We start from the raw sequence: 115,343 nt of genomic DNA, 5'->3' as shown, positions 1-115,343 counted from the left end.
CAATACCGTGTTTTTCCAGGTCAAACCGGACAGCACGGCGCTCTGGTCGTCTAAAATTCTGCCGTGGTCAGATATGCTCACCGGCAATATCGGCGAGTACCCGGGCTACGATCCGCTGCAGTTTATGCTCGATGAAGCGCACAAGCGCGGCATGAAAGTCCATGCCTGGTTCAACCCTTACCGCGTTTCAACCAATACCAAACCGTCGACCATTGCCGCACTGAACCGCACGTCGTCATTGCAGCCTTCCAGCGTTTATGTCCAGCACCCGGAATGGATCCGTATTGCCGGCGATCGTTTTGTACTCGACCCCGGCATTCCGCAAGTGCGTGACTGGATAACGCAGGTGGTCACCGAAGTGGTTGCGCACTATCCCATTGATGGCGTGCAGTTTGACGACTATTTCTATACCGAATCACCGGGATCCGCGCTCAATGACGCGCAGACTTTCAGACAATACGGTCAGGGATTTGCCTCTAAAGCCGACTGGCGCCGCCACAATACGCAGCAGCTGATTGTGCAGGTTTCCCGGGCCATTAAGCAGACGAAGCCTGGCGTGGAGTTTGGTGTCAGCCCGGCTGGCGTATGGCGTAACCGCTCATTCGACCCGGCCGGTTCAGACACGCGCGGTGCCGCAGCCTACGATGAATCCTACGCCGACACGCGTCAGTGGGTGCAGCAGGGTCTGCTGGACTATATCGCGCCACAAATTTACTGGCCTTTCTCCCGGGATGCGGCGCGCTATGACGTGCTGACGAAATGGTGGGCAGAGGTGGTGAAACCGACGCATACCCGCCTGTATATCGGCATTGCGTTCTACAAGGTAGGTGAACCGTCGAAAAATGAACCGGACTGGACGGTTCAGGGCGGCGTGCCGGAGCTGAAAAAACAGCTCGATCTCAACGATTCACTGCCCAACGTGAATGGCACGATCCTGTTCCGCGAAGATTATCTTAACCAGCCGCAGACGCAGGAAGCCGTCAGCTACCTGCGCGGACGCTGGGGTAGCTGACCTGTCTACATCAGGCAGAAACACCCTGTTTCTGCCTGTTTTTTTACTACGGCTTCGGCCCAAACATCGCCTCAAGCTGTTTCTCATCCGGCATGCCGACCACCTGCTGAAGCTCATTATCGGCATTCAGATAATAAATGGCGGGCGTGGCGTTCGCGCCCAGGTTATCCATTAACGTCTGGTGTTTTTGCAGTATGTCGATGGTTTCACGGGATGCAGTGCCCTGCGGTTTTGGCAATTTTTTCCCGCCTGAAAGCTCATAATCACGCCAGGCCGAAACGGGATCTTTCGCATTCAGGATAGCGGAGGCATTACGCCCACTGTTGGGGTTGAGAAACGCCACCAGCAGCGTATTAAGCTCCACCTTGCCCGCCTTCACCCACGGCTGCGCCTCGGACCAGAATTGCTTGCAGTACGGGCAGAACGGATCGGCAAAGACGAAGACTTTGCGCGGAGCGTTATCCGCCCCCTCTTTCAGGGGATGCGCCGCGTTCAGTTGCTTCCACATTTCGCGTCCCATCGGGGCGTAGATCTCTTTCTGGAAATAGCCTTCACTCAGGTTTTTTCCCTTTTCATCGTACAGATAGCCAGAAATTACGTGCTTGCCGTCAGGGGTTAAAAACAGCGTAACGCCCATATCCTGATACTGCCCCAGCCAGGCCGGCGCGCCCCCTGGCGCATCAATTTTCTTAATGATTTTGATATTCTGCTGCTCGCTGAAGAGCTTCACCACATCCGGTATCGCTTCAGCGGCCTGCGCCAGCCCTGACGTTGCCAGCACCGACAGTAACAGTAATTTTTTCATTTTCCGCTCCGGGATTATTGGGGGGGCGAACCGCCCCCTTCACGTTAACGATTTTTCAGTGCGTCACTGACCATTTCATCGAACTGTTCAAAAGGAACCCAGCCCGGGAGTAACCCGTCGCCAATCAGCGTGGCCGGTGTTCCCTGGATACCCATCTTTTCGGCGATGATCAGGCTGCGTTTGATCGTCACCAGGCTCTCATCATCAGGCGTTGTGACGTTCACCCCGGCCCGTTTTTGCGCCTCCTGAATGCTGGCGTCATCGTGATATCCCTTTTTGGCCATCAGGGTATGGTTAAATTTCATAAATTGCTCAGGATGCGCGCGCCAGACGGTTAAGGCATCGCGTGCTGAGGTCAGTGAACTTTCCGACCGGAAAGGCAAAAACTTAAATACCACCGCCACATCCGGGTGTTTTTCGACGATCTTTTCCAGGTAAGGATCGAATTTCTTGCAGTACGGGCAGTTGTAATCCGTAAAGACCACCAGGGTGAGCTTCGGATCCTTAGCGCCAATGCGCGGCGAGTCCGGGTCGTTAAACAGAAAGTCATAAACCATCTTCTGTGCACGTTGCTCCTGTTCCGGCGTCATGGTCTGCGCCGCCATCACCTGCGCTGAGGTCAACAGTAGCAGAAGCGTAATAAGGATTCTTTTCATAATACATTTAGCCTTTAGCGTTGTTCAGGGTGGCAATAAGCGTGTCTTTATCCAGCAGCGGCGAAAGCATCTCCCCCTCAGGGAAGCCCGGGCCGTAGACCTCGTTGAACGGGATGGCGTAACGGTTTCGCTTTTCAAGGAATTCGGCGATAAACGCTGAAGGCTTGCTCCAGTCGCCACGCAGCGCCACCACGTCCGGCTGGCTAAGCGCGGCAATAACGTCAGGCTGATTCAACACCCGATGCTCGTTTACCTTGCAGGTAACACACCAGTCCGCGGAGATATCCACGAAGACCCGTTTGCCCTGCGCAAGGGCCCCCTGAATAGCGTCTTCACTTAGCGGTTGCCACGGGATTGCCTGAGCGACGCTTGCAGTGTTTCTTACAGGCGGTGAGGTAAGCAACCCGCGCAGCTGGTACCCGCCAAAGGCTGACAGCGCGATCACCACGCACCAGAACAGTGGCGAGGTTTTCTGCCCGGTCATCGCAAGCAGTGCGATAGCGACGACGATAAGCACTAACATCACGCTCTGGCTCACCGCCTCACCCAGATGCGGGCTAAGCAACGTCACCAGCCACAGGCTGGAAGCCAGCATCATCAGGCCAAGAATAATCTTCAGGCCGTTCATCCAGCGACCGGGTTTTGGCAGCAGCATGGCGGTTTTTGGAACCAGCGCAACGAACAACCACGGCAAACTCATCCCCACGCCGAGCATCAGGAAGATAAGCCACAGGGAATGCAGCGGTGCGCCAAGGGCAAAGGCCACCGCCGTGCCGAGGAACGGTGCAGAACATGGTGTGGCCAGCAGCGTGGCAAACATCCCTTCGCAGAAACTGCCGGCAAGCCCCGTTCCCCCTGCCGTTGCCAGCCGTCCTGCGGCGGCAGAAGGCAGCAGCATCTCAAACGCCCCGAACAGATTGAGTGCGAAGAGGAAGGTCACCGCGACCATCAGGCCAATAAACCACGGATTCTGGAACTGAATACCCCAGCCCAGCGAGGCACCGGTCAGCTTAAGCGCGCTTACCATTGTTGCCAGCAGCATAAAGGAGACCAAAATCCCGGCACTGGTTGCCAGAAAACGGAGCCTGATCATCTGCCTGTCTGAGCCCGCATGGAGCACGCTGTTGAGCTTCATGCCCATCACCGGCAGCACGCAAGGCATCAGGTTCAGGATCAAGCCGCCCAGTAGCGCAAAGAGCACCATTTTGCCGGTTCCCTCAGACACGCCCGCCGCTGACGGTTCCGCGGGCGTTGCCCCGACGGTCATCACGGTTTGCTGCGCTTTATCGCCATTGGTGAGCACAAACGACAGCGCTTTTCCCTGCAGCGAAGTGGGTTTATCTCCCCACTCATCGGTCACGGGCACCGTTACCCGAAGCTGATTGCCATCGGCTTTGAGGGTCGGTTCACCGGGAAGAATGTCGCCTTCCAGCGGGTCAAAATAGATCCCTGGCTTGTCCCATTGCCCTTGTGTGGTTCCCGTAATGATCAGCTTGTCGTCTGATAACCAGGCTGACAGGTCTGCGGACACGCCAGATGTCGCGGGAATGGCCTGCATTGCGCGTTTAAACGCGTGGCTGAATCCCTCATCCACCGGCTGGTTAAAATCAAGGTGCAGCTTATAGTCCGTCAGCAGACAGACATTACTGCACGTGGAAAGGGTAAGCGTCCCGTCGAGTACATCCCCCGCCGCACCGTCGAGGGTGATGGGGATGATGACCTTATCGTGATAGCCCTGAGTGGTCATCCCGGAGATATCAAAGCGCGAAGGCACCGGCCAGTGCCAGTCATCCGTTACGCCAGTCGGCCAGGTGATTTTCGGGGCTACGCCGCCCTCGCCGGGTGAACGCCAGTAGGTTTTCCAGCCGGGCTGCAGCTCAACGGTGAGCAGCGCGAGGATGCGGTTTTGCTCCCTTTCCGCCTGAACGCGGATCCGGGCATGATCGTTTTGAGGGGAAACCAGCCAGCCTGTATCCGCCGCATGGACAATGCCAATGCAGGACAGCCACAGGAAGACGAATCCCCTGAAGAGGTTAAACATGTTTTACTCCGTGAATAGTGAAAATTATCGTATGGTGACGATGATTTTCATTCACGGAAAACGCAGTTTTTGAGGTGTATTCGGGGAGGCGGTGCCTGAACGGGCTGTTCTCTCGGAACGCATGCCCGCCCTTGCGTAAGCAACTGAAGTAGCGCGAAGAAGATGATAATCGCCGGTAGCGCACCATCAAAGAACAGTGGCTGAGCACAAAGCAGCGAGTGTGCGCCTAACTGACACGGCGATGGCCCGGACGGCTCAGCGTCGCTGGTTTGAACCGGGGCATCAGCAATCAGGGTCGTTTGCGGATCCAGTCCCTGCAAAAAATGGTTGAGATAAACCGCACGCTGCACCAGGCAAATAGCCATCGCCAGACATGTGATTATCAAAAGCCATTTTCCCAGAAGCTGACGGTTGCGCATAACGTTCCAAATTTACCAGACGCCCCGATCATAAACGATAGTGATGAATCTACAAGTCCTGATAATGTAAGGTTTTGTCTGTCGGCGTTAGCCACCGGTCAGCGCATCATAGACGTCCCGCAGTCGCGTGCGCAGGAAAAGCACCGCCTTGTGCTTACGCGATAACAGCGCCTGCTCGCTGGCCCCGGTTTCCTCTGCCAGCATTTTAATGCTGTAGCCCTGGAGCTCCGTTTTTTCAAAAACCTCGCGCTGAGGCAGCGGAAGTTCAGACAGCGCCTGGCCCAGTTCTTCCCACAGCAGCGTTTTGAGGTACTCCTCCTCCGGCGTATGCGGGACACCGAACAGGGTTTCCGCCAGTTCATCTTCGGGGAAGTCCTCATCTTCATCCCCGGTAAAATATCCTGAAAAAGAGACCTCACGCTTTTTCCGCGCCCGGTCGGTCATCTCATTACGCGCGGCGCGAAACAGCCAGGCGGCGACGTTCTCGACCGGCTGCTCCACTTTCATCAGCTGATAGGTGACTTCCTGCAAAATATCGTCGGCATCATCGCGCACGGACGTTCGTCCGCGGATAAAGGCTTTCAGCCGGGCGCGGCAGGCATTAAGCGCCGACATCAGCAATGACTCTCCCGCCAGCCCGGTTTTCATCTCGCTCACTCTGCTTCCGGCATTTTCGGCGCGCTGTCGTCGCGTTTATCTTCGCGATGACCGTGCCAGCCGCAATGCCCGCGACCATGGCGACCAAAGCCTTCGCGACGCTGCTGAATAAACGCCTCACGCTGTTCGGGGGTCATGTTCATCCAGCGTTCGTGCATACGACGGTGCGCGCCGAACATCCCCGGGCGGAAACCCAGCCCGCCGAACAGGATCCGGCTTAATACCAGAATCCCCAGCGCCTGCCAAAAACCGATGGCTTTCACGCCAAGAATGGCCGGGAGTAAGGCATTCCACAGGGTCATGACCACCAGTCCAAGCACAAGGACGATTACCGCGCCTATCACCAGCCCTTTACCCATACGGTGGCGGCCAAACCCGCGTCCGTGCCCTCTTCCGTGCATATCGAAATCTCTCATGGTGTTTACCTCATTTACAGTGATTGATTATGGCTTGTGATGAGGTAGACGGATGAGGCGGGGAAATATTGCTGGGGTGAATATAAAATTTTTTGTGCTTACGGATTTTAACGCATACCGCTCACGACGGGTGGGCGCTATGCGTCGCCTCCTGGCACATCATCTCGTACGAAACATTCGTTTAACTAATGCGGTAGCGATAACGGCCAGGATGATTGCCAACAACGCAAGGAAGATGAGTGAGGATAATAGCGGGTTTAGCATGCCACCTAAACGGGTGAAGTCACTGGTCGTTAAAAGGCTTAAAGTCACTCATACCATATGCTTACCAGTTCGCCGTTGGTATAGCGCTCTTTTTGCCGGGTGACGGGCTCCGGCAACGGAGGCTCCAGCATAACTGACATGTAATGTGCCGTTTTCCTCTTAAGAAATAAAACGACCTGCATTTTAAGTGTCGGTCTTTTTGCTTAATCCAGGCATCAGTTTTGCCATGAAATGATGTCATCCAGACCTGAGAGCATGTCGGGAAAGTAACTTTCATCAATCTCGAAGGAATCGTCAAGGGTAATACTGTCAGCATGGTTTTCAGGTTTCAGTACCATACTAACGGCAACAGCACCGGCAAAATGCGCCTGATGAAACTTAAGCATAACCTGCTCGAATGCCGAGGTTAAACTAATATCTTTACACTTTATCCCTGTCTTTAAAGCCTGGTGGAGAGCATGTGTATCATTCCTGAACTGCTCTAGCTGACCGACAAAAAACTCTGCAGCAAACTCAGTTTTTAAGACAGGGACCGAGAATTCAACCCATACCATAATACGGCTATAGGCAGGCACCTCCTCTTCAGTCAACCTTTCATAGGGCGTTAATTTAAAGTGCCTGTCACCACTTGTGATATCTATCATGATCCCCTCTTCACGGCATGTACTGAAAATACATGATTGTCCAGTTAGTCTCCCTGAACAAAACCTCAAAACGATAAGACTTGTAACTGTAAGTGCCTTTGTTTTTCCTGTCTTCCACAAGCTGCGACCTAGGTGCTGTCGCGACTTTCCAGTTACGCCAGACATTAAAAAGGCTCCCTCAGGAGCTTTTTTAAACAATTTAACCTGATGAAATAAAAGGATTTATTTCAGGTCGCGTCCACATGTTGACCACATCGATACTTAAAGCCCCGCCTTTTCGGGGCTAATACTTAGATTTTGGCTAAGCGTACCTAGGGTCTTTCTGCAGTCATGCAAGAGGCTACTAAGATTTGTTTTTATTAATAGTTATAAACATACAATTAATGCAACCGTAAGAGATTTTTCAACGAAGAATGTAAATTCGTTGTTCTAAATGTAGGTTGATCATAACTCAGACGCATGTAACCGTCTATTTCATCCAATCGCATATTTTTGTTTACAGAAAGATCTGTTTCATATAACAGTTTAAGAATACTAGTAAAATCATGACCATTACATATTGAAAAATGCTCTGGTGACATTATTTCCAGTTTACGCATTTCATTGTGCAATTCATACTCACCTAACTCGGCATAAGCTCTATTTTTAGCCAAGATATGACGCACAAAGGCAATTTCATCTATAATCACCTCACTGCCATTTATGGTAATGAACTCTCTAAAATTCATTCCCTTAAAAATTAGATTACTGCGAGTAAGATAGCTGTACCACTTCAACAAGCCGACGCGATAACATACACAAAGAATATTTTCTTTAACCTTACGGCAAAATGATTCTGCTAAATCACCTTGAACAAGTTTACGCTTTGTGTGCGACATTATAAATTTATCGACTACGCCACCTTTAACTAGCATCATTTCTAAATCATGGGCATCTGTATAAAATACCCCTTCATAAGTTATTCCACTCAATCCATCAAAATCAGCATCACACACGCCGTAGACAGCATCATTCCCAGCTTGTCGCAACTCATTCACAGCACATATAACTTCTCTTTTGCCATTTTCTGGAGATTCATATATCAATCGATTGTCTAACCGATAGGTATTGAAAAATCTTATATCAGTAATCCCTTCAACAACAATTAGTATGCTATGACGATGCATTTCATTACTAAACATTAACCTCACACCACTAAGCCAATTATCCTCGCTAAGGGCATCACGTAACGATATCATTATTCATTACCTTCTAAAGATTGTTCCTTTCCATCCTTATTTTTAATCATCTCATAAAGATCATAGGTCAAGTCCCAATTTTTACTGATAACCTGAGGAGAATGTGTTGCGATAATCACTTTCTCATATTGATTTATTTTTTGTATTTTCTTAAGTGAATCCAAGAAAGTTTGTTGCCAAGCAACATGCAGCGATATCTCAGGCTCGTCAATTAGGATTACTTTTTGAGAAACGAGATCAAAAATAAGATTAAATAGAAGCACCACTTGGTTCTGTTCACCTGATGAAAGCATATTCCGGTCAATCAAATCGCCGTTTAAACTTTCGAAATAAAAACCATTTTCTCTATCAATCATCACTTTTTTAAATGCCAGGATCTTTTCATGCAAAATTGTTTCAAATAGATCAATTTTTTGATGTAACATCTGGAACGGTGATAATTTCCCGAGCGCATCTTCAATATAAAGATCTAAAACGCCTAAATATTCATTACTACTATAGAGGCTTGTGCTTTTTTCAGGCATGAGGTCATTACCCCCCTGAATAAGACCATATCTCATATAATGGCGACGTTTATCTTGAATACCATTTAGACGTGCTTGTATATTCTCTGATGAAAATCGCTTTTGTTGTTCTAAACGATCAAACAATCGAATTGGAAATGTTGCATCCAATCTTTGAGATAATTCGGCGGAATCATCTTGAGCACTTTCCATTAAATCTTTTAATTTTCTTGCACATAAATCGATTACAGTTTCATCATCAGCCTTGACCTGTAATCGGTCAGCACAAATAAAGGAAACGTCTTCACTCGATGTAATCGCACTTAATAGTTTGGAAACTAGTGGTTTATCAGGTTGGGTTTTTTGTTTCGGTTTAGCTTCCCCTCCATTCCAACGTATATAGAAAACCTCCTCCATGCTAGGCTCAGCTTTTTCTAATTTTAGCTTCTCAGTGATAATTTTTCCCGAGTGATTATCCAGATGATTCAATATCAAAGTATCTTTCTTAGCATCTTGCGCAATATCAACAGAACCACCTTGATAATCAATTTTAACAGAACCAAACTTTAGTTTACAAAATATGTTTAATTCATTAGTAATGATACTATTTATAATCTTCAAAATCATCGTCTTACCATACCCATTAGGACCTGTAAGCATAGTAATCTCATGATGATCTAGCGGAATCTCATAATCCAGAAGTCCAAATAATTTATCAATTTTCAGATGAATTAATTTCAAGTCGAATTCCTTATACTGACGATAGATATTAACTAAAGATTAATGATTGAGTAACTTCATGTGATATGCAATATACCACATGAATTATTATCATTGGTAACACAAATCAGTATCTATCATGCTATGACTATCATCTTAAATCCACTGCATTTGATGCTGACCTGACGATGTCGGATGAGGCGGCGCCGGCACTATTTCACCCGGTGAAACGATAAACCGCTCGACCGTCTCAGTAGTGACAAACGTGCAACTGCAATTGATGTTTGTGCACTGATGACAGCGCTCTTTGGTCGTGTCTGAAAAATAGCGACTTATACGAGCGTGAGCGGCGAAATGGCATTTTGGGCAGTGAAACATAGCGAACACCTATTTAAATTTCCGACGCATTAATTTTAACAATTAAACCATTACATAACAAACACTTAAATAAAATTTATTGATTTAATTCCTCGCTTTCGTACCCCACATCCGAAACCTCAAGCTCTAAGCCCGTCGTGTAGCCGTTCCCGTTGAGGTTATGCACCACCCGGCTGATTATCCACGCGTGATCGTCTATGACGCGCTTAAAACCTTTCACCGCGACTGGCGTTTCAGTAAATAAATCTGCCCGCCCAATCGCCAGCGAGATTGAAAACTCCGCAACGCCGCGCTGCAGTTTGTCCCACTTCGCCTGAGCGGCGCGCATGGCTTGCGCCTCTGTCGCGTAGATGGTAGTGAGTTCCAGCACGTTGTCAGCCTCACCGGCCATATACTCTCCCCTTTGTATGGCTTTTGATTGCTAGTAGTAAAACGTGAAGCCTTGTCTGGCACGGCTTTCCAGCTACGCCAGACATTAAAAAGGCTCCCTCTGGAGCCTCTCATTATCAATCAAGCCTGCGCCGGCAAACTAAAGCTCGAAATACTCCTTGAGAGCTGCTGCGCCTGCTCTTCCAGGGAAGCGGCGGCTGCGGCGGACTGCTGAACCAGTGCGGCGTTCTGCTGGGTCACGCCATCCATCTCTGTCACCGCCTGTCCGACCTGGCTGATCCCACGGCTCTGCTCTTCAGAGGCCACGGAGATCTGCTCCATTAACGTATTCACTTTATTCACGGAGCTGATAATAGAATCAATGACCTCGCCTGAGCGGTTCACCAGTTCAGCACCGTTTTTGACGCTGGAAACCGACTGGGCAATCAGGCTTTCAATGTCTTTCGCGGCAACCGCGCTTTTCTGCGCAAGGGTGCGCACTTCACTGGCCACCACGGCGAAGCCGCGTCCTTGTGTGCCGGCGCGTGCTGCTTCAACCGCGGCGTTGAGTGCCAGAATATTGGTCTGGAAAGCAATGCTGTTGATGACGCTGGTGATGTCCTCGATGCGCTTAGAGTTCGCCGCGATGGTATTCATCGTTTCGATCACTTCGCGGGTCACGGCCTCACCGGTGTGCGCATTGTTCACCGCGTCCTGCACCAGTTTTCCTGCCTGGTGAACGTTATCGGTGTTATTCGCCACGGTCGCGCTCAGCTCTTCCATGCTGGCCGCCGTTTGGGTTAACGCGGAGGCCTGCTGCTCGGTGCGTGAAGCCAGATCGATATTCCCGGAAGCAATTTCCTGCGCGGCGTGGGTGACGGTATGGCTCGCGTCACGCACCTGGGCGATAGTCGACAGTAGCGCCTGGCGCATCTGCTCCATTGAGCCCATCAGGTGATCGATTTCATTGCCGGAGGTGCCTTTTACCGGCACTGGAATGTCCAGTTTACCGGCGGCAATTTGGCTGCAGTGCTCGCGTGCCAGGTTGACCGGCGCGAAAACAAAGCGCTTCATCAGCAGGCTGACGGCAACAATCACGATTACAAACAACAAAGCAATCGCCGCAATGATCGCCAGACCGGAGATGAAATTACTGCTCGCATCCTCGTTCAGGGTTTTGGCATATTTCTGGTGAACGGCAAGCACCTGATCGAGAACGATTTCATACTGACGGTCGAGGCGGGACACCTCCGGGATAAGCGCATTAAACTTCGCGACATCGTGCGCAGCGGCGGCGTCAATCAACGGTGCCAGCCCCTGGTTACGGTAGTTTTGCCAGGCATCCTGATACGCGCTCACCAGCGGCGCTTCATCCGACAGGCGCGGAGACGCCATAAACGCCGCAAAGGCATGATCCGCTTTTGTGAGGGCCTCTTTAACCGCGGAAAGTTTCGCTGACTCGTCAGCCGAGTTCCCCGCTTCCACCATCTTCACGTACTCCATCACCCTGACGCGCAAGGTACGGCTGTGGTTGATGGGGTCAATGATCGACAGCACAACCTGGATTTCTTTGTTCACATTATCCAGGGAATTATTACTTTTAATGATGAGGCCAACGCTGGTAATGGTGCTGACGACAAAGAAGAAAAGCAGAGCAAAAAGGACAATCAGGGATGATTTTTTTAACGACATGGACCGATACCTCAAGAATAAACATTCCCTATCGTTATCGGCCGATCCAAAACTTAAATTAATTAAAGTTATTAACGTTTCCCTTCAGCAGCCAGGGCTATGCTTTCGCTTTATAGCGCCGCAGCAGGGTGGCATCCAGTTTTCGCTGTAACGGTTGTGGCGTTTCGCCGTCGATCAGTTTGCCAATCAGATCAAAGCAGTGCCACGCCAGCTGGCGGTTATCCTGGCGAATGGTATCAACCGGAATGGTGAGCGAGTCGTAAAGGTAGTGATCGTCAAAGCTGGCTAACCGGATATCACTTTGCATCAGGTTATGCTGCCCCATATAGCGCAATACCCCTTCCAGCAGACCACAGGCGGCAGTGAACAAGGCTTTTGGCGGGCGTCCCAGGCGGGCGCACAGCTCGGCGAACATCTCGTAGCCGGAGCTCGGGTGATAGTTGCCGTGAATGATCCACTCCGGGCGCAGCGCCACATTGGCCTCTTGCAGCCCTTGCTTAAACCCTTCCAGGCGATCGCGCGTCGGGGAAAGCCGCGGCTGCCCGCCAAGGAAGTAAATTTCATCAGGATGCTGACGCGCAATGTCGGCCACCAGTTCCGCCGTCGGGGTAATGGAATCGGTCATCACCAGCGGCAATGTGCTGTCGTTCATATGGCGGTCAAAAAGGACGACCGGCAGCTGTTCGCTCAGCTTCTGGTAGTCGGCATCATTGAGCATACTGGAGGCCACGATCAGCCCGTCCACCTGACGCGCCACCATGTTATTAACCACCACCGTCTCCTGCCCCGGGTTTTCATCACTGCAGGAGATGAGCAGTTGAACACCCGCCTCACGGCACAGCGTCTCCAGTTCGTGAGAAAACACCGCAAAGCCGTAGTTAGTGATCTCCGGCACCACCAGGCCGATGGTGTGGCTACGGTTATCACGCAGCGAGCGCGCGTGAATGCTGGGCTGGTAATGATGCTCTTTCGCAATCGCCAGAACGCGCTCACGCGTCTCTTCCGCCACGCGAAGCTCTTTGCTGCGCCCGTTCAGTACCAGGCTGGCGGTAGCTTTTGAAACCCCCGCCAGTTCCGCGATGTCTTTAATTGTGACGCGTTTTGTTTTTCTCACAACGACTTAGATCCGGCTGCCAAAACCCTTATTCTACCATGCAGCCGCGCAGCGACCAGTAGCGTAATGTGATGTCGGACCCACCTTCGAATCGCACCCGTGCCGGATGGTCAGGAAAATAGCGGCTGCTCATCACCCCTTCGCCATGATTGATGAAAATTTCAACGCTGGAGCTGTCACACAGAACGCGTAAATGATGAACGTCGCCCCGCCAGTAACGGGTCAATGTCTCCCCGGTTTTCAGGCTGGCGCGTTCCAGACGCAATCCGCTGTCCTCGACGATAAGGCGCAACGCACCGGCGAAATCCACGGTTACTGAAGATGAGGTGAGTTCGAACTCAAGGCGCGTCGCATCAAGAGCCGGGGCATCGCTGGCGTTACCCTGCCAGCGACATTCCTCTTCACGCAGTGCGTGCAGTTCGCGCACCGGCGTCTGCCACAGTTTGCCGTCACGGAAATGTAATTCTCGCGGGCAGGTCATCTGATGGATCCACCCCTGCGCCCGTGTGGGCTGAAGCATCTCTTCTCCGTCCGGCACGCCCATCCAGCCGATCAGGATCCGCCGTCCGTCTTCCGCCACCGTGGTTTGGGGAGCGTAGAACTCGAAACCGGCGTCCAGCTCGTGCAACTCGCCATGTTCAAACGTAGCGCGGGTATGGTCGAACGCCCCGCTCATCCACGTGGCCGGATAAGTATTGAGATAGCGATGCGGTTCGCGCGCCAGCCCCTGCGGGCAGCAGATCAGTACGTGTGTCCCGTCGAGGGCAAACAGGTCCGGGCACTCCCACATGTATCCCGCCTCGGTCAGGCCGTTCACGCCATGACCGGCAATCTCTCCGCAAGACGCCCAATGGTGCAAATCGGCAGATGTGAACAGTAGCACCTTGCCGCGTTTTTGCAGATCCTGCGCCCCCAGTACCATGTACCACACCCCGTCGTGCTGCCACACTTTCGGGTCACGCACGTGCCCGGTGTAGCCTTCCGGCAGCGCAAGAACCGGACCGAGTTTTTTGAACGTACCGTCAGCCTGTTGCGTGGCAAGGCACTGCCAGGCGGTGCGGCTGCCATCATCAAATTTCACGTTGCCGGTATAACACAACGTCAGGACACCGTTGTTATCGACGGCGCTGCCGGAATAGCAGCCGTTGCGGTCATACTCCTCATCGGGCATCAGCGCCATCGGTTCATGCTGCCAGTGCACCAGGTCTGAGGAGCTCCAGTGTCCCCAGCACTTATAGCGATGGTCGCAATCCAGCGGGTTCCACTGATAGAACAGGTGGTAGCGCCCGGCAAACCAGATAAACCCGTTAGGATCGTTCATCAGCCCCGTCACCGGTGCCGGATGCCATTGCGGATAATGGCTGTCGGCGTACGCACGCGGCTGGCCTTTCATGACGGCCTGCAGGATGGCAGGCCAGCGGGAAGGTAACGTCATTATTCAGAATCCGTTTTATATTTCAGCAGCAGCGAGACGGTAAACGCCACGCCGAAGGCAATCACCATGCCGATAATATAGTTAAGCAGCGAGCTTGCCTGCACGATCGCCATGCCCGGGATGGCAGTCAGCCCGACGGCGGTCATATAAACATGTACCGAGACCACCCACGCCCCGCCTGCCGCACCGCCAATCAGCGCGGCGATAAACGGTTTCACGAAACGCAGGTTGATACCAAATATTGCCGCTTCGGTAATGCCCAGCATGGCCGAAAACGCAGACGGTAACGTAATGGCTTTAATTTTCGCGTCTTTGGTTTTAAACCAGACCGCCAGACAGGCTCCCCCCTGCGCCACGTTAGCCATCGCCCAGATAGGCAGCAGGAAGTTAACGCCAATCGACGGATTCCCCAGTAACCCGGCTTCAATGGCATGGAAACTGTGGTGAATACCGGTGATAACGATAACCGAGTAAAGCCCGCCAAATAACAGCCCGGCCAGCCAGCCCGCATGGGCGATCAGGGTGCTCAGAACAAAGGAGATGCCATCCCCTAACGCACGCCCGGCCGGGCCAATGATCAGCAAGGCAATAAAGCCGGAGAGAATAACGGTGAGGAACGGCGTCAGGATCAGATCTAACGCATCCGGAATAATACGGCGCAGGTTTTTCTCCACGATACTCATAAACCAGACGGCCAGCAGCACCGGGAATACCGTTCCCTGATAGCCAATCATGGCAATCTCAAGGCCGAAGAAGTTCATGGTGTGGAAGCCAGACGCCACGCCCCAGGCGTTTGTCAGCGCCGGGTGCGTCAGAATGCCGCCGAGGGTCGCCCCCAGATAAGGGTTACCGCCAAATTCACGCGCGGCCGTGAAGCCAATCAGGATCGGCAGAATGATAAACGCCGCTGAGCTGCACATATCCAGCATGATATAGAGCGCGTTATCGGCATTGACCCAGCCGTAGGTTTTGACCATCCCGAGCAGGCCCATCAGTAAACCGGAGGCCACAATCGCTGGAATGATCGGCACAAAGATGTTTGAGAGCAGTCGGGCAATGCGCTGGAACGGGTTCAGCTTGCGTGCCGCCATGTCAGCCGCTTCGGACTTGCTGGATTCGCTAATCCCTGCCGCCTGGATAAACGCGGCGTAGACCTTGTTAACCACCCCCGTACCAAAAATCACCTGCATCTGCCCGGCGTTGCGAAAACAGCCTTTAACGCCGTCAACCTTGCCGATGGCCTGCTGATCGGCAAGCGTGTCGTCGACCAGCACCAGTCGAAGACGCGTTGCGCAGTGCGCCGCACTGGCGATGTTCTCTTTGCCACCGAGCAGCGGAATGAGCGCGCGGGCGATATTATCAAAATCCATAGATACCTCTGCCTGACTGTATTTTTATGATGTGAAAAACGCTCCCGCACTGCGGGAGCGTAAAAGGTTAAAACCAGGTTTCCATCTGTACCCCAAAGTTCCATTCCCCGCCGGCGTTGAAACCGCTGCTGCCAAAGGCATCATCGCTGGCGTAATTATCCAGTTTGCTGCTCCAGTCCATCCAGGTGGCGAACAGACGTAACTCAGGACGGCTGAAGAAATCGCCGATCTTGCCCGCTTTTAACGTTGGGGCAAAGGTCAGCTTGTAGAAACTTCCGTTGACGGCGTTTCGGTCTTTATACCCTTCCGGATTTAAATCCATGTACTGATAGCTGCCCTCAAACGCCAGGGCGAAATTCTGCGTGACTTCTTTAATCAGGCGGGTATTGAGCGTGACCCACTCATAGCTGTCGCCTTTGACATAGCGGTCTTTACTGCTCTGGGCCAGTACGGCAGGCGCGATATGCCAGCCACCACCTAGAGGCGTGACACCGTAACTTGCAAAGCGCCAGGTATCGGCTTCAGAGAGCAATGCGCCATCGGAACCGATGCTCTTCACCTCTGCCCCCAGCCCGTGGCCGTACAGCAGCGCCGTTTTGGCTGAGCCTTCACGCAGGCCGTAGAAACTTTCATTGTGCAATCCGACCAGAGCATGAACGCCATTGTTGGCGGCGTCGGTTTTTATCAGATCGCCATTGCTGTCTTTGCGGTCGTCGTTGTCTTTTGCCCGCAGGCCGCTCACCATCAGCTGGAATGGCCCGGCGAAGTGGTTCATGCTCAGGATGTAGTTTTGAACGTTATTGTCGATTTGCTCTTCGCTGCCGAAGTTACGCCCGTAAAGAGAGAAGTTGCTGCGCAGCGATTCATTCCATTTCACGTCATACACGCCACCACCGGTACCGGCCAGGAACACCACATCGGAATCCAGCCAGTGAATATCAAAGTTATCCCGGTCGAAGCGTTTACCGGCCCAGAAGGTACTGCCCTTCAGCGCGCCGGTAAAATCAGGCAGATTGCCCAGTTCAGCAAACGCCTGACGAATATTGAGATCGCTGGTGTCAGCGGACCAGTCGTTATAGGTTTTCTGACCATCCGCCAGCATGGCCTTGAAGCGCGTGGTTGCCCCGTTATCCAGGGTCTGTTTGTGTTCCACGTTCAGCTCAACATAGGTATCGGCTTCATTCCCCAGACGCCCGACCGCACCACCGGTTTCCCCGGCTGGCGTCAGATAAGGGCCGCTTTTACTGCTCGACGCCGCATCGTTCATCAGCAGGCCAGAACGGGCATAGCCATGAAATTCAAACCCACTGCTCTGATCGGCTTTCTTCTCCAGTGCGGCGGTACGCTGCGCCACTTGCTGGGTTGTTGTTTGCGCCTGCTGCTGGGCAGTCACCAACTGCTGCGTTTTTTGTTCTGCGTCGGTGGCGCGTTTCTCCGCAACCTGCGCGCGGGTTTCCGCAGCCTGAAGACGCTGCTCCAGAGCAGCAAGACGCGCTTCGATACTCGTCATATCCGTTTGGGCAAAAACAGAGGTACTCCCGGCCAGCATGCCTATCATCACGGCAAGTCTGCGTTTTTTATACATTTTGTCGCATCCCTAAAAGAAGTCATTGAAAGTGCTAAATTGCTAAACCGGTTTAGGTTGATGATACTAAACCTGCCAATTTTGGATCGGCAATCTTTTTTGCTAAACCGATTTAGTAAGTGTGATCGAGGCGACAATTCAGGCCGTCGACAGACGGCCCGTTGCGGGAGGAATTACAGTTGCGGGTGATAAGGCAGCGCGGTCATCGCCCCTTTAGCCGTGGTGGCTAACGCGCCGCAGCGCTGGGCTAATGCGATCACGCGTGGAAGATCGTGGCTGTCGATACTCCCAGCGGAAGCCAGTCCATAAAGCAGTCCCGCCACGAAGGCATCACCTGCGCCGGTGGTGTCCACGCATTCAACGGGGGTTGCCGGATAATGCTTCATTGTTCCGTCATGCCAGGCGATGACCCCGTCTTTGCCCTGAGTGACCAGAACCAGCCGGGCCGGACAGCGGCGCATCAGCGCGGCCAGCCCTTCCGTGACCCCAAGGTCGGCGGTTAGAAAAGCCAGTTCTTCGACGGAGAGTTTGACGACGTCAGCGCATTGCAGCGCCTGTTCGAGGCAGCGGCGCAGGTCGTCCTCATCCGGCCAGAGATCCGGGCGAATATTGGGGTCGAAACTGACATAACCCCCCGCTTCCCTGACCGCGTTCATGGCCTGAAACGTTGCAGAACGGCTCGGTTCAGCGCTCAGGGCAATGGAACAGACATGCAGCCACTCTCCTGCGCTAAAGGGCGGCAGGTCGGCTGACGCCAGAAACAGATCGGCGCTCGGGCGAACCATAAAGGTGAAAGAGCGTTCGCCCTGTTCGTCCAGGTCCACGACCACGGTTGACGTGCGGTGTGCCGGGTCGAGACGCATCCAGTTTACGTCAACCTGCTCGTCAGCCAGCGTTTTATGCATAAAGCGACCGAAAGGATCGTCGCCGACCCTGCCGATAAAGGCGCTTTTCCCGCCCAGACGGGCAATACCGACCGCCACGTTCGCCGGCGCGCCGCCGGGGCATTGCAGCAACCGGCCTTCTCCCTCCGGTAATAAATCCACTACCGCATCGCCAAGTACCCAGATTTTTTGCATGTGATCCTCTCAGCTAAACAATGTTAAACCGTTTTAGCTATTTAAGCACAGGCAGGACGACGGGGAAATAATACGGAAGGAAAAATGGCTTAACGCACCAGGTGTGGCCAGCTAATATCGCCTACGCCATTCAGCGCTGGACGGGCAAACAGAAAGCCCTGAAAACGTCGGATCCCGGCAGATTCAAGCCAGCACCACTCTTCCAGCTTCTCGATGCCTTCCGCCACCAGGGTGATTTCAAGGTCGGTGCAGCAGCTGACTATCGAGCGCACAATCGCCTGTTTTGGCCCACTGAGATGAATATTGCTAACAATTTCGCGGTCAATTTTAATTTTATCCGGCTGGAATCGGGTCAGCAGTGAAAGCCCGGCGTAGCCCGAACCGAAATCATCGATCGCCAGGCCAATACCTTCAGCGCGCAGGTGTTTAATGGCGCTATTGAACTTGTTGAACCCGGAAATCATCTCGTTTTCGGTCACTTCAATGACCACCTGCTCCGGCTGAAGCCCATGTTGTTTAATCTGTTCAACCAGAAACTCCACGGCGCCAGGCACTTTAACCAGCGACATCGGGAGAAGATTTACCGCGATTTTATGGCTCCCGATCCCCAGTTTGTCGGCCAGCGCAAAAGCCCAGGCTTTGGTCTGGAGATCGACTTCATAGATTTTGTCCTGATCGAGGCGGCTGAAAAAATGCTCCGGGCTTCCCCCGTCATTACCGCGGATAAGGGCTTCAAGTGAACTGATTTTCCCTTCCAGCGGTTCGACGATGGGCTGGAGGGCGAACTGGCAGGTTTGTCTGTCCAGCAGACCCAGACTCTCGCCAAACGGCGATTTCTCACGCGAGAGCGTCCATTTCTCCGGGGCAAAACGCGCCCCCGACGGGGCCGGTCGTTTGCCGGTAATAAACGTCTGAATAAATTTAAACACCCGATCGTCAGATGTCAGATAACTGTCCAGTTTGCTGTAGTGCAGTACCGACTGCAGAACGTCTTTCGGCGACTGGTTCTGCAGGTCAAACAGCAGCATACCGACATTCTCAAAACGTCTGCGGGGGCCGTAATCCCGCATAAGCTCAACCACGCCGCTGTGCCGCTTATCCTCACGGATCTTCTGAAACAGCCTTACCACACTCTCTTCCGAGCCTTCGAGGAGTTGCAGGACATTATCGCCTTTTGAAAGAAGAACGCCGGTAATATTCAACCCGGCATTGCGCGTCCTGGCCTGTTCAACCAGCGCCTGGAGTTCGGCGGATCGGCAGGATAAATTCAACTGGCTGCGGTAAATAAGAGTAGTCAGCACAAAAACGTGTTCCGATAAGAGGTATGCGTTGGACATTACTGTTTAACATACTTCATCTGCGCGACCTAACAGATTAACCCCTTGCGGGAGAGGCTACTTTTTCTCATCCCCGATGCGTCTGTCAATCCTCGCCTGCATGTAGGCATAAAACGGGTTCGACGTCACCCGCATTAACGCGTCTTTGCCTACGCTCAGCACGGAGGTTTCCCCCCACAGCGCAATCGTGCCGAGGCTAATGCCATAGCGGTTTTTCTCCGCAGGATGTCGGCCATAGAGATCGTCATCAGGCGGGAACGGCACGGCGACATGCGACAGTGAATAGACCTCCTGCGGCCAGGACATCGCCAGCGGTACCGCGGTCTCATCGGTGCCTCCCGCCGGGGTTATTTTCGCCACCGCGGCGAAACTGTCCGCGCTGGCATTGGTAATAATCGTGACACCGTAACGTCTTTTCGCCACAGGCAGTAACTCAGAGGTCGCCGCCCACGACGACGGTTTAAAGAGAGGACGGAAGCTGGCGGCCTGATTGATATCAAATACAACCAGCTCGCTGCCGTTCGCCGGAAGCTGGTCAAATAACCCGGTGACCACGGCGCGGGTGCTGACCGTTGAATCCATCACCGACTGAAATGCGAGTACCGGTGGCAACTGGTCCAGTCTGTGCTCCCGGGCATCCCGCCCCATTTGCTCCTGCAGGGCGTGGGTCAAGAGCCATGACTGGCGCGCCGCATTGACCGGGAAGGAGTTGTATTTATACGGGTTATATTCCGGCGAGATGTTTAACCATGCCGCTTTGGCAAACGGCGGTAACATCGCCGGCAATCCGGCCAATCCTGCAAACCGGGCGAACGCCGTAACGCCAATCATTGGCGAGAGCAGAATGAGCTGTTGCGGTTTGCGAAGCACAGGCGTGTCCAGCGCATCAAGGGCATATTTCATCGCCAGCGCCCCACCGTTGGAGTAACCCACCAGATGCAGGGGAACATTGTCTCCTGCCAGCCGCGTGGCTTCGCGCACGGCAAGGCGCGTCGCCGCCAGCCACCTCTCCCAGTCAACGTTCGTCAGCGCGCCGGGCGCGGTGCCGTGACCGGGCAGGCGTGGAACCACCGCCACAAAACCGTGCTGCTGATAATCACGAGCAAGATGCCGGACACTGTAAGGCGAATCTGTTAGCCCGTGCAGCAACACCACCGCGCCGCGTGGCGTTCCGGCAGGCATCAGCACAAAGGAGCGGTTGGCATCGGGTGAAAATTTACCGGGCCAAACCAGGCTCTGACGGTAGTAGCGGTTTAACGGCGTGCGCTCCTCACCCTGGGTTTTGCGCGTTACCGCGTTATCCAGATCGGTGAAAATGGCGTTTTCCCGGGCGACATACTGGGCAAAATTCGCCTTATCTATCTCGCGTACGGACATCTCATCTGCCCGCCAGGTATGCCAGAGATGCAGTTCCGGCCCCTGCTGCGAGAGATAAACCCGAACCGCGAGCAGGACGATCAGTACCCCTCCTGCGATCATCGCCATTTTCTTTGCGAGCGCCATCAGGCGCACGCTGATACGCCAGGGCAAGTTCGCCATGCCGGGATCCCTTTCATATTTACGTTGTCTCTATCTTATCAAAAATGTGAAGACGCTGACGTATTCACGAAATTCATACCTCCACGCTCAGCCAGTGCACCAAAAGTGAACTACGCTGCACAAATGTTGATCATTGGTTAACTAAATATTGCATAAAGTTTGCAGCACAGCGGCATCCCGTCGCGATGTGGACATGGCACGCGTCATGCATTGTTAATCAAATAACACAAACCTGATGACTGACAGCCTGTTAACAGCGAGGCGGTATGACGACGAAACCCGAGGTGTTGAGCCGTATTGAAGCCACTTTCAGCCAGATGACCCCCAGCGAGAAGCGGGTGGCGAGCTGGTTGCTTGCGCATGCCGCACAGATCCCGTTTGAAACGGCTGAAAGCGTGGGTCTGGCGACCGGCACCAGCGGCATTACCGTGGGACGCTTTCTGCGAAAACTCGGCTACCGCAATCTGGAAGATGCCAAAAAGAGCCTGCGCGACCCGCATCAGCCCTGGGGTATGAACGAGCGGCTGGACTCCTGGCAGCAGCAGTCCCCTCTGCCCAACCGCCTTCAGCACTCTCTGTCGCTGGAGGTGGATGCCATCACTCAGGTTTATCAGCTGGCGCACACCGACGCATTTCGCCAGGTGGTTCATCAGCTTGCCCACGCGGATGCGGTTTTTGTGCTGGGGATCCAGTCGACACGCGGGATAGCCAACGCCTTCTTCAGTCATCTTGAGTACCTTCGCCCGCGCGTCAGCTACGCCGAAGGCGCGTCCGGCAGCTGGGTTGAATCCCTGAACTCCGGTTTCGCCCACCCCTACGTGGTGCTGACCGATACCCGCACCTATTCCACCATTGCGCGGCAGTACTGTCGGGTCGCCAGCGAAAAAGGTATTTCGCTGGCCCTGATTACCGATATCTGGTGCCCGTGGGCGCGGGATTACCCGCTTGATTTACTGCAGGTGAAAACCGAAACCGGCCATTTCTGGGATTCGCTGGCACCTGTGAGCTGTCTGTTCAACCTGCTGCTGTCAGGTGTCGTGGAAGCGCTGGGTGATGCCCTTCCACCGCGGCTGGCGGTAAACCGGCAATTACAACAAGAGTTTGGTCAATTCGAACGCTAAAGGAGCGGAGCTATGCCCCCAGAGAGTGAACTGATTGATGTGGCGAAGACCTTCCCTGCGCTGCATATCGATCTGAAATACGCCACAGCCGACAACATCACGGGTCGTCCGATTTATCAGGAGGCGCTGTGCCTGCTGCATACCGATGCGGCCACCGCGCTGGCGAAAGCCATCAGCATCGCCGCACTGGCCGGGCTGAAGCTGGTGGTCTACGACGCTTATCGCCCGCAGGAAGCGCAGGCTCAGTTGTGGGATGCCTGCCCGAACCCGGAATACGTGGTTGATGTGGCGATTGGTTCCAACCACAGCCGCGGGACGGCCATCGACGTTACGCTGATGGACGGACAGAACACCGTGCTGGATATGGGGGCCGGTTTTGACGAAATGCACGACCGCTCGCATGCCTGGCACCCGTCCGTGCCGCCGCACGCGCAGCGCAATCGACTGCTGCTTAACGCCATCATGTCCGGTGGCGGCTTTGTGGGGATCAGCAGCGAATGGTGGCACTTCGAGCTGCCGAACGCGGCCAGCTATCCCCTGCTTGACGATCGTTTTGCCTGTTTCCCGTTGACGCACACCCCTCTTTAAAACTGGAGCACTGCCATGAAAACAACGCTTCTTACTACCCTGATCGCCGCCTCGCTGGCACTCAGCGCCCCGGTTGCGCTGGCTGCCGTCCCGAAAGATATGCTGGTGATCGGGAAAGCGGCCGACCCGCAAACGCTCGACCCGGCGGTGACCATTGATAACAACGACTGGACGGTGACCTACCCCGCCTATCAGCATCTGGTGAAGTACAAGCCAGGCTCCACCGAGGTGGAGGGCGACCTGTCAACGGGCTGGAAAGCGTCAGAGGATCAGAAAGAGTGGACCTTTACCCTTACCGATAACGCAAAATTCGCCGATGGCACACCGGTTACTGCCGAGGCGGTAAAACTCTCCTTTGAACGTCTGCTGAAGCTTAGCCAGGGGCCGTCTGAAGCGTTCCCGAAAGATCTCAAAATTGATGCGGTCGATCCGCACACGGTGAAATTCACCCTCAGCCAGCCGTTTGCCCCGTTCCTCTACACCCTGGCCAACGACGGTGCGTCGATCGTTAACCCGGCGGTGCTAAAGGCGAACGCTGCCGATGATGCACGCGGTTATTTAGCGCAAAACACCGCCGGGTCCGGGCCTTTCATGCTGAAAAGCTGGCAGAAAGGTCAGCAGCTGGTGCTCGTTCCGAATCCACACTGGGCGGGTGAGAAGCCGCACTTCAAGCGCGTTTCGGTGAAAATTATTGGTGAAAGCGCTTCACGCCGCCTGCAGCTTTCCCGTGGCGATCTGGATATCGCCGATTCACTGCCCGTCGATCAGCTTTCAGCCCTTAAGCAAGAAGGCAAAGTGGCGGTGGTGGAATATCCGTCCCTGCGCGTGACCTATCTTTATCTGAATAACAGCAAAGCCCCGCTCAATCAGGTGGATTTACGTCGGGCCGTCTCCTGGGCAACGGATTATCAGGGGATGGTGAAAGGCATCCTGAGCGGCAATGGTAAACAGATGCGCGGCCCGATACCGGACGGCATGTGGGGGTTTGACGCCACGGCAATGCAGTACAACTTTGACGAGGCCAAAGCCAAAGCCGCGCTGGAGAAAGTCAAAGACAAGCCGACAAGCCTGACATTCCTCTATTCAGACAACGACCCCAACTGGGAGCCGATCGCCCTGTCCACGCAGGCGAGCCTCGGCAAGATCGGCATCAACGTGAAGCTGGAAAAACTGGCTAACGCCACCATGCGCGATCGCGTCGGTAAAGGTGACTATGACATCGCCATTGGCAACTGGAGTCCGGACTTTGCCGACCCGTACATGTTCATGAACTACTGGTTTGAGTCGGACAAAAAAGGGTTGCCGGGTAACCGCTCGTTTTACGAGAACAAAGAGGTCGACGCTCTGCTGAAGGCGGCCCTGAAAACCACCGATCAGGCGGAGCGTACCCACGATTACCAGCAGGCGCAGAAGGTGGTGATCGACGAGGCGGCCTACGTGTATCTGTTCCAGAAGAACTACCAGCTGGCGATGAACAAAGAGGTGAAAGGCTTCACCTTTAATCCAATGCTGGAGCAGGTATTTAACATCGCCACCATGAGTAAATAACGGTTCTCGCCGGGGGAAAGTGTATGACGTTCTGGAGCATTGTGCGCCAGCGCTGCTGGGGGTTAATCCTGGTGGTGGCCGGTGTCTGTATCATCACCTTTATTATTTCACACCTGATCCCCGGCGATCCGGCCCGCCTGCTGGCCGGAGACCGCGCCAGCGACGACATTGTGCAAGGCATCCGCCAGCAGCTGGGGCTGGATCAACCGCTGTATATCCAGTTTGGTCGCTATGTGGATGCCCTGGCCCATGGCGATTTAGGCACCTCTATCCGCACCGGACGTCCGGTCGCGGAAGATTTGAAGGCCTTTTTCCCGGCTACCCTGGAGCTGGCTTTTTGTTCCCTGCTGCTGGCGCTGGTTATCGGCGTGCCGCTGGGGATTTTATCGGCGGTCTACCGCGACCGCTGGCTGGATCATCTGGTGCGGTTAATGGCGATGACGGGCATTTCAACGCCCGCATTCTGGCTTGGGTTGGGGGTGATTGTCCTCTTCTACGGGCATCTGCAACTTCTGCCGGGCGGCGGAAGGCTTGACGACTGGCTCGATCCACCGACGCGCGTTACCGGCTTTTATCTCGTTGATGCGCTGCTGGAAGGCAACGGGGAGGTCTTTTTCAATGCCCTGCAGCATCTGATTTTACCTTCACTGACGCTGGCATTTGTTCATCTCGGCATTGTGGCGCGTCAGGTTCGCTCGGCCATGCTGGAGCAGCTCAGTGAAGATTACATACGAACCGCACGCGCCAGCGGATTGCCCGGCTGGTACATCGTGCTGCGCTATGCCCTGCCCAATGCGATGATCCCGTCGATTACCGTGCTCGGACTGGCACTGGGCGATCTGCTGTATGGCGCAGTCCTCACCGAAACCGTCTTTGCCTGGCCGGGAATGGGCGCCTGGGTCGTCACCTCTATTCAGGCACTCGATTTCCCTGCCGTCATGGGCTTCGCGGTAGTGGTCTCACTGGCCTATGTGCTGGTTAATCTGGTGGTCGATCTGCTCTATCTGTGGGTTGACCCGCGAATCGGGCGCGGAGGTGCCGAATGATGTTGACTCAGGAAACGCCCGTCCCGGTTAAAACAGCGAAAGCAGGTATCAACTGGGCAAAACTGTTCTGGATGCTGCGTAAAAGCCCCCTCACGCTGATTGGCGCCGCGATCATGATCCTGATGCTCCTGCTGATGGTGACATCACCGTGGATTGTGCCGCATGACCCCAATGCGCTGGATTTGACCGCGCGTCTGCAGGCTCCGTCTGCCGAACACTGGTTTGGCACCGATGAGGTTGGCCGCGATCTGTTCAGCCGGGTGCTCGCCGGCAGCCAGCAGTCGATCAGCGCGGGGCTGGCCGTCGTGGTGATTGCGGGCGGTATTGGCTCGCTTCTGGGCTGTTTGTCTGGCGTGCTGGGCGGGCGCGGCGACGCCATTATTATGCGCATTATGGACGTTATGCTCTCCATTCCCTCGCTGGTGCTGACCATGGCGCTGGCGGCGGCGCTGGGGCCGAGCCTGTTTAACGCAATGCTCGCCATCGCGATTGTACGTATTCCGTTTTACGTGCGTCTGGCTCGCGGGCAAACCCTTGTCGTGCGCCAGTTTACCTATGTTCAGGCGGCCCGCACCTTCGGCGCATCACGCTGGCATTTAATCAGCTGGCATATTCTGCGCAACGCCCTGCCGCCGCTGATTGTGCAGGCTTCGCTGGATATTGGCAGCGCCATTCTGATGGCCGCCACGCTGGGCTTTATCGGTCTGGGCGCACAGCAACCCACCGCCGAATGGGGCGCGATGGTTGCCGTAGGGCGCAATTATGTACTTGACCAGTGGTGGTATTGCGCTTTTCCTGGCGCGGCCATTTTGATTACCGCCGTGGGCTTTAATCTTTTTGGTGACGGCATCCGCGACCTGCTGGATCCGAAATCAGGAGGGAAACAGTCATGACCGACTCGGTTTTAACCATCGAGGATTTACATCTGAGTTTCCCGATATACCGCGGTGAGGTTCATGCGCTGAACCACGTCTCGCTGGAGATTAAACGGGGTGAGATTGTCGGCGTAGTGGGCGAGTCGGGGTCGGGGAAGTCAGTTACCGCCATGCTCGCCATGCGCCTGTTGCCGGAAGGCAGCTACCGAATTCATCACGGTCAGGTGACATTGCTGGGAGAAGATGTTCTGACCGCATCGGAAAAACAGCTTCGCCAGTGGCGCGGGGCAAAAGTGGCGATGATTTTTCAGGAGCCCATGACCGCCCTGAACCCAACGCGACGGATTGGTAAGCAAATGGTGGAGGTGATCCGCCAGCATCAGCCGCTCGACCGTCGCGCGGCGCAGCAAAAAGCGATTGCCCTGCTGGAGGAGATGCAAATCCCGGACGCGAAAGCGGTGATGGCGCGTTATCCGTTTGAACTCTCCGGCGGCATGCGTCAGCGAGTGATGATCGCCCTTGCCTTCTCCTGCGAGCCTGAACTTATCATCGCCGACGAGCCGACCACGGCGCTGGATGTGACCGTGCAGCTGCAGGTACTGCGTCTGCTGAAGCACAAGGCGCGGGCCAGCGGAACCTCGGTGCTGTTTATCAGCCACGATATGGCCGTGGTTTCCCAGCTCTGTGACCGGATGTATGTGATGTACGCGGGAAGCGTAATTGAGAGCGGTGCCACGCAAACGCTGATCCACCATCCCGTTCATCCCTACTCCATCGGCCTGTTGCAATGTGCACCTGAAAACGGTGCGCCGCGCGAGCTGCTTCCGGCCATTCCCGGCACGGTGCCTAATCTCAGCCAGCTTCCACAAGGCTGCGCGTTCCGCGAGCGCTGCTTTGCCGCCGGGACGAAATGCGGTGAGGCACCGCGCTTGCTTCCTAATGGTGCAGAGGGCCAGATGGCTGCCTGCTGGTACCCGCAACGGGAGAAACACCATGTCTGACATTTTGCTTGAACTGGATAGCGTGCATGTCAACTTTCCCGCGCGCAAAAACTGGCTGGGCCGCGTCACGGAACAGGTGCATGCCCTCAATGGGCTGGACCTGCAGATCCGTCGCGGCGAAACGCTGGGCATTGTTGGGGAATCCGGCTGCGGGAAAAGCACGCTGGCACAGCTATTGATGGGCATGCTCAGGCCCAGCACCGGCGACTATCAGCGGACGCATCACGCGGGCGGCATGCAGATGGTTTTTCAGGACCCGCTCTCGTCCCTCGACCCGCGTTTACCGGTGTGGCGCATCATCACCGAGCCGGTGTGGGTGCAAAAACGCAGCAGTGAACGCGAACGGCGCCAGCTTGCAGAGACGCTGGCGATGCAGGTGGGTATTCGTGCGGAATATCTTGACCGGTTACCGCATGCCTTTTCAGGCGGGCAGCGCCAGCGCATTGCTATCGCCCGGGCGCTGTCGTCCAATCCAGACATCATCGTGCTCGACGAACCCACCAGCGCGCTGGATATTTCCGTGCAGGCGCAAATCCTCAACCTGCTGGTAAAACTGCAGCAGGAACGGAACCTCACCTATGTGTTGATCTCACATAACGTCTCGGTGGTCAGACACATGAGCGATCGTGTGGCGGTGATGTATCTGGGCCAGATCGTGGAGCTGGGTACCACCGATCAGGTGCTTGTCAGGCCGCGCCATCCCTATACCCGGCTGCTGCTTGATTCCGTCCCCAGAACCGGTGAACCACTGGATGAAAACCTGGCGCTGCGTAAAACAGAGCTTCCTGGCAATCGTCACCTTCCCACCGGCTGTTATTTCCGGGACCGCTGTCCGCAGGCAGCGCAAGGATGCGAACATCCACAGTCGCTACAGCCTTCAGTTGAGGGCTGTAGCGTGCGCTGCTGGCGCAATCTGAGCGAGTAGCCACGCAGGGTGGCGCTGTTTCACGTTTAAATTTGCGCCATTCCACCGTCGACAAACAGTTCGGTGGCGTTGATAAAGCTTGCTGCATCTGAGGCCAAAAACGCCACCGCTTTCCCCACTTCCCCCGGCGCGCCTAAGCGTCCCAGCGGCACCTGGGCGGCCAGCGCGTCATACAGCCCCTGACGATGTTCTTCCGGCACCAGGTCACCCAGCCCTGGGGTTTTGATGGGCCCCGGGCTCACCACGTTGACGCGAATACCGCGCCCCTGCAAATCCAGCGCCCACGAACGGGCAAAGTTGCGCACGGCGGCTTTACTGGCGCTGTATACGCTAAAGTTTGCGGTTCCTTTAATGGATACCGTGGATCCGGTCAGAATGATCGACGATCCGGCTGATAACAGCGGTAACGCTTTTTGCACGGTGAACAGTACACCGCGAACGTTGGTTGCAAAGATGCGATCAAACTGCTCTTCAGTGATAGCGCCTAACGGCAGCATGTCGCCCCCCCCCGCATTGGCAAACAGAATATCCAGACGCCCTTCGTCTTTTGCAATCTGCGCATAGACTTTATCGAGGTCGGAAAGTTGAGAGACGTCCGCACGAATGCCGACCGCCGCGGTGGCAATTTGTGCAACGGCAGCGTCCAGCTCCGCCTGACGACGTCCGGTGATGTAGACCTTCGCGCCCTGGGCCGCCAGTTCCTGCGCGGTGGCGAGACCGATACCTGTGCTACCGCCCGTAACCAGGGCAATTTTACCTGCGAGAGACGTATTCATACTATTCACCTTTAATCATGTTTTCAGGATGCCCGCAAAAACGGTTGAAGAGGTTTTCGCTTGCGTTGAATAAACTCTATCGGTTGCAGGATTAATGAAAAACGGGCAAAAATGAAAATCACTATTCACAGGTGGAAATAATCCGGAGTACGAATGGACCAGCTCATGGCAATGCGCGCATTTACGCGGGTGGTGGAAACCGGAAGTTTTACGCGTGCGGCTGATTCTCTGAATATGCCTATCGCCACCCTGAGCAAGCTGGTGAAATCGCTCGAAGCGCACCTGGAGATCCGGCTTTTACACCGCACGACACGACGGGTAGTCACCACACCGGAAGGTGCCGGGTACTATGAAAAAGCGCTCAGGGTGCTGATTGATATTGAAGATATCGATACGTCGTTTCGCGTTTCTCGCGCGACGCCGAAAGGCCATCTGCGCGTGGATGTGGGCGGTTCAACCGCGCGCGACGTGCTGATCCCCCTGCTCCCGGATTTTATGCAGCGTTACCCGGAAATACGCATCGACCTTGGCGTGGCCGACCGGCCCGTGGATTTGATCAGCGGTAACGTTGACTGCGTGATCCGCGGCGGCCCTCTGGACGACTCATCCCTTATTGCCCGCCATCTGGGCGACGCTGAAATGGTCACCTGCGCGACGTCCGATTATTTAAAACATCATGGCGTACCGGCCTATCCGCGGGAACTGTGCAATGGCCATAAGCTGATTAGCTACCTTTCTCCCGTCACCGGTCGGGCGTTCCCGTTTCGCTTCAGGGAAAAGGGGGAAAAGCTGGAGATAAGTATTCCGCACTTCCTTGGGGTCAATGAAAGCAACGCTCATCTGGCGGCGGCGGTGGCAGGTTTAGGCATTATTCAGACGTTTCAGTATTCGGCAAAAAGGCATTTACAGGCGGGGACGTTAACTGAAATTCTTAGCGACTGGCGACCTGACGCTTATCCGTTTCATGTGGTTTATCCGCAGAACCGGCATCTGACACATCGACTGAGAGTGTTTATCGACTGGCTGGCAGAGGTGTTTCCTGCCGCGCTGAAGGGATAGCCGGAGCAAAATACGGATAAACTTTATAATCCATGAAAATCCGGTGCTAATGCATTTATTTCTATCCTTTAATTCAGCGTTTTTATTGACCTGTTGCGGATAATGATTTGATATCTAACCAAAAATCAAACGTTAAGGATGACGTTATGGCTGTATTGCCACAAATGCCGAGTGGAGGCACAAGGTTAATTGATAGCAATATGCGTGAAGCTAGCACGCATGGCGCAGGGCGGAATATGGCGCTACCGCAAACCTATTACTGGTTCTATCAACAGGTCAAAAATCGTGGCCCGTGGGATTACAAACAGCAACGCCGTGACCTGGCTAATTTTGATAATTTTAATTATGGGGCCGCCGGGTTTGCAGCAGGGATACCAGAAGCAACCTTGTATATGGGCGCGGGTTTTGCACAAAGCCGGGCGGGAACGTCGAAGCCGCAATGGGGAACATGGTACGGTGAGTTACCTTATGGGGATGACCCTCATGACCAGTTTTGGATTAAACAGGGAATAGATTATGCCAAACAGCACGGTTATTAAGTGGCTGCACAGAGCGCTAACTGCCGCGCTGCTGGTTTTTGTAGGGTTTCAGTATTTTGCAAACCAGCCACCGGATGATGACCTTTACTCACAACAACAAATTACACCCGAGGTCTATTTGTACGTTACAAAGTACAAAGGCGGGGGTGCGACGGTTTCAGATGTTTATCGCTATTACCTGGACACAAAACTGCAGGATAATCTGTTGGAGCACCTGAAGAAACGCTCACCCTTTATGGTAGCTGACACTGGCGACGCCAAAATCTCTGGCTACGGCTCTCACGTCAATGTAAACCTCAGCGGGCGTGTTTATTCGTTTACGAATTCAGATCTCTTTTACGCAGGTAATGTGGCCATCATGCCCATTATCAGCCTTAACGCAACCGGCACGCGTTAAGGTTCCTTTTGCTACCCACAAATTACACCTATCCTCATGCGCACAGCTGCGCGCATGAGGGCTTTTAATGAGCTTTGGTTTAATTGAGCGTGTAATCCAGCGTGATTTCCGCGTTCAGCAACTGGGAAACCGGGCAGCCGGCTTTCGCTTTCTGAATAACGCCATCGAACTGCTGAGGGTCAATGCCAGGGACAGTAACCTTGCTCTGCAGTGCGACCTTCGTAATGGCGAAACCGCCCTCTTTTTTATCCAGTGACACGTCGGCGGTGGTATCAATGGAATCGGCGGTGTAGCCTGCTTCACCCAGCATCAGCGACAGTGCCATCGAAAAACAGGCTGCGTGTGCGGCACCAATCAGTTCTTCCGGGTTGGTCCCTTTTTCGCCTTCAAAACGGGTGTTGAAGCCGTAAGGCTGTTGATTGAGAACGCCGCTCTCGGTAGAAACAGTTCCTTTTCCGCGTTTAATATCGCCAGACCAGTGTGCTGAACCGTGCTTATGAATTGTCATTCTTGCTCTCCTTTTGGCTTACAAAGGGTTAAGTATAGACCAGAGATCTGACGCGTCCTGGAACACAGAGTATTCTGGTTGGCGCTGATTCGATACATCACTTCGAACCATCAAAAGGGAAAGGCCTATGATGCTAAACACCAGGCTTGTCGTGGCACTGACCACGCTCGCCGTGACGCTCCCCCTCTTTGCCAGCACGCCGGAGAATTTTATCTATACCAGCTCGGGCGACCTTGATGCCGCCGCCGCGTTTATCGCCCGTCGTGATATCGGTGGCGCGCAGATTGTTTATAACTGGCGTGCACTGGAGCCTGAGAAAGACAGATATGACTTCTCACCCATAGAGCGAGACCTGGCGCGCCTGAAGGCCAGCGATAAAAAGCTGTTTATTCAAATTCAGGATCGCTTCTTCGAAAAAGATGCCCGGTATGTCCCTGATTATCTGATGGCAGACACGAAGTACAGCGGCGGTATTTCTCCGCAGTTTGACAACCCTGGTGAAGGGAAACCAACAGGTTCAGGCTGGGTAGCCCGGCAGTGGGATCCTGCCGTGCGTGAACGGTATCAGGCCTTACTGGCAGCCCTGGCGAAGCGTTTTGATGGCCAGGTTTATGGTGTGAACTTACCGGAAACCGCGATTGACCTTGATGAGAAAAAGCCGCCGACAGGATTTTCGTGCGACAACTATTTTGCCGGAGAAATGGAAAACCTCGCCTTTGCGCGAAAGGTTTTCACGCAATCCCATGTCGTACAATATGTGAACTTCTGGCCGTGTGAATGGAACAATGACCATAATTACATGGGGCGGCTGTTTGAATACGCCAGTGCCCATAATATCGGGCTTGGCGGACCGGATATTGTTCCCAACCGCAAGGCGCAAATGAAAAACGCCTATCCGTTCTTTAACCAGTATAAAAACAAACTGCCGCTGGTCGCCATGGCCGTTCAGGAGCCCACGCTCACCTACCGAAACCCGGCTACCGGCAAGCCCTTCACCAAAGATGAATTTGTTCAGTTCGCAGAAGCGTATCTCGCCGCAGATATTATTTTCTGGAGCACGACGTCGCCCTGGCTGACGACGAAATAAGCCACAGGCTCACTGCGCGGGCATCAGTTCAGATGCCCTGCAATTTCATCAAGAAAGACGCGCAGGGCCGCAGGCTGATATTCCCGCGACTGGTAAATCCCGTGAATGGCGAGCGGCTTAGGGACTAAGTCTGTTAGCACCGGGACCAGCAGTCCTTGCTCGAGCGCCCCTTGCGCTTCGTGCTCGGGCAGCATTGCAATACCGCAATGTTTAACCGCCGCGTCCATCAACAACGACGAGATGCTGGCGCTAAGATTGCCGCTCACCGCGACGCTCACGCTTTCGCCTTCCAGCGTCACAAAATGCCACGACTGACCCGCAAAGAAGCTGTAATGCAGACAATTGTGCTGCGCCAAATCCTCAGGCGTCACGGGCGTGCCGTGCTGCGCAAGATAGTCCGGCGAGGCGCAAAGCACCGAACGGCACTCGCCCAGCCTGCGGGCAATCATCCCCGGCTCCGGGTTATCGGTAATTCGCACGGCTACGTCAATACGCTCGCCCACCAGACTCACGGGATGGTTATTCACATCCAGTTCAATTCTGAGCTGCGGATAACGCGCCAGCAGCCCGGGCAGTACCGGCGCAATCATGTGCATGGCGGTAAAGTGCGCGCAGGCTACCCGTAAGGTGCCGGAAGGTAAATCTTTCTCCGACTGGCCTTCAATCTCCTGCGACAGTTGCGAAAGGGTACGCGTTTTCTGCAGTACCTTTTCCCCTGCTGCGGTCAGCGTCAGCTTACGCGTTGAGCGGTTCACCAGGCGGGTCCCCGCCCACTTCTCCATCTGCTCAAGATAACGGCTTACCATGGGCCGGGAAATGCCCAGCGCACGGGCTGCGGCACTCAAACTTCCCAGCTCGCAAATCCGGTTATAGACCTGTGCGGCAATAACGCGATCCATATAACGCTCCATTTGCTCGATTTATGAAACTAAGCATGTCTTGTTTCAGGAATTCTGGCAAATGTAGAGTTCGGTACAATAGGGTCTTTCCTGATAAAAAGAGACATGATGATGAAGCTCACTCGCCTTGCACTGCTATGCACCCTCTTCACGCCGGCGGTCTTTGCCGCACCGTTGACCATTGATACCTGGAACCCGCAGGAGAAAGGCATTTTTGCGGTCTCGTCGACGCTGGTGTCCGGCACGAAAGAGGCCGTCCTGTTTGACGCGCAGTTCAGCGTGAAAGACGGTGAAGCACTGGTGGAGAAAATTCGCCGCAGCGGTAAAACCCTGAACAAGATTGTGATCACCTCCGGCGATCCGGACTTCTACTTTGGTCTGCAACCGCTGGTTAAAGCATTCCCGAATGCGAAAGTCGTGGCGACTCAGCAGGTGGTTGACCATATCAAGGCCACCAAGGATGCCAAGCTGGCCTTCTGGGGCCCACAGATGAAAGACGGCGCGCCAACAACGCTGATCGTTCCCCAGGTGCTGACCTCCACCACGTTTATGGTTGATGGTGAGAAAATCGATATTGAACAGCCAGACAGCTACGCGGCCTATGTCTGGATCCCGTCAGCGAAGACGATTCTTGGCGGCACGGGCGTTTCATGGGGCATCCATCTGTGGACGGCCGATACCCAGACCCGGGCGCGTCGCCAGCAGTGGCAGGACACGCTGGAAAACATGGCGGCGCACAAACCTGAGCGCGTGATCCCGGGTCACTATCTGGGGACGCCACCGTCAGGTACCGGCGCTATCGATTTTACCCGTGAATATCTGCAGCGGTTCGAGCAGACGCTGGCTAATCACAAAGATTCTGCTGGCGTCATTAGCGCCATGAAAAAAGCGTATCCGGGCCTGGCCGAAGAGAGCTCGCTGGAATTAAGTGCGAAAGTGAATACCGGCGAAATGAAATGGTAAATTAATCTCTGCTCCTGCTATTTTCTCGGATAGCAGGAGCAGCATCAAAATTTCCCCCCTCGTCCCCTGTTATTATTCCTCCATTTCTAAAAGTGTCTAAAAGCATGCACTTATGTCATTTTTATTTCTAAGATGAATCTTAGACACAGTAAGGGAAATATTTGCCATTCTGTTTGTGAATTACATTTTTTGCGAGCCGTACCATTACACAGACAACGACACGGAGGCAGCATGTTTACTTATTACCCGGCAAATACTGCAGCAGCACAACCTGAACTCGTTAACGCAATCGCACAAGGTCTTCACGCCGAACACGGTGCTGTGACTGAAGATGACATTTTGATGGAACTGACCAAATGGGTGGAATCCACAGACAATGACATCCTCAGTGACATCTACCAACAGACCATTAACTACGTGGTCAGTGGACAGAATGCCTCTTTGTAAAAACCTGCTAAGCTGGATCTGCAACCTAAGGGGTTACATTTCGTTTGCGTAAGCAAACTTGTCCTTAAAACTATCAACAGGATTGAGGAGTAAAGATGAAATCGAACCGTCAGGCACGCCATATTCTGGGACTGAACTACAAGCTTTCTAACCAACGTAAAGTGGTGATTGAGGGCGACAGTGAAACGCAAGTCACCCATGCCACCGGCAGAAAACGCCACGCTGGCAAGTAAGTTCCAGTAAGAGATCCTGAACACCATCGGCAAAACCGATGGTGTTTTTGTTTATGTGTTGCGGTAATTAACATTTAGCTCCTTTATAATACCGCCTGACCGCACCCCACCGCACAGGCCAGAAAGATGACAAACAGCAGTGTCAGGGACGGATCTTCAAAAAAAGAGTGAGTGACATGGACAACAAACTGAAAAAACATCGTTCCTTATATATCCCTTATGCCGGTCCGGTTTTACTGGAATTCCCCCTGCTCAACAAAGGCAGCGCCTTCAGCATGGAAGAGCGCAGCAGCTTCAACCTGCTTGGTCTGCTGCCCGAAGTGGTGGAAACCATTGAAGAACAGGCTGAACGTGCGTGGATCCAGTATCAGGGTTTCAAGACTGAAATCGACAAGCACATCTACCTGCGTAACATTCAGGACACCAATGAAACCCTCTTCTATCGCCTGGTTCAGAACCACCTCGAAGAGATGATGCCGGTGATCTACACCCCAACGGTGGGTGCGGCGTGTGAACGTTTCTCTGAGATCTACCGTCGTTCCCGCGGCGTATTCATCTCTTATCAGAACCGCCACAATATGGACGATATTCTGCAGAACGTGCCGAACCACAACATCAAGGTCATTGTTGTGACCGACGGGGAACGTATTCTCGGCCTCGGGGATCAGGGCATTGGCGGAATGGGGATCCCTATCGGTAAGCTCTCCCTGTACACCGCCTGTGGGGGTATCAGCCCGGCGTACACCCTGCCGGTAGTGCTGGATGTGGGTACCAACAACCAGCAGCTGCTCAACGATCCGCTGTACATGGGCTGGCGTCATCCGCGCATTACCGACGATGAGTATTATCAGTTTGTTGATGATTTTATCCAGGCCGTTAAGGCACGCTGGCCGAACGTGCTGCTGCAGTTTGAAGACTTTGCGCAGAAGAACGCCATGCCGCTGCTGAATCGCTACCGCGATGACATCTGCTCATTCAACGACGACATTCAGGGCACCGCCGCCGTGACCGTTGGGACGCTGATCGCCGCCAGCCGTGCGGCAGGCAGCCAGTTGAGCTACCAGAAAATCGTCTTCCTGGGCGCAGGCTCTGCGGGCTGCGGTATTGCCGAGCAGATTATTGCTCAGACGCAGCGCGAGGGCTTGAGTGAAGAACTGGCCCGTTCCCGTGTCTATATGGTTGACCGTTTCGGCCTGCTGACCGACGGTATGCCTAACCTCCTGCCGTTCCAGACCCGACTGGTTCAGAAACGTGAGAACCTGAAAAACTGGGATACCGACAACGAGGTGCTCTCCCTGCTGGACGTGGTGCGCAACGTGAAGCCGGACATTCTTATCGGCGTTTCCGGGCAAACCGGCCTCTTCACCGAAGAGATTATTCGCGAAATGCACAAGCACTGTGAACGCCCTATCGTGATGCCGCTCTCTAACCCGACTTCCCGTGTAGAAGCAACACCGCAGGACATCATCGCCTGGACCGAAGGTAACGCACTGGTGGCAACCGGCAGTCCGTTCGACCCGGTGGTGTGGAAGGATAAAACCTATCCGATCGCGCAGTGCAACAACTCCTACATCTTCCCGGGGATTGGTCTGGGGGTTATCGCGTCCGGTGCGTCACGCATTACCGATGAAATGCTGATGTCCGCCAGCGAAACCCTGGCGAAACACTCACCGCTGGTGAATAACGGTGAAGGCCTGGTGTTACCAGAGCTGAAAGACATTCATAAGGTGTCCCGCGCGATCGCTTTCGCAGTAGGAAAAATGGCACAGCAGCAAGGCGTGGCGGTGAAAACCTCCGCCGATGCGCTGCAGCAGGCCATTGACGACAACTTCTGGATGCCGGAATACCGCAGCTATCGCAGAACGTCTATCTAAAGAACAGGCCGGGTCAGGCAATCATGCCTCCCGGCCTGCCATTCTGCCCGCGCTTGCCGGGCCGTAAAATCCCCGCTACACTGCCTTCATCCATTAACCTACTGAATATATAAGGAGGCCAATTATGCTGTACTGTGAAATTTTCAATGTTTCACATACATTTGGTGATCGCACCAGCTCAAGCGTTATCGGTATCGTGCTGCGATAACTTCTGCTTGAGCGAAGACACCAACCCCTGAAATCCCTTCTCTCGGGCTTACTGAGTTATCGTCAGCGATGTTTGACGAGGCATAAACATGCCTGTAACTCTTGGGTAAGCAACAATGAGCACTTTACTCACTGCACAATCTCTACGTGTTGATACGGCGTTTGGTACGCTCTTCGACTCGCTCTCCTTTACGCTGAAAAAAGGCGATCGCATCGGTCTGCTGGGCGACAACGGCTGCGGTAAAAGCACGCTGCTGAAGGTGCTGGACGGTACGGACACGCCTGCCGCCGGAACGGTCGCGCTGGCCGGGCACTGCATCATGGCGCGCGTAGAACAACATCTGCCGGACGGGATTTATCCCCTGAGCATGCTGGATGCCGTGCTGGCACAACTGCCTGCGGCTGAACGCGAGAGCCTGCGCTGGAAAGCGGAAACGCTGCTGGCGAGTATGGGCTTTACGCCGCAGGACTGGACATTAACCTCGGCAACGTTGAGCGGCGGGCAACATACGCGTCTGCTGCTGGCGCGGGCTTTGATTAATGCGCCGGACCTGCTGCTGCTGGATGAACCGAGTAACCACCTCGATTTACCCACCATGCTCTGGCTGGAGCAGTTTTTACAGGCCTGGTCAGGCAGCTTTGTGCTGGTTTCACATGACAGGCAGCTGCTGGATGCCGTGACCAACGGCAGCTGGATCCTGCGCGATAAGATGCTGCATTACTTTGCCCTTCCCTGCACCGCCGCACGCAAAGCGCTGGATGCGAAAGACGAAAGTGATGCGCAGCGCCACAAGGCAGAACAAAAGGAGATCGACCGCGTCGCGGCCAGCGCAAAAAGACTGGCGACCTGGGGCAAAGTCTACGACAACGAAGACCTGGCCCGCAAAGCGAAACAGATGGAAAAGCAGGTTGAACGGCTGAAAGAGAGCCAGACGGAGGTCACGGCGGGAAGTCAGTGGACATTAACCCTGCGCGGCGACGCGCTACGGGCCGACCGTCTGCTGGAGCTGGAAAACCTCGCGGTGCCGCCGGCGCCCGGGCTGCCTGCGCTGTTTAATATTGACATCGCGCGTCTCAAAAGCGGCGATCGCGTAGCCATCGTTGGACGTAACGGCTGCGGTAAATCATCCCTGATGAAGCTGATCTGGCGGCATTTTCGCGGCGAGCAGGCTGACGATGGGCTGAAACTCCATCCCCGCGTATCGCCTGGCTATTATGACCAGACGCTGAACCAGCTCCCGGACGCTGCATCGCTGTTCGACGCACTGGAGCCGTTTGCACCCGATCCGCAGAATCGCAAGATGGCCCTGATCGGTGCCGGCTTTGCGTGGCCACGTCACGGTCAGAAAGTCAGTACGCTCAGCGGTGGAGAACGCTCTCGCCTGCTGTTTGTTGGCCTGACGTTAGCGCGCTATAGCCTGCTGATGCTGGATGAACCGACCAACCATCTGGACATGGAAGGCAAAGAGGCGCTGACAGAAACCCTGCAGCAATTTGAAGGTGGCGTGCTGCTGGTCAGCCATGATCGTCAATTAATCAGCCAAAGCTGCAACCGTTTCTGGCTGATTGAGGACGGCAGGCTGAGTGAATGGCATGACGCCGAAGCGGTCTTTGAACGGCTGCGTGAAAGTGCAGGCCTGATAACATCGCCGTGTTCACCGAAACAACAGCACGATCGCCCTTCGCAGTTTGACGACCTGCTTGAACGGCTGATCGCGCTGGAGACATTGCTGGAGGAAGACCTGGCCCGCAAACCGAAGCACCAGAAGCCGCAGTTGCAGGCGCAATGGCGCCAGGAGATTGAGGCGATAGAAGCAAAACTGTAAGTCCGCGCCCGGCGAGCGTCTCGCCGGGTCGCTCTGCCTCTGAACGCCCCCCCTGATTATTAGAGGATCGCTGTATTCTTAATCCGAAATCGAATCAAATGATGACATTATGTTGCTGCCACCTTGCATTAACGCGCCTAAGTATTAATCCTTAAGAAGTAGTACACCTGCTATGCAGAATCTCATCATGAACAAGGAGAAACATATGAAGGCTGCTGTTGTCACTCAGGATCATCAGGTCAATGTCACCGAAAAATCATTACGCCCGCTTAAGCATGGAGAAGCCCTGCTGAAGATGGAATGCTGCGGCGTATGTCATACCGATCTTCACGTGAAGAACGGTGATTTCGGCGATAAGACCGGGGTGATCCTGGGTCACGAAGGAATAGGGATCGTTAAAGAGATTGGCCCAGGCGTCAACTCGCTGAAAATTGGCGACCGTGCGAGCGTGGCATGGTTTTTTGAAGGCTGTGGACACTGCGAATACTGTAATACCGGCAACGAAACCCTGTGCCGGGATGTGAAAAACGCGGGTTATTCCGTGGACGGTGGGATGGCTGAAGAGTGCATCGTGACCGCCGATTATGCGGTAAAAGTGCCGGACGGTCTGGAGTCCGCAGCGGCGAGCAGCATCACCTGCGCGGGGGTCACCACCTACAAAGCGGTAAAAGTGTCCCACATTAAGCCGGGCCAGTGGATTGCGATTTACGGTCTTGGTGGTCTGGGTAACCTTGCGCTGCAGTACGCTAAAAACGTATTCAACGCCAAGGTCATCGCCATTGATGTGAACGATGAACAGCTGAAACTGGCCGCGAGCATGGGGGCAGATTTAACCATTAACTCTCGCAGCGAAGATGCAGCGAAAATTGTTCAGGAGAAAACCGGAGGCGCACATGCCGCGGTGGTAACTGCCGTGGCAAAAGCAGCCTTCAACTCAGCGGTGGATGCCGTGCGTGCCGGTGGCCGCGTGGTCGCCGTGGGCCTGCCGCCGGAAGCGATGAGCCTGGATATTCCACGCCTGGTTCTGGACGGCATTCAGGTCGTCGGATCGCTGGTGGGAACCCGTCAGGACCTGATGGAGGCATTCCAGTTTGCGGCAGAGGGCAAAGTGGTGCCAAAAGTGACAATGCGTCCGCTGGAAGATATCAATGCCATCTTTAAAGAGATGGAGCAGGGTCAAATCCGTGGTCGTATGGTGATTGATTTACGCTCTTAATCGCCGGTTGCCGGGGGGCGGTTTTGCCTTACCCGGCATTTCACTACGACGATCGCCGGTCAGAAATCCACTCCTGAACCTCAATCTGAAAGGTATCCGGCGCTTTGCGGTACATCTTGCGCGCCAGATCGAGAATGGTATGTCGCGCTAACTCCTCTTCCATGCGTTGCTGTGCGCTGTCCATGACCGAACGTACGCCACACGGGCCATTGCACACCCAGGCGGGAGGCGTTTCATTAAACACCGCCAGCCGCTGACGCACCTCTCGACACTCAAACATGTTCTTCTCACCGTCAATGGCGTGCGCCACATCCAGTACGGTGATCAACTCCGCCGGGCGCGCCAGTTTAAACCCGCCGCCCTTACCTTCCGTGCTGCTCACCAGCCCGGCACGTGACAAACGGGTGAAGATTTTTCCCAGGTAATCATACGGCACCCCCTGCAGGGCGGCCATTTCCCGGACGCTCATCTCACGCTCATTGCCTTTTGCATCCACCATGCACATCAGGCTGTGAATGCCGTATTCCACACCGGAACTGTAAAACGCCATGGTTAACTCCGAAGTTATTTATCTGGGTCATTATAACGGCGTTATTGCCCACAATCACAACTACCCTCCCCTTTTTCATTAACATGCTGATTTTATGCAGCATTAAAATTTAACTCAGAAAGAAGTTGTCGCAGTTAACTGCGACAAGTATAGTTGCAGTTATGTCAGGTATACAGCGTGATGATCAAAAGGATCGAAGATGAAAAAGCAGATTTTAATTGTGGGCAGTGGTTTTTCCGGCATGTGGGCTGCCGTCAGTGCCGCGCGTCTGAATGCGCTGGAGGGCAATAACAGCCTGAAGATCGCCGTGCTGGCACCCGCCCCCGAGTTGCGTGTTCGCCCGCGCTTCTATGAAGAGAACGTGACGTCGCTGGTCTCGCCGCTGACCGGACTGTTCGCTGAACTGGGTATTGATTTTATCGCCGGTAAAGCAGAATCCATTGATATAAAAGGGAAAAGCGTTTCCTATCGTGATACGAATGGCGTAACTGCCGCAGTGAGTTACGAGCGGTTAGTGCTGGCCACCGGCAGTCAGAGCAAGCGTCCCCCGATTGCCGGGCTGGCTGAGTACGCCTTTGATATCGATCAGCTTGAATCCGCACAGACCTTTGAGCAGCATCTTGACTCCCTGGTCTCGCGCCCTTCCACCGCTGCGCGCAATACCGTGGTTGTCTGTGGCGGCGGTTTTACCGGCATTGAACTGGCAACCGAGCTTCCTGCCCGACTGCGCGCTCGCTTCGGTGATGATACAGCGACAAGAGTTATCGTAGTTGAAAGGGGTCATGTCATTGGTGGACGATACAGTGAAGCATTGCGTAACACCATTGAAGACGCGAGCCAGGAACTGGGGATTGAGTGGCGTCTGAACAGTGAAATTGAGGCCATCGATGCGAACGGCGTAACGCTGAAAAACGGCGAACGTATCCCCGCTGCAACCGTAGTCTGGACGGCAGGCGTTGAAGCAAACCCGCTTGGACAACAGATTAACGGCGAACGCGATAACCAGGGGCGTCTAAAAGTGACAGAAACGCTGCAAGTTCCGGCTCATCCGGACGTGTACGCGACGGGAGATATGGCCTACGCCAGAACGGACGAGATGGGGAACACGGCGCTAATGACCTGCCAGCACGCGATCCAGTTGGGTAAATTTGCCGGCCACAACGCGGCAGCCAGCCTGTTGAATCGCACGCCTTATCCTTACCGCCAGGTTAACTACGTGACCTGTCTGGACCTGGGTGCCTGGGGTGCCGTTTACACTGAAGGGTGGGACCAGGCCGTCAAATCGGTGCGTGATGACGCAAAGAAAATCAAAATCGCCATCACCAATGAACTTATCTACCCGCCAGCAGCGGACAAAGCCGTGGCGTTTGCCGCTGCCGATCCGTTGGCGAAATTTGTCTAATGCCCTTCTACCGCGCCTTACCGGCGCGGTTCAACGTGCGGAAGCGAGCGAACCGGCGTCTGCCTTTCTGGCCCGAAGGTGCGCGTAGATCAGCAGTGAACTCATGGCTGAGAAAGAGAGCACAGCCGCTGGCAGCGTGACATAGCTCCAGCTAAAGCCAAGCGTGATCATCATCCCGCCAAAATACGCCCCTATCGCACTGCCGAGGTTAAATGCCATCTGCCCGCCTGCGGCACCCAGCATCTCACCGCCCTTCGCATTTTGCAGGAGAAGAATTTGCAGCGGCGCAGAGAGTGCAAACAGCCCGGCACAGCAGATAAAGCCCATCACCAGCGACGCCGTTTTATGTTCCCCAAAGGCGAATAGCAACAGCAGTGACGCGACAATGACCATGTCGGTGGTGGCGGCAATACGCAGCGGACTGAAGCGACCCGATAATTTCCCGCTCAGGAGATTACCTAACACCATACCCAGCCCCATCAGCATCATGATGACCGTCATGACGCCTTCGGAGAAGCCAGAGACGTTGACCATAAACGGTTTGACGAAGCTGAACCACGCAAACACGCCAGCATTGCCAAACATGGTGGCGGCAAAAATCAGCCACGGCTCCGGTTTTTTCAGAAAGGAAAATTGCGCGGTCAATTTGATTTCGGAGCGATCATGGATGTGCGGCACCCAGACCAGTACCGAGATGATCACCAGAGCATCAAACAGGGCAATCAGGAAAAAGGTATAGCGCCAGCTGAATTCATGACCCAGCCAGGTGCCCAGCGGTACGCCCACCAGATTGGCAACCGTCATGCCGGCTATCATGCCCGCCACGGCGACCGTCACCTTCCCCGGAGGCGCAATTCTCGAGAGAATAATCGCCCCGACGCCAAAAATGGCGCCGTGCGGAAAACCGGAAATCAGCCGCCCTATAGCCAGCCAGGCATACGACGTTGAAAAGGTAAAAATTGCATTTCCGACGGCACACAACACCACCAGAAACAACAGCGTGGATTTTAACGAGAACTTGCCTGAGAACAACGCCACAATCGGGGCACCAATCACCACACCAAAGGCGTAAAACGAAATCATATTCCCGGCGGCGGGAATTGAAATTCCGGTGTCATGGGCCAGTTCAGTTAATACGCCCATAATGCCAAATTCAGCCATTCCCAGGCCAAACGTGCCAAGTGCCAACGAAAAAATTGTCTTTTTCATACCACAACCACTGGTTAACAACGCGCGACGGGCATTATTGAACAATCTTGTATGGTGAGCCAGTTCAAATCAGCTGGCTGACACGTTAATCCATTAATTCAGGTGGATTACACTTCATAGTGCGGCCCCGCTTTTTCCCGCGCCGGACAACCTGAGGATGACAATCATGGGAAGCAAGAAGAAAACCAGTGTCGCAGTTGATGTCATAAAGCATGAGCCGTTAAAAACGAAAGAGTATGAAAAAGAGCTTCGTCGCCTCCACGTTGAACTGGTTAAGCTCCAGCAGTGGGTCGTCGCAAAGGGTTTAAAGGTCTGTATTGTCTTTGAAGGGCGCGACGGTGCCGGTAAAGGCGGAACCATTAAAGCCATCACTGAACGCGTTAGCCCACGCGTCTTCCGGGTTGTTGCGCTCCCCGCTCCGACGGAAAAAGAGAAGACCCAGCTCTATTTCCAGCGCTATGTCCCCCACCTGCCAGCCGCCGGCGAAATCGTCATTTTTGACCGCAGCTGGTACAACCGTGCGGGCGTTGAACGGGTGATGGGATTCTGTACACCGGAGCAGGTCGAGAAGTTTCTTGATGGCACGCCGGTGATGGAAAAAGCAATGGTGGATGCCGGGATCATCCTGCTCAAATACTGGCTGGAGGTCACGCCGAAAGAACAGGAGCGTCGTCTGCGCGATCGTATCAACGACGGGCGAAAGACCTGGAAATTATCTCCAATGGACATTAAGTCTTTCAATCTATGGGATGAATATACCGTGGCGCGAGATGCGATGTTTGCAGCCACCGACACCGCCTGGGCACCGTGGTTTGTCGCCCGTTCGGAAGATAAAAAACGCGTGCGCCTGAACATTATTTCGCACCTGCTGGCGCAAATCCCGTACAAAGCCATTCACATCGAAGCGGTGAGTTTGCCGAAGCGTAAGATTGGTAAAGTGAAGCCAACCCAATACCCGTTCCGGTATGTTGAAGAGCGTTTTTGACTGAAGCGCTCGCGGGTCATTCGCTGACCCGCGAGCGCGGGACTTACGGCATCCCTTTCGTACTTTCCTGTTTCGCTTCCAGCCGCTCAACGTCACGGTACCAGCGCGGGTGGTGTTTCTGCGCCCAGCGGCGGCTCACCTTCCCTTCAATCATGCCTTTAATCGACCCTTTGACCCAGAAGGCCATATACATGTGGATCAGGATGGCGTGGATCAGAATGATGGCTGACGTCGCGTGAATGAGCAGCGCGTAGCGAATCACCTGAATGGGGAAGTAGTGCGCAAAGTACGGCCGCCAGATAATGACGCCGGTGACCAGCAGAACAAAAATCATGCTCATGATGGTCCAGAACATCATCTTCTGCCCGGCGTTGTATTTCCCGACCTTCGCAACCTTATGCTCATTGCCCTTCAGAACCTCAATAATCCCCTTCAGCCATGGAATGTCATGCTTATCCGGAATATTGTGATGTACGAAGCGCGCAAACATAAACATCAGCACCACGAAAATCAGCACGCCGAAGAACGGATGCAAAATACGCCCCATCTGTGGCGTCCCGAAGGTTTCCGTCAGCCACTGCAGCGTCGGGAAGAAGAAGGAGATCCCCGAGACCGCCACCAGGAAGAAGCAGATCACTACCGTCCAGTGACAGGCGCGGTCGACAAACTTCGTGCGCACAATCCATGACTTACTCATGAGGTTCCTCCTCATCGTCATCCACCTCTTTGTTGGGTCCGATACCGATGTAGTGATAAATCAACCCGGCGAAAGTAGCGATAAAGCCCGCCGCAGAGAGCGGTTTGAGCGCCCCTTTCCACAGGTTGATCGAGGTATCGATCGCAGGATCTTTCGGCAGATTGTGGTACAGCTCCGGCTGGTCGTTATGGTGCAGAACATACATCACGTGCGTTCCCCCCACCCCCTGCGGGTTATAAATGCCCGCACTGGCGTAACCGCGCGCTTTCAGTTTGTCCACGCGCTGCTGGGCTACCTCCAGCATCTCTCTTTTTGTCCCGAAGTGGATAGCCCCGGTCGGACAGGTTTTCACGCAGGCAGGCTCCTGCCCGACGCTCACGCGATCGACACACAGGGTGCATTTGTAGACCCGGTTATCCTCTTTATTGAGGCGCGGAATATTAAACGGACAGCCCGCAATGCAGTAGCCGCAACCGATGCAGTTATCCTGCTGGAAATCGACAATCCCGTTGGCGTACTGGACGATGGCCCCGGCTGACGGACAGGCCTTCAGGCATCCCGGATCTTCGCAGTGCATACAACCGTCTTTACGGATCAGCCACTCCAGCTTGCCGTTCTGATCGGTTTCGCTAAAACGCATCACCGTCCAGGATTTGGCACTCAGGTCCGCCGGATTATCGTAAACCCCGACGCAGTGTCCCACTTCATCGCGGATATCGTTCCACTCCGAGCAGGCCACCTGGCAGGCTTTACAGCCTACGCAGGAAGTGACATCGATAAGCTTGGCGACTTCTGCCTTATCATCCCGCGCACGAGGCGCGGGGGTGATGGAGTTGGTCGCGGAGCGTTTAATAATGTCCTGTGTTTCCATTGCCATGTATTCGCTCCTTACGCTTTCTCGATGTTGACCAGAAACGCTTTGTACTCCGGCGTTTGCGAGTTGGAATCGCCGACGTTTGGCGTCAGGGTATTGGCGAGGTAGCCTTTTTGCGCCACCCCTTCAAAGCCCCAGTGCAGCGGAATACCGACGGTTTCCACCTGCTGACCATGCACGTTCAGCGCCTGCAGACGACGCGTAACCACCGCAACCGCGCGAATAAAGCCGCGCTTGCTGCTCACCTTCACGCGGTCACCGTTGGCAATACCCTTCGCTTTCGCCAGCGTTTCGCTGATCTCCACAAACTGTTCCGGCTGGGCAATGGCGTTAAGCCGTGCATGCTTGGTCCAGGTATGGAAATGCTCGGTCAGGCGGTAGGTTGTCCCGACATACGGGAACCTGTCCTTCTTGCCTAAACGCAGGACGTCCTCTTCATAGATACGCACCACCGGACTGGATATGACGTTCGGGTGCAGCGGGTTGGTTCCGAGCGGCGTTTCCATTGGCTCGTAGTGTTCCGGGAATGGCCCCTCCGCCAGCTTATCGAGGGCAAACAGGCGTCCCAGCCCTTCCGGCTGCATGATAAACGGCCCGGTCTCACTGCCCGGTGCGGCGGTGCTGAAGTCCGGAATATCGTTACCCGTCCATTTGCTGCCGTTCCATTCGATCAGCATCCGTTTCGGATCCCACGGTTTGCCGTTGATATCCGCAGAAGCACGGTTGTACAGCACGCGACGGTTCAGTGGCCATGCCCACGCCCAGCCCAGCGTATTGCCCAGCCCTGACGGGTCAGCGTTATCGCGGTTCGCCATCTGGTTACCCTGTTCCGTCCAGCAACCGGTGTAGATCCAGCATGACGACGCGGTCGTGCCGTCATCCCGCAGCAGCGCGAAGCTGTTGAGCAACTGACCTTTCTTCGCCAGCAGCGTGCCGTTCGCGTCATACAGATCCGCCAGCGCAATGCCGTTATTCTCTTTGGCGACCTCTTCGGATTCAGGATGGTCCGGCTGTTTGTAATTCCAGCTCATCCTCAGCAGCGGTTCAGCGCCTTTCCCGCCTTCGGTGCGATACATTTCACGCAGACGATGGTAAATCCCGGCCAGGATTTCGCCGTCGTTACGCGCTTCACCCGGTGCATCCTGGCCTTTCCAGTGCCACTGCAGCCAGCGGCCGGAGTTGGCAATCGACCCGTCTTCTTCTGCAAAACAGGTGGACGGCAGGCGGAACACTTCAGTCTGAATCGATGCAGGATCGACGTCGTTCATCTCGCCGTGGTTCTGCCAGAAGTTGGAGGTCTCGGTCACCAGCGGATCGATAACCACCATGTACTTCAGTTTGCTCAGGCTGCGAACGACCTTGTTTTTGTCCGGGAAAGACGCCACCGGGTTAAAGCCCTGGCAGATGTAGCCCGTGACGTTGCCCTTATCCATCATGTTGAAATACTTAATGACGTCGTAGGCCTGGTCCCATTTCGGCAACCACTCGAAGCCCCAGTCGTTTTCCTTCTGCGCGGCATCGCCATAGAACGACTTCATCAGGCTGACGAAGAACTTCGGATAGTTACTCCAGTAGTTCACCTGATCGGCACGCGTCGCTTTTGGCGTGTTGGCCGCCAGATAGCTGTGCAAATCAGTCTGCTTTTCAGACGGCAGCGTCAGATAGCCTGACAGGCTGGTCGACAGCAGGCCCAGATCGGTCAAGCCCTGAATATTGGAGTGTCCGCGCAGGGCGTTCACGCCACCGCCGGCCATCCCCATGTTTCCGAGCAACAGTTGGATCATTGCCATGGTGCGGATGTTTTGCGCACCGACGGTATGCTGCGTCCAGCCGAGCGCATACAGGAACGTCGTGGTTCTGTCGGCGGCGCTGGTTGACGCCAGTACATCACACACCTTGAGGAAATCTGCTTTTGGCGTACCGCAGATATTCTCCACGACGTCCGGCGTATAGCGGGAAACATGCTGTTTCAGCAAATTCCATACGCAGCGCGGATGGCTCAGGGTCTCATCGCGTCTGGCGTAGCCGTTTTCATCGAACTGGTAGTTCCAGGACGATTTATCGTACTGCCGTTTTTCCGCGTCATAACCGCTGAACAACCCCTCTTCAAAGGCAAAATCATCCCGTACCAGGAGGCTGGCATTGGTGTAATGCTTAACGTATTCAGCGTTAATTTTATTGTTTTCAATCAGGTACAGCAGAACGCCCGAGAGGAACGTAATGTCCGTACCGGAGCGAATAGGCGCATAGATATCCGCCACCGATGCCGTACGTGTAAAGCGCGGATCGACAACGATCAGCGTCGCATCGTTATTGTTTTTCGCTTCCATCGCCCAGCGGAAACCCACCGGATGGGCTTCAGCGGCATTACCGCCCATCACCATCACGACGTTGGCGTTTTTAATATCAACCCAGTGGTTGGTCATCGCACCGCGACCAAATGTTGGAGCAAGACTTGCTACCGTTGGTCCGTGTCAGACGCGCGCCTGGTTATCTACCGCCAGCATGCCGAGGGAGCGCACAAATTTTTGCGTCAGCATGCCGGTTTCATTACTTGCCGCGGACGCGCACAGCATGCCGGTCGACAGCCAGCGGTTCACCGTAACGCCCTGCGCGTTCTTTTCGATAAAGTTGGCGTCGCGGTCAGCTTTCATCAGTTTTGCGATTCGGGAAAACGCCTCATCCCAGGAGATACGCTGCCATTTGTCAGATCCTGGCGCACGGTATTCCGGATAGCGCAGACGGTTTTCGCTGTGGACATAATCCAGCAGACCCGCCCCTTTCGGACAAAGTGCGCCACGGCTCACCGGATGATCCGGGTCCCCTTCAATATGATAAATCGCTTCTTTGGCGTTCTTCGCGCCATCGCCCAGGCTATACATTAAAAGCCCACAACCTACGGAACAGTATGTGCAGGTGTTACGGATCTCTTTAGCGCGCAGCAGTTTATAGTTGCGTGCCTGAGCCAGCGCCATTTTGGGTGCAAATCCCAGCATTGCGGCTGTTGTTCCGGCCATACCGCCCGCGCAGATTTTAAAAAATTGTCTGCGGCTGACGTCCATTGTTGTCCTCGTTTTCATTTAAGACTTCGCGCCGCAAACTAGCAGTAAAGACCCTGTTTTTTTTGCGTCAAATCAAGGTCACTTGTCTTCACCCCCTTAATAGTCACCCCCACGGACTTTAAATACCTCTTTTTGATTAAAGACTTAAGAGAATAATTCGCGATGGCAGGCGGATTAATGCTATAAATTTTTCCTTTGATTTTTATAGCAATGGCAGGGTTATGGACAGAAAGAGAGCAACGCTCACGGGACTGGCGGCGATACTGTTGTGGAGCACCATGGTTGGCCTCATTCGTAGCGTCAGTGAGGGGCTGGGACCGGTGGGAGGCGCCGCAATGATATACACCCTCAGCGGATTACTGTGCCTGGTGACGGTAGGATTTCCTGATATCAGACGGTTTTCACCCCGGTATCTTATTGCCGGCAGCGTGCTGTTTGTCAGCTATGAAATTTGCCTCGCCCTGTCGTTAGGCTATGCCGCAACGCGCTCCCAGGCTATCGAAGTGGGAATGGTCAATTATCTCTGGCCAAGCCTGACGATTGTGTTTGCCATTTTATTTAACGGCCAACGGTCCACCCTGTGGGTGATCCCGGGCTTAGCCGTCTCATTGTTGGGCGTCTGTTGGGTATTAGGCGGAGAACAAGGGCTACATCTTGATGAAATCATGCGTAATGTCATCTCAAGCCCGCTCAGCTACGCGCTGGCGTTCGCCGGGGCTTTTATCTGGGCGGCTTACTGCACCGTCACCAGTAAGTTTGCCAACGGGCAAAACGGGATAACGCTTTTCGTGCTGCTCACCGCGCTCAGTCTGTGGGTGAAATATGCGTTCAGCGAACAGCCGCAAATGGTGTTTACTCTCCCGGTGGTCGTAAAGCTCATCATGTGCAGCGTCGCACTGGGGTTTGGCTATGCGGCATGGAATATCGGTATTCTTCATGGCAACGTCACGGTACTCGCAGCGGTATCCTATTTCACGCCTGTACTCTCAGCAGCACTCGCTGCCGTATTGCTGAATTCCCCCCTCTCGTTTTCTTTCTGGCAAGGCGCATTAATGGTTTGTGCCGGGTCATTGTTGTGCTGGTACGCCACGCGAAAATAATATCGCTATCTTCTGCCGGGTCCATAATCGCCCGGCGGGAATTAACATAAATTTAATATGTGATCGCGCGTCAAAATAATGATCGGCGCGTTAGAAAAGCCGTTTAGATTCTGTTTATATTACCGCCCTTTCGTAAATCCCCGTCGTCTTTTATTGACATAACTTGACACCGTTACGTTATTAATCCCTTGCGAATATTAACAATGTATATAGCACAAAGTGCAATAGTGTGTTTCTGTGTGTTTCATGCCCAACAACGATTATCCCGTACAATGGAATAGTTAACCCATTGATTTTAAACAACTGACATTTATATCAAACGAGCAAAAAGACAGAAAATACCGACAATTAACAAAAGAAACTAAAACGGCCGAAAACTATATTGCGGCCAATGGTTTTGTTGAATAATTCATCAAAAAATGCACAAATCCCCACCATCCCATTCGTTACAGCCGCAATTTATCCGATCCGGATCACACTAATTGAAATTATTGCTAATATTTTGAAACTTATTATTGAAACCCTACTACAAGATTCTTAAAAATAGCATGCCATTGATGATTAGCCTCGTTTAGAAATCGTTCAAAGTGGCTCAGGAAATACTGAAGAAAATTATAAGGAATATTTAAGATGAAACTTAAATTAGTTGCAGTGGCAGTGACTTCCATGTTGGCAGCAGGCGTTGTAAACGCGGCTGAAGTTTTTAACAAAGACGGTAACAAACTGGATCTGTACGGCAAAGTAACAGGTCTGCACTATTTCTCTGATGACGCTGGCAACGACGGCGACAAAACCTATGTTCGTCTGGGCTTCAAAGGTGAAACTCAGATCAACGACCAGATGACCGGTTACGGCCAGTGGGAATACGAGTTCAAAGGCAACCGCTCTGAATCTCAGGGTTCTGACGGCAACAAAACCCGTCTGGCATTCGCGGGCCTGAAATTCAACGAATTCGGTTCTTTCGACTACGGTCGTAACTACGGTGTTGCTTACGACATCGGCGCATGGACTGACGTTCTGCCAGAATTCGGTGGTGATACCTGGACTCAGACTGATGGCTTTATGACTGGCCGTACGACTGGCGTTGCAACTTACCGTAACACCGACTTCTTCGGTCTGGTTGACGGCCTGAACGTGGCTGCTCAGTACCAGGGTAAAAACGACCGTAACGACATCACCGAAGCGAACGGTGACGGCTGGGGTCTGTCTTCTACTTATGAATTCGAAGGCTTCGGTGTAGGTGCTACCTACGCGAAATCTGACCGTACTGACCGTCAGGTTGCTGCTGCAAGCAATCTGAATGCAGGCGGCGAAAACGCGGAAGTATGGGCTGCGGGTCTGAAATACGATGCCAACAACATCTACCTGGCAACCACCTACTCTGAAACCCGTAACATGACCAACTTCGGTAGCGGTTTCATCGCTAACAAAGCGCAGAACTTCGAAGTGGTTGCTCAGTACCAGTTCGACTTCGGTCTGCGTCCATCCATTGCTTACCTGAAATCCAAAGGTAAAGACATTGGTACTTACGGCGACCAGGATCTGGTTGAATACGTTGACGTTGGCGCGAGCTACTACTTCAACAAAAACATGTCTACCTACGTTGATTACAAAATCAACCTGGTTGACGACAGCAGCTTCACTAAAGCAGCTGGCGTTTCTACCGACAACATCGTTGCTGTTGGTCTGACCTACCAGTTCTAAGATTTGTTAGTATAAAAAAGCCAGCCTTCGTGGCTGGCTTTTTTTATTCGGTTTGACTGGCGTAATAAAGGAGCACGCCATGCATATTTTCAAAGGACGCTGCCTGTGTGGGATGAGCCAATTCAGCGTTTCCCTCAACAACTTCGACGTCTATGCCTGCCACTGTACCCAGTGCCAGAAATGGTCGGGGGGAATGGCCATGTATCTGGAAGCGCAGGGTCAACCGCTTGTGGAAGAAGAGTCGATAGCCCCTTCTCATTTCACGTCATCTGCGCGCGGCGAACGCTGGTTTTGTCCCGGATGCGGTTGCCCGCTGTGGTTCACGCTGACCGCACGCTCAACGACGCGCTATTTCATTCCCTGGACACAGCTTGAGATGAGCGAAGACGAACGTCGCCGTCTGATACTTGCCGCTGAAATCTATACAGAAACGCAACCCGCATTCTTTGGCCTGACCGGGCAATACGCGCGCTTTAGTGGCACCGAAATTGAAGCACACGACAAGCGCTGCCTGCTGACTCCCCATGACGCACACTGAGGGTTGCCCGGTTAGCATTGCACCACCGGGCCTGTTTTTTACTGTTTCGGTACGTTTGCCAGGCTAAACCAAATCCCGACCGCCAGCACCAGTAACATTGCGCCGGCACTGCCTAACGCCACGCTGTGTGACGTGATAAAGGCCGTTTTTGCCGCCGCAATTAACGACTCCGCCAGCCCTGGAGTCAGGCTCTGCGCAACGTTCACCGCTTCGCCAATCGATGACGAGGCCTTATCGGCCAGCGTCGCGCTCAGTCCCTGCGGCAGGACAATTGACGCCGAGAAGCTGCGGGTTAACAGCAGACCAAAAATGGCAATGCCCAACCCTGCGCCCAGCTCATAGGACATGGTTTCAATCGCCCCTGCGGCAGCCGCTTTCTCTTTTGGCGCAGCCGCCATAATTGCCGAGGTTGAGGCCAGCAGCGCACTGGCGGCACTGAAGCCCAGCAGCACCATCAGACTCCATGCCTGCCAGTGCTGCGTGCTGAAGTCGAGCAGTGACAGACCGATAAAGCTGACGGCACTCAGCCCCATTCCGCCTGCCGCCACCAGCCGCAGCCCCAGACGACCGACCAGCACACCGGCAATCGGCCCGCTAAACCCGCTGGCGACCATCAGCGGCAGCATAAACATCCCCGCTTCAAACGGCGTAAAGCCATGCACAAACTGCAGCTCCTGGGCCATCAACAGCTCAAACCCCACGAGCGCGATCATGGCGGTCATCGCCATCACGACACCGCTTAAAATAATGCGATGACAGAACAGGCGCATGTCGATCATCGGCACGCGGGCGCGAAGCTGGATCCGCACAAAGATCATCAGCATCACCGCTCCGGTGAGCAGCGTCATTGCCACCAGCCACGGAGAAAGCCCCCCTTTGAGCGCGGTTTTCGCGCTGTAGACCAGCAGCAATATCGCCACAATCAGCATGACTGCATGGGCAATATTCAGCGGCTGTTCCGGGCGTCCCTGTTGACGAGGCACCAGACGCGCGGCAAGGGAAACAACGATGACCACGATCGGCACGTTGATCAAAAAGACCGATCCCCAGTAAAAATGCTCCAGCAACATACCGCCAATCAACGGACCAAACGCCGCACCGCCTGAACCGACGGCGGCCCAGACCCCAAGCGCGATGTTGCGATCGCGCGCATTAACGAACAACGTGCGGATCCCCGCAAGCGTGGCCGGGATGATCATCGCCGCCCCAATCGCCAGCGAGGCGCGGGCAGCAATCAGCCATCCTGCTGAAGGCGCAAATGCAGCTGCCAGCGATGACAAGCCAAACAGCGTACTGCCAATTATCAACAACCGTTTAAAACCAATGCGGTCACCCAGCGCGCCCATCGGCAGCACCATCCCCGCCATCACCAGCGAGTATATATCGATGATCCACAATAATTCGTTACCGCTGGCACCCAGCGTCATACTCAACGTCGGCGCCGCTACGTGCAGTACCGTCGCGTCGATCGCCACCGGGATATACACCAGCACGATAATGACTAACGCTAACCACTGACGAAACATAAATTTCCTTTTCTTTTAAATCATGGACACATGTCCAGCTTGCGATCCTACGTAAAGTTGAACGAGTGTCCAGCTTTTTGTTACACTTGTTTCAGTCCCATTAAGAGTGAGTGAAAATGCGATATCTGAGCAAGGATGAAAGGCGGGAAGAGATTTTACAGGCCGCTATGCGCGTGGCGCTCTCTGACGGACTTTCCGCAATGACGGTACGGCGAATTGCCGCCGAAGCCGGCGTCGCCACCGGACAGGTCCACCATCATTTCACCTCTGGCGGGGAGCTAAAATCGCTGGCTTTTGTGCGGTTGATCCGTGAACTGCTGGATGCGGATGTGGTCGGCAAGCAGGCCAGCTGGCGACAGCAGCTGCATGCCATGCTCGGCAGCGATGATGGCCGATTTGAGCCCTATATTCGCCTGTGGCGTGAGGCGCAGATCCTGGCAAGCCGGGATACGGACATCAGGGGTGCATATGTACTGACCATGGAGATGTGGCACCAGGAGACCGTCGCCCTTATCAAAGCAGGCACTGACGCGGGAGATTTTACCCCGGGCGATCGGCCAGAAAATATTGCCTGGCGTTTAATTGGTCTGGTGTGTGGCCTGGACGGCATTTATATATTAGATATCCCAGAGATGGACGACGCTGCCTTTAATAACCATCTTGATAAATTAATCTCTCTGGAATTGTGTTAATACTCACTTATGAGTATTAACAGCCCTCACTTACAATTCGTAACACATTAAGCGAACCCTTATTTCCCCTCCCGGATCAGGGATTCGCTTTTTTATCTATCCTTTCAGATGTATCCCAAACCATCCAATAATTCCAGAAACACACTGTCAGACATCCACCTGTTTTTACTCCATTTTTTCTTTTTATGGTTAAGCAAGAGGGCGACATGTCACAACAAAGTGAGAAGAATAATCCTTATCTGCTGAGCAACTGGAAACCCGAAAACGCGCAATTCTGGGAAAATAAAGGAAAACATATTGCCCGAAGAAATCTTTTAATTTCTGTGGCTTGCCTGTTATTAGCGTTTTGCGTATGGATGTTATTTAGTGCCATTGCGGTCAATCTGAATAAAGTTGGATTTAATTTTTCCACCGACCAGCTTTTTATGCTAACAGCCTTACCCTCCCTGTCCGGTGCGATATTGCGCGTCCCCTACTCGTTTATGGTTCCTCTCTTTGGTGGACGCTACTGGACGGTGTTAAGCACGGTGATCCTGATTGTTCCGTGCGTCTGGTTGGGGATCGCGATTCAGGACACTGCCACTCCCTACTGGATCTTTATCGTCATCGCGCTGCTGTGTGGTTTTGCCGGCGCTAACTTCGCCTCCAGCATGGGCAATATCAGCTTCTTCTTCCCGAAAACGAAACAGGGTAGCGCCCTGGGGATTAACGGCGGGCTGGGGAACCTGGGCGTGAGCGTAATGCAGCTGGTCGCGCCGCTGGTGATCTTCCTGCCCATGTTCACCTTTCTCGGCGTAAACGGCGTGCCGCAGGATGACGGATCAACGATGTGGCTGGCCAATGCCGCGTGGATTTGGGCGCCCCTTCTTTTGCTGGCCACGATTGCGGCGTTTTTCGGCATGAATGACATCGCGAGCTCTAAGGCCACGATTGCCAGCCAGCTACCGGTGTTAAAACGTTTTCACCTGTGGCTCCTGAGCCTCCTCTACCTGGCAACCTTCGGTTCGTTTATCGGTTTTTCAGCAGGCTTCGCCATGCTGTCGAAAACCCAGTTTCCTGACGTCAATATCCTCCATCTGGCTTTTTTTGGCCCACTGATTGGCGCGCTGGCCCGTTCTGCGGGCGGGATGATCTCAGACAAACTTGGCGGCGTACGTGTCACCCTGATTAACTTCGTCTTTATGGCGCTTTTCAGCGCCCTGCTTTTCCTGACGCTTCCCGGTTCCGGGTCGGGCAGTTTTCTCGCCTTCTATCTGGTCTTTATGGGCCTGTTCCTCACCGCCGGACTGGGCAGCGGATCAACGTTTCAGATGATTGCCATCATTTTCCGCCAAATCACCCTCACCCGCGTGAAGCAACAAGGGGGAAGTGACGAGCAGGCGCAGCATGAAGCAGTGACCGAAACCGCGGCAGCGCTGGGCTTCATATCCGCCATCGGTGCCGTCGGCGGGTTCTTCATTCCGAAAGCCTTCGGCACGTCGCTGGCCATGACCGGCTCGCCTGTGGGTGCCATGAAAGTTTTTCTCGTGTTTTACATCGTCTGCGTCCTGGTGACCTGGCTGGTTTATGGCCGCAAATCTTCACAACAATAACAATTACACATTCGCCTGAGAGTGGGCAGCCCTCTCCGAAAAGGCTATCGAAGCAGGAGAAATGTCATGAGTAAACTGTTGGATCGCTTTCGCTATTTCAAACAAAAAGGCGACAGCTTCGCCAATGGACACGGGCAGGTGTACAACACCAACCGTGACTGGGAGGACAGCTACCGACAGCGATGGCAGTTCGACAAGATTGTGCGGTCCACCCATGGCGTGAACTGCACGGGCTCCTGTAGCTGGAAAATCTACGTCAAAAACGGCCTGGTTACCTGGGAAACCCAGCAGACCGACTACCCGCGTACCCGCCCCGACCTGCCTAACCACGAGCCGCGCGGCTGCCCGCGCGGTGCAAGTTATTCCTGGTACCTATACAGCGCCAACCGGCTGAAATACCCGCTGGTGCGCCGCACGCTGATCGAACTGTGGCGTGACGCGCTGGCGCAACACAGCGATCCGGTGCTGGCCTGGGATGCCATTCAGAACGATCCGCAGAAGAGCCGGAGCTACAAGCAGGCACGCGGACACGGCGGATTTATCCGCTCCAGCTGGAAAGAGCTGAACCAGCTGATTGCTGCCGCCAACGTCTGGACCATTAAACACTACGGCCCCGATCGCGTGGCCGGTTTTTCACCGATTCCGGCGATGTCGATGGTCTCGTATGCCGCCGGGACGCGTTATCTCTCTCTGCTGGGCGGCACCTGTCTCAGCTTTTATGACTGGTATTGTGATTTACCGCCCGCCTCGCCCATGACGTGGGGCGAGCAGACCGACGTGCCGGAATCCGCAGACTGGTACAACTCCAGCTACATCATTGCCTGGGGGTCTAACGTTCCGCAGACGCGTACGCCAGATGCCCACTTCTTTACCGAGGTCCGCTACAAAGGCACCAAAACCGTGGCCATCACCCCGGACTTCTCCGAGGTCGCCAAACTGAGCGATCAGTGGCTGGCACCCAAGCAAGGCACCGACAGCGCGCTGGCGATGGCAATGGGCCACGTGATCCTCAAAGAGTTCCATCTCGACAACCCCAGCGAGTACTTCCTGAACTACTGCCGCCGCTACACCGACATGCCGATGCTGGTGCTGCTGGATGAACAGGCCGATGGCCGCGTGGTGCCGGGGCGGATGCTGCGGGCCTCTGATCTCACGGACGGGCTGGGAGAAGCCAATAATGCTGAGTGGAAAACCGTCGCCTTTGATATCGCCGGCGATCTGGTGGTGCCGAACGGGTCCATTGGTTTCCGCTGGGGCGAAAAAGGCAAATGGAACCTGGCGCCGCTGGCGGCAGATCATGAAACTGAGCTCACCCTCTCGCTGCTGATTACCCACGACAGCGTGGCAGAGGTGGCATTCCCCTATTTTGGCGGTAATGAAAATCCACACTTTCGTAGCGTTAAGCAGGAGCCGGTCCTGACGCGCCGTGTGCCGAGTAAAACCCTGACGCTGGCCGATGGCAGCCAGAAACGGGTGGTCAGCGTTTACGATCTGATTCTCGCTAACTACGGCCTCGATCGTGGTCTGGAAGACAGCAACGCGGCGGGCAGCTATGACCAGATCAAAGCTTATACTCCCGCCTGGGGCGAGCAGATCACCGGCGTCCCTGCTTACCTGATAGAGAAAATTGCCCGTGAGTTTGCCGACACGGCGCACAAAACGCACGGCCGGTCGATGATTATCCTCGGCGCCGGGGTGAACCACTGGTACCACATGGACATGAACTACCGCGGGATGATCAACATGCTGGTGTTCTGCGGCTGCGTGGGTCAAAGCGGCGGCGGCTGGTCACACTATGTGGGTCAGGAGAAGTTGCGTCCGCAAACCGGCTGGCTGCCGCTGGCGTTTGCGCTGGACTGGAACCGTCCCCCGCGCCAGATGAACAGTACGTCGTACTTCTACAACCACGCCTGCCAGTGGCGTTATGAGAAACTGACCGCGCAGGAGTTACTCTCTCCGCTGGCGGACGCGACAAAATTCACCGGTCACCTGATCGATTTTAACGTCCGGGCAGAGCGTATGGGCTGGCTGCCCTCGGCACCGCAGCTAAACCTCAATCCGTTGCACATTAAAGCCCGGGCCGACGCTGCCGGCATGACCCCGCAGGAGTATACCGTGCAGGCATTAAAATCGGGCGATATACGTTTCGCCTGCGAACAGCCTGACAACGGTAAAAACCACCCGCGCAATCTGTTTGTCTGGCGGTCTAACCTGCTCGGCTCTTCGGGGAAAGGTCACGAGTACATGCTCAAATACCTGCTCGGTACTGAAAGCGGCATTCAGGGCGAGGATTTAGGGTCGACGGATGACGTGAAGCCCGAAGAAGTGGAGTGGCAAACTCAGGCCATTGAGGGCAAGCTTGACCTGCTGGTGACGCTCGATTTCCGCATGTCCAGCACCTGCCTGTTCTCCGATATCGTGCTGCCCACCGCGACATGGTATGAAAAAGACGACATGAATACGTCGGATATGCATCCGTTTATTCATCCGCTTTCAGCTGCCGTCGACCCGGCCTGGGAATCCCGCAGCGACTGGGAGATCTACAAAGGTATTGCCAGCGTTTTCTCAGAGGTGTGCGTCGGCCATCTTGGCACCGAAACGGACGTGGTACTGCAGCCGCTGCAGCACGACTCCCCGGGAGAACTGTCACAGCCGTTTGATATTCAGGACTGGCGCAAAGGCGAATGCGATCTCATTCCGGGTAAAACGGCGCCGACGATTGCGGTGGTCGAACGTCATTATCCGGAAACCTACGAGCGCTTTACTTCACTCGGCCCGCTGATGGACAAACTCGGCAACGGCGGGAAAGGCATTTCATGGAATACCCAGAGCGAGGTCGATTTCCTTGGCAAGCTGAACTACGTGAAGCTCGATGGCCCGGCAAAAGGACGCCCGCGTATTGAAACGGCGATTGACGCCTCTGAAGTGATCCTCGCCCTCGCCCCTGAAACGAATGGCCAGGTGGCAGTGCGAGCCTGGCAAGCGCTGGGCGAACTGACCGGTCGCGATCACACCCATCTGGCGCTGAACAAAGAAGATGAGAAAATCCGCTTCCGCGATATTCAGGCCCAGCCGCGGAAAATTATCTCCAGCCCCACCTGGTCGGGCCTTGAAAGTGAGCATGTCTCCTATAACGCCGGTTATACCAACGTTCACGAGCTTATTCCCTGGCGCACCCTTTCCGGTCGCCAGCAACTGTATCAGGACCATCCGTGGATGCGCGCATTCGGGGAAAGTCTGGTGGCCTATCGCCCACCGATTGATACCCGAAGCGTTAGCCATATGCGCGAAATCCCGCCGAACGGCTTCCCGGAGAAGGCGCTGAACTTCCTGACGCCACACCAGAAATGGGGCATTCACTCGACCTACAGTGAAAACCTGCTGATGCAGACGCTGTCACGCGGGGGGCCTATCGTCTGGATCAGCGAAACCGATGCCAGAGAGTTAGGCATTGAAGACAACGACTGGATCGAAGCCTTCAACGCCAACGGGGCCCTGACCGCCCGGGCAGTGGTGAGCCAGCGCGTCCCGCCGGGCATGACCATGATGTACCACGCGCAGGAACGTATCCTGAATATTCCGGGTTCAGAAGTCACCGGTCGTCGCGGCGGGATCCATAACTCGGTGACGCGCGTCTGTCCCAAACCGACACACATGATTGGCGGCTACGCCCAGCTGGCGTACAGCTTCAACTATTACGGCACCGTTGGCTCTAACCGCGACGAGTTCATCATGATCCGCAAAATGAAAAACATTAACTGGCTGGATGGCGAAGGTCGGGATCAGGTACAGGAGGCGAAAAAATGAAAATACGCTCACAGGTTGGAATGGTGCTGAATCTCGACAAATGCATTGGCTGTCACACCTGCTCGGTCACCTGTAAAAACGTCTGGACCGGGCGTGAAGGTATGGAATATGCGTGGTTCAACAACGTTGAAACCAAACCGGGGATTGGCTACCCGAAAAACTGGGAAGATCAGGAGGAGTGGCAAGGCGGCTGGGTACGCGGGATCACCGGCAAGCTGACGCCGCGTCTCGGCGGGCGCGTGGGCGTGCTGTCAAAAATCTTTGCCAACCCGTCCCTGCCCGGCATTGATGATTACTACGAGCCCTTCACGTTTGATTACCAGGATCTGCACCGTGCACCACAAGGCGATCACCTCCCGACGGCCCGCCCGCGCTCGCTGATTAGCGGCAAACGGATGGACAAAATTGTTGGCGGCCCGAACTGGGAAGAACTGCTTGGCGGCGAGTTCGAAAAACGCGCCCGCGACCGCAACTTCGACAAGATCCAGAAGGAGATGTACGGCCAGTTTGAAAACACCTTCATGATGTACCTGCCGCGCCTGTGTGAACACTGCCTGAACCCGAGCTGCGTGGCCACCTGCCCGAGCGGTGCCATCTACAAGCGTGAAGAAGACGGCATTGTGCTGATTGACCAGGACAAATGCCGTGGCTGGCGCATGTGCATCAGCGGTTGCCCGTACAAGAAAATCTACTTCAACTGGAAAAGCGGAAAGTCGGAGAAATGCATCTTCTGCTACCCGCGCATTGAGTCCGGCCAGCCAACCGTCTGTTCGGAGACCTGCGTCGGGCGTATTCGCTATCTGGGCGTGCTGCTGTATGACGCGGATCGCATTGAAGAAGCGGCCAGCACCGAACATGAAACCGACCTCTATGAACGCCAGTGTGACGTGTTCCTTGATCCGCATGACCCGGCGGTCATTGAAGAAGCCTTCAAGCAAGGTATTCCGCAGAACGTGATTGACGCCGCCCAGCGTTCCCCGGTTTACAAGATGGCGATGGACTGGAAGCTGGCCCTGCCGCTGCATCCGGAATACCGCACCCTGCCGATGGTCTGGTACGTTCCGCCGCTGTCACCGATCCAGTCTTACGCGGACGCGGGCGGCCTGCCGCTCAACGACGGCGTGTTACCGGCGGTCGAAAGTCTGCGCATACCGGTGCAGTATCTGGCCAACATGCTCAGCGCGGGCGATCCTGCTCCGGTGCTGCGCGCCCTCAAACGCATGATGGCCATGCGTCATTACAAACGCTCTCAGACCGTTGAAGGCGTGACCGATACGCGCGCCATCGAAGAAGTGGGCCTTAGCGTTGAGCAGGTCGAAGAGATGTACCGCTATCTGGCGATTGCCAACTACGAAGATCGTTTCGTGATCCCCACCAGCCACCGCGAAATGGCGCGCGACGCCTTCCCGGAACGCAACGGCTGCGGCTTCTCCTTTGGCGACGGGTGCCACGGTTCCGACACCAAATTCAACCTCTTTAACAGCAGCCGTATTGATGCCATCAACATCACCGAAGTGCGCGACCACGGGGAGGGAGAGTGATGCAGATCCTCAAAATCATCGCCCTGCTGATTGAGTATCCCGATGAAACATTATGGGAAAATCGCGAGGAAGCACTTTCCCTGATAGAACAGGATCTCCCTGCGTTACTGCCCTTTGCCCGCCAGCATCTGGATGCCGCGCTGCTGGATAAGCAGGCCGAATGGTGCGAGGTGTTTGAGCGGGGTCGTGCGACCTCGCTGCTGCTGTTTGAGCACGTTCATGCTGAATCCCGCGATCGCGGCCAGGCGATGGTCGACCTGATGAGCCAGTACGAAAAAGCCGGCCTGCAGCTGGACTGTCGCGAATTGCCGGACTATCTGCCGCTCTACCTGGAGTATCTCAGTCTCGTCACCGACGACGAGGCCCGAGAAGGGCTACAAAACGTTGCGCCGATCCTGGCGCTGATTGGCGGTCGCCTGAAGCAGCGCAGCGTGGCGCATTATCAGCTGTTCGATGCGCTCCTGACGCTCGCAGGCACGCGTCTGACCAGCGACAGCGTGGCGAAACAGGTTTCCACCGAGAAACGGGATGATACCCGCCAGGCGCTGGACGCCGTCTGGGAAGAGGAACAGGTCAAGTTTATCGAGGACAACGCCACATCGTGTGATACCTCACCGATGCAGCAATATCAACGACGCTTTAGCCAGGACGTTGCCCCACAGTATGTCGACGTCAGTGCGGGAGGCCCAAAATGATCCAGTTTCTGAACGTCTTTTTCTACGATATTTACCCCTATCTGTGCGGCACGGTTTTTCTGGTGGGAAGCTGGCTGCGTTACGACTACGGGCAGTATACCTGGCGCGCCTCCTCCAGCCAGATGCTGGATAAGCGCGGCATGGTGCTGTGGTCGAATCTGTTCCATATCGGGATCCTGGGGATCTTCTTCGGACATCTTTTCGGGATGCTGACGCCGCACTGGGTTTATTCGTGGTTTCTGCCGATGTCGCAGAAACAGCTGATGGCGATGATTCTGGGCGGCGTTTGCGGCGTGCTCACGCTGGTGGGCGGTGCGGGATTATTGATTCGCCGGCTGACGAACCCGCGTATCCGGGCGACCTCCTCCACGGCAGATATCCTGATCCTCTGCATTTTGCTGGTGCAGTGTATTCTTGGGCTCACCACCATTCCGTTCTCCGCGAAATATCCCGACGGCAGCGAGATGCTCAAGCTGGTGGACTGGGCGCAGTCGGTAGTGACCTTCCGCGGTGGCTCGTCCGAACATCTGGCGGGCGTGGCGTTTATCTTCCGTGTTCATCTGGTGCTGGGCATGACCATTTTCCTGATCTTCCCCTTCACCCGACTGGTGCACGTCTGGAGCGCGCCGGTGGAGTATTTAACGCGCAGATATCAGGTGGTGAGATCGCGCCGCTGAGTGTTGCCGGGTGGCGCTACGCCTGAGCGCAGCGCCACCGGTCTATTTCCCGGCCTGAGGATGTGTATCAAACCCGGCCATCACCGCCGTCAGCGCGTCCAGCGAAAACCCGTGTTTGGGATCGTCTACGCCCAGTCCAAACCGTGACTGCATCACCTGATACAGCGCGTTCGCGTCGGGAAGATGGACCTGCTCTTCCACATGCCCCTTCTGCCAGTGGGTAAAGTTAAAGTTGGTCAGGGTCAGCTTTCCGCCGTCAGGCAGATGGCGACACATCAACAGATGGTGGCGAAAATGGGATTGCGGCCAGTGCGCCGACCAGAAGTTGCCCATCACGTAATCGCTGAAATACTGTGTTGTCAGATCAAAATGGTACATCGACTGCCAGTGATCGTGGTGGCTGAACTGCAGGATCCAGTCGTTGCCCTCGCTCAGCAAACGGTACAGCCCGTGGGGTGTCTCCTGCTCATCGTTGGCGAGCAAACGAATCGGCGCCGTCAGCGTCTGTCCGCCAAAACCGACGTCGGCAATCCAGCGCTCGCCGTTGAGTTCAACCAGCAGCAGACGATGCGTACGCGGCGGCATCTGTGGCGGATTGGCTAAGACCACGCGGCCCAGCACGCTGCGAACCGTATAGCCCACTTCACGCAAAACACGTTCAAAGAGGCCGTTCTGCTCAAAGCAATAGCCTCCACGACGCGCCGTCACCAGTTTGTCGACCAAGCACTGATCTTCCAGATGGATTTCGCGCGGCATCACGACGTCAATATTCTCGAAGGGGATCGCGCAGTTGTGGTGTAGATGCAGCGCCCGCAGGGTGTCGATGTCAACCTGAACAGGCTGTTGCCAGCCCGTACGGGCAAAATAAGCACTCAGAAATGGGGACATGATTCGCTTCCATGATGTGATGTTCCCTGTTTATAAACTATTTTCCGGCCTCCATATGCGCAAAAGTGCTTTTTGCGGATGCATCTTGATTTCGGCTCCCCATCAGACGTTTAATGCCAGCATACCTGCTGAGAGGAATGTTCATGAGCGCGTTTCGTCCCGTTGAATTAAAGCATGCCAGCCGTCTGCTGAACCATGGCCCTACGGTACTGATTACCAGCCGCGATGAGTCTATCGACCGTCGTAACGTCATGGCTGCGGCCTGGTCGATGCCGGTGGAGTTTGAGCCACCGCGTATCGCAATTGTGGTGGACAAAAGCACCTGGTCGCGCGAACTGATTGAGCGCAGCGGGAAGTTCGGCATCGTCATCCCCGCCGTGGCAGCGGCTAACTGGACTTACGCCGTCGGCAGCGTGAGCGGGCGCGACGAAGACAAGTTCAACTGCTACGGGATCCCGGTTGTGCAAGGTCCGGTACTCGGCCTGCCGGTAATTGAAGAGAAATGCCTGGCGTGGATGGAGTGTCGTTTACTCCCGGTTACCGCAGCTGCAGAAAAATACGATACGCTGTTTGGTGAGGTTGTTTCGGCAGCCGCAGATGAACGCGCGTTTGTCGCCGGACGCTGGCAGTTTGACGGCGATAAGCTGAACACCCTGCATCATCTGGGGGCCGGGACGTTTGTGACCAGTGGGAAAATGGTAAAGGCGCTGGAAAAATAGCCTATAAAAAAAGCCCTCTCCGCGAGGGAAAGGGCTTTTAAATTACTTCGCGCGCCGTGCAATAATTTCATCCGCAACATTACGCGGTGCTTCCGCGAAATGATGGAATTCCATCGTGTAGGTCGCGCGGCCTTGCGACATCGAACGCAGCGTCGTGGCATAGCCAAACATCTCCGCCAGCGGCACATCCGCGCGAATAATCTGACTACCGTACTGCTCTTCCATTCCCTGCACCATGCCGCGGCGGGAAGAGAGATCGCCCATGATGTTGCCGGCGTACTCTTCCGGTGTTTCCACCTCGACATGCATGACCGGTTCAAGAATCACCGGGTCCGCTTTGCGAGCGCCCTCTTTAAAGCCGAGGATCGCCGCCATGCGGAACGCCATTTCCGAGGAGTCGACCTCGTGATAGGAGCCAAACGTCAGGGTCGCTTTCACATCGACAACCGGATACCCCGCCAGGACACCGCTGTTCATGGCTTCGCGCAGGCCTTTCTCCACAGACGGAATATACTCGCGCGGGACAACGCCGCCCTTGGTGGCATCTTCAAACACAAAACCACTGCCGGGCTCTAACGGCGCCAGACTGAGCACCACATGGCCGTACTGCCCTTTACCGCCGGACTGTCGGACAAATTTCCCTTCGATATCCTTCACCGCTTTACGCAGGGTTTCACGGTACGTGACCTGTGGGCGACCAATGTTCGCCTCAACGCCGAACTCACGCCGCATGCGGTCAACGATAATCTCAAGATGTAACTCACCCATCCCGGAGATAATTGTCTGGCCGGACTCTTCATCGGTGTGCAGACGAAACGAAGGGTCTTCCGCTGCCAGGCGCTGCAATGCAATGCCCATTTTCTCCTGATCGCCTTTGGTTTTCGGCTCGATCGCAAGCGAGATAACCGGGTCCGGAAACTCCATCCGCTCCAGCGTGATGACGGCATTCGGGTCGGTGAGCGTGTCACCGGTTGTCACATCTTTCAACCCAACGCAGGCCGCGATATCGCCCGCGCGCAGTTCATCCACTTCGTGGCGATCGTTAGCATGCATCAGCACGATGCGCCCAATGCGCTCTTTCTTCCCTTTCACCGGGTTGTACACCGCGTCGCCTTTGCGCAGCACGCCAGAGTAAACGCGGATAAAGGTCAGCTGTCCGACGTACGGGTCGCTCATCAGTTTAAAGGCCAGCGCGGAGAACGGCTCGTTGTCGTCTGGATGACGCTCGGCATGCTGCCCATTCTCATCCACACCATCAATGGCGGGCACGTCCAGAGGCGACGGCATCAGTTCAATGACCGCATCGAGCATGCGTTGCACGCCTTTATTTTTAAACGCACTGCCGCACAGCATCGGCTGGATTTCACCGGAGATGGTCCGCATACGCAGCCCCCTGATGATTTCCGCTTCCTCTAAATCACCCGTTTCCAGGTATTTATCCATCAGCTCATCGCTGGCTTCCGCCGCCGCAGAGACCATTTTTTCCCGCCATTCCTGCGCAGTACTCACTACGTCATCCGGCACAGGAGCATAGGTAAACACCATGCCCTGGGTAGCATCGTCCCACAAAATGGTACGCATTTTGATGAGATCCACCACGCCGGTGAAGTGTTCTTCTGCCCCCACCGGAATAACAATCGGGACCGGATTCGCTTTCAGACGCTCCTGCATCATTCGCACGACGCGGAAGAAATCCGCACCCGGGCGGTCCATTTTGTTGACGAAGGCCAGCCGCGGGACATGATATTTGTTCGCCTGACGCCAGACGGTTTCCGACTGCGGCTGCACGCCACCGACGGAGTCATACACCATGACAGCGCCGTCGAGTACACGCATGGAACGTTCCACTTCAATGGTGAAATCCACGTGGCCCGGGGTGTCGATAATGTTGATCCGGTGCGGTTCAAAGCCCCGGTCCATACCTGGCCAGAAACAGCTGACTGCCGCAGAGGTAATGGTTATCCCGCGCTCTTGCTCCTGTGCCATCCAGTCGGTAGTTGCCGCGCCATCGTGTACTTCACCCAGTTTGTGGCTCATACCGGTATAAAACAGGATGCGCTCGGTGGTGGTCGTTTTACCGGCATCGATATGCGCGGAGATACCGATGTTGCGATAACGTTCGAGAGGGATGGGTCGGGGCATAATATTTCCTTAGTCATTAAGACTGCGTTGTGACGACCGGGATGGTCGCGTGTTCGTTCGTTTGCTATAATAGTCCTATTGTACGAGTATTATCGAACTATTTTTTTACGGTTGACCTATTGTTGATATAGCTCAATCTGACACCAGACGCAGGAAAACGATGATCCCGAACCACCCTGAAACTGAACAAATACTGCTGGAAAATGTGCTTTTTGCCCTCGGTAACCCGCTACGGCTGTCGATTATCCGCAGGCTGGCCGATGGCAGCGAACTGAGCTGTAACGCACTGCGCCCGGACGAGGTGGTGAAATCGACGATGACCCATCACTGGCGCGTCTTGCGCGACAGCGGCGTGATTTGGCAGCGCCCACAGGGACGAGAAAATATGATTTCACTGCGCAGGGACGATCTTGATGCCCGCTTTCCGGGGCTGATGGCAATATTACTGCAGACGAAGTAACGCGTGTGTCGTGTCGGGCGACTCCGCGCCGCCCGACCCTCTCTCACATTGAATAGCCGGGTTTCTTAATTAAGTGATCCAGGTTGGGTTCAATTTCGGTATCCCAGACCTGCGCTTTCCAGTCGGCTTCCTGCACTTCATTCAGGGCGACCGAAATAGAGCGATCTTTACTGTTCAGATGACGGGTAATCACCTCGGCAATATCCGCCGCCAGCGCGGTTTTTTGGTCGTCGTTCAAATCACGGGGAAAACATTTGATATCTACGTGTGGCATATGCAGGCTTCCAGTTATGAATGTGAGTTCCACGTTATCAGATTATCTCGTTTGCCTTTAACACCTTGTGCAGTTCCGGCAGCTGGCACACGGTATCCGCAATCGCCGTTATCTTCGGCGTATTCGCCGCAAACCATGCATGGCGAGGCCCCCAGGTGCGTGCAACCGTGATGTAGACGTCAAGCAGCGTCAGCCGTTCCCCGAGCGCAAAAGGGGTGGCACTGAGCTGGCTGTCGAACCACAAATAGAGTGATTTTCGGTATTCAATACAGCTGTTTTTCAACTGCTCCGGCGCATCCGGCACCCAGCGTTCAGGGTAGTCGGCGTAGGTAAAGGTGGGATAAACGTTCGCAACAAACCAGATGAGCAACCGCTGAAACTGCTGCCGCTCAGCCTGCCCGACGGCAGGCGCAAGATCGGGACATCTGTCCAGCACCATCAGGGCAATCGCCGCCGTTTCGGTCATGATCGCCCCGTTTTCCAGTTCCAGCGTGGGTACCTGACACAGCGGATTGCGTGCTTTCAGCAACTCACGCTGCGGGCCGGGCTGGTCGAACCCGTCCACGTTGATAAATTGATAAGGGATGTCTGCCAGAGTCAGCATCACTTCACTGATTGCCGATCCCCAGCCGGGTACGCCATAGAGTTTCATCATATTGCCCCCTCCGGGATGAAAACCCTAAGTGTAGACATGACTAATAGGTTATCCCAGGCGGGTTCACGTCGGATTGCGTCACCGCTTCACCCTCTTCTCCCCAGCGTGCCAGCACCCGCTGGTACTCTCCACGCGTAATAGCGCCCTCCAGCGCAGCCTGCAAAGCATAAAACAGCCCATTGCCTTTTTTGGTCGTCGTGGCGACATAGGCTCTCTTCGGCCCGAGACCCACTACGCGCGTTTTGCCGGTCAACGCCGCTTTATAGGCGGATACGGATTGAGGCCCGAAGAACACATCCGCCCTGCCGGACTGAATATAGAGGTTGCCGGAAGCATCATCGGTCAGATAGACCGGCAGCGCAGGCGCACGACCGGCTTTTTTGTTCTCTTCATTCCAGCCCAGCAGAATGCGCTCCTGATTGGTCCCGGAACCGACAATCACTTTTTTGCCTGCCAGATCTTTTGCGCTGTTAATCGCCTGGACCGCGCTGGTGGATTTCACGGAAAACGCCAGTGAGTCGACGCGATAGGTCGCAAAATCAAATTTCTCTTTTCGCTGTTCGGTCACCGCAATATTCACCAGCGCCACGTCATAGCGTCCGGAGCTGATCCCCAGCGGCCAGTCTTCCCAGGCCGTGGGAACCAGCTTCAGCTTTAACCCCAGACTGCCCGCCAGCAAGCGGGCAATATCCGGATCGCTGCCAATCCGCGTCCGGTTATCGCTGGCAAGCAGCGCCAGCGGTGGAGAGTTGAGCGCTGAGATCGCTACCGTGAGCGTGCCCGGCTCAACAAATTTATAGTTCGCGGGGATCTTCGCGACGGCCTGCCGATCTACCGTCACCGGAAGCGGCTGCTCGTTGGCGTGTAAATCGATACCCGCATGGCTCGCGGTCGTAAAAGCCAGACCGGCCAGAAAAGCATATTTCATCTGCGCTCCTTACAGCACTTTTGACAGGAACTGCCGCGTTCGCGGGTGCGACGGACGGGTTAATACGTCGTCACTGCTGCCCTGCTCCACAATTTTGCCGTCGACCATAAAGACCACCTGATCCGCCACTTCCCGGGCAAAGCCGATCTCGTGGGTGACCACCACCAGCGTGGTACCCGAGCGGGCGAGCTTTTTAATCACATCCAGCACTTCGCCAACCAGTTCCGGGTCGAGCGCTGAAGTGGGCTCATCAAACAGCATTACCCGGGGACGTAACGCCAGTGCGCGGGCAATGGCAATACGCTGCTGCTGACCCCCGGAGAGATGGCGCGACCAGGCGTCGGCTTTATCGCGCAGCCCGACCACATCCAGCAGGCTGTATGCCCTTTCAACGGCTTCTTTCTTACTCAGCTTTTTATGGGCGATGGGCGCTTCAATCAGGTTTTCCAGCACCGTGAGATGCGGAAAGAGATTAAAGTTCTGGAAGACATAGCCCACATTGACGCGCTGTTTGAGGATCTCTTTCTCTTTCAGCTCGTAGAGTTTGTCACCCTGACGGCGGTAACCGATGTAATCACCGTCAATCTGGATAAACCCTTCGTCGACGCGTTCCAGATGGTTAATGGTGCGCAGAAGCGTCGATTTACCCGATCCGGAAGGCCCGAGGATCACCGTTACCGATCCGGGCGGGATCTCCAGCGAGACGTTATCAAGCGCTTTATGGCGACCAAAAAACTTACTGACGCCGGTAATCGAAATATGCCCTTCAGGAGAGGTTTGCATGGACGGGCTCCTGTACTGATGCGGTGGATACGGAACGGACGCGACTGGCTACCCGGTTTTGATTAACGGCTGAACGGCGTTCGCTGCGGGCAAGCCCGCGCTCCACAACATGCTGAATGGCAGACAACACGGTGGTAATCACCAGATACCAGACCGCACCGACCATCAGCAGCGGGATCACCTCCTGCGTGCGGTTATAGATCATCTGAATGGTATAGAAGAGTTCCGGCATCGCCAGGACATACACCATCGCCGTGCCTTTCGCGAGACTGATAATTTCATTAAATCCGGACGGCAGGATCGTGCGCAGTGCCTGCGGCAAAATGATACGCGCCGTGCGACGCCAGGCTGGCAGACCGAGCGCCGCCGCCGCTTCATACTGACCATGATCCACGCCCAGAAAACCGCCGCGAATGATCTCGGCGGTATACGCGCTCTGAACCAGCGTCAGCCCCACCACGGCGGTGGAAAACTGTCCCAGCACGTTGATGGTTTCGAAGCGACCCCAGGTAATGGCGGTGAAGGGTACGCCGAGCGAGAGCGTGTCGTAGAGATAGGAAAAGTTATAGAGAATGATCAGAACCACAATCAGCGGCAACGAACGAAACAGCCAGATATACCCCCAGGCCAGGCTGCTCAGCAGCCAGGATGAAGAGAGCCTCGCCAGCGCCAGCAGGCCGCCGATGACCACGCTCAGCGCAGTGCCGATCAGGGTCAACAGCAATGTCTGCCCTACGCCTTCGAGGATAACCGGATCAAAGAACCAGCGGGCAAAGACAGACCACTCCCAGCGCGGGTTAAAGGCCACGGACTGAATGACCACCGCAAGCACAAACAGCGCCACCACGGCACCGACAGTCCGCAGCGGATAACGCGCCGGGACCACCTTAATGGTTTCAACGTTGCTCATTGTCATCCCTCATGCTGTTTTACTGAACGCTTCACTGATCAGCGTTTTGGTGAAACGCAGCCGACCATCAAACGGCGGCTGGCTGTACTCTTCCGGATCGCGGTTCAGATCGAACTGCGGCTGATAGCCCTGGCTGATATAGAGCCTGACCGCTTCGGGCTGACGAAAACCGGTGGTGAGGTAGATCTGGCTGTAACCGGCCTGTACCGCCCGACGCTCCAGCTCCTGGACGACGCGGGCCGCCAGCCCCTGTTGACGCAGCGCCTTGTGCGTCCAGATTCGTTTGATTTCAGCGGTGCGTTCATCAAACGGTTTATACGCGCCGGTGGCGATGATGTCGCCGTCACGCTCAAGGACAATAAACAGCCCCTGCGGGGCCAGGTACCACTCCGTGAGCTCCACTTCCGCGTCTTTAGAGAAGTAGTCGCCATAGCGGGCGGCATATTCACCGAATAATCCGTCGATGATGGGCTGAAGATCGGCGTCTTCCGGTGACACGTCCCGAAATTGCTCGCGCATAGCGCCTCCTTAGTCACCCAGTCCTGCCGGGTTCACTTCTGATTGAGGGATACGTTCTACCCCTTCCCCCCAGCGGTTCAGCACTTTGTCGTAATCGCCGTTTTTGATGACCCCGTTAAGTGCGGTCTGTACCGGCTCGACCAGGCCGCTGCCTTTTTTCAGCGTCACCGCAATGTGCGCCGCCTTCGGCCAGCCGCCGTCGACAATCCCAACCCGTTTCGTTTTCCCGGTCAGCGCCGCTTTCCATGCGCCAGTCACGTTCGGGCCAAAGAACGCATCTGCGCGGCCTGACTGGAGAGACAGGGTTTGTGATGCATCGTCTTTGGTGTAGATCGGGGTAAACGGCTTCAGGCCTTTCTTCACGTTCTGCGCATTCCACGCCAGCAGGATAGCCTCCTGGTTGGTCCCGGAACCTACGATGATGCGCAGCCCGGCGATGTCCTCCGCCTTCTGCAGCGAGGTAATCGGGCTGGTCGATTTCACATAGAAGCCGAGGGAATCTTTACGGTAAGTGGCAAAATCAAACTTCTCTTTGCGTTCTCTGGTCACGGTGATGTTGCTGATCGCCGCATCGTATTTCCCGGAGGCGACGCCGAGAGGCCAGTCCTCCCAGGAGGTTGGCACCACATTCAGCTCCAGCCCAAGGCTGTCGGCCACCAGACGGGCAACGTCCACCTCGCTTCCGAGCAGCGTTTTATTGTCGTCGGAAAAAACGGTCAGCGGCGGTGAGTTAAGCGCGGCAACCGCCACGGTGAATTTGCCCGGCACGGCGAAGCGATAATCTTTCGGCAGTTGCGCGATGGCGTCGCTGTTTTTGGCGGTGTTGACGGGCGTTTTGTTGGCTTCCAGGCTCACGCCAGTGCCATTAATGTTCACATTCTCTGCCCAGACGGCAGGGGAAAAGGCCAGCGCAAGCGCCAGAATAAGCGATGATTTCTGCATAGCGAGGTTCTCTATTATTGTTGTGTGAACTGGTTTTTCGGTTCGTCTAAACCCAGACTGTCGCGCAGCGTAGTGCCGGGATAGTCGGTGCGGAATAACCCGCGGGCCTGTAACACCGGGACAACCTGGTCAACAAAACGCGGGAACGTGTCCGGCGTTCCACCCTGAATAATGAAGCCGTCCGCGGCGAATGCCTCAAACCAGCCCTGCAGACCGTCTGCCACCTGCTCCGGCGTACCGGAAAAGCGCGGGCGCGGGGATGCCGCTTCGAGTGCAACCTGACGCAGGGTTAAGTTGCGTTCGCGAGCATTACGCTTAATTTCATCGGTCGTGCTGCGAAAACTGTTTTTGCCCAGTTCACCGATGTCCGGGAACGGCTCGTCGAGCGGGTACTGGCTGAAATCGTGATGTTCGAAATAACGGCCGAGGTAATTCAGGGCATCGTTAATCGACACCAGAGCCGCGGTTGTCTGATACTGGTTCTCCACGTCCTCCGCGTCTTTGCCAACAATCACGCTGACACCCTGAAAAATATGTAAGTCCGATGCCCTGCGGCCATTGGATTCAAGCTGGTGTTTCACGTCGCGATAAAACGCTTTGGCTTCCTCTAACGTTTCATGATGGGTAAAAATGGCGTCAGCATGTTTCGCAGCCAGTTTTTTTCCGTCATCCGATGCACCCGCCTGAAAGACAATCGGGCGTCCCTGCGGCGTGCGGCCAATATTGAGCGGACCGGCCACCTGGAAGAAATCGCCGTGGTGATCAAGCGTATGCAGTTTTGCCGGGTCAAAGAACTGGCCGCTCTCTTTGTTGCGCACAAAGGCATCCCCCTCCCAGGAATCCCAGAGTCCTTTCACCACGTCGAGGTATTCATCCGCTATCCGGTAGCGCAGCGCATGTTCAGGGTGTTTCTCGCGCGAGAAGTTTTTCGCCGATCCCTCGAGCGGTGAGGTCACCACGTTCCAGCCTGCGCGTCCGTTGCTCAAATGATCCAGGCTGGCAAACTGGCGCGCCACGGTAAACGGTTCGCTGTAGGAGGTCGATAAGGTACCGACCAGACCGAGGCGCGAGGTCAGACTTGCCAGTGCGGACAAGACCGTTAACGGCTCAAACCGGTTTAAGAAATGCGGGATGGATTTCTCGTTAATATAGAGGCCGTCGGCGACGAATAAAAAATCAAGCTTCCCCTCTTCGGCTTTTAACGCCGTGGCTTTTACAAAATCAAAATTAATGCTGGCATCGGCGACCGCCGCCGGATGACGCCAGGCAGACATGTTCCCGGAAGCACCATGCAAAATGGTTCCCAGCCGCAATTGTCGGGTTGCAGACATATTCACCTCTTCAGAATTAAACGTGTTGCAGGGCTTTTTCCGCAAGCTGTGCAAAATAGCGGGCAGCGGGCTCAATTAATGCTTCATCCGGGTTGAAGGCCGGGTGATGTAAACCGAACGGACTGGCGCTGCCGATGCTGACAAACGCCCCGGGGATCTGCTGCAGATACACCGCGAAATCTTCCCCGCCCATATGCAGCTCGGCGTGCTGCGTTTCATACCCAGATTCTCTGGCAACGGCGGTGGCAAATTCGGCCCAGTGCGCGTCATTGACCAGCGCGGTAGGCCCGGCGTACCAGGTGATGTCGATCTGCGCGCTAAACGCGCTGGCAAACCCGGCGGCAATTTCGCCGACGCGTGCTTTCACATTCTGCTGCACTTCCACACGGTGGGTGCGAAGCGTGCCTTCCAGCTCAACGCTTTCCGGCAGGACGTTCCAGGTATTGCCCCCGGTAATGCGCGTGACGCTCAGCACCACGGAATCAAGCGTGTTGACGTTGCGGCTGGCAACGCTCTGCAACGCCGTTACCAGCTGGCTCGCCAACACGATGGCGTCGTTACCTTCATGCGGACGTGCAGCATGCGCGCCTTTACCGGTAATTCGGATAACAAACCGGTCGACGTTGGCGTAGAACGGCCCACCGCGGGTGGCAAATTCCCCGACCGGCAGCCCCGGCTCGTTATGCATCCCGAAGATGGCACTGACATCACGTAAGGCACCGGCCCGCACCATACTTTTCGCGCCGCCAAAGTTCTCTTCAGCCGGCTGAAAGAGGATCCGCACGCGCCCGTTTAAAGACGCTTCACGCTCTTTAAGTTTTAACGCCGCCCCGAGGATCACACTGGTATGAATATCGTGTCCGCAGGCATGCATCACCCCCGCACGCTGTGAACTAAACGGCACGCCGCTGCGCTCTTCAATGGGCAAGGCGTCAATATCGGCCCGCAGCGCGATCAGCTTTTTCCCCGTGCCGATTTCGGCCACCACACCGGTCTGAAGCGCATAAGGCAGCGGCGTAATGCCAGCCGTCGTCAGCCACTGACGCAGGCGAGCGGTCGTTTCGACCTCCTGGCCGGACAGCTCCGGGTTCTGGTGCAGCTCCCGGCGCCAGGCAATCAGTTGTTCGTCAAAACGCATACGGCGACCTCCTTGTTAAGCTTCGCCTGCGCCAGCAGACGCAGGGACTGTATTCGCGTTACGCCATCCGCAACGGGGGTATCAATGATGAATTCATCAATGCCCCATTTTTCGTGCAGGGCGTTCAACTGTTCCAGCACCGATTCGGCTGTTCCCGCCAGCAGCGACTGTGCCCTACGGGCAATGCGCACCGGCTCGCTGCCCGCCTGTCGGGCAAAGGCATAGGCCTGCTCTTCGCTGGCCACGGTGACGCGCTGCCCATTTGCCAGTTCGACGCCCCAGACTTCAACCTGTTGTGCCAGTGCCTCCGCCTCAGCCTGCGACTGGGCGACGATGACCTGCACCGCCACAATCGCATCCCGGGCGCTGTGGTTACGCCAGGTGGTGATGACTTCACGCAGCAGCGCCGGATCCCCATTCAGGTGAGCAGCAAAGACAAAATGCCAGTCAAGTTTCGCGGCCAGCAGCGCGCTTTCGGTACTGGCCCCCAGCAGGAACCCCTGGGCCGGAACCGGCGGCAGCGGCGTCGCGCGAACGGCCTCGTCCACCGACTGATTTTCCGGCTGGATCCAATGATGAAGCTGTGTCAGCTGTTCGGCAAAACTGCCTTTTTGCTGTTGATCGAGGCCCTGCTGCAGCGCCCGGGTGGAGAGCGGCAGGCCGCCTGGGGCTTTCCCAACGCCCAGATCCACGCGCCCGGGAGCAAGCGCGGCCAGGAGGTTGAAATTTTCTGCGACTTTGTAAGGGCTGTAGTGCTGGAGCATGACGCCACCAGAGCCCACGCGGATACGCCGTGTTTGCCCGAGGATCCAGGCGATTAACAGTTCGGGTGAAGGGCTGGCCAGCTGGGGCGTGTTGTGGTGTTCGGCAATCCAGAAACGGTGATAGCCCAGATTTTCTGCCTGCTGTGCCAGCGCCAGGGTTCGCGCCAGTGCATCGGCAGCCGTTTCGTTTTCAGCGATGGGGCTTTTATCCAGAATACTGATTCGCCAGGACATGTTGCGTTCTCGTTTGACTTAACATGTCGTCATTATTAAAGGCGTATTTCACCTCTGAGAAACAATTAATTTACATTTGGTTTGCCGGAAATCAGATATATAAATCCATGCTACGCGTGTGACTTAAGCGATGAAATGAGGTTTTCCACCTCACTGCGGCGGGTAATGCGGACAAAATGAATATGGGCGTATTGCGGGTCTACCATATCGCGTGCATAACGTGCGCGGTTGCTGCGCCAGGTTTTGATTGTCCAGATAATAATGGACTCACGGCTCAAGAATGAGCGACGAAAACTCTCACAGTTTCCCGTACCGGGCCACAGTTCCTGTTTGTGCCAGGCGCGCCTGAACGCTCGGGTGACAGCCTGATACAGGGTTCGGGCGAACCCATAATCCACCCACACCACCCGATCCACGTCTCGCCATTTCACAGGACGCGTACGGTTATAGTTGCCATCAAGCACCCACTCCGCTGACGCCTTTAGCGTCGTCTCCAGTTTTTCCAGCAAGATAGCGTCCGGTGTGCCCTGCCAGTCCGGACACCAGTAAAGTCGGTCCATTTCAATGTAAGGAATATCCAGTTCTGCGGCGATACGCTTCGCCAGAGTGCTTTTTCCACTCCCGCTGGTGCCAATCACATTTACTTTCACCCTGCTGCCCCCTGTTGAAGAAAAACCCTTAAAGCATAGCGTTTTCATCTTGTTAACGAAACGCTATTTCGGCGGGTCAGTTTACGTCGAAGAGTGATCTCCCGCTTTTAATTTGCCTTATGGCGTTTATTTGCAGGGCGCCACAAAAACGCATCGATAAATATTTTCATTTTTATTACATCGGTCGCATTTTAAAAATAAAAAATACTAAATACAGGGTATTCCGGAACGCATAACTTTCGTAGAGAATATGCCGACAGTAAAAATAAAAACAAACCTTACAAACTTGCCTGAATGTTTAACGGGCTCTTTTTTTATTGATATATGACCATGGGGTTACTGATGCGGAATAACACTCCCGTTACACAAAACGAGTATTTACTTAACGAAGGTTCGACGCTTATGTCGACCACCAATACGCACAGCCATATTACCTATGCGAACTCTGCCTTTATTGACGCCAGCGGCTATAAAGAAGAGAGTCTTCTCGGTGAGCCGCATAATCTTATTCGCCACCCCGACATGCCTGCCGAGGCGTTTGGCGACATGTGGTTTACCCTGCAACAGGGTGAGACCTGGACGGGGCTGGTCAAGAACCGCCGCCAGAACGGCGATCACTACTGGGTGCGCGCCAACGTCACCCCGGTTTATCAGAATGAAACGTTAACCGGCTATATTTCTGTGCGGAATATTCCTTCGCGTGAAGAGATTGCTGTCAGTGAAAAACGGTATGAGAAAGTGCGCAATAATGAATTAAAACATCATCGCTTTTATAAAGGCCTGTTTGTTCGCCACGGTCTGTTCTCTTTTGCGTCGCTGTTTAAACGCCTCAGCACCAGTAAAAGGATCCATCTTGGTATTGCGATAACCGCCCTGTTCGCCTGCCTGCAGCTGTTTATATTTGCCGATCGTATTGTTGAGTCTGTAGGTCTGGCTCTGCTATTTATTGCCCTGGCCGTATATCTTCATGCGCAAATTGCGAAGCCGGTTAAATCCATTGTCCAGCAAATGCAGCGGGTGGTTTCAGGACGTAAAGCGGACTATTACCATTTTGACCGCGTCGATGAAATCGGCCTGATGATGCGCATGGTGAATCAGTCGGGTCTGAACCTCCATTCGCTGGTGGACGATGTCGGTGCGCAAATCAGCGGTATAAGTACAATCAGCCAGCAGGTGGCTAAAGAAGGTATGGCATTACAAACGCGTACCGAAGAAACCGCAGACTTTCTGCAGCAAACGGCCTCAGCCGTGGAAGAAATTGCCAGCGCGGTTCAGCAGACGGCTGAAACGGCGAAAGACGCGATCCTGATGGCAGATCGCACCCGCACCAGCGCTCACCGCGGTGAAGCAATGATGAAAGAGACTATCGGCATGATGCAGTCCGTGTCGCAGGATAACAGCCAGATCGTCGACATCATCAGCGTCATCGATCGTATCGCCTTCCAGACCAATATTCTGGCGCTGAACGCGGCCGTTGAAGCGGCGCGTGCGGGTGATGCCGGACGCGGTTTTGCGGTCGTGGCGGCCGAAGTCCGCAACCTTGCCCAGCACTCTGCCACCGCGGCTAAAGAGATCAAAACGCTTATAGAGAAAAACGTTTCCAGCGTGAACGCCGGCGTGGAGAAGGTCGAGCAAACTGAATCGCAGCTCACGGTGATGATTGGCAATGTCATGGAGATGTCTTCTCTGATTAAGGAGATAGGCCACGCCACGCAGGAGCAAACGCAGGCGCTGACCCTGATTAACGCGTCCATCTCCCGCATCGGTACAATGACCCAAAACAATACCGGTATGGTGGATAACGTGACGGACGCCGCACACCATCTGACGCAGCGCACGACCCGTCTGCAACAGGCGATTGCCGTTTTTGGCGGTTGAGCAAAGGCGCCGTTATGCGCTGGTTGCTTTGCGCAATCATTAAGCGAAACTGATGATTAAAGCACCACTTCATTAATGGATTTGTCTAAAAACTCACCGCTATTCAGCGTGTTGTGATCCCCGTCTGCTCTGACCACACGATTTCCTTCGACGTGCATCACTTTCGGCACGGTTATATTTTGCGTCGCTTATGAATTGCAGGTAGGATGCCTCGCCATGTTTCGCCTTATCCATACGCAGAATGACTGGGAAGGCAACATGTGTTTGCGCAGAAGCAATCGTTTGTATTGCACTCTGCCAGGCAGGACTATCACGATAATGGTTCAGACAGGCAAACAGGTAACTCAATGAAAACAAGCAATAAAAGCGCAGCCGATCATCACGCTGCTAAACGTCGCTGGTTAAACTCCCATGAAGAGGGCTACCACAAAGCGATGGGCAACCGGCAGGTTCAAATGATCGCCATCGGCGGCGCTATCGGAACGGGTCTGTTTTTAGGTGCTGGCGCTCGTCTGCAGATGGCTGGCCCGGCTCTCGCCCTGGTCTATCTGGTGTGCGGGATCTTCTCTTTCTTCATTCTTCGTGCATTGGGCGAACTGGTACTGCATCGCCCTTCCAGCGGCAGTTTTGTCTCTTACGCCCGTGAATTCCTCGGTGAAAAAGCGGCTTACGTTGCTGGATGGATGTACTTCGTCAACTGGGCAATGACCGGTATTGTCGATATCACCGCCGTCGCGCTTTACATGCACTACTGGGGCGCGTTTGGTGATGTGCCACAATGGGTGTTTGCGCTGGGCGCACTGGCCATTGTCGGCACCATGAACATGATCGGCGTGAAGTGGTTCGCGGAGATGGAGTTCTGGTTCGCGCTGGTAAAAGTGCTGGCCATCGTGGTGTTCCTGGTCGTGGGTACGGTGTTCCTCGGTAGCGGTAAACCGCTTGATGGCAATGCCACCGGTTTCCACCTGATCACTGATAACGGCGGTTTCTTCCCGCATGGCCTGCTGCCTGCGCTGGTACTGGTTCAGGGTGTGGTGTTCGCCTTCGCGTCCATTGAGCTGGTCGGCACCGCGGCGGGTGAATGTAAAGACCCACAGACCATGGTACCTAAAGCCATTAACAGCGTTATCTGGCGTATCGGTCTCTTTTATGTTGGTTCCGTGGTGCTGCTGGTTCTGCTGCTGCCGTGGAACGCCTATCAGGCGGGTCAAAGCCCGTTTGTGACCTTCTTCTCTAAACTGGGCGTGCCTTATGTTGGCAGCATCATGAATATCGTGGTGCTGACGGCTGCGCTCTCCAGTCTGAACTCGGGTCTTTACTCTACCGGTCGTATCCTGCGCTCCATGTCGATGGGCGGTTCGGCGCCGAAATTCATGTCGAAGATGAGCCGTCAGCATGTGCCTTACGCGGGCATTCTGGCGACGCTGGTGGTGTATGTCTTCGGCGTGTTCCTGAACTACCTGGTACCGTCTCAGGTATTCGAAATCGTGCTGAACGTTGCCGCGCTCGGCATCATCGCCTCCTGGGCCTTTATCGTGGTCTGCCAGATGCGTCTGCGCAAAGCGATCAAAGAAGGCAAAGCCGCTGAAGTCAGCTTTAAGCTGCCGGGCGCACCGGTGACCTCCTGGCTCACCCTGCTGTTCCTGTTCAGCGTGCTGGTGCTGATGGCGTTTGATTACCCGAACGGTACCTACACGATTGCCACCATTCCTCTGCTGGCCGTATTGCTGATTGCCGGCTGGTTTGGCGTGCGTAAACGCGTACAAGAAATTCACAGCACGGCGCCGGTTCATCCTGATGATGCCAAACACGACGCCCCGCTGGTTGAAGAGACGTCGCGTTAATATCGACCTGCTGGTTAATACAAAGGGAAGGCATTGCGCCTTCCCTTTTTCTTTGTGTTGAGGAGCGAAACTTAGAGCGTGATACGAATCACGTCATCAGGCTGGGTGGCTTCCTGCTGACGGGTCGATTTTTGTTTTACCGTCACATACAGGGTTTTACCATCCGCTGAGAGCGCCAGACTGTTCGGATAGACCGGGGTGTCGAAGGTTTTGGTAACGTTGTAGGTTTTCGCGTCGATTACGCTCACCTTACCCGCTTCACGGTGCGTCACATACGCTTCGTTGCGCGCCGGGTTAAACAGAACGGCCAGCGATTCAGGCACGGCAATTTTCTTGATGATGCTGCCGTCCTTCAGATTCACCACCAGCACTTCCGGCTGCTTTGAGTCGGTTAAGAACGCACGCTGTCCGGCGGTATCCAGGCTCAGATTCAGGTAGAAGTGCTCCTTACCGTCGTCCTGCACTTTTTTACGGCTGAGGATTTTGTGGGTTGCCGTATCAATCGTCACCAGTTCGCCATCAGCATTGGTGGTGTAAAGACGTTTTGCCTTCGCATCCAGCGCCAGGCCGGTACTGAATTTACCGGTGCTGCCGATGGTCTCTTTCAGCTTCAGCGTTGCACCATCCACCACCCAAATCGCGCTCTCCTGGCCTACGCCGGTGATGTAAACGGTGTTTGTGCTGTCATCGGCCACCAGCTGGCGCGGCTGCAGCGGTTTGACGGTATCACTGCGCTGACGGTTATCCAGCACCAGTCGCCCTTTCACCTCACCCGTTTTGGCATCAATCGCGGTTACCGCGCCGTTGATGGTGTTACCAAACCACAGCGTCTGGGTGGCATTATCAAGGGTGGCACCGAACGGTTTGAGATCGTTATGAATGACCTGCGTCACGTCCAGCGTGACCGGGTCAAGGCGATAGACAATCCCGCCTTTGTCCGTTTTGCGGCTCTGCGATGTCGCGACCCACAGCGCATTCTCCTGCTGGCTCACGGCCATTTCATATGCGCCTTTCCCGACCGCTTTGCGCAACATCTCTTCGGCAGCATGAACCTGGAAGGTTCCGGCAAACAGTAACGCCCCTGACAGCAGAGACATACTCAGGCGCGGCGAGCACAGATGACGTAAAGACATAACAATTCCTTTTTTGAACACAGGGTTTACTGCTGACATCACTTCCGGCAGGCAACGTCATGGCATTGCCGTTTTGATAATGAGAATAGTAATCATTTATGAGTCAAATGTGGAGTTTTTCTTTCCTCCCCGGCCTTTCATTAACGCAATGTGCGGTTATAGTTTTCAAAAGATTTACAAAAGATTTAACATATATGGACATGTTCCATTTGGTACGTTTTTTCCATAACCGGTCTATTTCATGAAAATCATTTCTGCCCGTAAGGCAACGCTTCCACTGCTGCTGGTTCCTGTTATCTCTGCGCCTCTCACTGCGATGAGTGCCGATGAACAGACCATGATCGTCAGCGCCACGCCGCAAACCATCTCGGAGCTCGATACCCCGGCGGCGGTCAGCGTCGTGAATGGCGATGATATGCGTCATGCTGCGCCACGCATTAACCTGTCTGAATCTCTTGGCAGCGTGCCGGGGCTGCAGATCCAGAACCGCCAGAACTATGCTCAGGATCTCCAGCTTTCGATGCGTGGGTTTGGTGCCCGCTCAACCTTCGGCGTGCGCGGTATCCGTATGTATGTCGACGGTATTCCGGCAACCATGCCGGATGGACAGGGACAAACCTCCAATATCGATCTCTCCAGCGTGGACAGCGTAGAAGTGCTGCGCGGCCCCTTCTCTGCCCTTTATGGCAACGCCTCTGGCGGTGTGATCAACATGACGACCCAGACCGGGCAGCAGCCGCCGACCATCGAGGCCAGCAGCTATTACGGCAGTTACGGTACCTGGCGCTATGGAATGAAAGCCACCGGCGCGATGGGTGACGGGACGCATGCCGGGGATGTGGATTACACCGTTTCCACTACCCGTCTCACGACCAAAGGTTATCGCGACCACAGCGGCGCGCGGAAGAATCTCGCCAACGCTAAACTGGGTGTTCGTATTGATGACGTGAGCAAGCTGACGCTGATTTTCAACAGCGTGGACATGAAAGCCAACGATCCGGGTGGACTGAGTGCCCAGGAGTGGCATGACAACCCTCGCCAGTCTCCGCGTGGCGACCAATACAATACGCGCAAGACCATCAAGCAGACCCAGGCTGGCCTGCGCTACGATCGTCAGCTCAGCACCCAGGACGATCTCAGCGTCATGATGTACGCCGGCGAACGTGAAATGACGCAGTACCAGTCAATTCCTTATCAGCCTCAGCTGAGACCTTCCCACTCCGGCGGCGTGATTGATATGCAGCGCCATTACCAGGGGATTGATACCCGCTGGACGCACCGTGGCGAACTGCTGGTTCCGGTCACCTTTACCACCGGTCTGAACTACGAAAACATGAGCGAAGATCGTCGCGGATACGAAAACTTCGTGATGAACAACGGCGTGCCGGAGTACGGCGTCAAGGGTAACAAACGTCGTAACGAACGTAACCTGATGTGGAACGTCGACCCGTACCTGCAAACAAGCTGGCAGTTAACGCAGAAACTCTCCGTGGATGCCGGCGTCCGTTACAGCTCGGTCTGGTTTGACTCCAACGACCATTACGTGACCCCGGGCAACGGAGACGACAGCGGTGACGCAAGCTATCACAAGTGGCTCCCGGCCGGATCGGTGAAATATGCCGTGACCGATGCGTGGAATCTCTATGCTGCGGCAGGTCGCGGGTTTGAAACGCCAACCATCAATGAGCTCTCTTATCGTGCGGATAACCAGGGCGGCCTCAACATTGGCCTGAAACCTTCCACGAACAATACCTATGAAGTGGGCAGCAAAACCCGTATCGGTAATGGTCTGCTGACGGCAGCGCTGTTCCGCACCGATACGGATGATGAGATTGTCGTCGATGCCAGCGCTGGCGGTCGTACCAGCTATAAAAACGCCGGTAAAACCCGTCGTCAGGGGGTTGAAGTTTCCCTGGATCAGCAGTTTGCTGAGAACTGGAAGCTGAAAATGGCGTGGACCTATCTGGACGCCACCTATCGAACCAACGTGTGCAGCACCGGCGACTGTAACGGCAACCGTATGCCGGGCATTGCCCGCAACATGGGTTATGCCTCGTTTGGCTGGCAGCCGGAAGAAGGCTGGTATGCGGGATCGGATGTGCGCTACATGAGCGATATCATGGCGGATGACGAGAACACGGCGAAAGCCCCGTCCTACACGGTGGTTGGGCTGAATACCGGGTATAAATTCAACTACGGTAACTGGGGAATGGACGTCTTCGGTCGCGTCGATAACCTGTTCGATAAAGAGTATGTCGGATCGGTTATCGTGAATGAATCCAACGGGCGTTATTACGAACCTGCACCGGGCCGTAACTACGGCGTAGGTCTGTCGGTCTCTTATCGCTTCGAGTAAGCAAAAAGCATTCTTTTTTGCTGAATATTATTTTTATAAATGGAATAACGCTCCTGATGGCAATAAGCCATCAGGAGTATTTAACCAGGAATATAATTCGCGGCAGGATATAGTCGCTCTGCTAAATAATCTCTCAGTTAAAATATTGTCGCTGTAAAAGCGTGTTCGCTTCGTCAATCAACGTCTCTATCGCCTTCTGACTGCCATCAACATCTCTTCGCTCAAGCGCGGACAGGAGCTCGGCGTAGTGATAAGTCGACACCTTGATGTCGTTAAGCTCCTGATGCAGATAGTTCATGCAAGGTCCAATACGCACCCATAGCTGCTCAATTAAGGCGCTGAGTGTCGGCATTTCCGCGTACTGATAAAGCGTAAACCGAAAGATGCGGTTAGCATGCAACGCCTGCTGAACGTGCCCGTTGCGCATGGCTTCATGGAATGTCTCTGATAGCTTGCGCAACACCTCCAGCTTATTTTCCGTCATATGCTGACAGGCGGCAGCTACCGCCATAGGCTCAAGCTGTTTTCTGATGGCGTTAATCTCGTTATAACGCTCAAGCGTGACCTCAGGAACCAGAAACGCCTGGGCCGGCGTGGCGTGCAAAGCTCCAGACGACACCAGACGCAAAAGCGCCTCGCGGACCGGGGTAATACTGGTTCCTAATTTATCAGCAATTTCTTTGGTAATCAGTCGAGCGCCAGGTTTCAGTGAGCCTGTAATTAACGCGCCTTTCAAACTGAGTTCGACTTGCATGGTAAGACTGATCCTTTGCGCTTTTTCTAAATGGTCCAAATCAAGCATGTTCAATTCCTGTAGCTAATACTTAATGCTATTTTTAAACGCCGTTTTTTATAAACGACGCTGTTCCGATATATCCTGTATCGTCATGCCTGGTGATGGGAAGTCTGTAAAAATGTCAAGAAATGCAAAATTTATTTTTTTTCGTTTTCGTGCTCATCTGAACGGAAGGCGCGAAAAGCCATGTCCAGTTAATTAAAGACAATATATCGTATCTTCACAAATAAATATGGCGGGAAACCCCGCCATATTTTAGATTATTTATTGTCACCCGCGACGCGAATCACGACTTTGCCGAAGTTTTTTCCTTCAAGAAGGCCAATCAGCGCCTCAGGCGCATTCTCCAGGCCGTCTGTAACCTGCTCACGGTAGTGAATTTTGCCTTCCTGCACCCAGCGCCCCATCTCATCCTGGAACTCCTTGATGCGATGGCCGTAATCCTGAGCGATGATAAACCCCTGCATACGAATACGTTTCTTCAGAATCGTCGCCATCAATAACGGCAAACGATCCGGCCCTTCCGGCAGACCCGTCGCATTGTAACCGCTCACCAGACCACATACCGGTACGCGCGCCGAGGTGTTCAGTAAGGGCAACACGGCGTCAAAAACTTTCCCGCCGACGTTTTCATAATAGACATCAATCCCTTTCGGGCAGGCCTTTTCCAGCTGGGCCGCGAAGTCATCGGCATGGTGATCCAGGCACTGGTCAAACCCGAGCACCTCTACGGCATGGCGGCATTTTTCTGTACCACCGGCAACGCCGATCACCCGGCAACCTTTGATTTTACCGATCTGCCCGACCGTCGCACCAACCGGCCCCGTCGCCGCCGCAACCACCAGCGTTTCACCGGCTTTAGGCTGGCCGATGTCCAGTAGCCCCATATAGGCGGTAAACCCTGGCATACCCAGAATGCCCAGCGCCCACGAGGGGTGAGAAATATTATCGCCCAGTTTCACCAGGCCGCTGCCGTCTGAAATTGCATACTCCTGCCAGCCGCTATAGCCCAGCACCCACTCACCCGGCGTATAGTCCGGATGATTTGACTGCTCAACGCGGCTGACCGTTCCCCCCACCATGACCGCCCCAATTTCCACTGGCGGTGAATAGGAAGGTGCATCACTCATGCGCCCACGCATGTAAGGATCAAGCGACAGCCAGACCGTGCGCAGCAAAAGCTGTCCTGCCTGAGGTTCAGGAACAGGCTGCTCTTCCAGACGAAAATTCTCCGCGACCGGCGCACCGTGCGGACGAGAAGCCAGAACCCAGCGGCGATTTTGCGAAACAGATTGATTCATCAGGAACTCCTTCTGGTACAAATGTCATTAGAGCCTGGCTCATGATCGGCGTAAACGCTTTAACTTTACGAGCCAGACTGGTTAAGCCGCACAACCAGATAGATACAGGTTTCATTCGTCTCATTAATGAACCGGCAGTCGTTGGGCGGCCCCAGTTCCAGGCAATCACCGGCGTGCATTTCATGACGGGTATCGCCCTCCTGGAAAACCAGTTCGCCAGACTGCAGCCAGATAAGCTGGCGCGCCAGCGCATACGACGAGGCGGGCATAGGGACATCGCTTCCCGCCGGCAGCTCAACCTGAACAAGATCGATGGGCAGATCGGTGCGGGGTGAAACGTGGCGGCGGAGGTAGTGTGTCTGAGGGTCACGCCAGACGGGCTGGTTTTCCAGACGCAGCAGCTTTCCTTCCTGCATTTCGGCTCTGGCGATCAGCGTTGACATGCTGATGCCAAACGCGCCAGATAACCGCGCGAGCAAGGTCGCCGTCGGGCTGCTGTCCCCGCGCTCTATCTTGTGGATCATGGCGCGCGAGACGCCGGCCCGGTCAGCAAGCTCGCTTAATGACCATCCTCGCGACTCGCGTTCAAGGCGAATTCGCGCGCTAATCCTTTGATTCATTGTGTCTGCCATAGTATTCATGACGTCATACTATAGTGTATGAACGGCATTTCAACGCGGTTTTGATAACAAAAAAATCTGGCTTATGTCATAGCTATCCGTCTGTACAGTTGTGTAATATCGTACTCATAACGTAATACTATAGTGAACAACACACTCAGAGGTTCAAACATGATCGTTCGTCATGCCTGCAAAGAAGACTGCGCCGCTATTGGGGAGATTTACAACCACGCGGTGCTGCATACTGCCGCGATCTGGAATGATAAAACCGTCGATACGGATAACCGCATTGCCTGGTTTGAGGCGCGTGCCCTCGCAGGCTACCCGGTGCTGGTGAGTGAAGAGAATGGCGTTATCACCGGCTACGCCTCGTTTGGCGACTGGCGCGCCTTTGACGGTTTCCGGCATACGGTAGAGCATTCTGTCTACGTTCATCCGGATCATCAGGGCAAAGGTATTGGCCGCACGCTGATGAACGCGCTGATTATTGAAGCGCGGACCCTCGGCAAACACGTCATGGTGGCGGGCATTGAGGCGCAAAACCAGGCCTCTATTCATCTTCATGAGACGCTCGGTTTTGTGACCACCGGCCAGATGCCGCAGGTGGGCACGAAGTTTGGCCGCTGGCTGGATCTGACCTTTATGCAGTTGCAGCTTGATGAGCGTAGCGATCCGGACGCTATCTCATGAATCAGTCTCTGACGCTGGCTTTTCTGGTGGCGGCGGGAATTGGCCTGGTGGTGCAAAATACCTTAATGGTGCGCATCACTCAGTCCTCCTCGACCATTCTTATCGCGATGCTGCTAAATTCGCTGGTTGGCATTGTGCTGTTTGTCAGCATTCTGCTGCTAAAACAGGGCTTCGCCGGATTTAGCGAGTTGGCTTCAACGATCCGCTGGTGGACGTTGATCCCGGGGCTGTTAGGGTCGTTTTTTGTTTTTGCCAGTATCAGCGGCTATCAAAATGTTGGCGCAGCGACAACCATCGCCGTGCTGGTGGCAAGCCAGTTGATTGGCGGGCTGGTAATGGATGTACTCAGAAGCAATGGCATCCCCTTGCGCGCGCTGATTGGCCCGGTGTGCGGTGCCGTAATGCTGGTGGTCGGGGCGTGGCTGGTCGCGAGACGCCAGTTCTGACCCCCGGCTCACCGCTACAGTATCGTACCGCCTTTGGTCAGCAATTCCTGACGGGCGTCCATCTCTTCTTTATGTTGCTTACCGTGATGTGCAATCGCGGTACGCAGACGCTGCTGCTGACTGTAGCGATCTTCACGGCTTAACGCTGTGTCATCGCTCAGTTCGATCAGCAGTTCATTCATTCGGCTAATCACTCCCTCTTCGATGGCGGTATCGACACGGGCGATAACTTCATTTAAATGTGACATTGTCACTCCTTGTCAGATGCCCGGCAGGCGCGGTGCCTGCCGGGAAAAATGTCAGTTCAGTTTCGCTTTGGAGAAATCGCTGCCCATCAGGCTCACGCTGTACCCCGTTACGTTGCTGCGGGTGGCGTAGAACGTTTTGCCGTTCGCCAGCGCAATCCACGGTGCCTGAGCATAGAAGATCTCCTGCGCCTGGCTGTAGAGTTTCGCACGCTCACCCGGGTTGCTGGTCAGTTTGGCTTTCTTGACCAGATCATCATACCCCTTATCGCACCAGCGCGCGGCGTTCGATCCGGTTTTGATGCTGTCGCATCCCAGCAGTACATCAGCAAAGTTATCCGGGTCGCCGTTATCGGACATCCAGCCAAACAGCGCGGAATCATGCTCCCCTTTACGCATACCGGAGAGATACTCGCCCCACTCGTAAGAGACAATTTTGGCCTTCACGCCGACTTTTGCCCAGTCGCTCTGGATCATCTCCGCAATACGCTTCGAGTTAGGGTTATACGGACGCTGCACAGGCATTGACCACAGCGTCACGTCCGCGCCCTTCTCCAGACCGGCCTGTTTCAACAAAGCTTTCGCTTTTTCAGGATCGTAGCTGTAGTCCTTCAGATCGTTATTAAAGCCCAGCATATTCGGCGGAATGGGTGATTTCGCCACCGTACCGGAACCCATAAAGACCGCATTCACGATGGCTTTTTTGTCCGTCGCATAGTTCAGGGCCTGACGCACCAGCACGTTATCAAACGGTTTTTTCTCGGTATTGAACGCCAGATACCCCACGTTCAACGCCTCCACGGCGTGCAGCTTCAGGTCTTTATTTTTGTTAATAACATCAAACTGAACCGGTGACGGTGCCGGAATGATCTGGCATTCGTTGGTCTGCAGCTTCGCCAGACGCGTTTCTACGTTTGGCGTGATGGAGAAAATAAGATGTTTCGTCGGAACCGCACCTTCCCAGTAGTTCGGGTTAGCGACGTAGCGGATCAGCGAATCCACTTTGTACTGTTGCAGAACGTACGGCCCGGTACCAATCGGCCAGGTATCGACATTCTCAGGCGTCCCTTTTTTCAGCATCGCGTCAGCGTATTCAGCGGAAAGAATAGAGGCGAAATCCATCCCCCAGTCAGCAAGGAATGCGGCGTTTGGTTCGCTCAGCGTAAACTGCACGTGATAATCATCAACCTTTTTGACGTCCTGAATCAGCTTGTCCAGACCTACGTCATTAAAGTATTCATAATTACCCTGCGAGACATTGTGATAAGGATGCTTAGGGTCTTTCTGACGCATGACGGAAAAAATAACGTCATCCGCATTAAAATCACGGGTCGGCTTGAAGTATTTATTGCTGTTGAACTTGACCCCTTTACGCAGCGTAAAGGTATAAGTCTTACCGTCCGGGGAAATTGTCCAGGACTCTGCCAGCGACGGTACCGGGGTGTTTTTCACCGGGTCGAAATTGATCAGGCGGTTATACAGGACCTGAGAGCTGGCCACGAATGACGGGCCTGAGCTGGCGATCTGCGGGTTGAAAGACTCCGGTGATGCTTCAGAGCAATAAATGATGGTGTCATTATTCGCCGCCCATGCGGCACCTGCTGGTAAGAGAGTGCTCAGCGCGAGGGCGAGCAGCGTTTTCCCTGTAGACATGGTTATAACCCTGGCAGTTTTATTATATTGGACTGTAATAACAGCACAGCCGCTATAACCTGGCAAATAACGAATCACTATCAGGTTATTCTAAAGCAACGTTTTCCGCTGGTTTTACAGCCAGTGCGCCAGAGGTTGATTTGCCTTAAGTGCCATTATTCGTCAAGCACAACCGCACCTTTCTATGCCACAAGAAATCGTCCCTTTTGGCGTCTCTTCCTCCGTTTGGTTGCTTCCCGATTTCGTTAAAGTAACGGTGTGAAGAAGTATATGGGATCAAATCGTGGCAAAAACTCTTTTACGCAGCGGTAATCTGGATGACTTTCAGGCCGTTGGCGGCGGCGGACAAGCCGTTTTTGAATCAGCGTTACAAATCCGGGAAGCGCTCCGGTTACGCAAACAACAGGCGATTGTCGACTGTCTGGCTATTCCGCAGGTCAATGATGGTGGCGACCGTGTCGACTGGTATTCGCCGGTCGACGGTTGTGTAACCAGCTGGAAAGCGGCGAACGAAGACGATCGTTATCGCGCCCTGCGTTATCTGGAAAATACGCTGGCCAGCGTTGAATCGCTCAGTAAGAAATGCCTGCAGTCGCCAAAAACAGCGCAACAGCTTTTCGGCTCCCTGCTGTCGAAAGCATTTCAGTTTCCCGGCGAAAATTTCCTTTTCCTGGTTGATGGAAAGCCGGTCATAAGTTTCTGGGGGTTTGTAAACCTCAATGAGAATGCGCGTGACGACGTACTCGACTGTTTACGTGAATCGCTGATCCCTGAGCCAGCCCCGATTGTCATTGAAGACCCTGAACCCGAGCCGGAACCGACCCCAGTCCTGACCTTTGAACAGGCCGATGAGCCGCTGATTGCCCCGGCCACGGTGGTACGCATCACGCCGGACGAACTGTATACGCCTGAACCTGCACCGGTCACTTTGCCACCTGTGGAAGAACCCGAGCCAGAGCCTGCGATCGTAGCCAAAAAACGCCGCGTTCCCCTGTGGACGCTTCCGGTTGCCGCCGTGATCGTTGCCGCGATTGCCACCCCGTTGCTGTGGCCAAAACAGGCCCCTTCTGCCGAGCCAGTGGCTGTCGTTGCCCCTGAACCTGTCGCCATTGCGCCAAAGCCGATTAAAGCCGTTGAGCCACTGCCGATGAAATTACCGCTGCATCAGGCAGAGGTGGTCGCGAGCAAAGAAAAAGAGCCGGCTCCCGTTGCCGCCCCAGCGCCTGCGCCGGTTGTGATTGCGGCGATCCCGAAAGACGCCATGGTCATGGAAGTAAACCAGGTGAAAGCGGGGTCGACGCGTTTTCTGAACGGAACATGGCGTGCGATCCTCGACGTGAAAGATCCGATTACCGGCAAACCACCGTCGCTGCGCTATCAGATCCAGAACAATAAAGGCTTCGCTCGTGTTGTTCACGGTGACAATGTTGTCTGCCGCGTGGAGGTTTTCTCCGGGCTACACAGCAATGGCGAACTGATGATCAAGAGTCGCGGTAATGCCCGCTGCACAGACGGTTCACGCTACCCGATGCCGGAAGTTGCCTGTAAAGCAGGTACCAGCGATGTCGCTGAATGTAATGCCCGTTATGATGCCAAAACCGTCGTTCCACTGACGTTCAAGAAAGCAGGTGCCTGACCCTATGCTGGTAAATCTTTGCGACTATAAACAGAGCGTCACGCTTATTGCCAACAGCGGCGTGCAATTCCTCGATTTTGGCCTGACTCCGCAGGACACCGCCAGCAACGGGCGCTTCGTACGTAAAACCGCCAACGGTCCGCTTCTGCGTCTCGATTTCGATCTCGTCAACGGGCGTTACACGCTGCCGGGATTGAACGGCGGACAGCCTGAAGTGGTGAAACCGGAAACCACGATCCCACTGCATCAGTCCCTGACGGTGCTGGATGGTGTCTGGCTTCCCATTCCCTTCCTGCGCTTCAATCCGCCACGTACCTTTGTTGACGGGCCAGATAACTGGGCGCGCGTCCAGGTGCGTAAACTTGAAACGCCTGATGCGGCAGGTAATACACACCGCGTCACGCTCGCTCTCGACAGCCAGATTGCAGAGCATGCTACTGCCGCGCTGTCCCCGGTTGAAAATGACATTCTCAACGGCACCCGTTTCGGACTGGCGTGGCGAGATGATGAGGTGGAAAGCTTCCTCGACCAGACCTGGATTGACGGCTGGCTGCGCGAGGCGTTTACCCACTATGCGACCGACGTTGAAAACCGCGCGGAACGCGACCTGCAGCAGGCAATGCGCAGCTTTGAGTACCAGGCACACTGGCTCAACCTGCTGTCCATGCTCGGTGAACAGCTTACCGTGCCGGAAGTGAAATTTGTCACCCATACCCTCAGTACGCCGGCTATTCCGGTCGACCTGATCCTCGACGTCGGGAATACCCATACCTGCGGCGTTATTATTGAAGATCACGGTGATGCGAACGACGGTCTGCGCCAGACGGCCGAACTGCAGGTGCGCTCGTTAAGCGAACCACAGTTCCTCAATGAGCCGCTGTTTACCAGTCGTCTGGAGTTTTCAGAAGCGCGTTTTGGCAAGCAGCACTTCTCGGTGGAAAGTGGGCGTGAAGATGCCTTTGTCTGGCCGTCTATTGTCCGCGTGGGCGATGAAGCCCGCAAACTGGCTACGCACCGTCTGGGCACGGAAGGTAATAGCGGTATCTCCAGCCCGCGTCGCTACCTGTGGGATGAAACCCCGGTGGTCCAGGACTGGCGCTTTAGCCAGATGAACAGCAAGACCCAGCGCGAACCGCTGGCGACCGCGTTCCCGCTGATGAACCTGATGAACGATGACGGTGAACCGCTCTTTACGCTGCCGCAGGACGAGCGACTGCCGGTTTTCTCCCCGCAGTACAGCCGCAGCACGCTGATGACGCATATGCTGTGCGAACTGCTGGCACAGGCGCTGGGGCAGATCAACAGCGTTGCCACGCGCCTGCGTCTGGGCTTTCCGGCCTCGCCACGCCAGCTGCGTACGCTGATCCTGACCCTGCCCTCGGCGATGCCGAAGCAGGAACGCGAGATCTTCCGTCGCCGCATGTTCGAAGCGATCGCTATCGTCTGGAAAGCGATGGGCTGGCACCCGCAGGACGACGATTTTGCCACCCGTAAGCACCAGGAAAAAAGCGTGGTGCCGGTACCTGCAATCCAGATGGAGTGGGACGAGGCCAGCTGTGGTCAACTGGTGTGGCTGTACAACGAAGCGATCTCGCATTTTGGTGGTCAGACGGAAGCGTTCTTCGCCTCCCTCGCCCGCCCGGATCGTGAACCTGAACCGGGCGTGCAGCCGGGGCGCTCGCTGCGTGTCGCCTCTATCGACATTGGCGGTGGCACAACCGACATGGCGATCACCCATTATCAGCTGGATGACGGCTCCGGTAACAACGTCAAAATCACGCCGCAGCTGCTGTTCCGTGAAGGGTTTAAAGTGGCCGGTGACGACACCCTGCTGGACGTCATCCAGCGCTATGTGTTACCCGCCCTGCAGACCCAGCTGCAGAAGTCCGGCATCGCCGATGCCTCTCTGCTGATGGCCTCGCTGTTTGGTGACTCAGGACGCATCGATACCCAGGCGGTATTGCGCCAGCAAACGGCGCTTCAGCTCTTTATGCCGATTGGTCACGCCATCCTTGCCGCGTGGGAATCCAGCGACATCGACGATCCGCTGGCAGGCTTGCATGCCACCTTTGGCGATCTGCTGTCGCAGAAACCGACCCGCAACGTGATGAATTATCTGCAACAGGCCGTCGATCATGCCTTGCCGGCAGGTTCAGAAGCCTTCGATCTGTTTGCCGTTCCGCTGCACGTGAATTTCCGTGAAATGCAGGATGCGATGCTGGCAGGCCAGTTCACGCTGGCGTCACCCCTGCATGCGGTGTGCGAGGCCATTTCACATTACAGCTGCGATATTCTGCTGATCACGGGGCGTCCGGGCTGCCTGCCTGGCGTTCAGGCGCTTATTCGCCACCTGCAGCCGGTGCCGGTTAATCGCATCGTCTGGCTGGATAAATACCAGGTTCATGAATGGTACCCGTTCAGCCAGCAAGGACGCATTGGTAATCCAAAATCGACCGCCGCCGTCGGCGCGATGCTTTGCAGCCTGGCGCTTGACCTGCGACTGCCGCGCTTTAACTTTAAAGCCGCGGATATCGGTGCATATTCAACGGTTCGCTATCTGGGCGTACTGGATAACACCGTGAACACCCTGCGTGAAGAAAACGTCTGGTATCAGGATATCGACCTGGATAAGCCGGGTGCGAAACTCGACGCCCGTCTGCACTTCCCGCTGCGCGGAAATGTGACGCTCGGTTTCCGCCAGCTGGCGAACGCGCGCTGGCCGGCAACGCCGCTCTATACGCTTAGCATCAACTCGGCCGAACTGGCCAAAGCGATTGCGGGTGACGGCGTGCTGAACGTGCGGCTCAAACTTTGCGGCGGCAATAAGCATGAAGGGCCTGAATCCTTCGCGCTGAGCGATGCCTGGTTGCAGGACGGGACGCCGGTTCCGCCTGATGCTTTAACCTTCAAACTGAATACTCTGGCCGATCGCCGTCATAGCGGCAGCCACTACTGGATCGACAGCGGGAGCGTATACCTGAAATGACTGCGACGATGACTACCACTCAGGCCTTAATCGGGTGGATAAATGAGACGCGCCTGAACGCCCCTGTGCTGGATAACGAGGCCGATGCCCTTCTTGCGCGCATCAACGCGACGCAGGCACGGGAGCAGGCCATTGACCGCGCCCTGTCCCGCCCGGGCAGTATTGGACTTTACGGTCATTCTCAGAGTGCAAAAGCGCATCTGCTTTTATCGCTGTGCGGCAGCGGTAATGGCCGCCTGAACGTTACGCCAGGCCAGCGTACATTTGACTATTTTTCGCACATTAATCCGGGACATGCCCTGACCAACATGGCCGTGCGGTTCACTCGCGGAAATGCAGAGGTGGTGGATGAGGCGTTCCCGCTGCGCCTGAGCCTGGTGACAGAGGCAGAGCTGGTTCAGCTGTTTATCGCCCGCACCACGCTGCAGCCGGACATCCGCGCCGTGGATAAAGCGGTCATTGAGACGCGCCTGGAGAAGTGGCGTGGCCTGCGCCAGCCGCAGGGCGTTCCTGGTATTACGGCTCAGGACGTGGGTGCCATCGCCCGCTTCTGGCAAAGCTCAATACCTGCCGCAAAACAGCAAATTGATGATGCCCTATGGCATCAGTTTGCACAGCTGGTCCCTTCGCTCGATCTCAGCACGCGAGCCAGCGTCTGGTCGCTGCTGTGGGGTGAGCAACAGGAGTTGACCCAGCAGTGGTTAAAGCTCGCTCATGTCCTGCATCAGACCAGCCATGCCGGAGCACTCGCCGCCCCGCTCAGCCTGCTGGTCGATAACTTCGGGCTGCCGGGCGAAGGGTTCCTGACTCACGGCACCTTTACCCTTCCGGAGGCCCAGGAGACGCTGCTTCATCCGCTGAACAACGGCGAGATGCTTAACGCCATCAGTATCCCTGTCGATACGCTCGCCTTCCTGACGCGTGAGCTGGTCTTGCCGGTCGAAAGCAGCGCCCTGGATAATGTCGATATTATTGATATTCCGGTCTTTTCAGATAACAGCGCCGATGCACTGAATCAGGCTAAATGCCAGTGGTTGCTGGAGCATTATCGCCAGCAGCTGCAACCGGACGTGCTTGTTATCTGCAATGCGACAGCCCAGCACGAGCAAACGCCTAAAAAAGCCCGGGTGCTGATGAACTGGGTCAAAGAGACTCAGCCCGTTGAAGAATCCGCCCTGCCGGGGCTGGTGTGGGCGATTACGCCTCACGACGCACGTTTTACCACCCGTCAGAACCTTGATGAAACGGTCCAGCACCTGTTGGGCAAACCGGGTGTGCGCTGGGGGACACTGCAGGCGCTGGACAGCCACAGCATGCAGCGCGTGATCGAGTGGTTGTCTCAGGCCACGTTACCCGCTCAGCGGCAGAAGCGTCTTAGCACGCTGAAAGCAATGCTGCGCCAGGAACTCTCGGCCCTGATGAAGGGGTATCTGGCACCGCTGGTTGAGGAACCCGGCGCCAGACGAACTCAGGCCGAAAACATGGTGCGCGTTCTGCAAAGCTCCGCCGCCCGCCACGGTGAACTGCTTGAAGGTCTTCTGCCGCCGCTTAAAGCCTTTGAAACCCTGCTGGCCGTTCAGCAGCCCCGCGAGGAGCAGGTGAACGGACTGTTTACGGATACCATTGACCTGTTTGCCGAGCATGCCCAGGAGAACGCCAGTCCATTCCAGACCAAAGACAAAGCTCGCCTGGCACATAAAGTCTGGATAAACCATCTGCGCCAGTGGAGCCGCAACGATGCCACTGCCGCGCGCCTTGGGCTGGAACCCGCTGTTTTGCAGCAAATTGCCGACGTTCTGGTGGTGGCCAGCTACCGACTGAACCTGCCACAGCAGTTGCAGAACATCGTTGAAACCGACAAGAGCAGCGCTGCTCAACTGCATGCCGTGATGGGCAACTTCATTGGCTGGCTGGGCTACGATCGGACACCCGCAGAGGCACGCCCGGCGAGCCGCATCCGTAAAGGCCAGGCAATCTTTGTCACGCCGGTGGTCAACAGTACCGCGCCGCGCCTGACGCGTCTGGGAGAACAACCCGTACATGCGGCAACGGTGTATGTCTATGACTGGCTGGTCGCCCTCTATAGCCGGGCAATAGAGAACATCGATTTCCGCCACCCGCACGATGTACAGCCTGCCGCACGCCAGGCCTTACAAGCTTTGTTACGATAGCGTTCCTGGCCCGCAGAGATGCGGGCTATCCTTTCAGGTCGTGGTCATACACTCTGCTAACGTCTGCGCCAGTGCCGACGGATTTTCCCAGGACATGGAGTGTCCGGCCGCTGGGATGATTTTCACTTCAACGCCCCGCTTTTGCAGAGAGTCCACATCATCATCAGGCAGGGACCACTCGCCGAAAATCAACGTCACCGGGCAGCGCAGAGACAAAAACTGAACCTCCCATTCCGGCTCTACCCCTTCCACCAGGCTGGACGCGCCACGCCACACGGCATACGGCGCATTGCTTTGCAGACTGCCCGCCCAGGGTGAGGTTTCCGCACTGAGCAGCGCATCATACCCCTGCGCCAGGAACTGTTGTTCCGTCTGTGCAGCAATAGAGCGGCTGAACATGCCACCCCCGGCGTGAAAATTGGGTTCCGACACCATCAACCCTTTTACGCGTGGCGCCATCAGTCCTGCTGCCTCGATAGCAATGCTGCCACCCATACTATGACCATATAGCCAGAAGCTATCGAGTTTGAGATGGTCCAACAGTTCAGCCACCACTCGCGCCTGCTCGCTGGTGCGATAACGATACTGCACGGGTTTGTCGCTGTAACCGCTGCCGGGGAGATCGATAAGAATGGCTCTGCGCGCACCAAACCGGGCGTCAGAGACGATACGAGGATATTCATAAGAAGAGGCGCAGCCTAACCCGTGAATAAACACCACAGGATCGCCAGAGCCGGGAAGATCGTGCCAGCGCACAACGCAGCCAGCCTGCTGCGAGTAAAAACTGTTCATAAGCACTCCTTTAACGACTCACTGTTTATTTATACAGTCTTCGTATCTGGAATGCTATATTCATCTTTTAAAACGGGAAGCGTGCTTCAGAAAAGCGAGATCAACAGCGCAACGGGAAAGCTCATTGGCCAGGTTGAACCCACCAGAAAAGCACTGAGCAGTCGGATACGTTTGCGGTCTTTAGAGAGGAACCAGGTAATTAATGCACAGACAGAAGCCATGATTGCGTAAAAAACCAACATCTTTTGATACAACGTCATTCTGTTTACCAGAGCCGAAAAAATAACCGCACGCAATATGCGTCATATGTTGATACAGATCAAGTTTTTTCGTTACAGAATAACCATCTGAATACTATGGATAATGTACTGCAGGCAGAGAATGCCCGGCGCTGAATGCGACCGGGCATGGGGGCTTAGTGCTTTATCATCACGTGGCGAACAACGGTATAATCTTCAAGGCCGTACACCGACATATCTTTGCCGTAGCCGGATAACTTCATCCCGCCGTGCGGCATTTCGCTCACCAGCATAAAATGGGTATTAACCCAGGTGCAGCCGTACTGCAGACGCGCGCTCATCCGGTGGGCACGCCCTACATCGCGGGTCCAGACCGATGACGCCAGGCCGTACTGCGAATCGTTCGCCCATGCCAGCACCTGCGCTTCGTCATCAAACTCGGTGACACTTACAACCGGGCCAAACACTTCACGCTGAACGATAGCATCGTCCTGTTTTGCCCCTGCCAGAAGGGTTGGCTGGAAATAGTAGCCTGCCCCCTCTTTTTTGCTGCCGCCGGTCACCACGCGAATATGGCTCAGGGCTTTAGCCTCATCAACCGCCTTACAGACGCGTGAAAGATGGGCTTCGGAACTGAGCGGGCCCAGCTCGGTGGTTTCCGCCTCCGGCGCACCCATTTTCAGGCTCGCCACCGCGGCACCCAGTTTTTCCACCAGCGCGGCACAAACGCCTTTCTGCGCATAAATACGACAGGCTGCCGTACAATCCTGCCCGGCATTGTAGAAACCGAAAGTACGTACCCCTTCAACAACCGCATCAAGATCGGCGTCGTCGAAAACGATAACCGGGGCTTTGCCGCCCAGCTCCATATGGGTGCGTTTAATCGAGGACGCCGTGTGTCCAATAATATGTTCGCCGGTGGCAATAGAACCGGTGAGCGACACCATACGCACCTTTTCGTGGCCGGTCAGCGGATCGCCGACCGTTTTTCCGCGGCCAAACAGAACGTTCAGAACGCCTGCCGGGAAGATGTCTTTCGCCAGTTCCGCCAGCTTGAGGGCCGTCAGTGGGGTAATCTCCGAAGGTTTGATCACCACACAGTTACCCGCGGCCAGCGCGGGTGCCAGCTTCCATGCCGCCATCATCAGCGGATAGTTCCATGGCGCAATGGAGGCGACCACGCCCACCGGATCGCGGCGTATCATCGATGTGTGACCGTCAAGATATTCGCCGGCGGCCAGCCCGTTCAGGCAGCGGGCGGCGCCGGCAAAGAAGCGGAAAACGTCGACCACAGCCGGAATTTCATCTCCCAACGCACAGTGCAGCGGCTTACCGCAATTGAGCGATTCGAGACGGGCAAATTCTTCGCCGTGGGCTTCAATCACGTCAGCCAGCTTCAGCAGGCACTCGGCACGCGTTTTAGGCGTGGTTTGTCCCCATTCAATGAATGCGCGATCGGCGGCCTTGACCGCCGCGTCGACCTGCGCTGCTGACGCTTCAGCAATCTCCAGAAGTACCTCTCCGGTGGCAGGGTTATAGACCGGCTGTTTTTCCCCGTCTCCGGCGACCAGTTCACCATTTATCAGCAGTTGTGTTTGCATAGCATTGTCCTGTTGAAATCAATGTTATTTCCCGCTTCCGGCACTGTTTTCGCCGTCGCGGGTTAGCCACCAGGCTCCCAGAATGGGTAGGGTTGTGACCAGCATCACCAGCAATGCGACGACGTTGGTGACCGGCACGTCGCGCGGACGCCCGAGCTGATTAAGCAACCACAGCGGTAACGTGCGCTCGTGTCCCGCGGTAAATGTTGTGACGATGATTTCGTCAAACGAGAGTGCAAACGCCAGCATCCCCCCGGCCAGCAACGCCGAACCGAGATTTGGCAGGACCACGTAACGGAAGGTTTGCCAGCCGTCGGCCCCCAGATCCATTGACGCCTCGACCAGACTCCAGGAGGTGCGCCTGAACCGGGCAATCACGTTGTTAAACACCACCACCACGCAGAACGTGGCGTGACCGACCACGATGGTGAAAAAACCCGGCTCAAGGTCAATGGTTTTAAACGCCGTCAACAGCGCCAGACCGGTGATAATCCCCGGTAACGCAATCGGCAACAGCAGCAACAGCGAGATCGCATTTTTGCCAAAAAACGCGCTTCGCCACAGCGCCGCTGCAGCAAGCGTGCCAAGCACCAGCGCGATAGCCGTCGACAGCGCAGCGATTTGAAGTGACAACGTCACTGATTCAATGATGTCGCCACGCCCCGCGGCCACGGTGAACCACTTCAAGGTCAACCCCTGCGGCGGAAAACTGAACGCGGCGTCTTCGGTGTTAAAGGCGTAGGTCGCAATAATCAGCAGCGGGAAATGAAGGAAGATAACGCCTCCCCAGGCTGCCACTTTGAGGAACAACGGTGCGCGTTCAGAGTGCATCGAATGCTCCCAGACGTTTCACGAACGCCAGATAAAGAGCGATGAGGACAATTGGCACCAGGGTGAAGGCCGCGGCCATGGGCATATTGCCGATAGCGCCCTGCTGGGAATAGACCATATTGCCAATAAAGTACCCCGGCGGCCCCACCAGCTGTGGAACAATGAAATCGCCCAGCGTCAGGGAAAAAGTGAAGATTGACCCTGCGGCAATGCCCGGGATTGCCAGCGGCAAAACGACGTAACGAAAAGTCTGGCGTGGGCGCGCGCCGAGATCGGCTGAAGCCTGCAGTAACGACGCGGGCAGCCGCTCCAGCGCCGCCTGTACCGGCAGGATCATAAACGGCAGCCAGATATAGACGAACACCAGAAAACGCCCCAGCCCGGAGGTGGAAAGCGTGTTTCCGCCAATGGCCGGTAGCGTAAGGATCGCGGTCAGGATCGGCTCCAGCCCCAGGTAGCTCAGAAACCACTGCGCTACCCCGTCTTTCGCCAGCAGCAGCGTCCAGGCATAGGCTTTAACAATATAGCTGGCCCACATTGGCAGCATCACGGCGATATAGAAGAACGCCTTCCACTTGCCGTGGGTGTAACGTGCCATGTACCAGGCCATCGGAAACGCGAGGATAGCGCTGGCGATGGTCACCGCAATGGCCATCATCAGCGTACGCAGAATGATGTCATAGTTTGCCGGATTAAAAAGCGCCAGGATATTGGCAAACGTCAGTTCCGGCGTGACCGCCATGGTGAAATCGTCAAAGGTATAAAACCCTTGCCATAAAAGCGTGAGAAGCGATCCCAGGTAAACGATGCCAAACCACATTAGCGGCGCGAGCAGCAGCAGGAACAGCCCAAGCGATGGCTTACGCCAGAACAGTGCGGTAAGGCGGCTCATGCGGCTACGGTGGGCGGGAGGCGGCGCGACACGCGTGTTCATGTCACCTCTCCTCTTGCAGGCGAACCATGGCATCACGTGACCACGACGCCATCACCGCCTGCCCCGGCGTCACGCCGCTCAGCGTTGCGGCATCGCTAAAATTGGCCTGGCTGACCAGCAGTTTTGCACCATCAGCGAGTTTTAGCTCAAGACGCGTTGCCGCCCCCTGATACTGTACTGCCTGCACCACGCCCTCAACCTGAACCTCACCGCTCTCATTGAGGCGAATATGTTCCGGCCGTAAAGAATAGATGCCTTCCATCCCGCACACGTTGTGTGCCATACCGGCGTCAAACACGTTCGAGGTCCCGACAAAGCTCGCCACGAATGGCGTTCCTGGACGCATATAGAGATCGCGCGGGGTGTCGACTTGCTCAATGCGGCCATTATTGAAAACCGCGACCCGGTCAGACATCGACAGGGCTTCCCCCTGATCGTGAGTGACGAAAATAAAGGTGATGCCGAGCTCCTGCTGCAGCTTTTTCAGCTCGAACTGCATCTGCTCACGCAGTTTAAGATCGAGCGCGCCGAGCGGTTCATCCAGCAGTAATACCCGGGGTTCATTGACCAGCGCCCGCGCGATGGCGACACGTTGACGTTGCCCGCCGGAAAGCTGCGAAGGCTTACGCGTGACAGCAAAGCTTAGCCCCACTTTTTCCAGCGCTTGACGCGCCTGCGCATGCCGCGTTTTCTTGTCGATACCTTTGACCATGAGTCCGTACGCGACGTTATCGAGGATCGACATATGCGGAAACAACGCATAATCCTGGAACACGGTATTCACATCGCGTTCCCAGGGGGGAAGTGCGCTCGCCTCTTTACCGAAGATTTTGATTGCGCCGCCTGACAGCTGCTCAAAACCGGCTATCAGACGCAGGCAGGTAGTTTTGCCGGAGCCCGAAGGCCCCAGCATGGAGAAAAATTCTCCGTCATGAATAGCAATGGTGACCCCATCCACCGCCCGCACGTCACCGTACAGACGGGAAACGTCATTAAACTCTACTGCGTACGTCATGTTCTGCTCCTGCGATTAACGGCCGCCCATGATGGCGATGTAATCCTGTGTCCAGCGGCTGTAAGGAACGAATTTGCCGCCTTCTGCAATCGGGGTTTTCCAGAACATGATTTTGTCGAAATAGTTGTAGCCGTTCGTTTCGCAGCCTTTATCGCCGAGCAATGTGCTGGCTTTACACCCTTCCGGTACCACGGGCAGCGAGCCAAACCAGGCCGCCAGATCGCCCTGCACTTTAGGCGTCAGCGACCAGTTCATCCATTTGTAGGCGCACATCGGGTGCTTGGCCTGCGCGTGCAGCATGGTGGTGTCCGCCCAGCCGGTTACCCCTTCTTTCGGGAAAACAGTGGCGACAGGCTGGTTCTCCGCTTTCAGGGCATTGGCCTGATAGGGCCAGGCGCTGGAGGCCACTACGCCTTCATTTTTAAAGTCGCTCATCTGAACGGTGGTGTCATGCCAGTAGCGGTGGATCAGCGCATGCTGGTCACGCAATACCTTCAGTACGGCGGCATACTGTTTTTCTGTTAGCTGGTACGGGTCGGTGATACCCAGCTGCGGCTGCGTGGCTTTGACAAACAGCGCCGCATCGGCGATGTAAATCGGGCCATCATAGGCCTGCACGCGGCCCTGATTGGTTTTACCGTCAGGTAAATTCTGTTTCGTAAAGACGACGCTCCAGCTGTCCGGCGGCGTCGGGAACGTTTTGCTGTTGTACATCAGCAGGTTTGGCCCCCACTGATACGGTGTGCCGTAGACGTTGCCGCCGACGTTAAACCATTCACCTTTGACGATCCGCGGGTCGAGGGTTTTCCAGTTTGGGATAAGGTCGGGGTTAATCGGCTGAACGCGTTTCCCCATGATCAGGCGCAGTGAGGCATCACCCGAGGCCGTGACCAGATCGTATCCTCCTTTCGCCATCAGACTAACCATTTCATCCGAGGTGGCCGCGGTTTTTACGTTCACCGCGCAGCCGGTCTCTTTTTCGAACTGGGTGACCCAGTCATAATTTTTATCGGTTTGTCCCCGTTCGATGTACCCGGGCCAGGCAATAATATCCAGTCGTCCTTCCCCGTCGCCAATAGCCTTCGGTGGCTCTGCGGCGTGCGCTGTCATGAGAGTCATGCCGAGCGCGCACAGGCTGCTGCGGGCAAATTTTTTGCTCATAAGAATTACTCCTGTCGCAATGAAATTTAGCGGCAGCCGTGCCGTAAAAATATCTCCCTTATTAAACGTAGACCGCGCAAATGCGCCGCACCGTGCGGCTTAAAGAAATTTCATCAAGGTGTGACCGAGGGCGCATTCCCCGTTAACTGGATTATAGACAAGGAGTTAGCGTTGAGAGGCGGTATGCAGATTTCCTATGATGCGGTACTGCGGAATATTCGCCGTGCCGCCATCAGGATAAGGAATGATTATTTTAGAAAGGTACGGAGATTATTATTCGAGCATGCTGCTAATTAATTTCCCTAACTGAATCACAGCCTGTTCTTCCCGCTCCCCCCACGCCCAGGAGGTATTAAACCGGAAGAACGGTGTCCAGGCGTCAGAGGTCGAAAACATCTTACCGGGGGCAATACTGATGTGGTGCGTTAGCGCTTTCTCACTCAGCAGCCCGGCATCCAGCTGCGCCGGGAGTTCCAGCCATAAAAAATAGCCGCTGTCGTTGTGATGAATTTTGACGCCTGCCGGCATATGGCGCAAAAGCGACTGCCACGCCTGCTGTTTGCGTTCGGCCAGCGTGCATCGCAGGCGGCGAAGATGGGCGTCATAGCGTTTTGTCGCCAGGTAATCCACCAGCGCCAGCTGCATTGGTGAACTGGTCGATAAGGTGCTCATCAGCTGTAGCTGCTGAATGCGTCGCGCATGTTTACCTGCCGCCACCCAGCCGATGCGAAACCCCGCCACCAGACATTTCGAGAAGGACGAGCAGTGCAGCGTCATATCGTCACGATCCCAGGCTTTCGCTGGCAGGGGTTTCTCCCGGCCAAAATAGAGTTCGCTGTAGACATCATCTTCGATCAGGGTGACGTTGTGCCTGGCGAGAAGCGCGACCAGGTGCGCTTTTTTCTCTGCGCTGAGCGTGAAGCCGAGGGGATTTTGACTGTTGGTCATGAGCCAGCAGGCTTTGACCGGATACTCATTGAGCGCCTGCTCAAGCGCATTCAGATCGATCCCTTCGCGGACGTCCGTCGCCACCGACAGCGCTTTGAGTTTCAGGCGTTCCAGCGCCTGCAGTGCACCATAGAAACAGGGGTTTTCGACAATCACCCAGTCACCAGGCTCGGTAACGGCCTGCAGGCTAAGATTCAGGGCTTCGAGTGCGCCTGCGGTTATGACAATCTCATCCGGCGAGATATTCATTCCCTGCTGCGCATAGCGGCGGGCAATGGCGTGGCGAAGGTCAACGTTACCCGGAGGCAGGTTTTCAATCACGCTCATTGCTGTGGCGGTTTTACTGACATTGGCCAGCGAACGGTTAAGTTGCTGCAACGGGAAAAGCCGGGGGTCGGGGAAAGCAGAAGCGAAAGGAACCACCGACGGGTCGCGGCTGGCCTGTAATACGTCGAAGATATAGGTGTTGATATCTACCACTTCGTCCCGCATCACCTGGGCAGGCGGCGCAGGTTGTTGGGCGGTCGGGCGCGAGGCAACGTAATAGCCCGACTGCGGCCTGGCGACGATACGCCCCTGGCTTTCCAGCATCTGATACGCGTGGCCAACGGTCATAAAACTCATGCCGCTGCTCGCGACCTGCTCTCGCAGAGAAGGCAGCTTATCGCCCGGCAACCATACGCCAAGCTCGATCTGCGAGATAATTTGTTGCGCCAGACGCTGGTATTTTTTCATCAGATTCTCCTTATGACCGACAGTGTATATCAGCAGGAGAAAAAGAGAAGATTTTGCTAACTGTTATAGTTAGCCAGATGCATTACTTACGCAGTTCGGTGACGTTACGCTGAGCGTGGCGGGCAGCGGCCAGATGATCGAGGGTAATCATCGACGATTTGCAAAAAATGCATTTTGCACCGAACGGGTTTTTCTCAGACACATCAAAAGCTGAGGTACGGTACTGCGAACCATGGCAGCATGGGCAGCGGAAATGGATATAAGAAGTCATAGGATTCTCCTGTAAACGTAAAAACGTTAATTGCTTAATGGGCCCTTCAGGCGATAGTGGTTTGAAACAAAAACTAATCGGAGTGTAGAAAAAGACCCAAGAGAGGCTGCGGAGAGGCACAACGTGATGAGAACTGCTTTATAAAACTACGTCAGATGTTTATTTGGACTCAAACCCAGAGAGTCATTAACGCATGTTGTTGATAACAAGGCAAGCTGTTTAATGCATAAATTTCATAAAAATAATTTTTTTATTCTTTCATGCAAGCTATATCAGATGTGCAAAGCGTGATGTTTTCATGAACTGTTATAGGTAAATTTCGCTTTTCTGCGTCTGATACTCGTTATTTCGCCCCTATACCATAACAGCACACCGTTTGACATTGAGGTTGTGCATGTTTGGTTTAGATGCTTTTCATCTTGCACGGATACAGTTTGCCTTTACCGTATCCTTCCACATTATTTTCCCGGCAATCACCATCGGTCTGGCGAGTTATCTCGCTGTGCTAGAAGGCCTGTGGCTGAAAACCAAAAACCCGGTCTGGCGTTCGCTGTACCATTTCTGGTCGAAGATTTTTGCCGTTAACTTCGGTATGGGCGTGGTCTCCGGGCTGGTCATGGCCTACCAGTTTGGGACCAACTGGAGTGGGTTTTCACAATTTGCCGGCAGTATTACCGGCCCGCTCCTGACCTACGAAGTGCTTACTGCCTTCTTCCTCGAGGCAGGATTCCTCGGCGTTATGCTGTTCGGCTGGAATAAAGTCGGGCCGGGTCTGCATTTCTTTGCAACCTGTATGGTGGCACTGGGGACCATTATCTCAACCTTCTGGATCCTCTCATCAAACAGCTGGATGCAGACGCCACAGGGCTTTGAAATTGTCAACGGACAGGTGGTGCCGGTAGACTGGTTTGCCGTGGTGTTTAACCCCTCCTTCCCGTATCGCCTGCTGCATATGTCGATAGCGGCCTTCCTGAGTAGCGCCCTGTTTGTCGGCGCATCCGCAGCCTGGCATTTGCTGCGCGGAAACAACACCCCCGCCATCCGTGCGATGTTTTCCATGGCGCTGTGGATGACCCTGATTGTGGCTCCCCTTCAGGCGATGGTAGGTGATATGCACGGGTTGAACACCCTGAAGCACCAGCCCGCCAAAATAGCAGCCATTGAAGGCCACTGGGAGAACCCACCGGGTGAACCCACCCCGCTGCTGCTGTTTGGCTGGCCGGATATGGAACAGGAGCGCACCCGCTTTGGGCTGGAGATCCCGGCGCTTGGCAGCCTTATTCTGACGCACAGCCTCGACAAACAGGTTCCGGCACTGAAAGAATTTCCAAAGGAAGACCGGCCAAATTCCACCATCGTCTTCTGGTCATTCCGCATTATGGCGGGCTTAGGCATGCTGATGCTGCTGCTTGGGGTGACGGCACTCTGGTTACGTTATAAAAAACGCGTGTACGCTTCGCGTCCCTTCCTGTGGTTTGCTCTCCTGATGGGACCCTCCGGGCTAATTGCCATCCTGGCCGGATGGGTCACTACCGAAGTGGGCCGCCAGCCGTGGGTCGTCTACGGGCTTCAGCGAACAAAGGATGCGGTTTCTGCCCATGGTGACTTGCATATGAGCGTGAGTCTGCTGGCCTTCTTCGTCGTCTACACCTCCGTATTTGGCGTGGGTTACAGCTATATGGTCCGCCTGATTAAAAAAGGACCTCAGCCTCATGAATCGTTTGCCACCGAGTCCGATGGACGTCCCGCACGCCCGCTTTCTGCCGTTACTACTGAACATAAGGAGCAACCATAATGGGTATCGATCTTTCCATTATCTGGTTTGTTATCATCGTCTTTGCCACGCTGATGTATATCGTGATGGATGGTTTTGATCTGGGGATAGGTATCCTGTTCCCGGCTACGCCTGATGCCGACGATCGCGATGTGATGGTGAACAGCGTTGCGCCGGTCTGGGACGGCAATGAAACCTGGCTGGTGCTCGGCGGTGCAGCGCTGTTTGGCGCATTTCCGCTGGCCTATGCGGTCATTATTGATGCCCTCACTATTCCGCTGACGTTAATGCTGATCGGACTTATTTTCCGGGGCGTGGCATTTGAGTTTCGTTTTAAAGCCACGCCGGCACACCGCCCTTTCTGGGACAAAGCGTTTATCGGCGGTTCGATCCTGGCGACCTTTACCCAGGGCATGACGGTGGGCGCAGTGATCAACGGCTTTAGCGTCACCGGGCGTGCCTACAGTGGCGGACCGTTCGACTGGCTGACCGTTTTTAACCTGTTCTGCGGCGCAGGTCTGGTGGTGGCCTACGCGCTGTTAGGCTCGACATGGCTGGTGATGAAAAGCGAAAACGCGCTGCAACAGCGAATGCGACGGGTATCCAGAACGCTCCTGACCCTGCTTCTGGTATTCATTGCAGTAATCAGCCTCTGGACCCCACTGGCGCAGCCGGCCATCGCCGCGCGCTGGTTTACCCTGCCGAATCTCTTCTTCCTGCTGCCCGTGCCGGCGCTGGTGGTGATCCTGAGCCTGTGTCAGTGGCGTTGCCTGAATAATCCCGACAGCCATCATTTGCCGTTTATCCTGACGTTAGGGCTGATTTTTCTCGGCTTTAGCGGACTTGGGATCAGCATCTGGCCGCACATTATTCCCCCGTCAATCACGCTCTGGCAGGCGGCGGCTCCGACACAAAGTCAGGGCTTTATGCTGGTGGGCGCGTTGTTGATCATTCCCGTGATTCTGGTCTACACCTTCTGGAGTTACTACGTGTTTCGCGGAAAAGTACAGCATGGAGAGGGTTATCACTGATGCAACAACCTTTCTGGAAAAGAGTCATGTGGCTGGCCATTATCTGGGGCGGCAGCGTACTGGCACTGGCGGCGGTCAGTATGCTCTTTCGCATGTTAATGACGGCCGCAGGGTTTAAATCGCACTGATCGTATTACGGGCAACGACAACGTTGCCCGGTACCCGCCCGCACTTTCAGATAAACCCCATTAACGCACGGCAGAGTATCGTTACACTGAAAAAAAGATTCACAGTATCTATCGTCTGAGAAGAAAAATGAAAAAGCTCATTGCGTTAAGTGTTATCAGTCTTGTCCTCACCGGGTGCGTTAATCCTGGTAAAGCCTCCGTTCAGCCGGACCAACTTAAGAGCCACCGTTTTGTGCTGGAGAATGTGGACGGGAAAGCCGTTAAGGCCACGACAACGCAACCAGAGATCAGCTTCAAAGCCCTGTCTGATATCAGTCTGGTTAATAACATTAGCGTTTCCGGCGTGATGTGTAACACGTTTAACGGACAGGGGAAATTGTCCGAAGGTGAGCTCAAGGTCAAAACGCTCGCCATGACGCGCAAGCTCTGTACCGAACCACAGTTGAACGAACTGGATCAGGCCATTGGCGACATGCTGCGCAAAGGGGCGCAGGTCGACCTGACTGAAGACCAGTTAACGCTGGCGACAGCCGATAAAACGCTAATGTTTAAGCGTGCGGAGTAATCAGTAGTTTCCGCAGGATCCTACGGCAAGCGACTGTTCACTGCAGCGTTTGCCGTTTGGCAATGCGCACATCCCGATAGCTGAGCCGTCAAGCTGGCGGGCAACAGACAGCGAGCCGCCAATCATCGCGCAGTTGGCTTGTCCGGAGCTGGACATCGCCGCTTTCATTCCCGGCGTTACGTGTGCCGCCGTTGCCTGCTGAACAGGTTCACTGCTGCATGCCGATAATAATAACGCGGCACACCCGACCCAAAATGCTGAACGCATGCTCTCTCTCCCCCATTAATAATGCGAAACCTATGCATAATAGGCATCACATGCCGTGTCGTCGAGAGCGAAAGTGCGTATTTATGCGCTCCTGAAACAATTTCTCGCAATTTTTTCGCCAAAAGATTGATCTACTCATTGATGTCGAGAATACCGAGGACACAAAAGCGAAAATCGTAAAATCCGACCTTTGCTAAACTAAGGGAATAATATTCAAAGCCCGTTGTGTTTTTTTCGGGCTCCTTTTTTTGCGCAATGTAAGGGTGTTGTCCTATGCAAACTATTGACGGTAATGGTGCAGTCGCGTCCGTCGCGTTTCGCACCAGTGAAGTTATCGCCATCTACCCAATTACGCCAAGTTCTACGATGGCCGAGCAGGCCGATGCCTGGGCGGGAAACGGACTGAAAAACGTCTGGGGCGACGTCCCAAGAGTCGTGGAAATGCAGTCTGAGGCTGGCGCTATCGCGACCGTCCACGGAGCGCTGCAGACCGGTGCTCTGTCGACGTCATTCACGTCGTCGCAGGGATTATTGTTGATGATCCCGACGCTCTATAAACTGGCAGGACAACTTACCCCGTTTGTGCTTCACGTTGCCGCACGAACCGTTGCGACACACGCCCTCTCCATCTTTGGCGATCACTCAGACGTGATGGCCGTCCGCCAGACCGGTTGCGCCATGCTGTGCGCCAGCAGCGTTCAGGAAGCACAGGACTTCGCGTTAATTTCGCATATGGCGACGCTGAAGAGTCGCGTGCCCTTTATTCATTTCTTTGATGGTTTTCGTACCTCTCACGAAATCAATAAAATTGTTCCGCTGGCTGACGACACCCTCCTCAATCTTCTGCCGCAGGCGGAAATCGACGCGCATCGCGCCCGTGCGCTGAACCCGGAACACCCGGTGATCCGCGGGACATCGGCCAACCCGGATACCTATTTCCAGTCCCGGGAAGCAACGAACCCGTGGTACAACGCCGTTTATGATCACGTTGAGCAGGCGATGGATGATTTTGCCGCGGCCACCGGACGTCAATACAAACCGTTTGAATACTACGGTCATCCGCAGGCGGAACGGGTCATTGTGCTCATGGGGTCAGCCATTGGCACCTGTGAAGAGGTGGTGGATGAACTGCTGACCCGTGGTGAAAAAATCGGCGTGCTCAAAGTGCGGCTCTACCGACCGTTTTCCGCGCGACATTTGCTCTCCGCCCTGCCGGAAAGCGCGCGCACCGTGGCGGTACTCGATCGCACGAAAGAGCCTGGCGCCCACGCAGAACCTCTGTATCTGGACGTCATGTCCGCGCTGGCTGAAGCGTTTAATTGCGGTGAGCGCGAAACACTGCCCCGCGTGATCGGGGGTCGCTATGGGTTGTCCTCCAAAGAGTTTGGCCCGGACTGTGTGCTGGCGGTGTTTAATGAGCTGAGCGAGGCTAAACCAAAACCGCGCTTTACCGTCGGTATTTATGATGACGTTACCAACCTCTCTCTGCCCCTGCCGGAAAACACGCTACCTTCAACCGCAAAACTTGAGGCGCTGTTTTATGGACTGGGCAGCGACGGTAGCGTCTCCGCGACCAAGAACAACATTAAGATCATCGGGAACTCCACGTCGTGGTATGCCCAGGGGTATTTTGTCTACGACTCCAAAAAAGCAGGCGGGCTGACCGTTTCCCACCTGCGCGTCAGCGAGCACCCTATCCGCTCGGCATACCTTATCTCGCAGGCTGATTTTGTGGGCTGTCACCAGCTGCAGTTCATCGATAAGTACCAGATGGCAGAGCGCCTGAAACCGGGCGGTATTTTCCTGCTCAATACGCCATATAGCGTGGATGAAGTCTGGTCGCGGCTACCGCAGGAAGTGCAGGCGGTGCTGAACCAGAAAAAAGCCCGCTTCTACGTCATTAACGCTGCAAAAATTGCCCGCGAGTGTGGCCTTGCCGCGCGAATTAACACCGTGATGCAAATGGCCTTCTTCCACCTGACGCAGATCCTGCCGGGAGACAGCGCGCTAATGGAACTGCAGGGGGCAATTGCCAAAAGCTACAGCAGTAAAGGTCAGGAGCTGGTCGAGCGTAACTGGCAGGCGCTGGCGCTGGCACGCGAGTCTTTATTTGAAGTACCGCTGCAAGCGGTTGATGCGTCCAGCCCGAACCGTCCACCGGTGGTTTCTGACGCGGCACCGGATTTCGTGAAAACCGTGACGGCAGCCATGCTGGCCGGGCTGGGTGATGCCCTTCCCGTCTCCGCGCTGCCGCCGGATGGCACCTGGCCGATGGGCACCACGCGCTGGGAAAAACGCAACATCGCCGAAGAAATCCCCATCTGGAAAGAGGAGCTGTGTACCCAGTGCAACCACTGCGTAGCAGCCTGCCCGCACTCGGCCATTCGTGCCAAAGTGGTCTCCCCGGAAGCGATGGAAGACGCCCCGGCCAGCCTGCATTCACTTGATGTGAAATCCCGTGATATGCGCGGACAGAAGTATGTTCTGCAGGTCGCTCCGGAAGACTGCACCGGATGTAATCTGTGCGTTGAGGTCTGTCCGGCGAAAGATCGTCAGGATCCGGACATCAAAGCCATCAATATGATGTCGCGCCTCGAGCATGTCGAAGAAGAGAAGGTAAATTATGACTTCTTCCTGAACCTGCCGGAGATCGACCGCAGCACGCTGGAGCGTATTGATATTCGTACCTCGCAGCTCATTACTCCGCTGTTCGAGTATTCAGGCGCCTGCTCCGGCTGCGGTGAAACGCCGTATATCAAGCTGCTCACGCAACTGTACGGCGACAGAATGTTAATCGCTAACGCCACGGGCTGTTCATCAATCTATGGCGGTAATCTGCCTTCCACGCCGTACACCACCGACGCCCATGGCCGCGGTCCGGCATGGGCAAACTCGTTGTTTGAGGATAACGCCGAGTTTGGTCTGGGCTTCCGTCTGACCGTTGACCAGCACCGCGCACGCGTGATGCGGTTACTGGAACAGTTTGCTGGCCACATCCCGGCGGAGCTGAATGAGGCGTTGCACGCCGATGCAACGCCAGAACGTCGTCGTGAGCAGGTTGCGGAACTGCGCAACGCTCTGCAGGACGTGGAAGGTGCCGGGCAGCTGTTGACCGACGCTGACGCGCTGGTGGAAAAATCAATCTGGCTGATTGGCGGTGACGGCTGGGCGTATGACATCGGCTTTGGCGGGCTGGATCACGTGTTAAGCCTTACCGAAAACGTCAACATTCTGGTTCTGGATACGCAGTGCTATTCCAACACCGGTGGCCAGGCGTCAAAAGCTACCCCGCTTGGCGCAGTAACTAAGTTTGGTGAACACGGCAAGCGCAAGGCGCGTAAAGATCTCGGCGTCAGCATGATGATGTACGGCCATGTGTATGTCGCGCAAATCTCGCTGGGCGCGCAGCTGAACCAGACGGTGAAAGCCATTCAGGAAGCGGAAGCCTACCCGGGTCCGTCGCTGATCATTGCCTACAGCCCGTGTGAAGAGCATGGCTACGACCTGGCACTCAGCCACGATCAGATGCGCCAGCTGACCGCAACCGGCTTCTGGCCGCTCTACCGGTTCGACCCGCGCCGCGCCGATGAAGGTAAATTGCCTCTGGCGCTGGATTCACGCCCGCCTTCCGATGCGTTGGCCGAAACGTTAATGCAGGAACAGCGCTTCCGTCGCCTCAACGCGCAACAACCAGAGGTGGCCGAGCAGTTGTGGAAAGATGCCGCCGCCGATCTGCAAAAACGGTATGATTTCCTGGCGCAAATGGCCGGAAAAGCGGAAAAACCCACCCGCGACTGACTCTCCCTCTGCCCGGCTTGTCCGGGCATTTTTTTGCCATAAAAAAAGCCCGATGTATTCACACCGGGCGAGTCCAGATAATTAATGAACATCACGTTAATTCACTAAATGACATTCACATAAATTATGGATGAAAAATCTTAAAGGCATATAACGCCGCTGAGATTATCTGATTTAATGGGCAATTAATAATTTTTATTTAATATGATTAGCTTTAAATCATTCATAAAACCAATGACTATTTCCGTCGCATAATCCGGTTAAGAATTAACTTAACTCGTAACAATTATATTTTATTGTTCTTGGTCAGGAGTGATTTAGCATGAGACAGCTTTCTCGTGCGGAAAGTTCAATACGTAATTAAATAAAAACAACTGCAAAGGAATTCCAAAATGCAAAGAAAAGTACTGGCCCTGATGATTCCAGCGCTGTTAATGGCTGGCGCTGCGCATGCTGCAGAAATTTATAATAAAGACGGCAATAAATTAGATCTGTACGGAAAAGTAGATGGTCTGCATTACTTCTCCGACGATGCCTCTAAAGATGGCGATCAAACTTATATGCGTCTGGGCTTCAAGGGTGAAACCCAGATCAACAACATGATGACCGGTTACGCCCAGTGGGAATACAACATCCAGGCCAATAACACTGAAGGGTCTAATAACCAGTCATGGACGCGTCTGGCCTTCGCCGGTGTTAAAGTCGGTGACTATGGCTCCTTCGATTACGGTCGTAACTACGGCGTTCTGTACGACGTGGAAGGCTGGACCGATATGTTGCCTGAATTCGGTGGTGACTCTTACACCAATGCAGACAACTTTATGACTGGCCGTGCCAACGGGGTCGCAACCTACCGTAACACTGACTTCTATGGTCTGGTACAGGGTCTGAACTTTGCCCTGCAGTATCAGGGTAAGAACGAAGATGCCAGCAACAACCAGGAAGGCACCAACAATGGTCGCGACACGCGCCATGAGAACGGTGACGGCTTCGGTATCTCCACCACCTATGACTTTGGCATGGGTATCAGCGCGGGTGCTGCCTATACCTCTTCCGACCGTACCAACGAACAGGTGATGAATACCACTGCCGGTGGCGATAAAGCGGATGCCTGGACTGCAGGCCTGAAATATGACGCCAACAATATTTATCTGGCGGCAATGTATTCTGAAACCCGCAATATGACCCCTTATGGCGATAATACGGATGCCGTGGCCAATAAAACGCAAAACATTGAAGTGACCGCGCAATATCAGTTCGACTTCGGCCTGCGCCCGGCAATTTCTTATCTGCAGTCTAAAGGTAAAGACCTGGCAAACGGTCAGGGCGATCAGGATCTGGTTAAATATGCTGACGTAGGCGCAACCTACTACTTCAACAAAAACATGTCCACCTACGTTGATTATAAAATCAACCTGTTGGATGAAGATGACAGTTTCTACAAAAATAACGGCATTAGCACGGATGATGTCGTTGCATTAGGTCTGGTTTACCAGTTCTGATCCCAAGAGCCCGCATCGTGATGCGGGCTCTTTATTTTCGTTGCGACGCCTGAAGCCAGCCCTCCTCTTCTCTCCCATCATATTTCCCTCTCTTCGCGCCTCTCGGCTCAGTGAATGTGTGAATCATCTCAAAAGGAAAATTTATGACGGTGTCGTTAAGGGTAAGTTTAAAGAAACCCATGTAGACTAGCCTTATAGACTTTGCTTCATTAAGGATAACTGCATTGTTTGGTCGTGTATCAGTTGCCGTACTTACCCTTCTGGCGATTATATGGATGGCGTTAATTTTTGATTTTGGTGGTGTCGTTGGGCATCTCGGCGCGCTGTTGAACCATCTGGATGGCAGTTAAGGTTTCCCCCAAACAATACGCCACCAGCAGGGCCGGTGGCGGGAAACGTATAAACGGACTATTTTTTGACCGGCTGAGGCTTTTTATCACCTGACTCAGGCGCCTCACGCGGATCGTCTTTCTCAACATACAGCATATTTCTCTCCTGTTTCGGATACCCACTCCCCACTATAGGCCGCATTGTTAAAATCTGGCCAGGCGGCAGTTACGCTTCTTTTTGACGAAAAGAGAGGTAGCCGAAAACCCCGCTGTCGCCATCCGCGGGATGATTAACGCCGTCCATCACCGTCACTTCGGCAAAATCAAAGGGGGTCACATTTTCAAAACAGGCCACATTCACGCCGTATTCGTTGGGATTTGAACGCCGCTGATGGAAGGTATAAATCCCGCAGACCGAGCAGAAGAAATGGCGGGCTGTTCCTGTGTTAAAACGATATTCCGTGAGCTTATCCGCCCCTTTCGTTACGGTAATGCCCGACAGCGGTGCCGAGACCACCACGGCGCCCCGCATCCGGCAAAAAGAGCAGCTGCAGCGCCGGGCGGTATTTAATCCGTCTGAGAGTTCAACGGTAAACGCCACCGCGCCACAATGGCACTGTGCATGACGAATATCAGCCATCGGTTACACCCCCTTTCTCACGAGCTCGGCAGCCTTAACGAAAACCTCATCTTCAACGCCATCGCCTTTCTGTCTGCCGAGTCTGACCAGTTCACTCACAATACTGTCGCGATGGATGGGTTGCTGTGCTGAAACAAGACCGATAACGGCGGCACCAATTGCCAGTCCCACTAATCCCGTTTGTTCATCTTTGTTCTTCATGTTTGTGCTCCCTTGTACAACACAAAAAGCGTAGCAGGATTGTGGTAAAACGTGGCGTTGTCACGGATGCTATTTATTCTGTGATACAGGGCGTAACCCCTCCGCTAACAGGCGATGAGGTCGAGGTGTACGTGTCAGAATCGCGGCGCGAGGCCGTATTTGGGCGCATTAATGTTCGCGGCCCAGACCTTGATGTCGTTTTGAAGAAGTAAGGTGAAATCCGATTTCAGATGGTTAACCATGCCGTTAACGCTCTGTGCATCTTTCACCGAAAAATGCTCTATCCGGTTCTGCCCGACCTGAACACAATAATACGTGGCCGGAAGCACTTTGCCATTCACGTTAAGTTCTTGCCGGGTCCCGTCACAGCGCCCTTCGGTGATATAGGAGACCAGCAAATTTGCTGATTTCCGCTCAGGCTGGGAGATGC

Annotated in this window: 104 protein-coding genes and 3 pseudogenes (2 of these 107 cut by a window edge); 46 read left to right on the top strand and 61 right to left on the bottom strand. The window is 54.8% G+C overall.

Annotated features, from left to right (window positions below; translation table 11 throughout):
• Positions 1 to 1,012, top strand: the 3' portion of a protein-coding gene (locus BJ887_RS07310; RefSeq protein ID WP_025204161.1) for a glycoside hydrolase family 10 protein. It extends 281 nt beyond the left edge of the window; the window shows 1,012 of its 1,293 coding nt (coding positions 282–1,293); its start codon lies beyond the left edge, outside the window; the stop codon is at positions 1,010 to 1,012.
• A gap of 46 nt (positions 1,013 to 1,058) precedes the next feature.
• Here the strand turns inward: BJ887_RS07310 and dsbG are convergent, their stop codons facing one another.
• The 20 genes and pseudogenes from dsbG to BJ887_RS07210 all read right to left on the bottom strand — a co-directional run bounded on the left by dsbG (position 1,059) and on the right by BJ887_RS07210 (position 21,273).
• Positions 1,059 to 1,817: a thiol:disulfide interchange protein DsbG gene (gene dsbG / locus BJ887_RS07305; protein WP_121339669.1), complete on the bottom strand. Its 759-nt coding sequence runs from the start codon at positions 1,815 to 1,817 to the stop codon at positions 1,059 to 1,061.
• 44 nt (positions 1,818 to 1,861) lie between these two features.
• A complete protein-coding gene (locus BJ887_RS07300; protein ID WP_014170108.1) occupies positions 1,862 to 2,473 on the bottom strand; it encodes a DsbA family protein in 612 nt (203 codons plus the stop codon).
• A 7-nt stretch (positions 2,474 to 2,480) separates the two neighbouring features.
• Positions 2,481 to 4,514: a protein-disulfide reductase DsbD gene (locus tag BJ887_RS07295; RefSeq protein WP_121339668.1), complete on the bottom strand. Its 2,034-nt coding sequence runs from the start codon at positions 4,512 to 4,514 to the stop codon at positions 2,481 to 2,483.
• Positions 4,515 to 4,561: 47 nt separating this feature from the next.
• Positions 4,562 to 4,933 carry a hypothetical protein gene (locus BJ887_RS07290; protein WP_121339667.1) on the bottom strand — a complete coding sequence of 124 codons (372 nt, stop codon included), beginning with the start codon at positions 4,931 to 4,933 and terminating at the stop codon, positions 4,562 to 4,564.
• A gap of 87 nt (positions 4,934 to 5,020) precedes the next feature.
• Positions 5,021 to 5,581, bottom strand: a complete 561-nt coding sequence (locus BJ887_RS07285) for an RNA polymerase sigma factor (RefSeq protein ID WP_121339742.1) — start codon at positions 5,579 to 5,581, stop codon at positions 5,021 to 5,023.
• Between the two features lie 5 nt (positions 5,582 to 5,586).
• Complete coding sequence (locus BJ887_RS07280) at positions 5,587 to 6,006, bottom strand: hypothetical protein (protein ID WP_121339666.1); 420 nt, start codon at positions 6,004 to 6,006, stop codon at positions 5,587 to 5,589.
• 308 nt (positions 6,007 to 6,314) lie between these two features.
• Positions 6,315 to 6,429: pseudogene (locus tag BJ887_RS07275) on the bottom strand (phage tail protein); the annotation flags it as partial.
• Between the two features lie 56 nt (positions 6,430 to 6,485).
• Positions 6,486 to 6,914, bottom strand: a complete 429-nt coding sequence (locus BJ887_RS07270; RefSeq protein ID WP_121339665.1) for a hypothetical protein — start codon at positions 6,912 to 6,914, stop codon at positions 6,486 to 6,488.
• Positions 6,915 to 7,294: 380 nt separating this feature from the next.
• Complete coding sequence (locus tag BJ887_RS07265; RefSeq protein WP_020884104.1) at positions 7,295 to 8,152, bottom strand: DUF4435 domain-containing protein; 858 nt, start codon at positions 8,150 to 8,152, stop codon at positions 7,295 to 7,297.
• The gene (locus BJ887_RS07260; RefSeq protein ID WP_020884103.1) at positions 8,152 to 9,396 is read right to left on the bottom strand and encodes an AAA family ATPase; all 1,245 of its coding nucleotides are present in this window, start codon (positions 9,394 to 9,396) and stop codon (positions 8,152 to 8,154) included. The genes BJ887_RS07265 and BJ887_RS07260 overlap by 1 nt, the downstream gene beginning before the upstream one ends.
• A 135-nt stretch (positions 9,397 to 9,531) precedes the next feature.
• Complete coding sequence (locus tag BJ887_RS07255) at positions 9,532 to 9,753, bottom strand: DNA-binding transcriptional regulator (protein WP_121339664.1); 222 nt, start codon at positions 9,751 to 9,753, stop codon at positions 9,532 to 9,534.
• Positions 9,754 to 9,829: 76 nt separating this feature from the next.
• Positions 9,830 to 10,159: pseudogene (locus BJ887_RS07250) on the bottom strand (phage late control D family protein); the annotation flags it as partial.
• 104 nt (positions 10,160 to 10,263) lie between these two features.
• Positions 10,264 to 11,814 carry a methyl-accepting chemotaxis protein gene (locus tag BJ887_RS07245; protein WP_059306097.1) on the bottom strand — a complete coding sequence of 517 codons (1,551 nt, stop codon included), beginning with the start codon at positions 11,812 to 11,814 and terminating at the stop codon, positions 10,264 to 10,266.
• Positions 11,815 to 11,911: 97 nt separating this feature from the next.
• Positions 11,912 to 12,928, bottom strand: a complete 1,017-nt coding sequence (locus BJ887_RS07240) for a LacI family DNA-binding transcriptional regulator (RefSeq protein ID WP_121339663.1) — start codon at positions 12,926 to 12,928, stop codon at positions 11,912 to 11,914.
• A gap of 28 nt (positions 12,929 to 12,956) precedes the next feature.
• Positions 12,957 to 14,363, bottom strand: coding sequence for a sucrose-6-phosphate hydrolase (locus BJ887_RS07235; RefSeq protein ID WP_121339662.1), 1,407 nt, complete (start codon positions 14,361 to 14,363; stop codon positions 12,957 to 12,959).
• Entirely contained in the window at positions 14,363 to 15,733 is a 1,371-nt protein-coding gene (locus tag BJ887_RS07230; RefSeq protein ID WP_014170153.1) for a sucrose-specific PTS transporter subunit IIBC, read from the bottom strand. The genes BJ887_RS07235 and BJ887_RS07230 overlap by 1 nt, the downstream gene beginning before the upstream one ends.
• Positions 15,734 to 15,800: 67 nt before the next feature.
• Positions 15,801 to 17,318 carry a carbohydrate porin gene (locus BJ887_RS07225; protein WP_014170154.1) on the bottom strand — a complete coding sequence of 506 codons (1,518 nt, stop codon included), beginning with the start codon at positions 17,316 to 17,318 and terminating at the stop codon, positions 15,801 to 15,803.
• 173 nt (positions 17,319 to 17,491) lie between these two features.
• Entirely contained in the window at positions 17,492 to 18,397 is a 906-nt protein-coding gene (locus BJ887_RS07220) for an aminoimidazole riboside kinase (RefSeq protein ID WP_063924923.1), read from the bottom strand.
• A gap of 89 nt (positions 18,398 to 18,486) precedes the next feature.
• Positions 18,487 to 19,698, bottom strand: a complete 1,212-nt coding sequence (locus BJ887_RS07215) for a diguanylate phosphodiesterase (protein WP_229216815.1) — start codon at positions 19,696 to 19,698, stop codon at positions 18,487 to 18,489.
• Between the two features lie 93 nt (positions 19,699 to 19,791).
• Positions 19,792 to 21,273, bottom strand: coding sequence for a carboxylesterase (locus BJ887_RS07210; protein ID WP_121339660.1), 1,482 nt, complete (start codon positions 21,271 to 21,273; stop codon positions 19,792 to 19,794).
• Positions 21,274 to 21,539: 266 nt separating this feature from the next.
• Here BJ887_RS07210 and BJ887_RS07205 point away from each other — a divergent pair, with 266 nt between their 5' ends.
• The 7 genes from BJ887_RS07205 to BJ887_RS07175 are packed head-to-tail and all read left to right on the top strand — an operon-like array spanning position 21,540 to position 28,377.
• A complete protein-coding gene (locus BJ887_RS07205) occupies positions 21,540 to 22,394 on the top strand; it encodes a MurR/RpiR family transcriptional regulator (protein WP_121339659.1) in 855 nt (284 codons plus the stop codon).
• Between the two features lie 12 nt (positions 22,395 to 22,406).
• A complete protein-coding gene (ddpX, locus tag BJ887_RS07200) occupies positions 22,407 to 22,982 on the top strand; it encodes a D-alanyl-D-alanine dipeptidase (protein WP_121339658.1) in 576 nt (191 codons plus the stop codon).
• A gap of 15 nt (positions 22,983 to 22,997) precedes the next feature.
• The gene (locus tag BJ887_RS07195) at positions 22,998 to 24,530 is read left to right on the top strand and encodes an ABC transporter substrate-binding protein (protein WP_121339657.1); all 1,533 of its coding nucleotides are present in this window, start codon (positions 22,998 to 23,000) and stop codon (positions 24,528 to 24,530) included.
• 23 nt (positions 24,531 to 24,553) lie between these two features.
• Positions 24,554 to 25,576, top strand: coding sequence for an ABC transporter permease (locus BJ887_RS07190; protein ID WP_121339656.1), 1,023 nt, complete (start codon positions 24,554 to 24,556; stop codon positions 25,574 to 25,576).
• Positions 25,573 to 26,469: a D,D-dipeptide ABC transporter permease gene (gene ddpC / locus BJ887_RS07185; RefSeq protein ID WP_020884090.1), complete on the top strand. Its 897-nt coding sequence runs from the start codon at positions 25,573 to 25,575 to the stop codon at positions 26,467 to 26,469. Before BJ887_RS07190 ends, ddpC begins: the two co-directional genes overlap by 4 nt.
• Positions 26,466 to 27,452 carry an ABC transporter ATP-binding protein gene (locus BJ887_RS07180; RefSeq protein WP_020884089.1) on the top strand — a complete coding sequence of 329 codons (987 nt, stop codon included), beginning with the start codon at positions 26,466 to 26,468 and terminating at the stop codon, positions 27,450 to 27,452. Before ddpC ends, BJ887_RS07180 begins: the two co-directional genes overlap by 4 nt.
• A complete protein-coding gene (locus BJ887_RS07175) occupies positions 27,445 to 28,377 on the top strand; it encodes an ABC transporter ATP-binding protein (protein WP_025204144.1) in 933 nt (310 codons plus the stop codon). The genes BJ887_RS07180 and BJ887_RS07175 overlap by 8 nt, the downstream gene beginning before the upstream one ends.
• 26 nt (positions 28,378 to 28,403) lie before the next feature.
• On the opposite strand, the gene BJ887_RS07170 is transcribed toward BJ887_RS07175, so the two are convergent.
• Positions 28,404 to 29,153: an SDR family NAD(P)-dependent oxidoreductase gene (locus tag BJ887_RS07170; protein WP_020884087.1), complete on the bottom strand. Its 750-nt coding sequence runs from the start codon at positions 29,151 to 29,153 to the stop codon at positions 28,404 to 28,406.
• Positions 29,154 to 29,306: 153 nt separating this feature from the next.
• Between BJ887_RS07170 and BJ887_RS07165 the strand changes: the two genes are divergently transcribed.
• The 3 genes from BJ887_RS07165 to BJ887_RS07155 all read left to right on the top strand — a co-directional run bounded on the left by BJ887_RS07165 (position 29,307) and on the right by BJ887_RS07155 (position 31,148).
• On the top strand, positions 29,307 to 30,212 hold the full coding sequence (locus BJ887_RS07165) for a LysR family transcriptional regulator (protein WP_121339655.1): 906 nt from the start codon (positions 29,307 to 29,309) through the stop codon (positions 30,210 to 30,212).
• 146 nt (positions 30,213 to 30,358) lie between these two features.
• Positions 30,359 to 30,751 (top strand): polymorphic toxin type 44 domain-containing protein, encoded by a 393-nt coding sequence (locus tag BJ887_RS07160; RefSeq protein WP_121339654.1) that lies wholly within the window; start codon positions 30,359 to 30,361, stop codon positions 30,749 to 30,751.
• Positions 30,729 to 31,148: a hypothetical protein gene (locus BJ887_RS07155; protein WP_063934311.1), complete on the top strand. Its 420-nt coding sequence runs from the start codon at positions 30,729 to 30,731 to the stop codon at positions 31,146 to 31,148. The genes BJ887_RS07160 and BJ887_RS07155 overlap by 23 nt, the downstream gene beginning before the upstream one ends.
• Before the next feature lie 79 nt (positions 31,149 to 31,227).
• Here BJ887_RS07155 and BJ887_RS07150 read toward each other — a convergent pair whose 3' ends face one another.
• Positions 31,228 to 31,656, bottom strand: coding sequence for an OsmC family protein (locus tag BJ887_RS07150; RefSeq protein ID WP_014170171.1), 429 nt, complete (start codon positions 31,654 to 31,656; stop codon positions 31,228 to 31,230).
• Between the two features lie 127 nt (positions 31,657 to 31,783).
• Between BJ887_RS07150 and BJ887_RS07145 the strand changes: the two genes are divergently transcribed.
• A complete protein-coding gene (locus BJ887_RS07145; RefSeq protein ID WP_121339653.1) occupies positions 31,784 to 32,743 on the top strand; it encodes a hypothetical protein in 960 nt (319 codons plus the stop codon).
• 23 nt (positions 32,744 to 32,766) lie between these two features.
• Here BJ887_RS07145 and BJ887_RS07140 read toward each other — a convergent pair whose 3' ends face one another.
• The gene (locus BJ887_RS07140; RefSeq protein ID WP_020884082.1) at positions 32,767 to 33,642 is read right to left on the bottom strand and encodes a LysR family transcriptional regulator; all 876 of its coding nucleotides are present in this window, start codon (positions 33,640 to 33,642) and stop codon (positions 32,767 to 32,769) included.
• A gap of 111 nt (positions 33,643 to 33,753) precedes the next feature.
• On the opposite strand from BJ887_RS07140, the gene BJ887_RS07135 reads away from it, so the two are divergent.
• From BJ887_RS07135 to adhP, 6 genes are all read left to right on the top strand, one after another.
• Complete coding sequence (locus BJ887_RS07135; RefSeq protein ID WP_121339652.1) at positions 33,754 to 34,605, top strand: Vmh family MBL fold metallo-hydrolase; 852 nt, start codon at positions 33,754 to 33,756, stop codon at positions 34,603 to 34,605.
• A 231-nt stretch (positions 34,606 to 34,836) separates the two neighbouring features.
• Positions 34,837 to 35,052 (top strand): biofilm-dependent modulation protein, encoded by a 216-nt coding sequence (gene bdm, locus BJ887_RS07130; protein ID WP_020884080.1) that lies wholly within the window; start codon positions 34,837 to 34,839, stop codon positions 35,050 to 35,052.
• 95 nt (positions 35,053 to 35,147) lie between these two features.
• Entirely contained in the window at positions 35,148 to 35,285 is a 138-nt protein-coding gene (sra, locus tag BJ887_RS07125; RefSeq protein ID WP_013096533.1) for a stationary-phase-induced ribosome-associated protein, read from the top strand.
• A 176-nt stretch (positions 35,286 to 35,461) separates the two neighbouring features.
• Positions 35,462 to 37,159 (top strand): NAD-dependent malic enzyme, encoded by a 1,698-nt coding sequence (locus BJ887_RS07120; protein WP_020884079.1) that lies wholly within the window; start codon positions 35,462 to 35,464, stop codon positions 37,157 to 37,159.
• A 323-nt stretch (positions 37,160 to 37,482) separates the two neighbouring features.
• Positions 37,483 to 39,192, top strand: coding sequence for an ABC-F family ATP-binding cassette domain-containing protein (locus BJ887_RS07115; RefSeq protein WP_104440025.1), 1,710 nt, complete (start codon positions 37,483 to 37,485; stop codon positions 39,190 to 39,192).
• A 205-nt stretch (positions 39,193 to 39,397) separates the two neighbouring features.
• On the top strand, positions 39,398 to 40,408 hold the full coding sequence (gene adhP, locus BJ887_RS07110) for an alcohol dehydrogenase AdhP (protein ID WP_025204137.1): 1,011 nt from the start codon (positions 39,398 to 39,400) through the stop codon (positions 40,406 to 40,408).
• 43 nt (positions 40,409 to 40,451) lie between these two features.
• Here adhP and BJ887_RS07105 read toward each other — a convergent pair whose 3' ends face one another.
• Positions 40,452 to 40,958: an Rrf2 family transcriptional regulator gene (locus BJ887_RS07105; protein WP_014170178.1), complete on the bottom strand. Its 507-nt coding sequence runs from the start codon at positions 40,956 to 40,958 to the stop codon at positions 40,452 to 40,454.
• 199 nt (positions 40,959 to 41,157) lie between these two features.
• Here BJ887_RS07105 and BJ887_RS07100 point away from each other — a divergent pair, with 199 nt between their 5' ends.
• Positions 41,158 to 42,360, top strand: a complete 1,203-nt coding sequence (locus BJ887_RS07100; RefSeq protein ID WP_086532482.1) for an NAD(P)/FAD-dependent oxidoreductase — start codon at positions 41,158 to 41,160, stop codon at positions 42,358 to 42,360.
• Between the two features lie 30 nt (positions 42,361 to 42,390).
• Here the strand turns inward: BJ887_RS07100 and araJ are convergent, their stop codons facing one another.
• Positions 42,391 to 43,569, bottom strand: coding sequence for an MFS transporter AraJ (araJ, locus tag BJ887_RS07095; RefSeq protein ID WP_040017569.1), 1,179 nt, complete (start codon positions 43,567 to 43,569; stop codon positions 42,391 to 42,393).
• A gap of 166 nt (positions 43,570 to 43,735) precedes the next feature.
• Here araJ and ppk2 point away from each other — a divergent pair, with 166 nt between their 5' ends.
• Positions 43,736 to 44,554 (top strand): polyphosphate kinase 2, encoded by an 819-nt coding sequence (gene ppk2, locus BJ887_RS07090; RefSeq protein WP_025204134.1) that lies wholly within the window; start codon positions 43,736 to 43,738, stop codon positions 44,552 to 44,554.
• Between the two features lie 43 nt (positions 44,555 to 44,597).
• On the opposite strand, the gene fdnI is transcribed toward ppk2, so the two are convergent.
• The 3 genes from fdnI to fdnG are packed head-to-tail and all read right to left on the bottom strand — an operon-like array spanning position 44,598 to position 49,187.
• Positions 44,598 to 45,251, bottom strand: a complete 654-nt coding sequence (gene fdnI / locus BJ887_RS07085) for a formate dehydrogenase-N subunit gamma (protein WP_044859317.1) — start codon at positions 45,249 to 45,251, stop codon at positions 44,598 to 44,600.
• Positions 45,244 to 46,128 (bottom strand): formate dehydrogenase subunit beta, encoded by an 885-nt coding sequence (gene fdxH / locus BJ887_RS07080; protein WP_121339651.1) that lies wholly within the window; start codon positions 46,126 to 46,128, stop codon positions 45,244 to 45,246. The genes fdnI and fdxH overlap by 8 nt, the downstream gene beginning before the upstream one ends.
• 11 nt (positions 46,129 to 46,139) lie before the next feature.
• Entirely contained in the window at positions 46,140 to 49,187 is a 3,048-nt protein-coding gene (fdnG, locus tag BJ887_RS07075) for a formate dehydrogenase-N subunit alpha (RefSeq protein ID WP_229216828.1), read from the bottom strand.
• Positions 49,188 to 49,408: 221 nt separating this feature from the next.
• Between fdnG and yddG the strand changes: the two genes are divergently transcribed.
• The 3 genes from yddG (at position 49,409) to BJ887_RS07055 (ending at position 52,529) form a co-directional block, all read left to right on the top strand.
• A complete protein-coding gene (gene yddG / locus BJ887_RS07065; RefSeq protein WP_044857755.1) occupies positions 49,409 to 50,287 on the top strand; it encodes an aromatic amino acid DMT transporter YddG in 879 nt (292 codons plus the stop codon).
• A gap of 630 nt (positions 50,288 to 50,917) precedes the next feature.
• Positions 50,918 to 51,991, top strand: a complete 1,074-nt coding sequence (gene ompD / locus BJ887_RS07060) for a porin OmpD (protein WP_020884056.1) — start codon at positions 50,918 to 50,920, stop codon at positions 51,989 to 51,991.
• A 79-nt stretch (positions 51,992 to 52,070) separates the two neighbouring features.
• Positions 52,071 to 52,529: a GFA family protein gene (locus tag BJ887_RS07055; RefSeq protein ID WP_020884055.1), complete on the top strand. Its 459-nt coding sequence runs from the start codon at positions 52,071 to 52,073 to the stop codon at positions 52,527 to 52,529.
• 38 nt (positions 52,530 to 52,567) lie between these two features.
• On the opposite strand, the gene BJ887_RS07050 is transcribed toward BJ887_RS07055, so the two are convergent.
• Positions 52,568 to 54,055 (bottom strand): MFS transporter, encoded by a 1,488-nt coding sequence (locus BJ887_RS07050; RefSeq protein WP_121339649.1) that lies wholly within the window; start codon positions 54,053 to 54,055, stop codon positions 52,568 to 52,570.
• Positions 54,056 to 54,171: 116 nt separating this feature from the next.
• On the opposite strand from BJ887_RS07050, the gene BJ887_RS07045 reads away from it, so the two are divergent.
• The 6 genes from BJ887_RS07045 to narI all read left to right on the top strand — a co-directional run bounded on the left by BJ887_RS07045 (position 54,172) and on the right by narI (position 63,059).
• Complete coding sequence (locus tag BJ887_RS07045; protein ID WP_020884053.1) at positions 54,172 to 54,747, top strand: TetR family transcriptional regulator; 576 nt, start codon at positions 54,172 to 54,174, stop codon at positions 54,745 to 54,747.
• A 206-nt stretch (positions 54,748 to 54,953) separates the two neighbouring features.
• Positions 54,954 to 56,339, top strand: coding sequence for a NarK family nitrate/nitrite MFS transporter (locus BJ887_RS07040; RefSeq protein WP_025204128.1), 1,386 nt, complete (start codon positions 54,954 to 54,956; stop codon positions 56,337 to 56,339).
• A 66-nt stretch (positions 56,340 to 56,405) separates the two neighbouring features.
• Positions 56,406 to 60,146: a nitrate reductase subunit alpha gene (locus BJ887_RS07035; protein ID WP_025204127.1), complete on the top strand. Its 3,741-nt coding sequence runs from the start codon at positions 56,406 to 56,408 to the stop codon at positions 60,144 to 60,146.
• Entirely contained in the window at positions 60,143 to 61,687 is a 1,545-nt protein-coding gene (narH, locus tag BJ887_RS07030) for a nitrate reductase subunit beta (protein ID WP_020884050.1), read from the top strand. The genes BJ887_RS07035 and narH overlap by 4 nt, the downstream gene beginning before the upstream one ends.
• A complete protein-coding gene (gene narW, locus BJ887_RS07025) occupies positions 61,687 to 62,382 on the top strand; it encodes a nitrate reductase molybdenum cofactor assembly chaperone (protein WP_121339648.1) in 696 nt (231 codons plus the stop codon). Before narH ends, narW begins: the two co-directional genes overlap by 1 nt.
• Positions 62,379 to 63,059, top strand: coding sequence for a respiratory nitrate reductase subunit gamma (gene narI / locus BJ887_RS07020; RefSeq protein ID WP_014170231.1), 681 nt, complete (start codon positions 62,379 to 62,381; stop codon positions 63,057 to 63,059). The genes narW and narI overlap by 4 nt, the downstream gene beginning before the upstream one ends.
• 42 nt (positions 63,060 to 63,101) lie before the next feature.
• Here the strand turns inward: narI and nhoA are convergent, their stop codons facing one another.
• A complete protein-coding gene (gene nhoA, locus BJ887_RS07015; protein WP_121339647.1) occupies positions 63,102 to 63,947 on the bottom strand; it encodes an N-hydroxyarylamine O-acetyltransferase in 846 nt (281 codons plus the stop codon).
• A gap of 143 nt (positions 63,948 to 64,090) precedes the next feature.
• On the opposite strand from nhoA, the gene BJ887_RS07010 reads away from it, so the two are divergent.
• Positions 64,091 to 64,666 (top strand): flavin reductase family protein, encoded by a 576-nt coding sequence (locus BJ887_RS07010; protein WP_032678235.1) that lies wholly within the window; start codon positions 64,091 to 64,093, stop codon positions 64,664 to 64,666.
• Positions 64,667 to 64,708: 42 nt separating this feature from the next.
• Here BJ887_RS07010 and fusA read toward each other — a convergent pair whose 3' ends face one another.
• A complete protein-coding gene (fusA, locus tag BJ887_RS07005; RefSeq protein WP_020884046.1) occupies positions 64,709 to 66,808 on the bottom strand; it encodes an elongation factor G in 2,100 nt (699 codons plus the stop codon).
• 160 nt (positions 66,809 to 66,968) lie between these two features.
• Here fusA and BJ887_RS07000 point away from each other — a divergent pair, with 160 nt between their 5' ends.
• Positions 66,969 to 67,268, top strand: coding sequence for a helix-turn-helix transcriptional regulator (locus tag BJ887_RS07000; RefSeq protein WP_014170235.1), 300 nt, complete (start codon positions 66,969 to 66,971; stop codon positions 67,266 to 67,268).
• Positions 67,269 to 67,311: 43 nt separating this feature from the next.
• Here BJ887_RS07000 and pptA read toward each other — a convergent pair whose 3' ends face one another.
• The 10 genes and pseudogenes from pptA to BJ887_RS06945 all read right to left on the bottom strand — a co-directional run bounded on the left by pptA (position 67,312) and on the right by BJ887_RS06945 (position 76,396).
• Complete coding sequence (gene pptA / locus BJ887_RS06995) at positions 67,312 to 67,542, bottom strand: tautomerase PptA (protein WP_020884045.1); 231 nt, start codon at positions 67,540 to 67,542, stop codon at positions 67,312 to 67,314.
• Between the two features lie 37 nt (positions 67,543 to 67,579).
• On the bottom strand, positions 67,580 to 68,197 hold the full coding sequence (locus tag BJ887_RS06990; RefSeq protein WP_121339646.1) for a glutathione S-transferase family protein: 618 nt from the start codon (positions 68,195 to 68,197) through the stop codon (positions 67,580 to 67,582).
• A gap of 40 nt (positions 68,198 to 68,237) precedes the next feature.
• Positions 68,238 to 69,125, bottom strand: coding sequence for a transporter substrate-binding domain-containing protein (locus BJ887_RS06985; protein ID WP_121339645.1), 888 nt, complete (start codon positions 69,123 to 69,125; stop codon positions 68,238 to 68,240).
• A 9-nt stretch (positions 69,126 to 69,134) separates the two neighbouring features.
• A complete protein-coding gene (locus tag BJ887_RS06980) occupies positions 69,135 to 69,908 on the bottom strand; it encodes an amino acid ABC transporter ATP-binding protein (RefSeq protein ID WP_014170239.1) in 774 nt (257 codons plus the stop codon).
• On the bottom strand, positions 69,892 to 70,818 hold the full coding sequence (locus BJ887_RS06975; RefSeq protein WP_121339644.1) for an amino acid ABC transporter permease: 927 nt from the start codon (positions 70,816 to 70,818) through the stop codon (positions 69,892 to 69,894). The genes BJ887_RS06980 and BJ887_RS06975 overlap by 17 nt, the downstream gene beginning before the upstream one ends.
• A gap of 9 nt (positions 70,819 to 70,827) precedes the next feature.
• A complete protein-coding gene (locus BJ887_RS06970) occupies positions 70,828 to 71,337 on the bottom strand; it encodes a GNAT family N-acetyltransferase (protein WP_020884041.1) in 510 nt (169 codons plus the stop codon).
• 9 nt (positions 71,338 to 71,346) lie between these two features.
• A pseudogene (locus BJ887_RS23135) lies at positions 71,347 to 73,610 on the bottom strand (NtaA/DmoA family FMN-dependent monooxygenase).
• 16 nt (positions 73,611 to 73,626) lie between these two features.
• Positions 73,627 to 74,748: an amidohydrolase gene (locus tag BJ887_RS06955; protein WP_020884038.1), complete on the bottom strand. Its 1,122-nt coding sequence runs from the start codon at positions 74,746 to 74,748 to the stop codon at positions 73,627 to 73,629.
• Positions 74,727 to 75,746: an LLM class flavin-dependent oxidoreductase gene (locus tag BJ887_RS06950; RefSeq protein WP_047356439.1), complete on the bottom strand. Its 1,020-nt coding sequence runs from the start codon at positions 75,744 to 75,746 to the stop codon at positions 74,727 to 74,729. Before BJ887_RS06950 ends, BJ887_RS06955 begins: the two co-directional genes overlap by 22 nt.
• A 110-nt stretch (positions 75,747 to 75,856) precedes the next feature.
• Positions 75,857 to 76,396: an AAA family ATPase gene (locus BJ887_RS06945; RefSeq protein WP_020884036.1), complete on the bottom strand. Its 540-nt coding sequence runs from the start codon at positions 76,394 to 76,396 to the stop codon at positions 75,857 to 75,859.
• 342 nt (positions 76,397 to 76,738) lie between these two features.
• On the opposite strand from BJ887_RS06945, the gene BJ887_RS06940 reads away from it, so the two are divergent.
• Positions 76,739 to 78,274: a PAS domain-containing methyl-accepting chemotaxis protein gene (locus BJ887_RS06940; RefSeq protein WP_032680941.1), complete on the top strand. Its 1,536-nt coding sequence runs from the start codon at positions 76,739 to 76,741 to the stop codon at positions 78,272 to 78,274.
• Positions 78,275 to 78,621: 347 nt separating this feature from the next.
• Complete coding sequence (ansP, locus tag BJ887_RS06935) at positions 78,622 to 80,118, top strand: L-asparagine permease (RefSeq protein WP_020884034.1); 1,497 nt, start codon at positions 78,622 to 78,624, stop codon at positions 80,116 to 80,118.
• A 71-nt stretch (positions 80,119 to 80,189) separates the two neighbouring features.
• On the opposite strand, the gene BJ887_RS06930 is transcribed toward ansP, so the two are convergent.
• The gene (locus BJ887_RS06930; RefSeq protein WP_121339643.1) at positions 80,190 to 81,251 is read right to left on the bottom strand and encodes a YncE family protein; all 1,062 of its coding nucleotides are present in this window, start codon (positions 81,249 to 81,251) and stop codon (positions 80,190 to 80,192) included.
• Between the two features lie 241 nt (positions 81,252 to 81,492).
• Here BJ887_RS06930 and pqqU point away from each other — a divergent pair, with 241 nt between their 5' ends.
• Positions 81,493 to 83,607 (top strand): TonB-dependent receptor PqqU, encoded by a 2,115-nt coding sequence (pqqU, locus tag BJ887_RS06925; protein WP_121339642.1) that lies wholly within the window; start codon positions 81,493 to 81,495, stop codon positions 83,605 to 83,607.
• A gap of 133 nt (positions 83,608 to 83,740) precedes the next feature.
• Here pqqU and BJ887_RS06920 read toward each other — a convergent pair whose 3' ends face one another.
• The 3 genes from BJ887_RS06920 to BJ887_RS06910 all read right to left on the bottom strand — a co-directional run bounded on the left by BJ887_RS06920 (position 83,741) and on the right by BJ887_RS06910 (position 86,345).
• Positions 83,741 to 84,409, bottom strand: coding sequence for a GntR family transcriptional regulator (locus BJ887_RS06920; protein ID WP_020884031.1), 669 nt, complete (start codon positions 84,407 to 84,409; stop codon positions 83,741 to 83,743).
• A gap of 254 nt (positions 84,410 to 84,663) precedes the next feature.
• Complete coding sequence (locus BJ887_RS06915) at positions 84,664 to 85,704, bottom strand: NADP-dependent oxidoreductase (RefSeq protein WP_121339641.1); 1,041 nt, start codon at positions 85,702 to 85,704, stop codon at positions 84,664 to 84,666.
• 65 nt (positions 85,705 to 85,769) lie between these two features.
• Positions 85,770 to 86,345: a helix-turn-helix domain-containing protein gene (locus BJ887_RS06910; protein ID WP_014170255.1), complete on the bottom strand. Its 576-nt coding sequence runs from the start codon at positions 86,343 to 86,345 to the stop codon at positions 85,770 to 85,772.
• A gap of 150 nt (positions 86,346 to 86,495) precedes the next feature.
• Here BJ887_RS06910 and BJ887_RS06905 point away from each other — a divergent pair, with 150 nt between their 5' ends.
• Together BJ887_RS06905 and BJ887_RS06900 are read left to right on the top strand one after the other, a co-directional pair.
• Entirely contained in the window at positions 86,496 to 87,014 is a 519-nt protein-coding gene (locus BJ887_RS06905; protein ID WP_020884028.1) for a GNAT family N-acetyltransferase, read from the top strand.
• Positions 87,011 to 87,460, top strand: coding sequence for a DMT family transporter (locus tag BJ887_RS06900; protein WP_014170257.1), 450 nt, complete (start codon positions 87,011 to 87,013; stop codon positions 87,458 to 87,460). Before BJ887_RS06905 ends, BJ887_RS06900 begins: the two co-directional genes overlap by 4 nt.
• A gap of 14 nt (positions 87,461 to 87,474) precedes the next feature.
• Here BJ887_RS06900 and BJ887_RS06895 read toward each other — a convergent pair whose 3' ends face one another.
• Both BJ887_RS06895 and BJ887_RS06890 read right to left on the bottom strand, forming a co-directional pair.
• Positions 87,475 to 87,708, bottom strand: coding sequence for a YdcY family protein (locus BJ887_RS06895; protein WP_049023144.1), 234 nt, complete (start codon positions 87,706 to 87,708; stop codon positions 87,475 to 87,477).
• A gap of 51 nt (positions 87,709 to 87,759) precedes the next feature.
• Positions 87,760 to 89,358 (bottom strand): ABC transporter substrate-binding protein, encoded by a 1,599-nt coding sequence (locus tag BJ887_RS06890; protein WP_025204114.1) that lies wholly within the window; start codon positions 89,356 to 89,358, stop codon positions 87,760 to 87,762.
• 283 nt (positions 89,359 to 89,641) lie between these two features.
• On the opposite strand from BJ887_RS06890, the gene BJ887_RS06885 reads away from it, so the two are divergent.
• The 3 genes from BJ887_RS06885 to BJ887_RS06875 are packed head-to-tail and all read left to right on the top strand — an operon-like array spanning position 89,642 to position 96,151.
• Positions 89,642 to 90,994: an SrfA family protein gene (locus BJ887_RS06885; protein WP_121339640.1), complete on the top strand. Its 1,353-nt coding sequence runs from the start codon at positions 89,642 to 89,644 to the stop codon at positions 90,992 to 90,994.
• 4 nt (positions 90,995 to 90,998) lie between these two features.
• Positions 90,999 to 93,980 carry a virulence factor SrfB gene (locus BJ887_RS06880; protein ID WP_121339639.1) on the top strand — a complete coding sequence of 994 codons (2,982 nt, stop codon included), beginning with the start codon at positions 90,999 to 91,001 and terminating at the stop codon, positions 93,978 to 93,980.
• Entirely contained in the window at positions 93,977 to 96,151 is a 2,175-nt protein-coding gene (locus tag BJ887_RS06875; protein WP_121339638.1) for a virulence factor SrfC family protein, read from the top strand. The genes BJ887_RS06880 and BJ887_RS06875 overlap by 4 nt, the downstream gene beginning before the upstream one ends.
• Positions 96,152 to 96,184: 33 nt before the next feature.
• Here the strand turns inward: BJ887_RS06875 and BJ887_RS06870 are convergent, their stop codons facing one another.
• The 9 genes from BJ887_RS06870 to BJ887_RS06830 form a co-directional block, all read right to left on the bottom strand.
• The gene (locus BJ887_RS06870; RefSeq protein WP_044857706.1) at positions 96,185 to 96,943 is read right to left on the bottom strand and encodes an alpha/beta fold hydrolase; all 759 of its coding nucleotides are present in this window, start codon (positions 96,941 to 96,943) and stop codon (positions 96,185 to 96,187) included.
• Between the two features lie 86 nt (positions 96,944 to 97,029).
• Entirely contained in the window at positions 97,030 to 97,203 is a 174-nt protein-coding gene (locus BJ887_RS06865; RefSeq protein ID WP_032670341.1) for a GhoT/OrtT family toxin, read from the bottom strand.
• Between the two features lie 155 nt (positions 97,204 to 97,358).
• Positions 97,359 to 98,783: an aminobutyraldehyde dehydrogenase gene (patD, locus tag BJ887_RS06860; RefSeq protein WP_121339637.1), complete on the bottom strand. Its 1,425-nt coding sequence runs from the start codon at positions 98,781 to 98,783 to the stop codon at positions 97,359 to 97,361.
• Positions 98,784 to 98,807: 24 nt separating this feature from the next.
• Positions 98,808 to 99,614, bottom strand: a complete 807-nt coding sequence (locus BJ887_RS06855; protein WP_032680927.1) for an ABC transporter permease — start codon at positions 99,612 to 99,614, stop codon at positions 98,808 to 98,810.
• Entirely contained in the window at positions 99,604 to 100,506 is a 903-nt protein-coding gene (locus tag BJ887_RS06850) for an ABC transporter permease (protein ID WP_121339741.1), read from the bottom strand. Before BJ887_RS06850 ends, BJ887_RS06855 begins: the two co-directional genes overlap by 11 nt.
• A gap of 43 nt (positions 100,507 to 100,549) precedes the next feature.
• Complete coding sequence (locus BJ887_RS06845) at positions 100,550 to 101,563, bottom strand: ABC transporter ATP-binding protein (RefSeq protein ID WP_020884017.1); 1,014 nt, start codon at positions 101,561 to 101,563, stop codon at positions 100,550 to 100,552.
• Between the two features lie 15 nt (positions 101,564 to 101,578).
• On the bottom strand, positions 101,579 to 102,724 hold the full coding sequence (gene ydcS, locus BJ887_RS06840; protein ID WP_020884016.1) for a putative ABC transporter substrate-binding protein YdcS: 1,146 nt from the start codon (positions 102,722 to 102,724) through the stop codon (positions 101,579 to 101,581).
• Between the two features lie 273 nt (positions 102,725 to 102,997).
• Positions 102,998 to 104,407: a PLP-dependent aminotransferase family protein gene (locus tag BJ887_RS06835; RefSeq protein ID WP_121339636.1), complete on the bottom strand. Its 1,410-nt coding sequence runs from the start codon at positions 104,405 to 104,407 to the stop codon at positions 102,998 to 103,000.
• An 82-nt stretch (positions 104,408 to 104,489) separates the two neighbouring features.
• A complete protein-coding gene (locus BJ887_RS06830) occupies positions 104,490 to 104,678 on the bottom strand; it encodes a hypothetical protein (protein WP_020884014.1) in 189 nt (62 codons plus the stop codon).
• Between the two features lie 394 nt (positions 104,679 to 105,072).
• Between BJ887_RS06830 and BJ887_RS06825 the strand changes: the two genes are divergently transcribed.
• The 4 genes from BJ887_RS06825 (at position 105,073) to hslJ (ending at position 108,176) form a co-directional block, all read left to right on the top strand.
• Positions 105,073 to 106,473 carry a cytochrome ubiquinol oxidase subunit I gene (locus BJ887_RS06825; RefSeq protein ID WP_047955676.1) on the top strand — a complete coding sequence of 467 codons (1,401 nt, stop codon included), beginning with the start codon at positions 105,073 to 105,075 and terminating at the stop codon, positions 106,471 to 106,473.
• Positions 106,473 to 107,483 (top strand): cytochrome d ubiquinol oxidase subunit II, encoded by a 1,011-nt coding sequence (gene cydB, locus BJ887_RS06820; RefSeq protein ID WP_121339635.1) that lies wholly within the window; start codon positions 106,473 to 106,475, stop codon positions 107,481 to 107,483. Before BJ887_RS06825 ends, cydB begins: the two co-directional genes overlap by 1 nt.
• Positions 107,483 to 107,611 (top strand): DUF2474 domain-containing protein, encoded by a 129-nt coding sequence (locus BJ887_RS06815; RefSeq protein ID WP_014170274.1) that lies wholly within the window; start codon positions 107,483 to 107,485, stop codon positions 107,609 to 107,611. Before cydB ends, BJ887_RS06815 begins: the two co-directional genes overlap by 1 nt.
• Positions 107,612 to 107,738: 127 nt before the next feature.
• Positions 107,739 to 108,176, top strand: a complete 438-nt coding sequence (gene hslJ / locus BJ887_RS06810; protein ID WP_014170275.1) for a heat shock protein HslJ — start codon at positions 107,739 to 107,741, stop codon at positions 108,174 to 108,176.
• On the opposite strand, the gene BJ887_RS06805 is transcribed toward hslJ, so the two are convergent.
• Positions 108,177 to 108,443, bottom strand: coding sequence for a DUF333 domain-containing protein (locus BJ887_RS06805; protein ID WP_014170276.1), 267 nt, complete (start codon positions 108,441 to 108,443; stop codon positions 108,177 to 108,179).
• A 273-nt stretch (positions 108,444 to 108,716) separates the two neighbouring features.
• On the opposite strand from BJ887_RS06805, the gene nifJ reads away from it, so the two are divergent.
• From nifJ to BJ887_RS23320, 3 genes are all read left to right on the top strand, one after another.
• The gene (gene nifJ, locus BJ887_RS06795; protein ID WP_121339633.1) at positions 108,717 to 112,241 is read left to right on the top strand and encodes a pyruvate:ferredoxin (flavodoxin) oxidoreductase; all 3,525 of its coding nucleotides are present in this window, start codon (positions 108,717 to 108,719) and stop codon (positions 112,239 to 112,241) included.
• A gap of 392 nt (positions 112,242 to 112,633) precedes the next feature.
• Complete coding sequence (gene ompC / locus BJ887_RS06790; RefSeq protein ID WP_020884010.1) at positions 112,634 to 113,743, top strand: porin OmpC; 1,110 nt, start codon at positions 112,634 to 112,636, stop codon at positions 113,741 to 113,743.
• 224 nt (positions 113,744 to 113,967) lie between these two features.
• A complete protein-coding gene (locus BJ887_RS23320; protein WP_255320659.1) occupies positions 113,968 to 114,093 on the top strand; it encodes a hypothetical protein in 126 nt (41 codons plus the stop codon).
• Between the two features lie 58 nt (positions 114,094 to 114,151).
• Here BJ887_RS23320 and BJ887_RS23130 read toward each other — a convergent pair whose 3' ends face one another.
• The 4 genes from BJ887_RS23130 to BJ887_RS06775 all read right to left on the bottom strand — a co-directional run.
• A complete protein-coding gene (locus BJ887_RS23130; RefSeq protein ID WP_223263916.1) occupies positions 114,152 to 114,229 on the bottom strand; it encodes a hypothetical protein in 78 nt (25 codons plus the stop codon).
• Between the two features lie 69 nt (positions 114,230 to 114,298).
• The gene (locus tag BJ887_RS06785; RefSeq protein WP_047356426.1) at positions 114,299 to 114,712 is read right to left on the bottom strand and encodes a GFA family protein; all 414 of its coding nucleotides are present in this window, start codon (positions 114,710 to 114,712) and stop codon (positions 114,299 to 114,301) included.
• Between the two features lie 3 nt (positions 114,713 to 114,715).
• Positions 114,716 to 114,913, bottom strand: coding sequence for a hypothetical protein (locus BJ887_RS06780; RefSeq protein WP_014170281.1), 198 nt, complete (start codon positions 114,911 to 114,913; stop codon positions 114,716 to 114,718).
• Between the two features lie 134 nt (positions 114,914 to 115,047).
• Positions 115,048 to 115,343, bottom strand: partial view of a hypothetical protein gene (locus BJ887_RS06775; protein ID WP_121339632.1) — the 3' portion only. The gene runs 154 nt beyond the window's last position; the window shows 296 of its 450 coding nt (coding positions 155–450); its start codon lies off the right edge, out of view — the gene reads right to left on this strand; it ends in the stop codon at positions 115,048 to 115,050.

Origin of the sequence: Enterobacter sp. WPR_3_1 (assembly GCF_003635055.1) — a bacterium.
Lineage (GTDB): Bacteria > Pseudomonadota > Gammaproteobacteria > Enterobacterales > Enterobacteriaceae > Enterobacter > Enterobacter ludwigii.
Note: the sequence above shows the minus strand (reverse complement) of the source record. Positions and strands in the feature narration are given on the sequence as shown.

Coding starts and splice junctions, on each gene's coding strand:
- dsbG (WP_121339669.1), bottom strand. CDS start 1,817: ATGAAAAAATTACTGTTACTGTCGGTGCTGGCAACGTCAGGGCTGGCG.
- BJ887_RS07300 (WP_014170108.1), bottom strand. CDS start 2,473: ATGAAAAGAATCCTTATTACGCTTCTGCTACTGTTGACCTCAGCGCAG.
- BJ887_RS07295 (WP_121339668.1), bottom strand. CDS start 4,514: ATGTTTAACCTCTTCAGGGGATTCGTCTTCCTGTGGCTGTCCTGCATT.
- BJ887_RS07290 (WP_121339667.1), bottom strand. CDS start 4,933: ATGCGCAACCGTCAGCTTCTGGGAAAATGGCTTTTGATAATCACATGT.
- BJ887_RS07285 (WP_121339742.1), bottom strand. CDS start 5,581: ATGAAAACCGGGCTGGCGGGAGAGTCATTGCTGATGTCGGCGCTTAAT.
- BJ887_RS07280 (WP_121339666.1), bottom strand. CDS start 6,006: ATGAGAGATTTCGATATGCACGGAAGAGGGCACGGACGCGGGTTTGGC.
- BJ887_RS07270 (WP_121339665.1), bottom strand. CDS start 6,914: ATGATAGATATCACAAGTGGTGACAGGCACTTTAAATTAACGCCCTAT.
- BJ887_RS07265 (WP_020884104.1), bottom strand. CDS start 8,152: ATGATATCGTTACGTGATGCCCTTAGCGAGGATAATTGGCTTAGTGGT.
- BJ887_RS07255 (WP_121339664.1), bottom strand. CDS start 9,753: ATGTTTCACTGCCCAAAATGCCATTTCGCCGCTCACGCTCGTATAAGT.
- BJ887_RS07245 (WP_059306097.1), bottom strand. CDS start 11,814: ATGTCGTTAAAAAAATCATCCCTGATTGTCCTTTTTGCTCTGCTTTTC.
- BJ887_RS07235 (WP_121339662.1), bottom strand. CDS start 14,363: ATGACGTTACCTTCCCGCTGGCCTGCCATCCTGCAGGCCGTCATGAAA.
- BJ887_RS07230 (WP_014170153.1), bottom strand. CDS start 15,733: ATGGATTTTGATAATATCGCCCGCGCGCTCATTCCGCTGCTCGGTGGC.
- BJ887_RS07225 (WP_014170154.1), bottom strand. CDS start 17,318: ATGTATAAAAAACGCAGACTTGCCGTGATGATAGGCATGCTGGCCGGG.
- BJ887_RS07220 (WP_063924923.1), bottom strand. CDS start 18,397: ATGCAAAAAATCTGGGTACTTGGCGATGCGGTAGTGGATTTATTACCG.
- BJ887_RS07210 (WP_121339660.1), bottom strand. CDS start 21,273: ATGGCGAACTTGCCCTGGCGTATCAGCGTGCGCCTGATGGCGCTCGCA.
- BJ887_RS07205 (WP_121339659.1), top strand. CDS start 21,540: ATGACGACGAAACCCGAGGTGTTGAGCCGTATTGAAGCCACTTTCAGC.
- ddpX (WP_121339658.1), top strand. CDS start 22,407: ATGCCCCCAGAGAGTGAACTGATTGATGTGGCGAAGACCTTCCCTGCG.
- BJ887_RS07195 (WP_121339657.1), top strand. CDS start 22,998: ATGAAAACAACGCTTCTTACTACCCTGATCGCCGCCTCGCTGGCACTC.
- BJ887_RS07190 (WP_121339656.1), top strand. CDS start 24,554: ATGACGTTCTGGAGCATTGTGCGCCAGCGCTGCTGGGGGTTAATCCTG.
- ddpC (WP_020884090.1), top strand. CDS start 25,573: ATGATGTTGACTCAGGAAACGCCCGTCCCGGTTAAAACAGCGAAAGCA.
- BJ887_RS07180 (WP_020884089.1), top strand. CDS start 26,466: ATGACCGACTCGGTTTTAACCATCGAGGATTTACATCTGAGTTTCCCG.
- BJ887_RS07175 (WP_025204144.1), top strand. CDS start 27,445: ATGTCTGACATTTTGCTTGAACTGGATAGCGTGCATGTCAACTTTCCC.
- BJ887_RS07170 (WP_020884087.1), bottom strand. CDS start 29,153: ATGAATACGTCTCTCGCAGGTAAAATTGCCCTGGTTACGGGCGGTAGC.
- BJ887_RS07165 (WP_121339655.1), top strand. CDS start 29,307: ATGGACCAGCTCATGGCAATGCGCGCATTTACGCGGGTGGTGGAAACC.
- BJ887_RS07160 (WP_121339654.1), top strand. CDS start 30,359: ATGGCTGTATTGCCACAAATGCCGAGTGGAGGCACAAGGTTAATTGAT.
- BJ887_RS07155 (WP_063934311.1), top strand. CDS start 30,729: ATGCCAAACAGCACGGTTATTAAGTGGCTGCACAGAGCGCTAACTGCC.
- BJ887_RS07150 (WP_014170171.1), bottom strand. CDS start 31,656: ATGACAATTCATAAGCACGGTTCAGCACACTGGTCTGGCGATATTAAA.
- BJ887_RS07145 (WP_121339653.1), top strand. CDS start 31,784: ATGATGCTAAACACCAGGCTTGTCGTGGCACTGACCACGCTCGCCGTG.
- BJ887_RS07140 (WP_020884082.1), bottom strand. CDS start 33,642: ATGGATCGCGTTATTGCCGCACAGGTCTATAACCGGATTTGCGAGCTG.
- BJ887_RS07135 (WP_121339652.1), top strand. CDS start 33,754: ATGAAGCTCACTCGCCTTGCACTGCTATGCACCCTCTTCACGCCGGCG.
- bdm (WP_020884080.1), top strand. CDS start 34,837: ATGTTTACTTATTACCCGGCAAATACTGCAGCAGCACAACCTGAACTC.
- sra (WP_013096533.1), top strand. CDS start 35,148: ATGAAATCGAACCGTCAGGCACGCCATATTCTGGGACTGAACTACAAG.
- BJ887_RS07120 (WP_020884079.1), top strand. CDS start 35,462: ATGGACAACAAACTGAAAAAACATCGTTCCTTATATATCCCTTATGCC.
- BJ887_RS07115 (WP_104440025.1), top strand. CDS start 37,483: ATGAGCACTTTACTCACTGCACAATCTCTACGTGTTGATACGGCGTTT.
- adhP (WP_025204137.1), top strand. CDS start 39,398: ATGAAGGCTGCTGTTGTCACTCAGGATCATCAGGTCAATGTCACCGAA.
- BJ887_RS07105 (WP_014170178.1), bottom strand. CDS start 40,958: ATGGCGTTTTACAGTTCCGGTGTGGAATACGGCATTCACAGCCTGATG.
- BJ887_RS07100 (WP_086532482.1), top strand. CDS start 41,158: ATGAAAAAGCAGATTTTAATTGTGGGCAGTGGTTTTTCCGGCATGTGG.
- araJ (WP_040017569.1), bottom strand. CDS start 43,569: ATGAAAAAGACAATTTTTTCGTTGGCACTTGGCACGTTTGGCCTGGGA.
- ppk2 (WP_025204134.1), top strand. CDS start 43,736: ATGGGAAGCAAGAAGAAAACCAGTGTCGCAGTTGATGTCATAAAGCAT.
- fdnI (WP_044859317.1), bottom strand. CDS start 45,251: ATGAGTAAGTCATGGATTGTGCGCACGAAGTTTGTCGACCGCGCCTGT.
- fdxH (WP_121339651.1), bottom strand. CDS start 46,128: ATGGCAATGGAAACACAGGACATTATTAAACGCTCCGCGACCAACTCC.
- yddG (WP_044857755.1), top strand. CDS start 49,409: ATGGACAGAAAGAGAGCAACGCTCACGGGACTGGCGGCGATACTGTTG.
- ompD (WP_020884056.1), top strand. CDS start 50,918: ATGAAACTTAAATTAGTTGCAGTGGCAGTGACTTCCATGTTGGCAGCA.
- BJ887_RS07055 (WP_020884055.1), top strand. CDS start 52,071: ATGCATATTTTCAAAGGACGCTGCCTGTGTGGGATGAGCCAATTCAGC.
- BJ887_RS07050 (WP_121339649.1), bottom strand. CDS start 54,055: ATGTTTCGTCAGTGGTTAGCGTTAGTCATTATCGTGCTGGTGTATATC.
- BJ887_RS07045 (WP_020884053.1), top strand. CDS start 54,172: ATGCGATATCTGAGCAAGGATGAAAGGCGGGAAGAGATTTTACAGGCC.
- BJ887_RS07040 (WP_025204128.1), top strand. CDS start 54,954: ATGTCACAACAAAGTGAGAAGAATAATCCTTATCTGCTGAGCAACTGG.
- BJ887_RS07035 (WP_025204127.1), top strand. CDS start 56,406: ATGAGTAAACTGTTGGATCGCTTTCGCTATTTCAAACAAAAAGGCGAC.
- narH (WP_020884050.1), top strand. CDS start 60,143: ATGAAAATACGCTCACAGGTTGGAATGGTGCTGAATCTCGACAAATGC.
- narW (WP_121339648.1), top strand. CDS start 61,687: ATGCAGATCCTCAAAATCATCGCCCTGCTGATTGAGTATCCCGATGAA.
- narI (WP_014170231.1), top strand. CDS start 62,379: ATGATCCAGTTTCTGAACGTCTTTTTCTACGATATTTACCCCTATCTG.
- nhoA (WP_121339647.1), bottom strand. CDS start 63,947: ATGTCCCCATTTCTGAGTGCTTATTTTGCCCGTACGGGCTGGCAACAG.
- BJ887_RS07010 (WP_032678235.1), top strand. CDS start 64,091: ATGAGCGCGTTTCGTCCCGTTGAATTAAAGCATGCCAGCCGTCTGCTG.
- fusA (WP_020884046.1), bottom strand. CDS start 66,808: ATGCCCCGACCCATCCCTCTCGAACGTTATCGCAACATCGGTATCTCC.
- BJ887_RS07000 (WP_014170235.1), top strand. CDS start 66,969: ATGATCCCGAACCACCCTGAAACTGAACAAATACTGCTGGAAAATGTG.
- pptA (WP_020884045.1), bottom strand. CDS start 67,542: ATGCCACACGTAGATATCAAATGTTTTCCCCGTGATTTGAACGACGAC.
- BJ887_RS06990 (WP_121339646.1), bottom strand. CDS start 68,197: ATGATGAAACTCTATGGCGTACCCGGCTGGGGATCGGCAATCAGTGAA.
- BJ887_RS06985 (WP_121339645.1), bottom strand. CDS start 69,125: ATGAAATATGCTTTTCTGGCCGGTCTGGCTTTTACGACCGCGAGCCAT.
- BJ887_RS06980 (WP_014170239.1), bottom strand. CDS start 69,908: ATGCAAACCTCTCCTGAAGGGCATATTTCGATTACCGGCGTCAGTAAG.
- BJ887_RS06975 (WP_121339644.1), bottom strand. CDS start 70,818: ATGAGCAACGTTGAAACCATTAAGGTGGTCCCGGCGCGTTATCCGCTG.
- BJ887_RS06970 (WP_020884041.1), bottom strand. CDS start 71,337: ATGCGCGAGCAATTTCGGGACGTGTCACCGGAAGACGCCGATCTTCAG.
- BJ887_RS06955 (WP_020884038.1), bottom strand. CDS start 74,748: ATGCGTTTTGACGAACAACTGATTGCCTGGCGCCGGGAGCTGCACCAG.
- BJ887_RS06950 (WP_047356439.1), bottom strand. CDS start 75,746: ATGTCCTGGCGAATCAGTATTCTGGATAAAAGCCCCATCGCTGAAAAC.
- BJ887_RS06940 (WP_032680941.1), top strand. CDS start 76,739: ATGCGGAATAACACTCCCGTTACACAAAACGAGTATTTACTTAACGAA.
- ansP (WP_020884034.1), top strand. CDS start 78,622: ATGAAAACAAGCAATAAAAGCGCAGCCGATCATCACGCTGCTAAACGT.
- BJ887_RS06930 (WP_121339643.1), bottom strand. CDS start 81,251: ATGTCTTTACGTCATCTGTGCTCGCCGCGCCTGAGTATGTCTCTGCTG.
- pqqU (WP_121339642.1), top strand. CDS start 81,493: ATGAAAATCATTTCTGCCCGTAAGGCAACGCTTCCACTGCTGCTGGTT.
- BJ887_RS06920 (WP_020884031.1), bottom strand. CDS start 84,409: ATGCTTGATTTGGACCATTTAGAAAAAGCGCAAAGGATCAGTCTTACC.
- BJ887_RS06915 (WP_121339641.1), bottom strand. CDS start 85,704: ATGAATCAATCTGTTTCGCAAAATCGCCGCTGGGTTCTGGCTTCTCGT.
- BJ887_RS06910 (WP_014170255.1), bottom strand. CDS start 86,345: ATGAATACTATGGCAGACACAATGAATCAAAGGATTAGCGCGCGAATT.
- BJ887_RS06905 (WP_020884028.1), top strand. CDS start 86,496: ATGATCGTTCGTCATGCCTGCAAAGAAGACTGCGCCGCTATTGGGGAG.
- BJ887_RS06900 (WP_014170257.1), top strand. CDS start 87,011: ATGAATCAGTCTCTGACGCTGGCTTTTCTGGTGGCGGCGGGAATTGGC.
- BJ887_RS06895 (WP_049023144.1), bottom strand. CDS start 87,708: ATGTCACATTTAAATGAAGTTATCGCCCGTGTCGATACCGCCATCGAA.
- BJ887_RS06890 (WP_025204114.1), bottom strand. CDS start 89,358: ATGTCTACAGGGAAAACGCTGCTCGCCCTCGCGCTGAGCACTCTCTTA.
- BJ887_RS06880 (WP_121339639.1), top strand. CDS start 90,999: ATGCTGGTAAATCTTTGCGACTATAAACAGAGCGTCACGCTTATTGCC.
- BJ887_RS06875 (WP_121339638.1), top strand. CDS start 93,977: ATGACTGCGACGATGACTACCACTCAGGCCTTAATCGGGTGGATAAAT.
- BJ887_RS06870 (WP_044857706.1), bottom strand. CDS start 96,943: ATGAACAGTTTTTACTCGCAGCAGGCTGGCTGCGTTGTGCGCTGGCAC.
- BJ887_RS06865 (WP_032670341.1), bottom strand. CDS start 97,203: ATGACGTTGTATCAAAAGATGTTGGTTTTTTACGCAATCATGGCTTCT.
- patD (WP_121339637.1), bottom strand. CDS start 98,783: ATGCAAACACAACTGCTGATAAATGGTGAACTGGTCGCCGGAGACGGG.
- BJ887_RS06855 (WP_032680927.1), bottom strand. CDS start 99,614: ATGCACTCTGAACGCGCACCGTTGTTCCTCAAAGTGGCAGCCTGGGGA.
- BJ887_RS06850 (WP_121339741.1), bottom strand. CDS start 100,506: ATGAGCCGCCTTACCGCACTGTTCTGGCGTAAGCCATCGCTTGGGCTG.
- BJ887_RS06845 (WP_020884017.1), bottom strand. CDS start 101,563: ATGACGTACGCAGTAGAGTTTAATGACGTTTCCCGTCTGTACGGTGAC.
- ydcS (WP_020884016.1), bottom strand. CDS start 102,724: ATGAGCAAAAAATTTGCCCGCAGCAGCCTGTGCGCGCTCGGCATGACT.
- BJ887_RS06835 (WP_121339636.1), bottom strand. CDS start 104,407: ATGAAAAAATACCAGCGTCTGGCGCAACAAATTATCTCGCAGATCGAG.
- BJ887_RS06830 (WP_020884014.1), bottom strand. CDS start 104,678: ATGACTTCTTATATCCATTTCCGCTGCCCATGCTGCCATGGTTCGCAG.
- BJ887_RS06825 (WP_047955676.1), top strand. CDS start 105,073: ATGTTTGGTTTAGATGCTTTTCATCTTGCACGGATACAGTTTGCCTTT.
- cydB (WP_121339635.1), top strand. CDS start 106,473: ATGGGTATCGATCTTTCCATTATCTGGTTTGTTATCATCGTCTTTGCC.
- BJ887_RS06815 (WP_014170274.1), top strand. CDS start 107,483: ATGCAACAACCTTTCTGGAAAAGAGTCATGTGGCTGGCCATTATCTGG.
- hslJ (WP_014170275.1), top strand. CDS start 107,739: ATGAAAAAGCTCATTGCGTTAAGTGTTATCAGTCTTGTCCTCACCGGG.
- BJ887_RS06805 (WP_014170276.1), bottom strand. CDS start 108,443: ATGCGTTCAGCATTTTGGGTCGGGTGTGCCGCGTTATTATTATCGGCA.
- nifJ (WP_121339633.1), top strand. CDS start 108,717: ATGCAAACTATTGACGGTAATGGTGCAGTCGCGTCCGTCGCGTTTCGC.
- ompC (WP_020884010.1), top strand. CDS start 112,634: ATGCAAAGAAAAGTACTGGCCCTGATGATTCCAGCGCTGTTAATGGCT.
- BJ887_RS23130 (WP_223263916.1), bottom strand. CDS start 114,229: ATGCTGTATGTTGAGAAAGACGATCCGCGTGAGGCGCCTGAGTCAGGT.
- BJ887_RS06785 (WP_047356426.1), bottom strand. CDS start 114,712: ATGGCTGATATTCGTCATGCACAGTGCCATTGTGGCGCGGTGGCGTTT.
- BJ887_RS06780 (WP_014170281.1), bottom strand. CDS start 114,913: ATGAAGAACAAAGATGAACAAACGGGATTAGTGGGACTGGCAATTGGT.